The 112,864-nt window shown below is 58.4% G+C and carries 107 protein-coding genes, 1 tRNA gene, 1 other RNA gene, 3 pseudogenes, 1 CRISPR repeat array and 1 other annotated feature (1 of these 114 only partly in view); of the genes and pseudogenes, 57 read left to right on the plus strand and 55 right to left on the minus strand.

Annotation, left to right across the window (positions count from 1 at the left end):
* The 3 genes and pseudogenes from AACV31_RS13595 to AACV31_RS13605 form a co-directional block, all read right to left on the minus strand.
* Positions 1-1,409, minus strand: a pseudogene (locus AACV31_RS13595) (hypothetical protein); the annotation flags it as partial.
* Between the two features lie 11 nt (positions 1,410-1,420).
* Entirely contained in the window at positions 1,421-1,858 is a 438-nt protein-coding gene (locus AACV31_RS13600; RefSeq protein WP_075198218.1) for a hypothetical protein, read from the minus strand.
* A 399-nt stretch (positions 1,859-2,257) separates the two neighbouring features.
* Complete coding sequence (locus AACV31_RS13605; protein ID WP_075198217.1) at positions 2,258-3,304, minus strand: PLP-dependent cysteine synthase family protein; 1,047 nt, start codon at positions 3,302-3,304, stop codon at positions 2,258-2,260.
* Between the two features lie 115 nt (positions 3,305-3,419).
* On the opposite strand from AACV31_RS13605, the gene AACV31_RS13610 reads away from it, so the two are divergent.
* The 5 genes from AACV31_RS13610 (at position 3,420) to amtB (ending at position 9,373) form a co-directional block, all read left to right on the plus strand.
* Positions 3,420-3,881: an Lrp/AsnC family transcriptional regulator gene (locus AACV31_RS13610; RefSeq protein ID WP_004387554.1), complete on the plus strand. Its 462-nt coding sequence runs from the start codon at positions 3,420-3,422 to the stop codon at positions 3,879-3,881.
* 57 nt (positions 3,882-3,938) lie between these two features.
* Positions 3,939-5,714 (plus strand): SmdA family multidrug ABC transporter permease/ATP-binding protein, encoded by a 1,776-nt coding sequence (locus AACV31_RS13615; protein ID WP_075198216.1) that lies wholly within the window; start codon positions 3,939-3,941, stop codon positions 5,712-5,714.
* Complete coding sequence (locus AACV31_RS13620; RefSeq protein WP_165153177.1) at positions 5,707-7,485, plus strand: SmdB family multidrug efflux ABC transporter permease/ATP-binding protein; 1,779 nt, start codon at positions 5,707-5,709, stop codon at positions 7,483-7,485. Before AACV31_RS13615 ends, AACV31_RS13620 begins: the two co-directional genes overlap by 8 nt.
* 231 nt (positions 7,486-7,716) lie before the next feature.
* Complete coding sequence (gene glnK, locus AACV31_RS13625; RefSeq protein ID WP_004387552.1) at positions 7,717-8,055, plus strand: P-II family nitrogen regulator; 339 nt, start codon at positions 7,717-7,719, stop codon at positions 8,053-8,055.
* A 31-nt stretch (positions 8,056-8,086) separates the two neighbouring features.
* Complete coding sequence (gene amtB / locus AACV31_RS13630) at positions 8,087-9,373, plus strand: ammonium transporter AmtB (protein WP_007766718.1); 1,287 nt, start codon at positions 8,087-8,089, stop codon at positions 9,371-9,373.
* Positions 9,374-9,548: 175 nt separating this feature from the next.
* Here amtB and tesB read toward each other — a convergent pair whose 3' ends face one another.
* A complete protein-coding gene (tesB, locus tag AACV31_RS13635) occupies positions 9,549-10,409 on the minus strand; it encodes an acyl-CoA thioesterase II (protein WP_007766811.1) in 861 nt (286 codons plus the stop codon).
* Between the two features lie 223 nt (positions 10,410-10,632).
* On the opposite strand from tesB, the gene AACV31_RS13640 reads away from it, so the two are divergent.
* A complete protein-coding gene (locus tag AACV31_RS13640) occupies positions 10,633-11,205 on the plus strand; it encodes a YbaY family lipoprotein (protein WP_007766812.1) in 573 nt (190 codons plus the stop codon).
* A 31-nt stretch (positions 11,206-11,236) separates the two neighbouring features.
* Here the strand turns inward: AACV31_RS13640 and AACV31_RS13645 are convergent, their stop codons facing one another.
* Positions 11,237-11,548, minus strand: a complete 312-nt coding sequence (locus tag AACV31_RS13645; protein ID WP_165153179.1) for an MGMT family protein — start codon at positions 11,546-11,548, stop codon at positions 11,237-11,239.
* Positions 11,549-11,753: 205 nt separating this feature from the next.
* Between AACV31_RS13645 and cas3 the strand changes: the two genes are divergently transcribed.
* From cas3 to AACV31_RS13700, 11 genes are all read left to right on the plus strand, one after another.
* Positions 11,754-14,387 (plus strand): CRISPR-associated helicase Cas3', encoded by a 2,634-nt coding sequence (gene cas3 / locus AACV31_RS13650; protein WP_165153181.1) that lies wholly within the window; start codon positions 11,754-11,756, stop codon positions 14,385-14,387.
* Between the two features lie 355 nt (positions 14,388-14,742).
* The gene (gene casA / locus AACV31_RS13655; RefSeq protein WP_165153183.1) at positions 14,743-16,305 is read left to right on the plus strand and encodes a type I-E CRISPR-associated protein Cse1/CasA; all 1,563 of its coding nucleotides are present in this window, start codon (positions 14,743-14,745) and stop codon (positions 16,303-16,305) included.
* Positions 16,306-16,911: a type I-E CRISPR-associated protein Cse2/CasB gene (gene casB / locus AACV31_RS13660; protein WP_165153185.1), complete on the plus strand. Its 606-nt coding sequence runs from the start codon at positions 16,306-16,308 to the stop codon at positions 16,909-16,911.
* A gap of 11 nt (positions 16,912-16,922) precedes the next feature.
* A complete protein-coding gene (cas7e, locus tag AACV31_RS13665; RefSeq protein WP_165153187.1) occupies positions 16,923-17,996 on the plus strand; it encodes a type I-E CRISPR-associated protein Cas7/Cse4/CasC in 1,074 nt (357 codons plus the stop codon).
* Between the two features lie 9 nt (positions 17,997-18,005).
* Positions 18,006-18,755 carry a type I-E CRISPR-associated protein Cas5/CasD gene (gene cas5e, locus AACV31_RS13670; protein ID WP_165153189.1) on the plus strand — a complete coding sequence of 250 codons (750 nt, stop codon included), beginning with the start codon at positions 18,006-18,008 and terminating at the stop codon, positions 18,753-18,755.
* Positions 18,737-19,387, plus strand: a complete 651-nt coding sequence (cas6e, locus tag AACV31_RS13675) for a type I-E CRISPR-associated protein Cas6/Cse3/CasE (protein WP_165153191.1) — start codon at positions 18,737-18,739, stop codon at positions 19,385-19,387. The genes cas5e and cas6e overlap by 19 nt, the downstream gene beginning before the upstream one ends.
* Positions 19,384-20,301, plus strand: a complete 918-nt coding sequence (gene cas1e, locus AACV31_RS13680; RefSeq protein WP_165153193.1) for a type I-E CRISPR-associated endonuclease Cas1e — start codon at positions 19,384-19,386, stop codon at positions 20,299-20,301. Before cas6e ends, cas1e begins: the two co-directional genes overlap by 4 nt.
* Positions 20,301-20,594 (plus strand): type I-E CRISPR-associated endoribonuclease Cas2e, encoded by a 294-nt coding sequence (cas2e, locus tag AACV31_RS13685; RefSeq protein ID WP_165153195.1) that lies wholly within the window; start codon positions 20,301-20,303, stop codon positions 20,592-20,594. The genes cas1e and cas2e overlap by 1 nt, the downstream gene beginning before the upstream one ends.
* Positions 20,595-20,690: 96 nt before the next feature.
* Positions 20,691-21,451: a CRISPR direct-repeat array (repeat unit 29 nt; unit sequence GTGTTCCCCGCGCGAGCGGGGATAAACCG).
* Between the two features lie 670 nt (positions 21,452-22,121).
* Positions 22,122-22,218: signal recognition particle sRNA small type (ffs, locus tag AACV31_RS13690), an RNA gene on the plus strand.
* Positions 22,219-22,519: 301 nt separating this feature from the next.
* On the plus strand, positions 22,520-22,774 hold the full coding sequence (locus AACV31_RS13695; protein ID WP_007766869.1) for a hypothetical protein: 255 nt from the start codon (positions 22,520-22,522) through the stop codon (positions 22,772-22,774).
* Positions 22,771-22,992, plus strand: a complete 222-nt coding sequence (locus AACV31_RS13700) for a hypothetical protein (RefSeq protein ID WP_007766873.1) — start codon at positions 22,771-22,773, stop codon at positions 22,990-22,992. The genes AACV31_RS13695 and AACV31_RS13700 overlap by 4 nt, the downstream gene beginning before the upstream one ends.
* A gap of 207 nt (positions 22,993-23,199) precedes the next feature.
* Here the strand turns inward: AACV31_RS13700 and yczR are convergent, their stop codons facing one another.
* Positions 23,200-24,621: a MocR-like transcription factor YczR gene (yczR, locus tag AACV31_RS13705; protein WP_165153197.1), complete on the minus strand. Its 1,422-nt coding sequence runs from the start codon at positions 24,619-24,621 to the stop codon at positions 23,200-23,202.
* Positions 24,622-24,707: 86 nt separating this feature from the next.
* Here yczR and yczE point away from each other — a divergent pair, with 86 nt between their 5' ends.
* Both yczE and AACV31_RS13715 read left to right on the plus strand, forming a co-directional pair.
* Positions 24,708-25,325, plus strand: a complete 618-nt coding sequence (yczE, locus tag AACV31_RS13710) for a membrane protein YczE (RefSeq protein WP_161589208.1) — start codon at positions 24,708-24,710, stop codon at positions 25,323-25,325.
* 55 nt (positions 25,326-25,380) lie between these two features.
* On the plus strand, positions 25,381-26,208 hold the full coding sequence (locus tag AACV31_RS13715) for a GNAT family N-acetyltransferase (RefSeq protein ID WP_075198209.1): 828 nt from the start codon (positions 25,381-25,383) through the stop codon (positions 26,206-26,208).
* On the opposite strand, the gene AACV31_RS13720 is transcribed toward AACV31_RS13715, so the two are convergent.
* From AACV31_RS13720 to AACV31_RS13740, 5 genes are all read right to left on the minus strand, one after another.
* Positions 26,201-27,757, minus strand: a complete 1,557-nt coding sequence (locus AACV31_RS13720) for an EAL domain-containing protein (protein ID WP_165153199.1) — start codon at positions 27,755-27,757, stop codon at positions 26,201-26,203. The genes AACV31_RS13715 and AACV31_RS13720 overlap by 8 nt on opposite strands.
* Before the next feature lie 157 nt (positions 27,758-27,914).
* Positions 27,915-28,574: a methionine ABC transporter permease gene (locus AACV31_RS13725; protein WP_165153563.1), complete on the minus strand. Its 660-nt coding sequence runs from the start codon at positions 28,572-28,574 to the stop codon at positions 27,915-27,917.
* Positions 28,571-29,362, minus strand: coding sequence for a methionine ABC transporter ATP-binding protein (locus AACV31_RS13730; RefSeq protein WP_165153201.1), 792 nt, complete (start codon positions 29,360-29,362; stop codon positions 28,571-28,573). Before AACV31_RS13730 ends, AACV31_RS13725 begins: the two co-directional genes overlap by 4 nt.
* Positions 29,359-30,162 carry a MetQ/NlpA family ABC transporter substrate-binding protein gene (locus AACV31_RS13735; RefSeq protein WP_165153203.1) on the minus strand — a complete coding sequence of 268 codons (804 nt, stop codon included), beginning with the start codon at positions 30,160-30,162 and terminating at the stop codon, positions 29,359-29,361. The genes AACV31_RS13730 and AACV31_RS13735 overlap by 4 nt, the downstream gene beginning before the upstream one ends.
* 21 nt (positions 30,163-30,183) lie before the next feature.
* Positions 30,184-31,221 (minus strand): isopenicillin N synthase family dioxygenase, encoded by a 1,038-nt coding sequence (locus tag AACV31_RS13740; RefSeq protein WP_165153205.1) that lies wholly within the window; start codon positions 31,219-31,221, stop codon positions 30,184-30,186.
* Positions 31,222-31,579: 358 nt separating this feature from the next.
* Here AACV31_RS13740 and AACV31_RS13745 point away from each other — a divergent pair, with 358 nt between their 5' ends.
* The 3 genes from AACV31_RS13745 (at position 31,580) to ykgO (ending at position 34,024) form a co-directional block, all read left to right on the plus strand.
* A complete protein-coding gene (locus AACV31_RS13745; protein ID WP_165153207.1) occupies positions 31,580-33,481 on the plus strand; it encodes a methyl-accepting chemotaxis protein in 1,902 nt (633 codons plus the stop codon).
* A 138-nt stretch (positions 33,482-33,619) separates the two neighbouring features.
* The gene (locus AACV31_RS13750) at positions 33,620-33,880 is read left to right on the plus strand and encodes a type B 50S ribosomal protein L31 (protein WP_038864295.1); all 261 of its coding nucleotides are present in this window, start codon (positions 33,620-33,622) and stop codon (positions 33,878-33,880) included.
* A 3-nt stretch (positions 33,881-33,883) separates the two neighbouring features.
* Complete coding sequence (gene ykgO / locus AACV31_RS13755; protein ID WP_007767176.1) at positions 33,884-34,024, plus strand: type B 50S ribosomal protein L36; 141 nt, start codon at positions 33,884-33,886, stop codon at positions 34,022-34,024.
* Positions 34,025-34,053: 29 nt separating this feature from the next.
* Here the strand turns inward: ykgO and AACV31_RS13760 are convergent, their stop codons facing one another.
* The 6 genes from AACV31_RS13760 to acrA form a co-directional block, all read right to left on the minus strand.
* A complete protein-coding gene (locus AACV31_RS13760) occupies positions 34,054-34,563 on the minus strand; it encodes a YlaC family protein (RefSeq protein ID WP_105539148.1) in 510 nt (169 codons plus the stop codon).
* Between the two features lie 119 nt (positions 34,564-34,682).
* On the minus strand, positions 34,683-35,234 hold the full coding sequence (maa, locus tag AACV31_RS13765) for a maltose O-acetyltransferase (RefSeq protein WP_012815579.1): 552 nt from the start codon (positions 35,232-35,234) through the stop codon (positions 34,683-34,685).
* A 208-nt stretch (positions 35,235-35,442) separates the two neighbouring features.
* A complete protein-coding gene (locus AACV31_RS13770) occupies positions 35,443-35,661 on the minus strand; it encodes an HHA domain-containing protein (RefSeq protein WP_007713751.1) in 219 nt (72 codons plus the stop codon).
* Between the two features lie 26 nt (positions 35,662-35,687).
* A complete protein-coding gene (gene tomB / locus AACV31_RS13775; protein ID WP_007706157.1) occupies positions 35,688-36,062 on the minus strand; it encodes an Hha toxicity modulator TomB in 375 nt (124 codons plus the stop codon).
* 463 nt (positions 36,063-36,525) lie between these two features.
* Positions 36,526-39,675, minus strand: coding sequence for a multidrug efflux RND transporter permease subunit AcrB (gene acrB, locus AACV31_RS13780; protein WP_165153209.1), 3,150 nt, complete (start codon positions 39,673-39,675; stop codon positions 36,526-36,528).
* Between the two features lie 21 nt (positions 39,676-39,696).
* Positions 39,697-40,902: a multidrug efflux RND transporter periplasmic adaptor subunit AcrA gene (acrA, locus tag AACV31_RS13785; protein ID WP_007767268.1), complete on the minus strand. Its 1,206-nt coding sequence runs from the start codon at positions 40,900-40,902 to the stop codon at positions 39,697-39,699.
* 144 nt (positions 40,903-41,046) lie between these two features.
* On the opposite strand from acrA, the gene acrR reads away from it, so the two are divergent.
* Both acrR and mscK read left to right on the plus strand, forming a co-directional pair.
* Positions 41,047-41,712, plus strand: a complete 666-nt coding sequence (gene acrR, locus AACV31_RS13790) for a multidrug efflux transporter transcriptional repressor AcrR (protein ID WP_165153211.1) — start codon at positions 41,047-41,049, stop codon at positions 41,710-41,712.
* Between the two features lie 116 nt (positions 41,713-41,828).
* Complete coding sequence (mscK, locus tag AACV31_RS13795) at positions 41,829-45,200, plus strand: mechanosensitive channel MscK (RefSeq protein ID WP_185155283.1); 3,372 nt, start codon at positions 41,829-41,831, stop codon at positions 45,198-45,200.
* Between the two features lie 40 nt (positions 45,201-45,240).
* On the opposite strand, the gene rsmS is transcribed toward mscK, so the two are convergent.
* On the minus strand, positions 45,241-45,393 hold the full coding sequence (gene rsmS / locus AACV31_RS13800) for a pleiotropic regulatory protein RsmS (RefSeq protein ID WP_007706164.1): 153 nt from the start codon (positions 45,391-45,393) through the stop codon (positions 45,241-45,243).
* Between the two features lie 23 nt (positions 45,394-45,416).
* A complete protein-coding gene (priC, locus tag AACV31_RS13805) occupies positions 45,417-45,932 on the minus strand; it encodes a primosomal replication protein PriC (protein ID WP_165153213.1) in 516 nt (171 codons plus the stop codon).
* A 66-nt stretch (positions 45,933-45,998) separates the two neighbouring features.
* Here priC and AACV31_RS13810 point away from each other — a divergent pair, with 66 nt between their 5' ends.
* The 17 genes from AACV31_RS13810 to AACV31_RS13890 all read left to right on the plus strand — a co-directional run bounded on the left by AACV31_RS13810 (position 45,999) and on the right by AACV31_RS13890 (position 65,496).
* Positions 45,999-46,376, plus strand: coding sequence for a DUF454 family protein (locus AACV31_RS13810; protein ID WP_165153215.1), 378 nt, complete (start codon positions 45,999-46,001; stop codon positions 46,374-46,376).
* Positions 46,377-46,527: 151 nt separating this feature from the next.
* On the plus strand, positions 46,528-47,079 hold the full coding sequence (gene apt, locus AACV31_RS13815; RefSeq protein WP_007706173.1) for an adenine phosphoribosyltransferase: 552 nt from the start codon (positions 46,528-46,530) through the stop codon (positions 47,077-47,079).
* 90 nt (positions 47,080-47,169) lie between these two features.
* Positions 47,170-49,128: a DNA polymerase III subunit gamma/tau gene (dnaX, locus tag AACV31_RS13820; RefSeq protein ID WP_165153217.1), complete on the plus strand. Its 1,959-nt coding sequence runs from the start codon at positions 47,170-47,172 to the stop codon at positions 49,126-49,128.
* Positions 48,461-48,525 (plus strand) — a sequence feature (DnaX frameshifting element). (Overlaps the previous gene by 65 nt.)
* 82 nt (positions 49,129-49,210) lie before the next feature.
* Positions 49,211-49,543, plus strand: a complete 333-nt coding sequence (locus tag AACV31_RS13825) for a YbaB/EbfC family nucleoid-associated protein (protein WP_004386900.1) — start codon at positions 49,211-49,213, stop codon at positions 49,541-49,543.
* Positions 49,544-49,914: 371 nt separating this feature from the next.
* On the plus strand, positions 49,915-50,448 hold the full coding sequence (locus tag AACV31_RS13830) for a fimbrial protein (RefSeq protein ID WP_075198198.1): 534 nt from the start codon (positions 49,915-49,917) through the stop codon (positions 50,446-50,448).
* 35 nt (positions 50,449-50,483) lie between these two features.
* Positions 50,484-51,161: a fimbrial assembly chaperone gene (locus AACV31_RS13835; protein WP_075198197.1), complete on the plus strand. Its 678-nt coding sequence runs from the start codon at positions 50,484-50,486 to the stop codon at positions 51,159-51,161.
* Positions 51,162-51,191: 30 nt separating this feature from the next.
* Complete coding sequence (locus AACV31_RS13840; RefSeq protein ID WP_165153565.1) at positions 51,192-53,747, plus strand: fimbria/pilus outer membrane usher protein; 2,556 nt, start codon at positions 51,192-51,194, stop codon at positions 53,745-53,747.
* Positions 53,748-53,776: 29 nt separating this feature from the next.
* Positions 53,777-54,355 carry a fimbrial protein gene (locus tag AACV31_RS13845; RefSeq protein WP_255491214.1) on the plus strand — a complete coding sequence of 193 codons (579 nt, stop codon included), beginning with the start codon at positions 53,777-53,779 and terminating at the stop codon, positions 54,353-54,355.
* A 33-nt stretch (positions 54,356-54,388) separates the two neighbouring features.
* Positions 54,389-55,492 carry a type 1 fimbrial protein gene (locus AACV31_RS13850; protein WP_165153219.1) on the plus strand — a complete coding sequence of 368 codons (1,104 nt, stop codon included), beginning with the start codon at positions 54,389-54,391 and terminating at the stop codon, positions 55,490-55,492.
* A 74-nt stretch (positions 55,493-55,566) separates the two neighbouring features.
* Positions 55,567-56,172 (plus strand): recombination mediator RecR, encoded by a 606-nt coding sequence (recR, locus tag AACV31_RS13855; RefSeq protein WP_007767660.1) that lies wholly within the window; start codon positions 55,567-55,569, stop codon positions 56,170-56,172.
* A 158-nt stretch (positions 56,173-56,330) separates the two neighbouring features.
* Positions 56,331-58,205, plus strand: coding sequence for a molecular chaperone HtpG (gene htpG / locus AACV31_RS13860; protein WP_165153221.1), 1,875 nt, complete (start codon positions 56,331-56,333; stop codon positions 58,203-58,205).
* A gap of 375 nt (positions 58,206-58,580) precedes the next feature.
* Positions 58,581-59,225 carry an adenylate kinase gene (gene adk, locus AACV31_RS13865; RefSeq protein ID WP_007767760.1) on the plus strand — a complete coding sequence of 215 codons (645 nt, stop codon included), beginning with the start codon at positions 58,581-58,583 and terminating at the stop codon, positions 59,223-59,225.
* A 135-nt stretch (positions 59,226-59,360) separates the two neighbouring features.
* Positions 59,361-60,494 (plus strand): sugar diacid recognition domain-containing protein, encoded by a 1,134-nt coding sequence (locus AACV31_RS13870; protein WP_165153223.1) that lies wholly within the window; start codon positions 59,361-59,363, stop codon positions 60,492-60,494.
* A 120-nt stretch (positions 60,495-60,614) separates the two neighbouring features.
* A complete protein-coding gene (locus tag AACV31_RS13875; RefSeq protein ID WP_165153225.1) occupies positions 60,615-61,880 on the plus strand; it encodes a GntP family permease in 1,266 nt (421 codons plus the stop codon).
* A 10-nt stretch (positions 61,881-61,890) separates the two neighbouring features.
* Entirely contained in the window at positions 61,891-63,045 is a 1,155-nt protein-coding gene (locus tag AACV31_RS13880) for a glycerate kinase (protein WP_165153227.1), read from the plus strand.
* A 120-nt stretch (positions 63,046-63,165) separates the two neighbouring features.
* Entirely contained in the window at positions 63,166-64,128 is a 963-nt protein-coding gene (hemH, locus tag AACV31_RS13885) for a ferrochelatase (protein WP_007767784.1), read from the plus strand.
* 63 nt (positions 64,129-64,191) lie between these two features.
* Positions 64,192-65,496 carry an inosine/guanosine kinase gene (locus tag AACV31_RS13890; protein ID WP_007767785.1) on the plus strand — a complete coding sequence of 435 codons (1,305 nt, stop codon included), beginning with the start codon at positions 64,192-64,194 and terminating at the stop codon, positions 65,494-65,496.
* A 181-nt stretch (positions 65,497-65,677) separates the two neighbouring features.
* On the opposite strand, the gene ybaL is transcribed toward AACV31_RS13890, so the two are convergent.
* The gene (ybaL, locus tag AACV31_RS13895; protein WP_075198190.1) at positions 65,678-67,360 is read right to left on the minus strand and encodes a YbaL family putative K(+) efflux transporter; all 1,683 of its coding nucleotides are present in this window, start codon (positions 67,358-67,360) and stop codon (positions 65,678-65,680) included.
* A 519-nt stretch (positions 67,361-67,879) separates the two neighbouring features.
* Here ybaL and ushA point away from each other — a divergent pair.
* Positions 67,880-69,532, plus strand: a complete 1,653-nt coding sequence (gene ushA, locus AACV31_RS13900) for a bifunctional UDP-sugar hydrolase/5'-nucleotidase UshA (protein WP_165153229.1) — start codon at positions 67,880-67,882, stop codon at positions 69,530-69,532.
* Between the two features lies 1 nt (position 69,533).
* On the opposite strand, the gene ybaK is transcribed toward ushA, so the two are convergent.
* From ybaK to copA, 4 genes are all read right to left on the minus strand, one after another.
* On the minus strand, positions 69,534-70,013 hold the full coding sequence (gene ybaK / locus AACV31_RS13905) for a Cys-tRNA(Pro)/Cys-tRNA(Cys) deacylase YbaK (protein ID WP_075198187.1): 480 nt from the start codon (positions 70,011-70,013) through the stop codon (positions 69,534-69,536).
* Between the two features lie 200 nt (positions 70,014-70,213).
* Positions 70,214-71,014, minus strand: coding sequence for a TraB/GumN family protein (locus AACV31_RS13910; protein WP_075198186.1), 801 nt, complete (start codon positions 71,012-71,014; stop codon positions 70,214-70,216).
* 113 nt (positions 71,015-71,127) lie between these two features.
* On the minus strand, positions 71,128-71,379 hold the full coding sequence (locus AACV31_RS13915; protein ID WP_032807203.1) for a type II toxin-antitoxin system Phd/YefM family antitoxin: 252 nt from the start codon (positions 71,377-71,379) through the stop codon (positions 71,128-71,130).
* A 132-nt stretch (positions 71,380-71,511) separates the two neighbouring features.
* Positions 71,512-74,019 (minus strand): copper-exporting P-type ATPase CopA, encoded by a 2,508-nt coding sequence (gene copA, locus AACV31_RS13920; protein ID WP_165153231.1) that lies wholly within the window; start codon positions 74,017-74,019, stop codon positions 71,512-71,514.
* Positions 74,020-74,293: 274 nt separating this feature from the next.
* Here copA and AACV31_RS13925 point away from each other — a divergent pair, with 274 nt between their 5' ends.
* Both AACV31_RS13925 and cueR read left to right on the plus strand, forming a co-directional pair.
* Positions 74,294-74,521: a hypothetical protein gene (locus tag AACV31_RS13925; RefSeq protein WP_075198182.1), complete on the plus strand. Its 228-nt coding sequence runs from the start codon at positions 74,294-74,296 to the stop codon at positions 74,519-74,521.
* Between the two features lie 175 nt (positions 74,522-74,696).
* Positions 74,697-75,107: a Cu(I)-responsive transcriptional regulator gene (gene cueR / locus AACV31_RS13930; RefSeq protein ID WP_032974653.1), complete on the plus strand. Its 411-nt coding sequence runs from the start codon at positions 74,697-74,699 to the stop codon at positions 75,105-75,107.
* Positions 75,108-75,109: 2 nt separating this feature from the next.
* Here the strand turns inward: cueR and AACV31_RS13935 are convergent, their stop codons facing one another.
* From AACV31_RS13935 to AACV31_RS13970, 8 genes and pseudogenes are all read right to left on the minus strand, one after another.
* The gene (locus AACV31_RS13935) at positions 75,110-75,829 is read right to left on the minus strand and encodes a DUF3142 domain-containing protein (RefSeq protein ID WP_165153233.1); all 720 of its coding nucleotides are present in this window, start codon (positions 75,827-75,829) and stop codon (positions 75,110-75,112) included.
* The gene (locus AACV31_RS13940; RefSeq protein ID WP_165153235.1) at positions 75,799-77,943 is read right to left on the minus strand and encodes a hypothetical protein; all 2,145 of its coding nucleotides are present in this window, start codon (positions 77,941-77,943) and stop codon (positions 75,799-75,801) included. Before AACV31_RS13940 ends, AACV31_RS13935 begins: the two co-directional genes overlap by 31 nt.
* Positions 77,944-78,036: 93 nt before the next feature.
* A complete protein-coding gene (locus AACV31_RS13945) occupies positions 78,037-78,492 on the minus strand; it encodes an NfeD family protein (RefSeq protein WP_105539000.1) in 456 nt (151 codons plus the stop codon).
* Positions 78,489-79,406, minus strand: coding sequence for an SPFH domain-containing protein (locus tag AACV31_RS13950; protein WP_041923284.1), 918 nt, complete (start codon positions 79,404-79,406; stop codon positions 78,489-78,491). The genes AACV31_RS13945 and AACV31_RS13950 overlap by 4 nt, the downstream gene beginning before the upstream one ends.
* Positions 79,407-79,516: 110 nt before the next feature.
* Positions 79,517-79,657: pseudogene (locus AACV31_RS13955) on the minus strand (tetratricopeptide repeat protein); the annotation flags it as partial.
* A gap of 12 nt (positions 79,658-79,669) precedes the next feature.
* Positions 79,670-80,002: a hypothetical protein gene (locus AACV31_RS13960; RefSeq protein WP_165153237.1), complete on the minus strand. Its 333-nt coding sequence runs from the start codon at positions 80,000-80,002 to the stop codon at positions 79,670-79,672.
* 263 nt (positions 80,003-80,265) lie between these two features.
* Entirely contained in the window at positions 80,266-80,604 is a 339-nt protein-coding gene (locus tag AACV31_RS13965) for a hypothetical protein (RefSeq protein ID WP_165153239.1), read from the minus strand.
* Between the two features lie 402 nt (positions 80,605-81,006).
* Positions 81,007-82,554, minus strand: coding sequence for a YadA-like family protein (locus AACV31_RS13970; protein ID WP_255491215.1), 1,548 nt, complete (start codon positions 82,552-82,554; stop codon positions 81,007-81,009).
* Positions 82,555-82,921: 367 nt separating this feature from the next.
* Between AACV31_RS13970 and AACV31_RS13975 the strand changes: the two genes are divergently transcribed.
* Positions 82,922-83,254, plus strand: coding sequence for a hypothetical protein (locus AACV31_RS13975; RefSeq protein ID WP_075198174.1), 333 nt, complete (start codon positions 82,922-82,924; stop codon positions 83,252-83,254).
* A gap of 107 nt (positions 83,255-83,361) precedes the next feature.
* Here the strand turns inward: AACV31_RS13975 and AACV31_RS13980 are convergent, their stop codons facing one another.
* Genes AACV31_RS13980 through tesA form a run of 3 tightly spaced genes read right to left on the minus strand, consistent with a single transcriptional unit; the run spans position 83,362 to position 85,703 of the window.
* Positions 83,362-84,216: a co-chaperone YbbN gene (locus AACV31_RS13980; RefSeq protein WP_041923285.1), complete on the minus strand. Its 855-nt coding sequence runs from the start codon at positions 84,214-84,216 to the stop codon at positions 83,362-83,364.
* A gap of 58 nt (positions 84,217-84,274) precedes the next feature.
* Complete coding sequence (locus AACV31_RS13985; RefSeq protein ID WP_165153241.1) at positions 84,275-85,045, minus strand: SDR family oxidoreductase; 771 nt, start codon at positions 85,043-85,045, stop codon at positions 84,275-84,277.
* 28 nt (positions 85,046-85,073) lie between these two features.
* Positions 85,074-85,703 (minus strand): multifunctional acyl-CoA thioesterase I/protease I/lysophospholipase L1, encoded by a 630-nt coding sequence (tesA, locus tag AACV31_RS13990; RefSeq protein WP_038857952.1) that lies wholly within the window; start codon positions 85,701-85,703, stop codon positions 85,074-85,076.
* Here tesA and ybbA point away from each other — a divergent pair.
* Both ybbA and ybbP read left to right on the plus strand, forming a co-directional pair.
* Positions 85,671-86,357: a putative ABC transporter ATP-binding protein YbbA gene (gene ybbA / locus AACV31_RS13995; protein ID WP_007767829.1), complete on the plus strand. Its 687-nt coding sequence runs from the start codon at positions 85,671-85,673 to the stop codon at positions 86,355-86,357. The two genes, tesA and ybbA, sit on opposite strands and share 33 nt — an antisense overlap.
* The gene (gene ybbP / locus AACV31_RS14000) at positions 86,354-88,768 is read left to right on the plus strand and encodes a putative ABC transporter permease subunit YbbP (protein WP_165153243.1); all 2,415 of its coding nucleotides are present in this window, start codon (positions 86,354-86,356) and stop codon (positions 88,766-88,768) included. The genes ybbA and ybbP overlap by 4 nt, the downstream gene beginning before the upstream one ends.
* Here the strand turns inward: ybbP and mnmH are convergent.
* Positions 88,758-89,891: a tRNA 2-selenouridine(34) synthase MnmH gene (gene mnmH / locus AACV31_RS14005; RefSeq protein ID WP_165153245.1), complete on the minus strand. Its 1,134-nt coding sequence runs from the start codon at positions 89,889-89,891 to the stop codon at positions 88,758-88,760. The genes ybbP and mnmH overlap by 11 nt on opposite strands.
* Here mnmH and AACV31_RS14010 point away from each other — a divergent pair.
* Genes AACV31_RS14010 through AACV31_RS14020 form a run of 3 tightly spaced genes read left to right on the plus strand, consistent with a single transcriptional unit; the run spans position 89,890 to position 92,754 of the window.
* Complete coding sequence (locus AACV31_RS14010) at positions 89,890-90,168, plus strand: hypothetical protein (RefSeq protein WP_165153006.1); 279 nt, start codon at positions 89,890-89,892, stop codon at positions 90,166-90,168. The two genes, mnmH and AACV31_RS14010, sit on opposite strands and share 2 nt — an antisense overlap.
* A 58-nt stretch (positions 90,169-90,226) precedes the next feature.
* Positions 90,227-91,597 carry a pyridoxal-phosphate dependent enzyme gene (locus AACV31_RS14015; protein ID WP_165153247.1) on the plus strand — a complete coding sequence of 457 codons (1,371 nt, stop codon included), beginning with the start codon at positions 90,227-90,229 and terminating at the stop codon, positions 91,595-91,597.
* Between the two features lie 11 nt (positions 91,598-91,608).
* Positions 91,609-92,754: a trans-sulfuration enzyme family protein gene (locus AACV31_RS14020; protein ID WP_165153249.1), complete on the plus strand. Its 1,146-nt coding sequence runs from the start codon at positions 91,609-91,611 to the stop codon at positions 92,752-92,754.
* A gap of 598 nt (positions 92,755-93,352) precedes the next feature.
* Here AACV31_RS14020 and purK read toward each other — a convergent pair.
* The 4 genes from purK to ppiB form a co-directional block, all read right to left on the minus strand.
* The gene (gene purK, locus AACV31_RS14025) at positions 93,353-94,420 is read right to left on the minus strand and encodes a 5-(carboxyamino)imidazole ribonucleotide synthase (protein ID WP_165153251.1); all 1,068 of its coding nucleotides are present in this window, start codon (positions 94,418-94,420) and stop codon (positions 93,353-93,355) included.
* Positions 94,417-94,926 (minus strand): 5-(carboxyamino)imidazole ribonucleotide mutase, encoded by a 510-nt coding sequence (purE, locus tag AACV31_RS14030; RefSeq protein WP_161589181.1) that lies wholly within the window; start codon positions 94,924-94,926, stop codon positions 94,417-94,419. Before purE ends, purK begins: the two co-directional genes overlap by 4 nt.
* A 131-nt stretch (positions 94,927-95,057) precedes the next feature.
* Positions 95,058-95,780 (minus strand): UDP-2,3-diacylglucosamine diphosphatase, encoded by a 723-nt coding sequence (lpxH, locus tag AACV31_RS14035; RefSeq protein ID WP_165153253.1) that lies wholly within the window; start codon positions 95,778-95,780, stop codon positions 95,058-95,060.
* A gap of 3 nt (positions 95,781-95,783) precedes the next feature.
* Positions 95,784-96,278, minus strand: a complete 495-nt coding sequence (gene ppiB, locus AACV31_RS14040; protein ID WP_007767850.1) for a peptidylprolyl isomerase B — start codon at positions 96,276-96,278, stop codon at positions 95,784-95,786.
* A gap of 176 nt (positions 96,279-96,454) precedes the next feature.
* Between ppiB and cysS the strand changes: the two genes are divergently transcribed.
* Positions 96,455-97,840 carry a cysteine--tRNA ligase gene (cysS, locus tag AACV31_RS14045; protein WP_075198165.1) on the plus strand — a complete coding sequence of 462 codons (1,386 nt, stop codon included), beginning with the start codon at positions 96,455-96,457 and terminating at the stop codon, positions 97,838-97,840.
* 159 nt (positions 97,841-97,999) lie between these two features.
* On the opposite strand, the gene malI is transcribed toward cysS, so the two are convergent.
* The 4 genes from malI to folD form a co-directional block, all read right to left on the minus strand.
* Positions 98,000-99,016: a Mal regulon transcriptional regulator MalI gene (gene malI / locus AACV31_RS14050; RefSeq protein WP_165153255.1), complete on the minus strand. Its 1,017-nt coding sequence runs from the start codon at positions 99,014-99,016 to the stop codon at positions 98,000-98,002.
* A gap of 63 nt (positions 99,017-99,079) precedes the next feature.
* Entirely contained in the window at positions 99,080-100,579 is a 1,500-nt protein-coding gene (locus AACV31_RS14055) for a PTS transporter subunit EIIC (RefSeq protein ID WP_165153257.1), read from the minus strand.
* Positions 100,580-100,856: 277 nt separating this feature from the next.
* Positions 100,857-101,069 carry a ribosome-associated protein YbcJ gene (gene ybcJ / locus AACV31_RS14060; RefSeq protein WP_004387141.1) on the minus strand — a complete coding sequence of 71 codons (213 nt, stop codon included), beginning with the start codon at positions 101,067-101,069 and terminating at the stop codon, positions 100,857-100,859.
* A 1-nt stretch (position 101,070) separates the two neighbouring features.
* Positions 101,071-101,937: a bifunctional methylenetetrahydrofolate dehydrogenase/methenyltetrahydrofolate cyclohydrolase FolD gene (folD, locus tag AACV31_RS14065; RefSeq protein WP_007706347.1), complete on the minus strand. Its 867-nt coding sequence runs from the start codon at positions 101,935-101,937 to the stop codon at positions 101,071-101,073.
* Positions 101,938-102,145: 208 nt separating this feature from the next.
* On the opposite strand from folD, the gene AACV31_RS14070 reads away from it, so the two are divergent.
* A tRNA-Arg gene (locus AACV31_RS14070) sits at positions 102,146-102,222 on the plus strand.
* 164 nt (positions 102,223-102,386) lie between these two features.
* A pseudogene (locus AACV31_RS14075) lies at positions 102,387-102,464 on the plus strand (Arm DNA-binding domain-containing protein); the annotation flags it as partial.
* A 24-nt stretch (positions 102,465-102,488) separates the two neighbouring features.
* Here AACV31_RS14075 and AACV31_RS14080 read toward each other — a convergent pair.
* From AACV31_RS14080 to AACV31_RS14095, 4 genes are all read right to left on the minus strand, one after another.
* Positions 102,489-102,710 carry a hypothetical protein gene (locus AACV31_RS14080; protein WP_131824870.1) on the minus strand — a complete coding sequence of 74 codons (222 nt, stop codon included), beginning with the start codon at positions 102,708-102,710 and terminating at the stop codon, positions 102,489-102,491.
* Positions 102,711-102,769: 59 nt separating this feature from the next.
* Entirely contained in the window at positions 102,770-103,303 is a 534-nt protein-coding gene (locus tag AACV31_RS14085; RefSeq protein WP_075198162.1) for a hypothetical protein, read from the minus strand.
* 434 nt (positions 103,304-103,737) lie between these two features.
* The gene (locus AACV31_RS14090; protein WP_165153259.1) at positions 103,738-104,214 is read right to left on the minus strand and encodes a glutathione peroxidase; all 477 of its coding nucleotides are present in this window, start codon (positions 104,212-104,214) and stop codon (positions 103,738-103,740) included.
* A 167-nt stretch (positions 104,215-104,381) separates the two neighbouring features.
* Complete coding sequence (locus tag AACV31_RS14095; RefSeq protein WP_165153261.1) at positions 104,382-105,110, minus strand: SDR family NAD(P)-dependent oxidoreductase; 729 nt, start codon at positions 105,108-105,110, stop codon at positions 104,382-104,384.
* A 98-nt stretch (positions 105,111-105,208) separates the two neighbouring features.
* Here AACV31_RS14095 and AACV31_RS14100 point away from each other — a divergent pair, with 98 nt between their 5' ends.
* On the plus strand, positions 105,209-105,592 hold the full coding sequence (locus AACV31_RS14100) for a winged helix-turn-helix transcriptional regulator (RefSeq protein ID WP_041923303.1): 384 nt from the start codon (positions 105,209-105,211) through the stop codon (positions 105,590-105,592).
* A gap of 28 nt (positions 105,593-105,620) precedes the next feature.
* Here the strand turns inward: AACV31_RS14100 and AACV31_RS14105 are convergent, their stop codons facing one another.
* Positions 105,621-106,250, minus strand: coding sequence for a glutathione S-transferase N-terminal domain-containing protein (locus AACV31_RS14105; protein ID WP_165153263.1), 630 nt, complete (start codon positions 106,248-106,250; stop codon positions 105,621-105,623).
* Between the two features lie 119 nt (positions 106,251-106,369).
* On the opposite strand from AACV31_RS14105, the gene AACV31_RS14110 reads away from it, so the two are divergent.
* Positions 106,370-106,849, plus strand: a complete 480-nt coding sequence (locus AACV31_RS14110) for an RES family NAD+ phosphorylase (protein ID WP_165153571.1) — start codon at positions 106,370-106,372, stop codon at positions 106,847-106,849.
* Positions 106,850-106,853: 4 nt separating this feature from the next.
* Here the strand turns inward: AACV31_RS14110 and AACV31_RS14115 are convergent, their stop codons facing one another.
* Both AACV31_RS14115 and AACV31_RS14120 read right to left on the minus strand, forming a co-directional pair.
* Entirely contained in the window at positions 106,854-107,207 is a 354-nt protein-coding gene (locus tag AACV31_RS14115; protein WP_075198159.1) for a DUF1304 domain-containing protein, read from the minus strand.
* A gap of 66 nt (positions 107,208-107,273) precedes the next feature.
* Positions 107,274-108,467, minus strand: coding sequence for an MFS transporter (locus tag AACV31_RS14120; protein WP_075198158.1), 1,194 nt, complete (start codon positions 108,465-108,467; stop codon positions 107,274-107,276).
* A gap of 206 nt (positions 108,468-108,673) precedes the next feature.
* Here AACV31_RS14120 and AACV31_RS14125 point away from each other — a divergent pair, with 206 nt between their 5' ends.
* Together AACV31_RS14125 and AACV31_RS14130 are read left to right on the plus strand one after the other, a co-directional pair.
* Positions 108,674-108,979 (plus strand): ArsR/SmtB family transcription factor, encoded by a 306-nt coding sequence (locus AACV31_RS14125; protein WP_041923306.1) that lies wholly within the window; start codon positions 108,674-108,676, stop codon positions 108,977-108,979.
* Position 108,980: 1 nt separating this feature from the next.
* Entirely contained in the window at positions 108,981-109,514 is a 534-nt protein-coding gene (locus AACV31_RS14130) for a rhodanese family protein (protein WP_075198157.1), read from the plus strand.
* 115 nt (positions 109,515-109,629) lie between these two features.
* On the opposite strand, the gene AACV31_RS14135 is transcribed toward AACV31_RS14130, so the two are convergent.
* The 4 genes in view from AACV31_RS14135 to AACV31_RS14150 are tightly spaced (at most 36 nt apart) and all read right to left on the minus strand, a layout consistent with a single transcriptional unit that may run on beyond the window.
* Positions 109,630-110,115, minus strand: coding sequence for a DcrB-related protein (locus AACV31_RS14135; RefSeq protein WP_165153265.1), 486 nt, complete (start codon positions 110,113-110,115; stop codon positions 109,630-109,632).
* Positions 110,108-111,682: an OmpA family protein gene (locus AACV31_RS14140; protein ID WP_255491216.1), complete on the minus strand. Its 1,575-nt coding sequence runs from the start codon at positions 111,680-111,682 to the stop codon at positions 110,108-110,110. Before AACV31_RS14140 ends, AACV31_RS14135 begins: the two co-directional genes overlap by 8 nt.
* A 36-nt stretch (positions 111,683-111,718) precedes the next feature.
* A complete protein-coding gene (locus tag AACV31_RS14145; RefSeq protein ID WP_075198154.1) occupies positions 111,719-112,321 on the minus strand; it encodes a hypothetical protein in 603 nt (200 codons plus the stop codon).
* On the minus strand, positions 112,315-112,864 hold the 3' end of the coding sequence (locus AACV31_RS14150; protein WP_165153269.1) for a GlcNAc-transferase family protein. 791 nt of this gene lie beyond the right edge of the window; only the last 550 of its 1,341 coding nucleotides appear in the window; its start codon lies off the right edge, out of view — the gene reads right to left on this strand; its stop codon occupies positions 112,315-112,317. The genes AACV31_RS14145 and AACV31_RS14150 overlap by 7 nt, the downstream gene beginning before the upstream one ends.

The raw sequence follows: 112,864 nt of genomic DNA on the forward strand, positions 1-112,864 counted from the left end.
GCCTTTTTGAGCGCGGCGAGTTCGGCGGCGCGTTTATCGAGTTCCGCCTGAAGCGCCTGCGCTTTGTTATTCAGCGCACCGACGCTCTTCTCATTCTGCGCGGTAAACGTCGCTTTCTCCTGCTCCAGCTGCGCGAGCTGTTTTTCCAGCGCGCTCTGGCTCTGGGTGTGCTCTGCGCCCGCCTTTTTGAGCGCGGCGAGTTCGGCGGCGCGTTTATCGAGTTCCGCCTGAAGCGCCTGCGCTTTGTTATTCAGCGCGTCGACGTTCTTCTCGTTCTGCGCGGTAAGTTTCACTTTCTCCTGCTCCAGCTGCGCGAGCTGTTTTTCCAGCGCGCTCTGGCTCTGGGTGTGCTCTGCGCCTGCCTTTTTGAGCGCGGCGAGTTCGGCGGTGCGTTTATCGAGTTCCGCCTGAAGCGCCTGCGCTTTGTTATTCAGCGCGTCGACGTTCTTCTCGTTCTGCGCGGTAAGTTTCACTTTCTCCTGCTCCAGCTGCGCGAGCTGTTTTTCCAGCGTGCTCTGGCTCTGGTTGTGCTCTGCGCCTGCCTTTTTAAGCGCGGCGAGCTCGGCGGCGCGTTTATCGAGTTCCGTCTGAAGCGCCTGCGCTTTGCTATTCAGCGCACCGACGATCTTCTCATTCTGCGCAGTAAGCTTCACTTTCTCCTGCTCCAGCTGTGCGAGCTGTTTTTGCAATGCGCTTTCGCTTTGCGCGCGTTTATCGCCTGTGGTTTTTAGCGCCACCAGTTCATCGGCGCGCTTATTCAGCTCATTGCGCAGCGCCTGCATATCACGATTAACACGCGCGCTGTCCTGCGCATTGCGTTCTGCGATGGCAGCCTTTTCCGTTTCAAGACGCGCTATCTGCTTCTGCAGTGTGCTTTCGCTTGTGGAATGGCTCGTGCTCGCTTTTTTCAGCTGCGCAAGCTCTGTAGTTTTACTGGCGAGCGCAGCCTGAAGTTCCGCGGTTTTTTGCTCCAGCACTTCGATGCGTGCGGCCTGCTGTGTGCTGGTCGCGCCTTGTTCGCGCTGTGCGCTCTGCAGGTTGCGGGAGAGGCGGTCGTTCTCTTTCGCAAGCGCGCTGTTGTCTTTCAGCAACTGCGCGTTTTGCGCCTGGAGTTCGCCGGGCGCGCTGAGGCTTTTCTTCTCCTGCTCCGCCGCTTTCAGCTGTTTTTTCAGGCGGGCGATCTCTTGCTGGAGATCGTTAATTTGCGCGCGCGACGCCGACGACGTTTGCGCGCGCCGGGTGGGTGCCGGGAAGTCTATCTGCTTCACTTCAATCTGCTGAATGGACGACAGAAAATCATTACCCTGAGCGGCAGCGCTATTTTGCGCAGCCCAGGACGACTGCCCGCTCAGTGCGAGCGCCAGCAAAGCGGCGAGCGCGGTGAGGCGGCTTTTTATTCTTCCCTTCATCCCATCACCTCTCATTTAGCCAGCCCTGCGCCTTTTTTCAGCTCGGCCAGCAGAGACTGCGAAATCGTATTGCAGGCGTCATTAACACGGAACTGATACAGCGGCGTGATGGTCTCTACCATAATATTGGACAGATCGTTACTGATGGAGGCGTAATATTGCGTCGCTTTAATGCTGCGATATAGCGTGTCTATCTGCTCGCGATATTTTTCACGATTGATATCCGATAGGTGTTTGGTTTCAGCAAGACAGCGTTCAAGACGCACTTTGGTATCGTTATTTACGGGTGCCAGCTGGTTCATGGACTCAACCGGCGTCGGCGAAGGTTGCGCGGAGACGCTCGCCGCCTGCGGCGCGGTGCTTTTCACCGGTACGCTTTTTGGTGCCGCGGTACAGGCGCTTAAAGACATCATCATCGCAGCCATATAAATGCTTTTGTTATTGAACATATTATCTCTTATCTGTCTGATTACAGGATGCCAGCTATCCCTGCGCAATCTGGCCGGGATGACCCGAAATGTGTCCAGTAATAGACTGACTAACCGCGAGAAGCGCGCGGCGTTATGCCAGCATACCGGGAGAAAGAATGCTGATTTTATACAGAGTTGATGAAGATAGATTTTAATAAATTCTTAAAAGTGATTAGTTTATTTCTTAAGAAAATAATAATTGATGATTCATTTGGTTTATTTATGGATGAGAGGGCAGAGCGACGGCTTAATGGTTAATTCTTATGATGGCTTTTTTTACATTTTCGAAACTAATATAAACGAGCAATTTTTCCAGAAACAGATTATCTATAAAAAAAGCGGCGTATCAGCGCCGCTCGTGTGCCGCCAGTCGTTCGCTTAACGCAAAAGTTCATGGATAGCGGCGCGCCAGGGCGAGATATCGCCAATCGTGGCCGCCACCCATTCCGGGTTGTGATAGGTTTCCAGATACCGCTCGCCGCTGTCGCACAGCAGCGTGACGATAGCGCCGCTGCGGCCTTCGTCGCGCATTCGCGCCGCCAGTTGTAGCGCGCCCCACATATTGGTGCCGGTGGAGGCGCCCACTTTGCGGCCCAGCAGTTCGCTCAGCCACTGCATCGCCGCCACGCTCGCCGCGTCCGGCACCTGTAACATCTCGTCTATCACATCGGGAATAAAAGAGGGCTCGACGCGCGGGCGGCCAATCCCCTCAATGCGGCTGCCGACGCGGCTTTTTAGCCCGCCGTCGCGCTGCTGCCAGTAATCGTAAAAGACCGAGTTCTCAGGGTCGACCACCAACAGGCGCGTCTCGTGCCCCTGATAGCGCAGGTAGCGGCCAATGGTGGCGGACGTGCCGCCGGTGCCGGCGCTCATCACGATATAATCGGGCACCGGGTGCGGCTCGTTGCTCATCTGGCGGAAAATACTGTCGGCGATATTGTTATTGCCGCGCCAGTCGGTCGCGCGCTCGGCGAAGGTAAACTGATCCATGTAGCGGCCGCGCAGCTCGCGGGCGAGCACTTCCGACGCCTCGTAAATTTCGCAGGCGCTCTGCACGAAATGGCAGCGGCCGCCGTAAAACTCAATCTGCTCCACCTTGCGCCGCGCGGTGCAGGCGGGCATCACGGCGATAAACGGCAGGCCCAGCATGCGGGCGAACCAGGCTTCCGAAACCGCGGTGGACCCGGATGACGCCTCGATAACCGGCGTGCCTTCGCGGATCCAGCCGTTGCTCAGACCGTATAAAAACAGCGAGCGCGCCAGACGGTGCTTCAGGCTGCCGGTAGGGTGCGTGCTTTCGTCTTTCAGATAGAACCAGATGCCCGGAAACGCGGGCAGGGTAAAGCGGATCAAATGGGTATCCGCGGATCGCCGGGCGTCGGCGTGGATCTCATTAATGGCGTGGTGAACCCAGGTGCTGGACATGATACGTTCCGGTTTATCAATTTGTGCCCAGCGTAAAGCATCTGACAGGAAAATAAGTTGCCTTTTAGCCTGCCAGTTGCTGGTATGAGAGAAAAATTTTCTACAGGAATCGGCAATGTTAGATAAAATTGATTGCAGGCTACTTGCGCTGCTTCAGGAGGACGCGACGCTTTCTTTGCAGGCGCTCGCCGATGCCGTTAATCTGACGACAACGCCCTGCTGGAAGCGGCTCCGGCGGCTCGAAGATGACGGCTATATTATTAAGCGCGTCGCGCTGCTCGACCCGGAAAAACTCGGCCTCGGCCTCACCGCCTTTATGCTGATTAAAACGCAGCATCACAGCAGCGACTGGTACAGTCAGTTTGTCGCGGTGGTGGAAGAGATGCCGGAAGTGCTCGGTTTCTGGCGCATGGCGGGCGAATACGACTACCTTATGCGGGTACAGGTGGCCGATATGAAAAGCTATGACGACTTTTATAAACGTCTGGTTAACCGGGTGCCGGGGCTGTCAGATGTCACTTCGAGCTTCGCCATGGAGCAGATAAAATACACCACGGCCCTGCCGCTTAAGCGCTGAACCGTCTGGCTCGCCACGACATCCGCGCTTTATCATCAGACCAATCAGGAATTTCGCGTGCGATTATTTGCTCAGTTAAGCTGGTATTTTAGCCGGGAGTGGCGTCGCTACCTCGGCGCGGTTGCCCTGCTTATTGTTATCGCCATTTTGCAGCTGGTGCCGCCAAAGGTGGTGGGCTACGTTGTCGATGGCGTCACCCAACACCACTACACCACGCGCCAGGTGCTGCTGTGGGTGGGCCTGCTGGTGGTGATTGCGATTGTTGTCTATCTGCTGCGCTACGTCTGGCGCGTGCTGCTCTTTGGCGCGTCCTATCAACTGGCCGTTGAACTGCGGCGCGATTTCTACCGCCAGCTCAGCCGCCAGCATCCGGAATTTTATCTGCGTCACCGCACGGGTGATTTGATGGCGCGCGCCACCAATGACGTAGACCGCGTAGTCTTCGCCGCGGGCGAGGGCGTACTGACGCTGGTCGATTCGCTGGTCATGGGCTGCGCGGTGCTGGTCATCATGTGCACCCAGATTAGCTGGCAGCTCACGCTGCTGGCGCTGTTGCCGATGCCGGTGATGGCGATTGTCATCAAGCGTTACGGCGATCAGTTGCACAATCGATTTAAAGCCGCGCAGGCGGCGTTTTCGTCGCTCAACGACAGAACCCAGGAGAGCCTGACCAGCATCCGCATGATCAAGGCGTTCGGCCTGGAAGACAGGCAGTCGGCGCTGTTTTCTGAAGATGCGCGCGATACCGGCGTGAAAAACCTGCGCGTGGCGCGCGTGGACGCCCGTTTCGACCCGACGATTTATATCGCGATTGGCATGGCGAACCTGCTGGCCATCGGCGGCGGCAGCTGGATGGTGATGAACGGTACGCTGACGCTCGGCCAGCTCACCAGCTTTATGATGTACCTTGGCCTGATGATTTGGCCGATGCTGGCGCTGGCGTGGATGTTTAACATTGTCGAGCGCGGCAGCGCGGCATACAGCCGCATTCGCGCGCTGCTGGCGGAGGCGCCGGTGGTGGAAGATGGCCAGGCGTCGCTGCCTGCCGGACGCGGCGTGCTGAAAGTCGCTATCCGTGAATTCCGCTACCCGCATGCCGCCCGGGCCACGTTGCATAATGTGCAGTTCACGCTGAAGCCCGGCCAGATGCTGGGACTGTGCGGCCCGACAGGCGCCGGGAAAACCAGCGTGCTGTCGCTCATCCAGCGCCATTTCGATCTCGACCAGGGAGAGATAACGTTTCATGACGTCTCGCTCGCGCGCGTGCATCTGGATGACTGGCGCGCCCGGCTTGCGGTCGTCAACCAGACGCCGTTCTTATTCTCCGATACGGTCGGCAGCAATATCGCGCTGGGCAAACCTGACGCCACGCAGCAAGAGATAGAACAGGCGGCGAAACTCGCCTGCGTGCATGACGATATTCTGCGTCTTCCGCAGGGGTATGACACCCAAGTCGGCGAGCGCGGCGTCATGCTCTCCGGCGGCCAGAAGCAGCGTATCTCCATTGCCCGCGCGCTGCTGCTGGAGGCCGAAATCCTGGTGCTGGACGACGCGCTTTCCGCGGTCGATGGCCGCACCGAACACCAGATATTGCATAACCTGCGCCAGTGGGGCGAAAACCGCACGGTGATCATCAGCGCGCACCGGCTCTCGGCGCTGACCGAAGCCAGCGAAATTCTGGTGCTGCAACACGGCCAGGTGGCGCAGCGCGGGCGGCACGAGGCGCTCGCGCTTCAGCCGGGCTGGTATCGGGATATGTATCGCTATCAGCAGCTCGAAGCGGCGCTGGACGACGCGCCGGAAGAGAACGACGAGGAGGCGCTGAATGCGTAATACCGTAAAGAGCTGGTCGACGCTGAAACGTCTGCTGGCGTATGGCTCGCCGTGGCGTAAACCGCTCGGCGGCGCGGTGCTGATGCTCTGGGTCGCCGCGGCGGCGGAAGTGACCGGGCCTGCGCTCATCAGTTATTTCATCGACAACCTGGTAGCGAAAAACCAGCTGCCGCTGGGGCTGGTGGCCGGGCTGGCGTTCGCCTATGTGCTGCTGCAAATCCTCGCCGCCGGACTGCATTACTGGCAGGCGCTGCTGTTTAACCAGACGGCGGTAGGCGTGGTGCAACAGCTGCGCACCGATGTAATGGACGCCGCGCTGCGCCAGCCGCTCAGCGCGTTCGATACCCAGCCGGTGGGGCAGTTGATTTCGCGCGTCACTAACGATACCGAAGTGATCCGCGATCTCTATGTCACGGTGGTGGTGACGGTGCTGCGCAGCGCCGCGCTGATCGGCGCGATGCTGGTGGCGATGTTCAGCCTCGACTGGCGCATGGCGCTGGTGGCCATCACCATCTTCCCGGCGGTGCTTATCGTGATGACGATTTATCAGCGCTACAGCACGCCGATTGTGCGACGGGTGCGGACTTATCTGGCGGACATTAACGACGGCTTTAATGAAGTCATCAGCGGGATGAATGTTATCCAGCAGTTTCGCCAGCAGATCCGTTTTGGCGAGCGCATGAACGCCGCCAGCCATTCGCACTATCTGGCGCGTATGCAGACGCTGCGCCTGGACGGCTTTCTGCTGCGCCCGTTGCTGAGCCTCTTTTCCGCGCTGGTGCTGTGCGGGCTGCTGATGCTGTTTGGCTTCACCGCCGCCGGGACGATTCAGGTGGGCGTGCTCTACGCGTTTATCAGCTATCTGGGTCGTCTTAACGAGCCGTTGATCGAGCTCACCACCCAGCAGTCGATTTTGCAACAGGCGCTGGTGGCGGGCGAACGCGTGTTCGAGCTGATGGACAGGCCGCGCCAGGACTACGGCCATGATGAGCGCCCGCTGGCGAGCGGGGCGATTGAGGTGGATAACGTCTCTTTCGCCTATCGCGACGATCAGCTGGTGCTGAAAGATATTTCGCTCTCGGTGCCGTCACGTCACTTCGTGGCGCTGGTCGGGCATACCGGCAGCGGCAAAAGCACGCTGGCGAGTCTGCTGATGGGCTACTACCCGCTCACGTCGGGCGAAATCCGCCTCGATGGCCGACCGCTTGCCTCGCTCAGCCATGGCGTGCTGCGCAAAGGCGTGGCGATGGTGCAGCAGGATCCTGTCGTGCTTGCCGATTCTTTCTTCGCGAACGTTACGCTCGGGCGCGACATCGACGAAGCGCGGGTATGGGCGGTGCTGGAAACGGTACAACTCGCCGAACTGGCGCGCGGGATGAGCGACGGCATTCATACCCGTCTCGGCGAGCAGGGCAACAATCTCTCCGTCGGGCAGAAGCAACTGCTGGCGCTGGCGCGCGTGCTGGTGGACGCGCCGCAGATCCTGATCCTCGACGAAGCGACCGCGAATATCGATTCCGGTACCGAACAGGCGATTCAGCACGCGCTGGCGGCTATCCGTCCGCATACGACGCTGGTGGTTATCGCGCACCGTCTTTCGACTATCGTTGAGGCGGACACCATTCTGGTGCTGCATCGCGGGCAGGCGGTGGAGCGGGGCAGTCATCAGGCGTTGCTTGAGGCGCGCGGACGCTACTGGCAGATGTATCAGCTCCAGCTTGCCGGCGAAGAGTTACAGGCTGCGGCGAAAGAGGAACCGCTCAGCGCCTGATGCACCAAAATTACGCGTTCTGCTAACACGCATCCTTAGTGGTGCAAAAATGTAACGCACCGTGCACCGGCATGGTGCGTTTTTGCTTTTATTCCCCGTCACACGCCGTTTAACGACGCCTCCCTCCAGCGGTTTCTGCCGCCGCCGCACGCTTTTCTATTCTTGGCACGCCGCTTGCTTTACCTGTTTATCGTCGCTGCCGAATTACCCATTTCTGACTGGAGGGGATCTATGAAGCTGGTTACCGTGGTAATCAAACCGTTCAAACTGGAAGACGTGCGTGAAGCACTCTCCACCATTGGCATTCAGGGGCTTACCGTCACCGAGGTGAAAGGGTTCGGGCGCCAGAAAGGCCATGCCGAGCTTTACCGCGGCGCCGAATACAGCGTGAACTTCCTGCCTAAAGTAAAAATCGACGTGGCGATCGCAGACGATCAGCTGGATGAGGTTATCGAGGTGGTCAGCAAGGCCGCGTGGACCGGTAAAATTGGCGACGGCAAAATTTTTGTCGCCGAACTGCAACGCGTGATTCGTATTCGTACCGGCGAAGCCGACGAAGCGGCTCTCTGATTTCTGGCCAACCGTTACAGGAATGCACAAGATGAAACACACAGCCTTTAAATCGGGTTTCGGCCTGCTTGCTTTATTGCCGGGCATTGCCCTGGCGGCGCCCGCAGTAGCGGATAAAGCCGATAACGCCTTTATGATGATCTGCACCGCGCTGGTGCTGTTTATGACGATCCCCGGCCTCGCGCTCTTTTACGGCGGTCTTATCCGCGCGAAAAACGTACTCTCGATGCTGACGCAGATTTCCGTCGCGTTCGCGCTGGTTTGCGTGCTGTGGGTGGTGTATGGCTACTCGCTGGCGTTCGGCAGCGGCGGCAGCTTCTTTGGCAACGTCGACTGGCTGCTGCTGAAGGGCATCAAAATTACCGACCTGATGGGCAGCTTCTATCAGTACATTCACGTCGCGTTCCAGGGCTCCTTCGCCTGTATCACCGTGGGGCTTATCGTCGGCGCGCTGGCGGAACGCATCCGCTTCTCGGCGGTAGTGATTTTCGTGGCGGTGTGGCTCACCTTCTCCTATGTGCCGATTGCCCATATGGTCTGGGGCGGCGGTCTGCTGGCGTCTCACGGCGCGCTGGATTTCGCAGGCGGCACCGTGGTGCACATTAACGCCGCTGTGGCGGGCCTGGTGGGCGCGTATCTGGTCGGCAAACGCGTCGGGTTTGGCAAAGAAGCGTTTAAACCGCATAACCTGCCGATGGTCTTTACCGGCACCGCGATCCTTTACTTCGGCTGGTTCGGCTTTAACGCCGGCTCCGCCAGCGCGGCCAACGAAATCGCGGGCCTGGCGTTTGTGAACACCGTTGTCGCGACGGCGGCGGCCATCCTTGCCTGGGTCTTTGGCGAATGGGCGCTGCGCGGTAAACCCTCGCTGCTGGGCGCCTGCTCCGGCGCCATTGCCGGTCTGGTGGGCGTGACGCCTGCGTGCGGCTACATCGGCGTTGGCGGCTCGCTTATCGTGGGTATCGCGGCGGGTCTGGCAGGCTTGTGGGGTGTGACCATGCTGAAACGCTGGCTGCGCGTTGATGACCCGTGCGACGTGTTCGGCGTGCATGGCGTCTGCGGCATCGTGGGCTGCATCCTGACCGGTATCTTCGCTTCCACATCGCTCGGCGGCGTGGGTTATGCCGAAGGCGTGAGCATGGGCCATCAGGTGCTGGTGCAGCTTGAGAGTATCGCGATTACCGTGGTGTGGTCCGGCGTGGTGGCGTTTATCGCTTACAAAGCCGCGGATCTGACAGTCGGCCTGCGCGTTTCCGAAGAGCAGGAGCGCGAAGGGCTGGATGTCAACAGCCACGGCGAGAATGCCTACAACGCCTGATAGTTGGGCTATCTCCAGAGCACAAAAACCTCCCGCATGCGGGAGGTTTTTTTATGGGGAGAGTTGAGGAGGTTATGTAAAAAGGTGGGTGCGCTTACGCTTACCCACCCTACGGTAAAAGTGAACGTCTTGTGTAGGGCGGGTAAGCGAAGCGCACCCGCCGTTCTGGCCCAGCTTACCCGCGTTTTCTCATCACGCCTTCCTGCACGGTCGAGGCGACCAGCACGCCATCCTGCGTATAAAACTCGCCGCGCACAAAACCACGGGCGCTGGAGGCGGACGTACTCTCCACGCTGTAAAGCAGCCACTCGTTCATATCGAACGGACGGTGGAACCACATTGAATGATCGATCGTCGCCACCTGCATTCCCGGCTCCAGGAAGCCAACGCCGTGCGGTTGCAGCGCCACCACCAGGAAATTGAAGTCCGATGCGTAACCGAGCAGCGACTGATGCACGCGCACGTCATCCGGCATCTGTCCGTTGGCGCGCATCCATACCTGACGCTCCGGTTTCGCCGTGTGGCCTTTCAGCGGGTTGTGAAACTCCACGGGGCGGATCTCAAGCGGCTTATCGCACAGGAATTTGTCCTTCACCTGCGGCGGGAGAAGATGCGCCAGCGAGCGGGCGATTTCAGTTTCCGATTTCAGCCCGTCAGGCGCAGGCGCGGGCGGCATGATTTTCTGATGCTCAAAGCCGCCTTCCGGCGCCTGGAACGAGGCGGTCATATAGAAAATCGGCTTTCCGTTCTGAATGGCCGCCACGCGCCGGGCGCTAAAACTATTACCGTCGCGCAGGACTTCCACGTCATAGACGATGGGTTTCTGGCTGTCGCCGGGGCGCAGGAAATAGCTGTGAAACGAGTGGACGAGACGATCTTCCGGTACCGTCGCTTTGGCGGCATACAGCGCCTGTCCGACCACCTGGCCGCCGAACACCTGCCGTAATCCGAGATCTTCGCTTTGGCCGCGAAAAAGCCCTTCTTCGATTTTTTCCAGATTTAATAACGCGAGTAAATTGCTCAGCGCCTGACTCATAAAGGGTCCTCTGCTACCGGGAAATGCACAGCTGTGCGAATAATATATTCCGATTATAACGCAGAAAGAGAACTGGTCAGAGGGGTTCAATAATCTTAATAGCGCCCCGTTTCCAGGCGAAAATTAGTGATATGTGCCACACTTAGCCCGACAAACATGTTGTGACAGCTCACGCTGGTGAGTGCCAGGCGCTTACTGGTGCATTGAAAATAAGGAGAACGCCATGAAACTCGTGCACATGTTAAGTGGTTTAGCCGTTGCCGTTGCTCTGGCTGGTTGCGCGCAGGATAAAAGTGCCGATATCGCTGTTCCAGCCCCGAACCCGAATACCTCCGGCGTCGCGACGAAGCCGGTCATTAAACAGCCGAACGTTTCCGGGACCGTATGGATCCGCCAGAAAGTGGCCCTGCCGCCGGATGCTGCGCTGACCGTAACGCTCTCGGACGCCACCCAGGCAAATGCGCCGTCGAAAGTACTGGCGCAGAAAGTGGTGCGTACCGAAGGCAAACAGGCGCCGTTCAGCTTCGTGCTGCCGTTTAACCCGTCTGACATTCAGCCGAATGCCCGCATTCTGCTGAGTGCAGCCATCACGGTTGACAATAAACTGGTGTTTATCACCGACCGCGTGCAGCCTGCGGTGAACCAGGGCGGTACCAAAATCGACCTGACGCTGGTGCCGGTGCAGCAGACCGCCGTGCCGGTACAGGCTGGCGGCGGCGCGGTAACGACCGTACCGTCAACCTCGCCGACGCAGGTTACGCCGTCCTCCGCCGTTCCGGCCCCGACGACGTACTAAGCCCGCTTAAGCGCCTCTTCGGAGGCGCTTTTCAGTAGCGCCATCCATAGCGCGCCATATCGATTTCTCCTTTCCCCGAGACCTGTACGCCCTCCGCGAGCAATGCCTGACGCTGGCGCTGTAAATCCGGCCCGGTCAGCGAAATCTCCCCGCGACGATTTACCACCCGATGCCACGGCAATTTGCTGCCTTCCGGCAGACGCTTCAGCACGCCGCCCACCTGCCGCGCCGCCCGTGGCGAGCCCGCCAGTCGCGCCACCTCGCCATACGTCGTGACGCAGCCTTCCGGAATGGCGGCGACAATCTGGTAAACGCGCTGCGGGAAGGTGTCTTGATTGTCCATGAGGGCTCCTTGATGTGAGGCGTTAAGCATAAGAAAGCATGAGGGAGGGGCGCAACAGTGTCATGTTTTTTTATCATTCCTTTTAATATTAATTATTTAATTATCAGTTGGTTATATGATTAAGGCGCAGCGAAATACGTTTGCGCTCACAGTACGATTCCGGAGTGCGTCGCAGAATAGGCGAAATGCATCAACGGGCTGATTTATGAGCGGATATTTATACTGGGGCAAAGCCCGAAAGGGCGAAAATCATCAGGGCGATGAATACCATTTACTGCAATGCCATTCGCTGGACGTGGCCGCTTGCGGGTATGTGATGGTTAAGGAAAACCGCTTTAATGCCGCCGCTCTCTTTGCGGCGCTCGGCATAGACGATCGCGAAACCGCAGCGACCTTTTTCGCCTGGCTGCTATGCTGGCATGACATCGGTAAATTTGCGCGTCTGTTTCAGCAAAAGTACCGGTGTGATGCGCTGGACCACGGCCAGCGCGACGTCAGCGACAGCCGCCATCACCATACCGTCACCGGCACATGGCTGTGGCAAAACCATCTTGGTGATGGTGTGGCGCAGGGCATGACAGGCCTGTTGTCGGCGCGTGAGCGTAAACGCGTGCTGGACAGGTGGATGCCTGCGGTGATTGGCCACCACGGCAAGCCCGTCTCCTGTGAAAACTGCCATAACGATTTCCTGCCGGAAGATATCGCTGCCGCCAGAGAGTTTGCCAACGCGGTGAATGCGCTGTTCCCGGCGGTTGCCCTGCCGCCGTTATGGAAAGACGACAACTGGCGGGAGGCATTCCCGAAGAAAAGCTGGCTGGTCTCCGCGCTCACGGTGCTGGCGGACTGGACGGGCTCCGCTAACCTGCACTTCCCCTGGGTGGCGCAGGCGATGCCGTTTGAAGATTACTGGGCACGCGCTGTTGCCCAGGCGCAACGGGCGCTGCGCCTGTTGCCGCCAGCAAGCGATATTGCGCCCTTTAACGGCATCGAAACGCTTTTTCCTTTTATTACCGAGCCCACGCCGCTTCAGCAAAACGCGCTGGAGATAGATATTCATGCGCCAGGCCCGCATCTCATCATTCTTGAAGATGTGACTGGCGCCGGGAAAACCGAGGCGGCGCTCGTGCTGGCGCATCGCCTGATGGCGGCGGGGCATGCCCGTGGGTTATACATCGGGTTACCGACGATGGCGACGGCGAACGCCATGTATGCGCGAATGGAACGCGCCTGGCTGCGGCTGTATCGCGAAGGCAGCCACCCGAGCCTCGTGCTGGCGCACAGCGCGCGCCGGTTATCTGAGAACTTTAACGCCTCCATCTGGGCGCCTGAATTACTGCCGAACGACTCCGGCGACGAGGCTGCGGCGTATGACGGCTGCGCCGCCTGGTTTGCGCAGTCGCCTAAAAAGGCGCTGCTCGCCGAAACCGGCGTCGGGACGCTCGACCAGACGATGATGGCGGTCATGGCGTTCAAACACCAGAATCTGCGCCTGCTGGGCCTGAACGATAAAGTACTCATCGCCGATGAAATTCACTCTTACGATGCGTATATGTCGCATGTGGTGGAAAAACTCGTTGAGGCGCGCGCCCGCTGCGGTAACACCACGATTCTACTCTCGGCTACGCTTTCGCAGACGCAGCGTGAGCGTCTGATCGCCGCCTTTTATAAAGGGCTTAACGCCACCCATGAACCACCGCGTCTGGGGCCTGACGACTACCCGTGGGTCACGCATCTTCACGCACAGGGCATCGACGGGCAGCGCGTCGCCACGCGTGCGCAGGTGCAGAGACGTGTCGGTATTGGCTGGATGGAGGATGAAGCCGCGTGCCTCGATAAAATCGAAGCCGTGGCGCGCGGGGGCGGTTGTATCGGCTGGATACGCAATTCTGTCGATGATGCGGTGAATAGCTACCGGGAATTAATTCGCAGAGGAAATATCCCGGAAGAGAATATTATTTTATTTCATAGCCGGTTTGCCTTTATCGACCGTAACGATAAAGAAGACAGAACGCTGAAATGGTTCGGAAAAGAAAACTCTGTTAATCGAAGTGGTAAGGTCATTATATCCACTCAGGTGATAGAACAATCAGTTGATATAGATCTGGATTATTTAATTAGCGACCTCGCACCGGTCGATTTACTCATTCAGCGCGCCGGACGGCTGCAACGGCATATCCGCAATATATACGGCCAGCTTAAATCAAGCGGCGCGGATGAACGTCCTTCGCCACGGCTGGATATTCTCGCACCGCGTTGGCAGGCGCAGCCGGATGAAAAATGGCTGACCTCCGCCATGCGTAATACCAGCTATGTTTATCCGGCGCATTCCCGGCTCTGGCTGACCCAGCGCGTCTTGCGCGAACAGGGCGAAATACGGATGCCCGAAGCAGCGCGCCTGTTAATCGAAGCCGTATATGGCGAAGACGTTGAGGTGCCGGAAGGCATGAAACGTTCTGAAGATAAGGCGCTGGCCGACTATTACTGCCAGCGCGCCATTGCGAGCAAATATGAAATTTCCCTCGACGTTGGCTACAGCGTTGAGAGCGCGGAGCTATGGGGGCCGGAACCCTCAACCCGTCTGGGGGAAATGGTGGTCCCTCTGTGGCTCGCCCGGGACACGCCGCAGGGCATAATGCCCTACGCGCAGGGGGATAACGCCTGGGAGATGAGCGCGCTGCGCGTGCGCAAAAGCTGGTGGGACAAGCACCGCGGCGAGTTTACACTGCTTTGCGGTGACGCGCTTTCTCAGTGGTGCAGCGCGCAGCGTAAACCAGAGGCGGTGGTGATTCTGCTGCCGGGCGGCTATTCAGCCAAAGAGGGGCTTATCGGCGAGGCGTAACTTAGTAAATCCCAGGGCGAGTGCCCTGGGATTTTTATCCCCGCGCTCGCGGGGAACGCTTAAACACCAGGAGAAAAAATACACTGGTTTATCCCGGTTTATAACGACGGGAACGAAATCAGAGTAATAGATAAGAAATAAAATCAAAAGGTGTAATATTTATCTTGATGTTTTTTTTAGCGCTGTGTCACTTTTTATTTGAAGCGTCAGGCGTATTTTTTAATGAGTTCGATCGAGGTGATTGAATTATTTTCGACATGAATTAATTGTTTTTATTAATTGCTGTTATCCATTAGTTAAACCTTTAAAGGACGTATGCCTGCGGGATATCTGCCAGGCAAGGGAGGGATATGTTTTGAGCTCATTAATCACCACAAAATGGCTCCCGGTTATTTACCGCGACGGCTCCCGCGGGAAAATTTCGCCGCTGGATCTGGCCGATGAAAACATTCTGGATCTGCTTTTGCCGCGTCCGGATTTTCAGGGCGCCGCCTGGCAGTTTCTGCTCGGGCTGTTGCAAACGGCGCTCGCCCCGAAAGACGCCGAAGGCTGGGAGGATATCTGGGAAGACGGCTTAACGGCTGACGCTATCCGCAATGCCCTGGCGCCGCTGGAGAAACTGTTTGAATTTGGGCCGGATACACCCTCGTTTATGCAGGATTTCGAGCCGCTTGAGGGCGAAAGCGTCGCGCTGGCGCTGCTGCTGCCGGAAACGCCGGGCGCCCAGACGTTAAAGCTCAATAAAGATCATTTTATTAAGCGCGGCACTACCGAAAAACTCTGCCCGCACTGCGCGGCGCTGGCGCTCTTTTCGCTGCAGCTAAACGCGCCTGCAGGCGGTAAAGGTTATCGCACCGGGCTACGCGGCGGCGGGCCGATGACCACGCTGTTGGAGTTACACCGTTATCAGGACGAGGCCCCGCCGCTGTGGCGCAGGCTGTGGCTCAACGTATTGCCGCAGCGCGAGGGCCGCCTGCCGCGCCCGCCCAGCTACGACGCCCGCGTCTTTCCATGGCTGGCGCCGACCCGTACCAGCGAAAAAGCCATCGTAACGCCGGAGCAGGCCGATGCGTTGCAGGCGTACTGGGGAATGCCGCGCCGTATTCGCGTGGATTTCTCCGCCACGCAGCCGGGCACCTGCGATCTCTGCGGCGAGCCGGGCGATGCGCTGCTGACGTCCATGACCGTCAAAAATTATGGCATCAACTATGTGGGCTGGATGCACCCCTTAACCCCGCACCGCATTCCCAAAAAAGAGGGGGGTGAGATGTTTTCGGTGAAAGGCCAGCCGGGCGGCCTGCTGTGGCGCGACTGGCTGGGGCTGATGATGGAAAGTGAAAGCGATAACAACCGGGAACAGCCCGCCCGCATCGTTAAAACCCGCCAGCAAAAACCGTTGCCCGGCGCGCAAACCGGCCTGTGGTGCTTTGGCTACGATTTCGACAACATGAAGGCCCGCTGCTGGTATGAGCATCATCTGCCCTTCCTGCAAATTCCCGAATCACAACAGCCGTTTGTCCGCCAGACTCTGGGCGACGCGGCGCGTGTCGCCAACCTGATGCTCAGTAAATTACGCAGCGCGCTGAAAGAGGCTTGGTTTGGCGAAGGCGCTACCGTGCGCGGCGATTTCAGCTTTATCGATATCGATTTCTGGCAGCAGACGCAATCGCGGTTCCTTGAACTGGTCGAGGCGGTAAAAGCCGACACCACTGGCGATAACCGCGCGCTGCTTAGCGCCTGGAATAGCGACATCTGGCGGTATACGCGCCGCTACTTCGATGACCACGCGCTGACCAATCCGCAGGAACGTACGGAATTCGCAGACATCATGAAAGCCCGCAAAAAGTTTTTCACGCAAGCGAAGACGAAGCCTGCCGCGAAAGGCGCGCGGGCGAAAAAAACGCAGGAGGCAAACTAAGTGAACATCTTATCGCAGACGCACCGTGAGTCTTTACTCAAATGGTATGCGCTGATGAATGAACAGCAGGGACGGCGGTTGCGCGCGAGCCTGCGCCGCAGTCATACGCTGGACGACGTGTGGCTCAGCGAAGGGTTTCGGTCGCTCGCGGTGCGCGTGCCGACGCTGTGGAACGTGGCGGGGCGCGAATGGCGCTTCTGCGCGCTCGGCATCGTCGCGGCGCTGGCCGCCCACGTCAAGACAGTGGATACGCGAGCCTCTTTTGCCGAACAGCTCGGTCACAAAGAAGGCAACCATGCGGTGATGTCTGAACTGCGCTTCCGGCGGCTCAGCCAGGCGCGCACGCAGGAGGAGTTGTTCCGCCAGTTGCGCCGTGCGGTGCAACTGCTCGGCGGCGTGGTCAACCTGCCGGATTTGGCTGAGGGCATTTTCCGCTGGTGTGCAGAAGAAGACGAACGCGAGCGCCGCGCGGCGCACAGGCGTGCCCCGACCGATTACATCCGCGTGCGCTGGGCGCTGGATTATTACATGGCGGGCAACCCCTCAGATGCCCCGGACGCAGAAAACACTGATTTACCGGCCGACACGGCTACCACTCAGGAATAAGGAACATTCACATGACGACGTTTATTCAGCTTCATCTGTTAACCGCTTACCCGGCCGCCAACCTCAACCGCGACGACACCGGGGCGCCGAAAACCGTCACCATCGGCGGCGCGTCGCGCCTGCGTGTCTCTTCGCAAAGCCTCAAGCGCGCCTGGCGCACCTCGGAACTCTTTGAGGCGGCGCTCGGCGGACATATCGGCACCCGTACCGCGCGCATCGGCCGCGAGGCGGCGGAGATCATGCTGGCGGGTGGCGTCGCGCAGGCCAAAGCGATTGAGTGGGGCGGCGCTATCGCAGCCTGTTTCGGCAAAGTGAAAAGCGAAAAAGATAAGAAAAGGCTGGAGAAAGATCCTCTCATCAACACCGAAACCGAACAGCTTGCTCATATCAGCCCGACGGAAAGAGAGGCTGTGCATGCGCTGGCTCGCACGCTGGCGGTGGAGAAACGCGCACCGACGGTGGATGAACTCAATTTCCTGCGCAAAGACGCGATGGCGGTAGATATCGCGCTGTTTGGTCGCATGCTCGCGTCAACGCCGGAGCATAATATCGAAGCCGCCTGTCAGGTCGCTCACGCGTTCGGCGTCGGTGAAACCCTGATGGAAGACGATTTCTTCACGGCAGTGGACGATCTGCGCCAGGCCGCGGCGGAAGACGCGGGCGCCGGACATATCGGCGAGCTCGGTTTCGGCTCGGCGCTCTTTTATACCTACCTGTGCATCGACCGCGATCGCCTGCTGGAAAACCTCAACGGCGACGAACCACTTCTGGCGCAAACGCTGCGGGCGCTGGGTGAGTGCGCGCTGAAAATCTCGCCCACCGGCAAACAAAACAGTTTCGCCTCCCGCGCGTACGCCAGCTGGGCGCTCGCCGAGAAAAGCACGGAACAGCCGCGCTCGCTGGCGGCGGCATTCTGGGAGCCGGTGACCGGTCACGATCAGCTCGAAGAGGCGGTGCGCCGCATCACCACGCTTCGCGACAACATGAATAACGTTTATGGCGGCGACGCGATGCCGTGCGCGATGCTGCATGGCGTTAAAGGGGAAGGTTCCGTCGCGCAACTGCTGGATTTTATCAGCGGATAAGGGGCGACAATGAACCGCTATCTTATTTTCCAGCTGCAGGGGGCGATGGCCTCCTGGGGGGAGATTGCCGTCGGCGAGGTGCGCCATACGCGCGCGCTGCCGGGGCGCTCGGCGCTGCTCGGGCTGCTTGCCGCCGCGCTCGGCATCCGGCGTGACGACGCGGCGTTAAATGCGCTGAATGCGCATTATCAGTTTATCGTCTGCGCCGGGAAATCGAGCGCCTGGGCGCGGGACTACCACACGGTGCAGGTGCCGCGCGAAGCCCGCAAGGCGCGCTATGTCACCCGTAAAGATGAACTGCGCGACGCGCAAATGCTCGAAACGACGCTTTCCCGGCGCGATTACTACGCCGACGGCTACTGGCTCGTCGCCGTCGCGGCGACGCCCGGCGCGCCTTATACGCTTGAAGCTTTACAGACGGCGCTGCGCGCGCCGGTCTTTCCGCTTTACCTTGGCCGAAAAAGTCACCCGCTCGGGCTGCCGCTCTGGCCGCATCTGTGTGAAGGCGAGGCCGCCGTGGTGCTGCGTGAGGCGCAGGCGTGCTACGGCGCGGCATTGAGCGAGCTTAGTCCGGCGCTGAAAGCGCTCGCGCAGTTTCATCCGCACCTCTGGTGGGAGGGGGAGCACGAGGGCCTCACGGCGGATGAGATTCAGATCTGGCGCGATCAGCCGCTCAGCCGTCGGCGCTGGGATTTCGACATCCGGACGGTAAAACAAGGACGACTGACGCAGGAGGCGACATGTATCTCTCAAAAATAACGCTCCCCACCGCCAGGCTTACGCCGGAGCGGCTGATGGAGATGATGGCGCGCGGCGAGTATGTCATGCACCAGTGGCTGTGGGAGCTGTTCCCCGGTGTGGCGCAGCGTCAGTACCTCTATCGGCGCGAGACGCTGCAAAACGGCTTTTGCTTTTATTTGTTATCCGCCAGCGCGCCCGAGCGCACGCATCCGCTGTTTGAGATTCAGACGCGCCCGTTTGCGCCAGCGCTTGATGAAGGCGCTGCGCTGCGTTTTACGCTGCGGGCTAATCCGGTCGTCACCCGCAACGGTAAACGGCACGATGTGCTGATGAACGCCAAACGCGAGGGAAGACCTTTCTCGCAACGCAGTGAAGTGTGGGAGAAGCAGGAGCAGGCGGCGCTGGCGTGGCTCGTCGCGCAGGGCGAGAAAGGCGGCTTTCGTCTCTCGCAGGCTTGCGTCGCGGCATATCGTCAGCAGCAGGTCGTGAAGAAACGCGGCGAGTTGATTCAGTTCAGCACGGTCGATTATGAAGGCGCGCTTATCGTGACCGATCCGGCGCAATTTATGGCGCGGCTTCACGAGGGTTTTGGCAAATGCCGGGCCTTCGGCTGCGGGCTGATGCTCATCAAACCGGGCTACGGGGCATGAGTTTTGTTCCGCTCAATCCGATTCCGCTTAACGATCGCACTTCGATGATTTTCCTCCAGTACGGTCATCTCGACGTACTGGATGGCGCGTTCGTGCTGGTGGATAAAACCGGCGTGCGCACGCATGTGCCGGTGGGCGCTATCGCCTGCATCATGCTGGAGCCGGGCACGCGGGTGTCTCACGCCGCCATCAGGCTGGCGTCGCAGGTCGGTACGCTGCTGGTATGGGTGGGCGAAGCGGGTGTGCGCCTCTATGCCTCCGGGCAGCCGGGCGGCGCGCGGGCTGAGAAGCTGCTTTACCAGGCGAAGCTCGCGCTCGACGAGACGTTGCGCCTGAAGGTGGTGCGCAAAATGTATGAGCTGCGTTTTGGCGAGCCGCCGCCAGCGCGCCGGTCAGTCGAACAGCTGCGCGGGATCGAAGGCGCGCGGGTGCGCCAGACATACGCTCTGCTCGCGAAACGCTACGGCGTGAAATGGCATGGGCGTAGTTACGATCCCAAAGACTGGGAAAAGGGCGATGTGGTGAACCAGTGCATCAGCGCAGCGACCTCCTGTCTATACGGTATCAGCGAGGCGGCGATACTGGCGGCGGGTTACGCGCCCGCCATCGGTTTTATTCACAGCGGCAAGCCGCTCTCGTTTGTTTACGACATTGCGGACATCATCAAATTTGATGCCGTAGTGCCGAAAGCATTTGAGATAGCCGCCCGCCACCCGGAACAGCCGGATCGCGAAGTGCGTCTGGCGTGCCGGGATATTTTTCGTAGCGAAAAGCTGACCGGCAAGCTTATCCCGCTGATTGAGACCGTGCTGGGCGCCGGTGAAATCGAACTGCCGCAGCCCGCGGCAGACATGCTGCCGCCCGCGATACCACAAGCCGATTCGCTGGCGGAAGCCGGTTTCAGGAGCCGCTGATGAGTATGCTGGTGGTCGTGACGGAAAGCGTCCCGCCCAGGCTTCGCGGGCGGCTCGCCATCTGGCTGCTGGAGCTGCGCGCCGGGGTTTACGTGGGGGATGTGTCGCGCCGGGTGCGTGAGATGATCTGGCACCAGATTGCTGAACTGGCGGAAGAGGGCAATGTAGTGATGGCCTGGGCCACCAATAATGAATCCGGCTTCGATTTCCAGACGTACGGCGTTAACCAACGGATTCCGGTGGATTTAGACGGCCTGCGGCTTGTTTCTTTTTTACCGTTGGAAAATCAGTAGGTTAATGGTTCTTTAATAATATGAGATTGTAAATCAAACGTTGGTAGGATGTTGACTGCCAAAAAAGTGTAATAAATACAGAGATGTAGCTTTAGAGTGTTCCCCGCGCGAGCGGGGATAAACCGGCGATTCTGGGGGGGACGCTGACGACACAGGCGTGTTCCCCGCGCGAGCGGGGATAAACCGACAGATCTCGACACTGTAACGACGCCAGGTGAGTGTTCCCCGCGCGAGCGGGGATAAACCGGGGTTCTGCATTTCGTTAAGTGTAATTTCACGGTGTTCCCCGCGCGAGCGGGGATAAACCGCCAGTGCGAAATCATTGTGGCTGTGGTGTTCCGTGTTCCCCGCGCGAGCGGGGATAAACCGCGAGACCAGTCCACTATGGAAAACTCTCGCAAGTGTTCCCCGCGCGAGCGGGGATAAACCGATGATTTCAGGGTGAGCGCCGGTCATCCAGAGGTGTTCCCCGCGCGAGCGGGGATAAACCGCAGCGCCAAATCTCCGACGCCCGCGCATTGCTGTGTTCCCCGCGCGAGCGGGGATAAACCGCAGCTGACGCAAATCCCTCGGCAACACAAACAGTGTTCCCCGCGCGAGCGGGGATAAACCGAACGGGAGCAGAGTGTCGTCGCCGTGGATATGGTGTTCCCCGCGCAAGCGGGGATAAACCGGAGATTTGGGAGGAGATAGAAAAAACCGGCGCGTGTTCCCCGCGCGAGCGGGGATAAACCGATTCTTGAGCGGCGGTGTTGACGTTCTGTGTGGTGTTCCCCGCGTGAGCGGGGATAAACCGAACCCGAAATCGTTGGGCTTCATGCCGATTCAGTGTTCCCCGCGCGAGCGGGGATAAACCTCATCCGTTGAGGCTTCTTTCTGCGCCACCAGCGTGTTCCCTGCTGCGGTGGGTGCGCTTCGCTTACCCACCCTACAGGCGTAGATCTTCATGCCCGGCGGGTGCGCTTCGCTTACCCACCCTACAGGCGTAGATCCTCATGCCCGGCGGGTGCGCTTCGCTTACCCACCCTACAGGCGTAGATCCTCATGCCCGGCGGGTGCGCTTCGCTTATCCACCCTACAGGCGTAGCTCCCCATGTCCGGTTAGTGCGCTTCGCATACCCACCCTACAGGCGTAGCTCCCCATGTCCGGTTAGTGCGATTCGCATACCCACCCTATAGGCGTAGATCCTCATGCCCGGTGGGTGCGCTTCGCTTACCCACCCTACAGGCGTAGATCCTCATGCCCGGCGGGTGCGCTTCGCTTACCCACCCTACAGGCGTAGCTCCCCATGCCCGGCGGGTGCGCTTCGCTTACCCACCCTACAGGCGTAGCTCCCCATGTCCGGTTAGTGCGCTTCGCTTATCCACCCTACGGGCGCGCATTTTCATGCAGCCGTCTTACAAAACCTTCACTACGCCTGCTCCGATTGCGCAATAAACCGGCATCCGGCGCGCGTTGGGTTGCAATCGCCAGGGGCAACAGACATAATGCGCCTGCGCGTTTAACGACGCTCTCAATGGGGGCCCTGTTGGTTCTCCCGCAACGCTACTCTGTTTACCAGGTCAGGTCCGGAAGGAAGCAGCCAAGGCAGATGACGTGTGTGCCGGGATGTAGCTGGCAGGGCCCCCACCCATTTCAGGCTTCTGTGCCGCGACAACCTTCTTCGATTCGCCTGGTTTTAAGCATCTGCTTCTGCGTTTTTCGGCTACTCCCACAGCTATTTATTTCCACGCTCCCGCCAGGATTATTTTATTCTGTATTTTAAAATTAATTATACTGTCATTTATTTGTCATCTTATTGTAATAATCAACAGACCGATATCTCATTTTTAAAACGTCTTTTTATAAGTAAGAGCTTAACGCTGGATCTTAATAATCAATTGAGGTATTAAATAGCTCTCATCTGAAAAGAAAGGAATTTTCTATGACTGCTGCGGTGCTTAACGTAAAAATAAATACGGATCTTAAAGAAAAGCTTCGTCAGTATGCTGAGCAACACAGTGAAACGCTCAGCGCCGCCACAGAAAAACTGCTGCTCAAAGCGTTGATGCTCAATGATGAAGACGATGCGGTGAACAGCGAAGAGATCGACAGTCAGCATACCGAAGAAGAAGATGTATCCCCACTTTCTGTGAAAGAAATCAAAGCGCTACGTAAACTGCTGAAGAAAAGAAAATGAAAGACTCCTCTTTATCTGGCACGGCTTCAACCTACCGGGAAGCCTGTGAGCTGTTGCGTTCAGGTTATGTCAAACATGTCCGTCTGTGCTGGGATGTTGGCAGCGATGAGTTTTTTCGCATCGCGTCAGACTGGTGCGACGCGGGCGCAAAAATAAAAAAAGAGGGCGATGCGTTTGTCATTTCCCTGAAAGGTTTTCCGGTTCCGCGTCAGCATTAATTTCCGTCTGCTGAAGGCGTCATGAATATATCATCCGCGTGACACGGCGCTGTTACAAAGCGCCGTCATTATCGTTCGCATAATAAAATGATACGCCTCACCATCTCAAATTATGTGCAGTCATGGATGACCGTTTTTTATGGCGAGCCGGAAGGCTCGTCATCTGTTTTTTTCTCTTCTTTCAGACTCACCTTAATCGCCGCACTGTCACACCAGCCCACGGGCGAGTGGCGCGCGCGTCTCCATTAACTGCTGCCAGAGCGGCTGCAACCGGCCAAACGCCTCTTCCAGCTGTTCCGTTTCAAGCGTAAACGGCATCCGCAGAAAGCGTTCGAAAGCGCCATCCACGCCAAAGCGGTTGCCCGGCCCAAGATGAATGCCGAGCCCTTCGGCGCTGGCCGCGAATCGCGTCGCCAGCGGGCGAGGCAGCTCGACCCAGAACGATAACCCGCCTTGCGGCAAGGTCGCGCGCCACTGCGGAAAATAGCGCTGCATGGCGTCAAGACACGCATCGCGGCGCGCTTTTAACGCGGCGCGACGCGGCGGCAGAAAGTGCGGCGACGCCTCGATAAGCGTGGCGACGGCAAGCTGTTCCAGCATCGGCGAGCCGAGATCGAGCGTATCACGCATCTGAATCAGCGAGGCGATAGTGCGCGCGCTGGCGCGTATCCAGCCGAGCCGCAACCCGCCCCAGAAGCTTTTACCTGCGGACCCGAGCGTGATGACTCCCTCCTGTGCATCGAACGCCGCGAGCGGCGGCGGCGGGGCGTCTTCATACCAGAGATCGACCATGGTTTCGTCGATGACCAGCGTCGTGCGGCTGGCTGTAGCTGCGGCCGCAACGCGCTCACGGGTCGCGGCGTCCATACAGTAGCCGGTGGGGTTGTGGTAATCGGGAATGAGGTACGCGAGGCGAGGCGACGTCTGGGCAAAGGTGGCCGCCAGCCCGTCCGGGTCCCAGCCCTGGCCCGCCAGCGATACCGGCACCGGGCGGCATGACGCTCCGCGGATGGCGGCGAGGGCGAGCGGGTACGTTGGATTATCGACCACCACCCGGTCGCCGGGGCCGGTCAGCAGCCGCAGAACCAGCGCAAAACCGCTCACCGCGCCGTTGACCAGCATCACCTGATCGGGAGTGGTGGGCAGGCCACGCGCGCCGTAGCGGGCGGCGATGATTTCACGCAGGCGCAGCAGTCCCTGCGGATCGTAGCCGGTATGGCCGAGATAGTCCGGTAGCTGCGCCACGGCGCGCTGGCAGGCTGCTAACACTTCCGGCCCCGCGCTCAGCGCGGCGGTGGAGAGATCAAGCGCGCCGCCGCTGCCGGTCAGCGTGGGGACCGAGGCGCTGGCGGGCAGGGCGATCGCGGAGCCTGCGCCGTGGCGGCTTACCAGAAAGCCTTCATCACGCAGTAGCCCCAGCGCGCTCGCCACCGTCGTGCGGCTGACGCCCAGCGCGCCGGCCAGCTCACGTTCGCCCGGCAGACGGCTCGCGAGCGGCAGGCGTCCATCCATAATGATGAGGCGCAATGCCTGCGCCAGCTGACGATAGACCGGCAGGCGGGAGTGCTCCTGCTGCCAGCGGCCAAGCAGGCGCAGCAGCGACGCGGTGCCGGTGCGACGAGGTGTCATAAGCAGTCCACTTTGTTAAAACTGGACCTTAATCTTACGGCCACTGGCCTTAAAGTAGAAGCCAGATTATGGGTGAGGAAAAAAATATGTGGCGTCGTTTAGTTCAGTTATATGTCGGGCTTGCGCTGTATGGCGTATCGACCGCAATGTTTGTCCGGGCCAATCTCGGCACCGATCCGTGGAATGTATTTCACGTCGGTCTGGTGCGGCTGCTGTCGCTTAATCTCGGCATGGTAATAATCGGCGTCGGCGCGCTGGTGCTGCTCTTGTGGGTGCCGCTGCGCCAGAAGCCAGGCCTTGGCACAATCAGTAACGTCATTATGATTGGGCTGGCGGCAGATGCGGCGCTGGCCGTGCTGCCTGCGCCGTCCTCGCTCGCGCTGCGCAGCGGGCTGCTTGCCGCGGCTGTCGTGCTGAATGCGCTGGCGACTGGCATGTATATCGGCGCGGGGTTTGGCGCCGGGCCGCGCGATGGTCTGATGACCGGTATTAACGCCCGTACCGGCTGGTCGGTGCGCAGTGTGCGAACGGCGATTGAAGTTTCCGTCCTGCTGGCGGGCTGGGCGATGGGCGGCACACTGGGAATTGGCACGGTGGTGTATGCGCTGGCTATCGGGCCGCTTATTCAGCTCTGCCTGCCGTGGTTTCAGACGCGGCGCGTAAAGCCTGACGCGCTGGCCGTCGCGGCGGCGGAAAAAGGGTGAGTCGCCTTTTGCCGTGCTGCGTTATGCTGAGCGTTTCCGCTGATGAGGAATTGCCATGTCGAACCCTGCAACGTTACGCGCGCGGCCCGCGATCCACTGGAGCTGCGACGCGCTGGCCGCGATGCTGTGCCGCTGTTTTGATGGCTATCTGGTGCCGTTCCAGCTGGACGGCGCGGCATTCGCTTATCGCTTCGGCGCGGAGAATGTTTGCCTGAACGCCAGCCGCGTCTGGCTTGAGGGCGAGAATGTCGTCGCGCTGGCGCTTATCGCCCGGCGCGGCTGGCGCAGTCGTCTGGCGGCGTTCGCCATTCATCCTGACTGGCGCGGAAAAGGCGTGGGTAAAACGCTGATGATGCAGTTGCTGGACGAAGCCCACGAGCGCGGCGAGAAAAGCATGACGCTTGAGGTGATTATCGGTAATGACGCCGGTCAGGCGCTGTATGAGCGCGTAGGGTTTACGTGCGAGAAAACGCTGGTCGGTTTTCAGGCTCATAGCCCGGCGGCGTTTGTGAATACCCAGGCGCTGATCCCCTGCGATCCCGGCGACGTGGCGCAGCGCATGGTCGCGCAGGCGGAAGCACTCGCGTGGCTGATGGCGCCGGAAACGGCGCAGGCGCTGCCAGGCGTTGGGTTTTCACTGGATAATCAGGCGTTCGCTATTGTGGCGACCGGTTTTGCCCAGCCGCAACTGCGCGCGCTGTGGGTGGCGCCGCAGGCGCGGCGTGAAGGGCGCGCCCGACAGTTACTGTCGCTGCTGCATGAGCGCTTTGCGGGGTTAACAACGCCAGTGGCGGTCGATAATCGCCTGGCGCCGCTCTTTGAGCAGAGCGGGTTTCGCATTCAGCCGGTGCGTCAGTATGAGATGCGGCATTCGCTTACGTAACGCCGTGCGCGTTGCACCAGGCGATAAACACCTCGGCGGGCAGCGCTTTGCTGTAGAGCCAGCCCTGGGCGTATTGCACGCCATGCTCGCGCAGCCACAGCGCCTGGCTCTCGTTCTCCACCCCTTCGGCCACCATCTCAAGCCGCAGCGTTTTCGCCATTTCGATAATGTGCGGCGTAACGGTTTTGTACTCCAGCGCATCGACAAATGATTTATCGATTTTCAGGATATCGACATCCAGATCTTCCAGATAACTCAGGCTGGAGTAGCCAGTGCCGAAGTCATCGATGTAAATCTTATGGCCCGCCGCGCGCAGGCGCGCAATAACCGGGCCGCTGAGCGCCGGGTCCGCGAAGCCGCGCTCGGTGATTTCCAGCGCCAGCTGGTGTGGGGCGACGCCGTGCTGCGCCAGGGCCTGGCTGAACATATCGACAAAGTGCGGATCATGCAGATCGAAGGCTGAAATATTAATGGAGATGTGCTGCTGCGGATGCGCGCGCAGCCAGTCGCCGAGATCGGTCAGCACGTTATGCACAATGCGGCGCGTCAGCGGGCCGATAAGCCCGGTCTGTTCGGCAAGCGGAATAAAGATATCCGGCGTTAACATGCTGCCGTCTGGCTGAGGCCAGCGGATCAGCGCCTCTGCGCCGGTGGGGCGTCCATCCGCCAGCCGGATAATCGGCTGGTAGTGCATCACCAGTTCATTGTTTTTAATGCCGTCCTGCAGGCGATAGCGCGGCGACTGCAAACGCCTTAACAGGCGCAGCAGCCAGAACGCTATCGCGATGCTGAAAAGAATTCCCGCTGGCATCCAGATAAGCTGAAGCTTGCGGATTTCCGCCGTCTGCGGCGCCTGGGACGCCCAGGCCACCACGGCAATCCCGGCGCGCGGCTCGCGGTGTATCAGATAGATATTACCGGCATATTCGATTTTACTGGCGCCGCTTTCACGGGCCATTTCCCAGACGGTTTTATCAAAGGGGCCGCTACTGGTCAGCACCCGGTTACGCGGCAGCCCGATGATGGCCGTGTTAATGGGCCAGGCGCTGAAGGGGATGAGATCGATAAACGAGCTGGGATCGATAAGCACCATGTGCGGCCCATGGGCAATCATCACCATCGGTATCGACAGCCCTATATCGTTTTGCGTGCTGTACCAGATATCGTAATTGTCGCTGTTGATCCATGTCGGCGGCGGTAGCGATCTTGAGGTGCTGCGGCCCACCAGCGATGAACACAGAGGCGTATTGTCCTTCAGATAAACCACTTCCTGGACATGGCGAAACACAAATGAGGTACGCCGCATCGCCTGTAAATGCGCATCGCTGCATGGTTCGCCGGTGAAGCTATTGATTTTGCCGAGCGCGGCTTTCGCCTGCTGCAAGATTTCATTGGTGCGGATCAGCGTGCGTTCGGTATAGGCGTCCAGCTCCATCATAAAATGCTGTTCCGCCTGGTGCCGGGCGAGCCAGAAACTGAACGCGACAGGCAGCAAAACGCTGAGTAACAGCACGCCTGTTACTATTTTGATCAGTTTTGCGATAGTCACGATGGCTGCCTGCCCTGATGTAGAAAAAAGTGCCGGAGTACTTCTAGCGTAGTGGGGGATAATGGCTTTTGCGACGGCACGCCGCATTGATTTTGCTTAGGGTTAAGGCAAAAAAGAACGGGCGCAGCATTAACGACTGCACCGTAACGAGGGAATGTCAGCGCCAGTGCGCGAGACGCCGCACCAGTTGGTCGCCGAGCGTCTGTACGCCCTGCACCAGCGCCACCAGAATCAGCACCGTGGTGGCCATCACTTCATTATTAAAACGCTGATAACCGTAACGGATAGCTAAATCGCCAAGCCCGCCGCCGCCGATGACCCCGGCCATAGAAGAAAAGCCTATCAGCATCACCACCGTGAGCGTCACGCCTGCCAGCAGCGCGGGCAGCGCCTCCGGCAGCAGCGCTTTGCTTATCACATGCCAGGCGTTGCCGCCCATCGAGACGATCGCCTCGGCGCGCCCATGATCGACTTCATCCAGCGCGTTTTCCACTACGCGGGCGAAAAAGGGAAACGCCCCGATCGTAATCGGCACCACGGCGGCCGTACTGCCAAGCGTGGTGCCGATGATAAGGCGCGTCAGCGGGATTAGCGCAATCAGCAGCACGATAAAGGGCAGCGAACGTCCGATGTTAATCACGCCGCCCAGCACGCTGTTGAGCCGCGGCTGCGGGAGTACGCCGTCGCGCCGGGTGATAAACAGCACCACGCCGACCGGCAGGCCGATAAGCACCGTAAAAAACGCCGCCAGGCCGACCATATAGAGCGTCTCCAGCGTGCCCTGCGCCAGCAGCGGCCAGAGATCCTCAAAGCTCATGCCACGTCGCACCATATTCTCTCCTCCACGCCGTGACGGCGTAAAAACGCCTGCCAGGCGGCGTTATCGCGCACGAGCGTCTGACGCAGCACCGACCAGGGCGCGGTTAACAGATCCGCGAGCCTGCCGCTCTCCACCAGACGTCCGTCCTCCAGCAGCGCCGCGTGATCGCAGATGGCTTTGACCACCTCAAGCTCATGCGTAATCAGCACGATAGTCAGCCCCAGCTGGCGGTTGATATCGGCAAGCAGCGCGAGGATAGAGGCGGTCGTCTCCGGGTCGAGCGCGCTGGTGGCTTCATCGCACAGCAGCACGTCGGGGCGCGCGGCCAGCGCGCGGGCGATACCCACGCGCTGTTTCTGCCCGCCGGAAAGACGCGAGGGAAAGGCGTCGGCTTTATCCGTAAGCCCCACCAGATCCAGCAGCTCCGCCACCCGCAGGCGGCGCTCCGCGCGGGAGACGCCCGCGATTTCCAGCGGTACCGCCACGTTGTCCGCCACTGTGCGCGCGTGGAGCAGGTTAAAGTGCTGAAACACCATCGCGGTGCGCTGCCGGTGCTGGCGCAGCGCGCGGTCATCAAGGCGGGTAATATCCGTGCCGTTCATCAGGATACGGCCTGTTGTTGGCCGCTCCAGCAGATTAAGACAGCGCAGCAGCGTGCTTTTGCCCGCGCCGCTGCGTCCCAGGATCCCGTACACCGCGCCCTGAGGAATGGCGAGCGAGACGTCGTCCAGCGCCGGGCGGCCCTCTCCGGCGTAAGTTTTGCTCAGCCCGTCAAGCGTTATCATGACTGCGGTGCCGCGACCGGGATCACCGAGCCGTTGTAATGCTGGCGAATAAATTCCGCGACCTGCGGCGACTGTAAATCTTTCGCCAGCGCTTTGATGCGCGGATCGCTTGCCAGCGCTGGGGTAGTTACCAGCAGGTTGGCGTAAGGGTTATGGTCGGCGCGCTCCAGCCCCAGCGCATCTTTCGCAGGCGTCAGGCCCGCTTCCAGCGCGTAGTTGCCATTGATCACCGCCAGATCGACATCATCGAGCGAGCGCGGGATTTGCGGCGATTCGATTTCGAGGATCTTCAGCTTTTTCGGGTTATCGCGAATATCTTTCGGCGTGGCGAGGCTGCTCGCCGGATCGCTAAAGCCCGCCTTCAGCGTAATCAGCCCCTGGTTTTGCAGCAGGAACAGCGCGCGGCTCAGGTTAGTGACGTTATTGGGCACCGCCACCGTGGCGCCTTCCGGCACCGCTTTCAGATCTTTATATTTCCGCGAATAGATGCCAAGCGGCTCGACATGCACCGTGGCGGCGACCGCAAAGGTCTTGCCGAGCGCTTTTTCCTGATCCTTCAGGTAGGGCAGGTGCTGGAAATAGTTGGCGTCAACGTCGCCGTTCGCCAGCAGTTCGTTAGCGTTAACGCCGCTGGTCAGTTCCACGACGTTAAGATCGAGCTTCGGATCGAGCTTTTTAATGTAGTTAAGGATTTCGGCGTGCGGCACCGGATCGGCGGCGATACGCAACGGCTCGGCGGCCTGTAAACCCGCGGAAATCAGCAGCGCCAGCCCGGCCAGCGTCATAGTGGTTTTCTTCATTTTGCTTTCCTTAGTAAGGGATCAGGCGATCAGCTCGTGGCTTTCGCGCAGCACGTCGCGGTAGTAACGTTCGGCGACATCAGGGTGCGAGCGCAGGCGGCCTTTTAAGTAGTTCCAGCCGACATCGCGCAACAGCGGATTGCGCGGATCGCTTTGCGGGCCATGCGCCTCGCGCGCCAGCGCCGGCGGCAGCGGGTAGACCGGCACCACGCCGTCCAGCCGCGCGCCGAGGAAAAAGGCGATGGAGAGACGTTCTTTATCCGCGGGCGGCGACACGACGCGATGCACCGTGGCGCGCAGGTAACCGTTGGTGGCAAGCTCCAGCAGTTCGCCGATGTTTACCACAAAGCTGCCCGGCAGAGGGGCGGCGTCAATCCACTCATCCGGTGTGACTTCCACCTGCAAGCCTTTTTGCTGATCCTGCAACAGGAAGCTTAAGAAACCAGAATCCTTATGCGCGCCTACGCCCTGATTACTGCCGGTGCTCTGCTGGCCGGGATAGCGGATGAGCTTGATGTGTTCGTTGGGCTGCTCGCCGTAGAGCGTGTCGAAGGCGTCTGGCGAGAGTTGCAGAGCTTCGGCGAAGGCGCGCAGCAGACGCAGCGCCATCTGCGCCATATCGCGCTGAAAACGCAGCAGCGTTGGCCTGAGCGACGGCTGCGCGGCGGGCCAGAGGTTCGGCCCCTGTAACCGCCGCCACGAGGGCGCGTTTGCGGAAAGCGCCAGCGCCGGGCGCTCGGCGCCGATATCAAACTGCTCGCGCCAGTCCGGCTTGCCGCGCGTCAGTTCCGCCGCCGCGCGGTTATAGCCGCGAAAATGCGGCGAGTGGATCATCGCCACCTGCGCTTTCTCGTCGTCCGGCAGCGCAAAGAACTGTCGCGCTTCGCGCTGGACATCCTCCAGCAGTCGGGTGTCGACGCCGTGATTCACGATATAGAAAAAGCCAATATCACGTGCGGCGTAGCGCAGATGATCGAGAAACGCGGCGCGGTCAGCCGGGCCTGCGTTGAGTCTCGCGAGATCGAGAATCGGCAGGGTAGAGGGTAATGTTGTGCTCATGGAACGCTCCGTTAGCAAAGAAAAATCACAGTCGGTTATCTGCAAACAGACCGGCACAACAACAGCGCTGGCGCATGGGGGCTCTCCTTTCTTTGATGCCATAACATCACCCTGCCTGAAAGACGCCCGCGCGCCCAATATCGTTCTTTTCTGATTTATAACCTCCTGGGGTAAAAAGGATTTCTGCTTGGCGCATAAGTAATTATTTCAAAATGTTTCATAGAAAAACGGATTTGTTTTATCCGTCAATGAGTTAAATTTTTGTTAATTTTCTAACATGCATTTCGCCTTCAAGTTTACCGCTGCGCTGCCGTTGTCCTGAAAGAAGAACCCTCTGATCCTTTCCAGGTGAATAACAATGCTAAAAACAACGCAAGCCAGGTTTATCTTTTCACTCTGTCTGTTTCTTGCTGCCCTGAGCGGCATTACCGCGCTGGTGATCCACTTTTTCGTGACGCCGGAAATTAAACGCACCGAAACGCGAATTATCCGTTATGAAGTGGATAACGTGGCGTTCAGCATCGTTGAGCAGATGAACCGCGTGCAGGCGCAGATGCGCAGCGTGACGCAGAGCGTCGCGGCGATGCAAAGCGATGACATCGACCGCCTGCTACCGGCGCTGGTGGATCAGTACCAGGACGTCAACGTCTTTGGCGGGGGCATCTGGCCGTTGCCGGAAAAACGCGAGGCGGGGCGCAATAAATTCAGTACTTTCTTTGCGCGCAACGCCAGCAATCAGCTTGAAGTGAACACATACTGGAACTCCGACGCGGCGCCGAATTATTACGAGCAGGTCTGGTATAAAGCGGGCCTGAACGCGCCCGCCAGCCACTGCGCCTGGGCGAACGCCTACCAGGATGACGCGAGCCCGCAGCCGCGCACCAACTGCGCGATGGTGATCACTAAAGATGGCCAGCCGTGGGGTGTGGCGACGATCGACGTGACGCTGGGCTTCTTTAATCAGCTGGCGAAACAGATGAACGACGCCATTTCAGGGCGCGTGCTGATTGTGGAAGCGGACGGCAAAATCGTCGGCGATGCCGATCAGGTGGGCAAAACCGCCAGCCTGAAGAAACTTGCCGATCTGGGCGACGATCCGATGGCGCAGACGGTGCAGAAAGCGCTCAGCACTTTCCGCCCAGGCGAGAAAACCGAGCAGGAGTATGAGCTGGATGGCGATTCGCATACCGTGATGCTGCAATCCATTAAAGGCAGCCCGTGGATTATCGCCGTTGACCTGCCGACCGCGCTGTTAACCGCGCAAACCGATACCATTCTGGCGCGTCTGAGCATGGTGCAGATCCCGATGCTGCTGTTGCTTCTGGGCGTGCTGGTGCTGTTTATCCGCTCGATGATGGGCAAACTCGCCGATCTTAACCGCAATATCAGCCGACTTTCTGCAGGCGGCGCGGATCTGACGCAGCGCCTTGAGCCAACCAGCAGCCCGGAATTCAACGCGATTATCGACAGCTTTAACGGCGTTATCGACTATCTGCAAACCATGCTGCGCCAGGTGAGTGATAGCGCCCGCGCGTTGTCGTCGGCCTCGCAGCAGATCTCGTCCGGCAACCAGGATCTTTCCGCGCGTACCGAAGATCAGGCAAGCTCCATCGAGGAGACGGCCGCATCCATGGAACAGCTCACCAGCACCGTACGTCAGAACGCGGATAACGCCGCACATGCTAACGAACTGGCGCATCAGGCGTCCCAGGTGGCGGAGCGGGGCGGCAATGTGGTGCGCGAAGTGGTCAGCACCATGAGCGCTATCCAGAGTTCGTCCGGCAAAGTGGTGGATATTATCGCGGTGATCGACAGCATCGCCTTCCAGACCAATATTCTGGCGCTGAACGCGGCGGTGGAAGCGGCGCGCGCGGGCGAACAGGGCCGCGGCTTCGCGGTGGTCGCCTCTGAAGTGCGCAGTCTGGCGCAGCGCTCCGCGCAGTCGGCACGCGAAATCAAACAGCTGATCGAAAATTCCGCCAGCAATATTGATGTCGGAACGAAGCTGGTGAATGACGCGGGCGCGACGATGGATGAGCTGCTGAGCGGCGTGCGCAACGTGACCACGCTAATGGGCGAAATCATGTCCTCCAGCCGCGAGCAGAGCGCGGGCATTTCGCAGGTGAACCTGGCGATTAACCAGCTCGACAGCGCGACGCAGCAGAACGCGGCGCTGGTGCAGGAAGTGTCGGCAGCGTCGCACTCCATGACCGAGCAGACGCAGCAGCTCGACCGCGTGGTGGCAGGCTTCCGCCTGTAAGTTATTATTTACTCCTTCAAAGCCGGCGTCTGATGCGCCGGCTTTTTCTTTTTACACGCCCGGTTATGTCAGCCCCTTGCAATTTCTCCAGCGTCGCTTTACGATATTGTTATGTTATAACATATGCAGAGGCGAATGATGAAACCTGATATCCATCCGCATTACCGTACCGTGGTGTTTCATGACACCAGCGCCAATGAATATTTCAAAGTCGGCTCGACTATCAAAACCGAGCGTGAAATCGAACTCGACGGCGAAACGTACCCGTATGTCACCATTGATGTGTCGTCCGCGTCGCACCCGTATTACACCGGGCGCCAGAAGACCATTACCACCGAAGGCAGCGCCGCGCGCTTCCAGCAGCGCTTCGGGCGTTTCTTTAACGATAAAAAGGCGTAAATCATGCAGGTGCTGAATTCGTTACGCAGCGCGAAGGCGCGCCATCCTGACTGTCAGATAGTCAGGCGCAAAGGACGGTTGTATGTGATTTGCAAAACGAATCCGCGGTTTAAAGCGGTGCAGGGAAGGAAAAAAAGACGGTAAGCATCGCCCTCGTAAGAGGGCGATTTTCATTAGTGCGCCTGAGAGGCAGTCGCGGTATTCACCGGCGCGCTGGCAGCGCCCGTGTTTTTATCCAGTGAGTAGATATCGTAAAACGATAATGCTTTCTTACGGGTCAGCATTTTCTCAAGCTGCGCTTTTTGTTCGGCGCTCACACGCGAGGACGCCTGAATTTCTTCTATCAGACTCTCCGGCACGTCGCGGGTGTTATACCACTCGCCGTTATAACAAACGCGTAGATCCAGCACGTCGATATCTTCATAGTGATAGCGCGGATTCACGTCGAAAAAGAAAAAACCGTTTAACAACACAAACAGCACGACCAGCAGCCAGACCGAGCCTGCCAGCGTTTCTGACTGGAGCATGACCGCAAGCGTCGCCAGCCAGCCCAGATACATGGCGATAAACAGGCCCGGGTGCTTACGGATAAAGCTGATGCTAAAGCGCGGACGGTTGTCGCGCTTCTCTTCTTTGTTGAGTCGGTCAATCGTGGCCGTCAGCAGTCGCTGGATTTCAGTCATGCAAAACCTTCAGAATCTGTGTCGCGCAGGCGCGGGAAAGGGCATTTTAAGAGGCCGCCCTGTGCGAAAAAAGTAACAGACGGCCAACAAAAAACCATAACAGTTAACCGAAGCGGCGCTTAAAGACGACGAATGATCCGCGCCGGGTTGCCCGCCACCACGCAGTTCGCCTCTACGGAATGCGTGACCACGGCGCCGGAGCCGACGACCACGTTATCGCCAAGCGTAACGCCCGGGTTAATGATAGCCCGCCCGCCGATCCAGACGTTATCGCCGATGGTCACCGGTTTGGCAAACTCCAGCCCGCTGTTGCGCTCTGTCGGATCCAGCGGATGTGTGGCGGTATAAATATGCACGCCGGGCGCCAGCATGCAGTTAGCGCCGATACGCACCGGGCAGACATCCAGGATAACGCAGTCGAAATTGGCGTAGAAATTCTCGCCCAGGTAGATGTTGTAGCCGTAGTCGCAGCGGAAGGTGGGCTCAATGTAAGCGTTTCCCGCTTCGCCCAGCAGCGACTTCAGGATCGCCTGACGTTGTGCCTTTTCATCCGGCGCGCTGTGGTTATATTCATGCAGCAGATGTCTCGCACGCACGCGATCCTCGCGCAGCTCCGGATCGTTCGGACGGTAAAGCTCACCCGCAATCATCTTGCGTTTCTCTTCGCTCATGGCTGGTTTCGCTCAATTAATGGAAAGTCTGATAGTAGCCATTAAATGCGCCGCTGACTATTCACTGCATTTAAGGGGGAAGATCGCAGGGGGAGGAGCCATGCTAACGGAGGACATATCCGGTGTGGCACGCACAACGCGAATCGCTCGACACTAACATGGCGCCGACATTATCAAAAATGATAATCACATACAGAATAGCGGGAGATTAACGAACGAATTTCCACACAGACGTCGGGATTTTATCGTAAAGCTTATTCATGGTCAGTTCAGCCAGACGATGATCCGCTGCTGAATAAAATACCGCCAGTTCGTTATCGGGCAATTCATATTTATTTTTTTCAATGACACGTTCCAGCGTGTCAATTGTCTGACAGCGTCTCAGTCGCATTAAATAATCGGTTTTGGTTAATGGTTTGGTCGTCATAATACACCTAAGTGATTGTTCTATTTTTAAAAAGACAAGCTCACAGGATTTTCTTTACTGGCGTTAATGAAACACCGAAAAAGCCTGTTTCCGGACTTGCGCCATTTTTGCAAATCTTGCGCATTGATACCGTAATTGCTGAAAAGCATAAAGGTATCGTCCAGATATTCATCCAATTGTTCAATGAGAGCGGTATCATCTTCATGCTTAATTTTATAATTAAGGCCGAAGCTGGCAATATGCTCAATCAGATCGTTCAGTTGCAGGTTAACGGCGGATGTGGGGTCGTTAACCCAGCCATGCTGGTTTTCGCCTAGCGTGGCGAGGCAATCATGATACAGGCTTTCACAAAGAAATTTAAGCTGCGCTATATCATGACGTTTTGGTGAGTATTCGTCCATAACGTATCCCCTTTTTAGCGAAAAATTTTAGTCAACAGCACCGCAGGGGCAGATACACAACCAGTGTCCGGAGGCGTGGCGCTCCATTTTTAATCTACTTTTACTATAAAGCACCCTGAGGATTTTTTCCTGGCACGATTACGAAAAATTACATTTCCGGTGTTAATCGCGCATCAGCGCAGACTCTTTTACGCGAATCAATAAAGACAAGGTACGCAGACGCATTCAGAAAGAAAACTTAAGCTTTAAGTCTTAGTTTTACCTTAGTGTAAAACTTTCATTTATTCGCGCCTGAAGAATATTCTGTAATAAAGTCTTTTTCTGCATCAGATTAATCCCAATAAAATATTTCTAATGAAAAAAAGACGAGCTAAAGGCGGAGATGATGATTTTTTGGGCGGGACGTTAAAAGGCGACGGGCAGAAAAAGGGTAAAAAAAAGGCCGCGTGAGCGGCCTTGTTTATTAGTGATGCTCAACCGGATGGCTGTGCTCAACATCTTCATTCTTACGGCTGAAGCGGCGGCGGACCACCACAAAGAACACCGGAACGAAGAAGATAGCCAGGATGGTGGCGGTCACCATCCCGCCCATGACGCCAGTACCGACGGCGTTCTGCGCGCCGGAACCTGCGCCCGAGCTAATCACCAGCGGCATAACGCCGAGGATAAACGCCAGCGAGGTCATCAGGATAGGACGCAGACGCATACGTACGGCTTCAAGCGTCGCCTCTATCAGGCCTTTACCTTCTTTCTCCATCAGGTCCTTGGCGAATTCCACAATCAATATGGCGTTCTTCGCCGACAGGCCGATGGTAGTCAGCAGACCCACCTGGAAGTAAACGTCGTTGTTAAGCCCGCGCAGCGAGGCTGCCAGCAGCGCGCCGATAACCCCGAGCGGGACCACGAGCATGACCGAGAACGGAATCGACCAGCTCTCATACAGCGCCGCCAGACACAGGAACACCACGATAAGCGAAATCGCGTACAGCGCTGGCGCCTGGTTGCCGGACAGACGTTCCTGATAGGACATGCCCGTCCAGTCGTAGCCGATGCCGGTTGGCAGCTTGCTGGCAAGCTGTTCCATCATCTCCATCGCTTCACCGGTACTCTTACCTTGCACCGCCTGGCCCTGAATCTGCATGGACGGCAGACCGTTATAACGCTCCAGACGCGGTGAACCGTATTCCCAGTGAGAGGTCGAGAAGGCGGAGAACGGCACCATCTGTCCGTCTGAGCCGCGCACGTACCAGTTATTGATATCACCCGGCAGCATACGGTATTGCGCCAGCGACATGACATACACCTTCTTCACGCGACCGCGGTCGATGAAGTCGTTGACGTAGCTGCCGCCCCACGCGGAAGCGAGCGTGGTGTTGATATCGCTGATAGAAACGCCCAGCGCTTGCGCTTTTTCCTGGTCGATATCGATTTTGAACTGCGGCGTATCTTCCAGGCCGTTCGGACGCACCTGCGAGAGGAGATCCGGGTGTTGAGCCGCTTCGCCCAATAGCTGGTTACGGGCCTGCGTCAGCTTGTCATGGCCGAGGTTACCCTGGTCGATAAGCTCGAAGTCAAAGCCGGTCGCCGTACCGAGTTCCACAATCGCGGGCAGGTTAAAGGCGAACACCATCGCGTCTTTAATCTGCGAGAAGCGGGCCATCGCACGGCCGGTAATCGCCGGGACTTTGTTTTCCGCACCTGAACGCTCATCCCAGTTTTTCAGAGAGACGAACGCCAGACCGGTGTTCTGGCCGCGGCCGGAGAAGCCAAAGCCGTTAACGGTAAAGACGGAGTTAACGTTGGCTTTCTCCTGGGTGAGGTAGTAGTTGGTTACCTCATCCAGTACGTTCTGGGTACGCTCCTGCGTCGCGCCAGCCGGCAGCTGCGCCATCGTCAGGAAGACGCCCTGGTCCTCTTCCGGCAGGAACGAGCTCGGCAGACGAATAAACAGGAACGCCATCGCCACGACGATCAGCAGATAGAGCAGCAGATAACGACCGGTGCTGCGCAGAATGTTGCCTACGCTGTCGGTGTAATGGTGCGTGCTCTTGTCGAACATGCGGTTAAACCAGCCGAAGAAGCCTTTCTTGCCTTCGCCGTGATCGCCTTTCGCGACAGGTTTGAGCATGGTGGCGCACAGGGCTGGCGTCAGGATCAACGCCACGATAACGGACAGCACCATCGCGGAAACGATAGTAATGGAGAACTGACGGTAAATCGCACCGGTCGAGCCGCCAAAGAACGCCATCGGGATAAATACGGCCGAGAGCACCAGCGCGATACCGACCAGCGCGCCCTGAATCTGACCCATCGATTTACGGGTCGCTTCTTTGGGCGGCAGGCCTTCTTCGACCATGACGCGCTCAACGTTCTCCACGACCACGATGGCGTCATCCACCAGCAGGCCGATGGCAAGCACCATCCCGAACATCGTGAGGGTGTTTATCGAGTAGCCGAAGGCCGCCAGTATCGCAAAGGTACCGAGCAAGACGACCGGCACCGCGATGGTCGGGATAAGCGTCGCGCGGAAGTTCTGGAGGAAGAGATACATCACCAGGAACACCAGCACGATCGCTTCAACCAGCGTTTTCACCACTTCGAAAATAGAGATTTTTACGAACGGCGTGGTGTCATACGGGTAAACCACTTTCAGACCGCTCGGGAAGAACGGCTCAAGACCGGCAATGGTCTTACGCACGGCTTCTGCGGTATCCAGCGCGTTTGCGCCGGTCGCGAGTTTAATACCCAGACCTGCCGCCGGCTGGCCGTTATAGCGCGCGATAATGTCGTAGTTCTCGCCGCCAAGCTCCACCTTCGCCACGTCTCGCAGCAGCACGCGCGAACCATCCTGATTCACTTTCAGCAGAATTTTGCTGAACTCCTCGGCGGACGTCAGACGAGTCTGCGCGATAATCGAGGCGTTCAGCTGCTGGCCTTTCACCGGCGGCGTACCGCCAAGCTGACCGGCTGCCACCTGGGCGTTCTGCGCTTTAATGGCGCTGATCACATCCACAGGCGTTAACTGGAAGTTGTTCAGTTTGTTCGGGTCGAGCCAGATACGCATCGCGTACTGGGAACCGAAGAGCTGCACGTCGCCAACACCCGTGGTACGGCTGATCGGATCTTTAATGTTCGCGCCCGCGTAGTCCGCGATATCTTCCTGCTTCATCGAGCCATCGGTGTTGATAAGGCCCAACACCATCAGGAACGAGCTGGAGGATTTCTCGACGCTCACGCCTTGCTGCTGCACTTCCTGCGGCAGGAGCGGCATGGCGAGCTGCAGTTTGTTCTGCACCTGCACCTGCGCGATGTCCGCGTCAGTGCCGGATTCGAACGTCAGCGTGATCTGCACGGTCCCCGAGGAGTCGCTGGTGGAGGACATGTACATCAGGCCATCGATACCGTTCATGTTCTGTTCGATAACCTGCGTCACGGTATCCTGCACCGTTTTCGCATCCGCGCCCGGGTAGGTCGCGTTAATCGTCACCGCTGGCGGCGCAATCGACGGATATTGCGCCACGGGCAGTTTCATAATGGACAAGCCACCTGCCAGCATGATGATGATGGCGATCACCCACGCGAAGATGGGGCGATCGATAAAAAACTTAGCCATGTTTTAACGGCTCCTGTTAACTCAAGACTGCGGTTGCTGTGACTGCGTCTGACCAGCGGCGCCGGATTGCTTCTGTTGCTGCTGGTTATCAGTCACTTCCTGCGCTTTGACCTGCGCGCCCGGGCGAACCTTCTGCAACCCGGAGATAATCACGCGATCGCCGGCTTTAACGCCGTCCGTCACGACCCACTTATCGCCCATCGCCTGGCCGACCGTCACCGGACGCACTTCCACTTTGTCGCCTTCGCCGACCACCATCACGGTCGCATCGCCGCGCGGGGTACGGGTTACGCCCTGTTGCGGCACCAGAATCGCGGTCGGGTTAACCCCTTCTTCGAGACGGGCGCGGACAAACATGCCCGGCAGCAGCGTGTGGTCAGGGTTCGGGAAAATCGCGCGCAGCGTAATGGAGCCGGTGGTCTGATCCACGGTCACATCGGAGAACTCCAGCGTGCCGTCCTGCGGATATTTCAGGCCGTCAGCCGTCGAGAGCGTCACTTTCGCTTTCCCGTTTTCCTGCTTCAGTTGGCCGTTCGCCAGCTCCTGCTTGAGGCGCAGGAAATCGTTGCTGGACTGGGTCACGTCAACATAGATAGGGTCAAGCTGCTGCACGACCGCGAGCGCTGTGGTCTGGCCGTTCTGCACCAGCGCGCCTTCGGTCACGTTCGATTTGCCGATACGACCGCTGATAGGGGAGGTCACTTTGGTATACGCGAGGTTGATACGCGCGGTTTCTACCGCCGCTTTCGCTGCCACAACGGCGGCGTTAGCCTGCTGGGCTTCCGCCTGCGCATTGTCATAATCCTGCTTGCTGATGTACTGCGTGCCGAGCAGTTTCTGATAACGGCTGAGCGTCACCTGCGCGATATTCGCGCTGGCCTGGGCTTTCGCCAGATCACCTTTCGCACTTTCGTAAGAGGCCTGGTAAGGCGCCGGGTCGATTTGATAAAGCGACACGCCCGCTTTGATTTCGCTGCCTTCTTCAAAATTACGCTTGAGAATAATGCCGCTGACCTGGGGCCGAACTTCCGCCACACGATAAGCGAGGGTGCGCCCCGGAAGTTCAGTTGTGATTTGCAGAGGTTCGCTTTTCAGCGTCACCACACCCACTTCGGGCGCCTGGGGCGCTTGTTGCTGAGCCTGTTCACCGTCACATCCTGTAAGCGCAAAGCTGCCTGAGAGCATCAGAACGACCGCCAGAGGCGTGAACCCTCTGTTTTTGTTCATATCTAAACCTCGAGTGTTCGATTCCAAAAAATGACCAATGGATCAAATGTCCGCAAACCCATTGCTGCGTTTATAGTGTCGTCATGCTATGGTACATACATACAAAAATGTATGTAAGTCTGACTCCTGTAAATTCACCGACCTATGGCACGAAAAACCAAACAGCAGGCCCTGGAGACGCGTCAACACATTCTGAATGTGGCGATTCGCTTGTTCTCGCAACAGGGTGTGTCAGCCACGTCGCTGGCGGACATCGCCCAGGCGGCGGGCGTAACGCGAGGCGCCATTTACTGGCATTTCAGGAACAAGTCGGATTTATTTAGCGAAATCTGGGAATCATCAGAGGCCAGCATTGGCGATCTTGAAAATGAGTATCGGGCAAAATTCCCAGACGATCCACTCTCTGTATTACGGGAGATTCTCGTTTATATACTTGAAGCTACAGTGACAGAAGAGCGTCGTCGCCTGATGATGGAAATAATTTATCACAAATGTGAGTTTGTTGGTGAAATGGCAGTTGTGCAACAGGCGCATCGCAGTTTGTGCTTCCAGAGTTACGACCGCATTGAACAGGCGCTGACGCAGTGTATCCAGACCGGCATGCTGCCGGAAAATCTGCAAACCCGCCGTGCCGCTATCCTGATGCGCAGCTATATTTCCGGGCTGGTGGAGAACTGGCTTTTCGCGCCGCAGACGTTTGATCTTAAAAAAGAGGCGCGCGAACTGGTGGCGATTTTGCTGGAGATGTATCAGTTCTGCCCCACTTTGCGTCGCGCGCCTGACGCCGCGCCAGCCGTTGACCCACTCTGAAATTATCTTAAAGCCCGGCGGGCCGCTATTCCAGGCGCAAGAGCCGTGGTATTCTCAGCGCCGTTCCAGTATCCCCGCAGGCATTCCGCGTGCGGTCAGGCCATGACGTCATTCAAATGATTATGCAGCACACTACCCTTTCGCGGCGCCTGGCGTCCGCTGTTTTCTTTATCTTTCTGCTGATCTTCAGCGCGCTTTCGCCTGTCACGGCGCAGGCGGCGCCTGCGAGCGGCGATCTCCCGACACGCGCTGAGGTGCAGTCGCAGCTTGACGCGCTCGGCAAGCAAAAAAACCACTCCGCACAGGATAAACTGGCGATCGAAGATTTAACGGCGACGCTTGAGACGCTGGATAAAATCGACCGTATCAAACAAGAAACGGTGCAGTTGCGCCAGCAGGTGTTGCAGGCGCCGGAGAAAATGCGCCAGGCCAGCGAAAGCCTTAGCGCGCTACAAAATCAGGACAGCGACGAGGTCGTGCGCCAGACGCTGAAAAACCTGTCCCTGCGTCAGCTGGAGTCGCGGGTCACGTCCGTGCTTGACGACCTGCAAACCGCGCAGAACGATCTGGCGACGTTCAACAGCCAGCTGGTGTCGCTACAAACCCAGCCGGAACGCGTCCAGAACGCGATGTACAACGCCTCGCAACAGCTTCAGCAGATCCGCAACCGCCTGAACGGCACCGCGCCTGGCGAAGAGGCGCTACGCCCGTCGCAACAAACGCTGCTGCTCGCGCAACAGGCGTTGCTGAACGCCCAGATTGAACAGCAGCGCAAAAGTCTCGAAGGCAACACGGTATTGCAGGATGCGCTCCAGAAACAGCGCGACTACACCACGGCGCACATTAACCGTCTGGAGCATCAGTTGCAGCTGTTGCAGGAAGCGGTCAACAGCAAGCGCCTGACGCTGACCGAGAAAACGGCGCAGGAGGCGATTGCGCCGGAAGACGCTTCCAGCATTCAGAACAACCCGCTGGTGCGCCAGGAGCTGGAGATTAACCATCAGCTCAGCCAGCGCCTGATCGACGCCACTCAGAATGGCAACACGCTGGTGCAGCAGAATATCCGGGTGAAGAACTGGCTCGATCGGGCCTTACAGTCGGAGCGCAACCTTAAAGAGCAGATCTCCGTGTTGAAAGGCAGCCTGCTGCTGTCGCGCATTTTATATCAGCAACAGCAGACGCTGCCTTCCGCCGATGAACTGGAAGATATGACCAACCGCATCGCGGATCTGCGTCTCGAACAGTTTGAGGTGAACCAGCAGCGCGACGCGCTGTTCCAGAACGACGCGTTTGTCGCGAAGCTGGAAGAAGGGCATAAGAGCGACATCAACGACGACGTGCACGACGCGCTGTTGCAGGTCGTCGATATGCGCCGCGAGCTGCTGGATCAGCTCAACAAACAGCTCGGCAACCAGCTGATGATGGCGATTAACCTGCAAATCAACCAGCAGCAGTTAATGAGCGTCAGCACCAGTCTTGAGGAGATGCTGACCCAACAGATTTTCTGGGTTAACAGCAACAAGCCGATGGACTGGGAGTGGGTGAAAGCCTTCCCGCAGGCGCTGCACGATCAGTTAAAGTCGATGAAAATCACCTTAAACTGGGAGAAAGCCTGGCCCGCGATGCTGAAAGCGTTTCTGGCGGGGCTGCCGCTGCTGTTGATCGCCGGGCTTATCCGCTGGCGCTTCGGCTGGATGCGGCAGTACCTTAATACGCTGGCAGGCGAAGTCGGCCAGTTGCGTAATGACAGCCAGTTGCATACGCCAAAAGCGATTCTGATAAACCTCATCCGCGCGCTGCCGGTCTGCCTGATTATTCTGGCGGTGGGGCTCATTCTGTATGTCATGCAGCTGAACATCAGCGACCTGCTCTGGGCGTTCAGTAAAGAGCTGGCGGTGTTCTGGCTGGTGTTCGGCCTCTGCTGGCGCGTGCTGGAAAAAGACGGCATGGCGGTAAGCCACTTCAATATGCCCGCGACCCTGACCAGCCACTGGCGTCGTCAGATTGTTCGGGTCAGCCTGGCGCTGCTTCCGCTGCTGTTCTGGTCGGTACTGGCGGAGCTGTCGCCGCTGCACCTCATGGACGACGTGTTCGGCCAGAGCGTGATTTTCCTCAATCTGCTGTTAATCAGCGCGCTGGTATGGCCGATGTGCCGCGACAGCTGGCGCGATAAAGAGTCGCACACCATGCGGCTGGTCACGGTCACGGTGCTGTCTATCGTGCCGGTGGCGCTGCTGGTGCTGACCGCGACGGGCTATTTCTATACCACGCTGCGCCTCGCCGGGCGCTGGATAGATACCGTTTATCTGGTGATTATCTGGAACCTGCTCTATCAGACCGTGCTGCGCGGCCTGAGCGTCGCGGCGCGCCGGATTGCGTATCGTCGCGCGGTCGCGCGTCGCCAGAATATGGTGAAAGAGGGCGCCGAAGGGGCCGAGCCGGTGGAGGAAACCTCGCTGGCGCTCGATCAGGTGAACCAGCAGACCTTGCGTATCACCATGCTGGTGATGTTCGCGCTGTTCGGCGTGGTGTTCTGGGCTATCTGGTCCGATTTAATCACCGTTTTCGCCTATCTCGACAGCATTGTGCTGTGGCACTACAACGGCACTGAAGCCGGGGCGGCGGTCACGAAGAACGTGACGCTCGGCAGTATTCTGTTTGCCGTCGTGGCGTTTATGGTCGCCTGGGCGCTGATTCGCAACCTGCCGGGCCTGCTGGAAGTGCTGGTGCTCTCACGCCTGAAAATGCGTCAGGGCGCGTCGTACGCTATTACGACCATCCTGAACTACGTGATTATCGCGGCGGGCGCTATGACGGTGTTCGGCTCGCTCGGGGTATCGTGGGATAAACTGCAATGGCTGGCGGCGGCGCTGTCGGTCGGTCTCGGTTTCGGTTTACAGGAGATTTTCGGTAACTTCGTCTCCGGCCTGATTATCCTGTTTGAACGTCCGGTACGTATCGGCGATACCGTCACCATCGGCACATTCTCAGGCACGGTCAGCAAAATCCGCATTCGCGCCACGACTATCACGGACTTTGACCGCAAAGAAGTGATTATCCCGAACAAAGCGTTTGTGACGGAGCGTCTGATCAACTGGTCGCTGACCGATACTATCACCCGCGTCGTGATCCGCATTGGCGTGGCGTATGGATCGGATCTCGACAAAGTGCGCGAGATCCTGCTGAAAGCGGCGATGGATCACCCGAAAGTGATGCACGATCCAGAGCCGGCGGTGTTCTTCACCACCTTTGGCCCAAGCTCGCTGGATCATGAACTGCGTCTTTATGTGCGTGAATTGCGCGACCGCAGCTATACCGTGGACGAACTAAACCGCACTATCGACAGACTGTGCCGTGAAAATAATATCGATATCGCCTTTAACCAGCTGGAAGTGCATCTGCATAACAATAACGGCGAGACGCATACCGAAGTGAAGCGCGATTTGCGCAATGACGATGACGGCGAGGCGAACGCCGCCAAAGCCTGACGCCGGTAATCGCCCTTCCTCCCGCGCGGGGGAGGGGCGATTATTTTTCGGTTTCGCTAAGTTTGCGAAGATAGTCGTTACGCACAATCTCCAGCGCCGCGAGCACCGTTTGCGGCGGGATCTCGTGATTCTCCAGCAGCATAATCAAATCGACCGCGAGCTTGACCTCATCAGGGGCTTGTTCCAGCGACATCGTTTCTCTCCTTTATAATTTATTCAGCGCGTGATGCGCTCCAGCGCGCGCTCGGTGCGGGCGATCGCGGCGCGACAGCGCGCCAGACGCTCGTTGAGCGCGTCGATTTCACGCGCCAGTTGCGGGTCATGATTTTCGGCACATCGCCGCTCGCGCCCGGTTTTCATCGCCAGCAGGCGCCGTTCATATTCCTGATACTCCGCAAGCCTTGCATGCAGCCGTCCTCCCGGCAAATGCGCGTTCTCATGACGGCGCAGCGTGGCCGTCGCCGCTTCACGCTGTAAGGCCTCGATTTGCGCCGCGAGCCGCTCCGCAAGCCACGCCACGCGCGCCGCATCGCCCTGAGTCACGGCCGCCTCAAGGTGCGTGAGGCTCTCTTCGGCTTCCGCCAGATAATCGCCGAGCCGCGCCCCGCTGCACGAAAACAGCTGGCGGTCGAAGCGCGGCGAAAAATGGCGCTGCGACGCCAGCGGTTCGATAAGCTCGCGCAGCGTGGCGACGCGGGTCTTCAGCGATTGTAATAATAGGGGGGTTCTCATTTTACTCCGGGCGTCTGGCCATGCGCGCTGTGCTACAGTAACTCACCTGCTTTCGCGAGTACGATTATGCAAAGGACTATATTACTCATCCTGGGGTGGCTGGCGGTAGTGCTGGCGACGCTGGGCGTGGTGTTGCCGCTTCTGCCGACGACGCCGTTTCTGCTATTGGCCGCCTGGTGTTTTGCGCGCTCGTCACCGCGTTTTCACCACTGGCTGCTCTACCGCTCCTGGTTTGGCGATTATCTTCGCCACTGGCATCAGCACCGCGCGATGCCGCCGGGCGCAAAGCCGCGCGCGATTTTATTTATTCTCGCCACTTTCGCTATCTCACTGTGGCTGGTCAAGATTTTCTGGGTGCGTATTCTGCTGTTATTTATTCTTTCCGGGCTGCTGATTTTCATGTGGCGCATCCCGGTGGTTGATGAAAAACAACAAAACAGGTAAAGCCTGCCCGCAGTGGTTGCATTTACCGCGCGCAGCCAGTAAATTCGAGCGTTTTCGAGTACAGGGGCCGTTGATTAAAGGGTGAACAAAATCGCCTTTCAGTCGTGTCCGGCAACCTGTGAGTAATACCGTTTTTATCAGGCATACATCCATGACCGCAACTGCGCAGCAGCTTGAATATCTTAAAAATAGCATCAAAAGCATTCAGGATTACCCGAAGCCGGGCATTCTCTTTCGTGACGTCACCAGCCTGCTGGAAGACCCTAAAGCCTATGCGCTGAGCATCGAACTGTTAGTGGAGCGCTATAAAAACGCGGGCATCACGAAGGTGGTCGGCACCGAAGCGCGTGGTTTCCTGTTCGGCGCGCCGGTCGCGCTGGCGCTGGGCGTGGGTTTTGTCCCGGTGCGCAAACCGCGTAAGCTGCCGCGTGAAACGATCGCTGAAAGCTACGAGCTGGAGTACGGCACCGATCAGCTGGAGATCCACGTTGACGCGATCAAGCCTGGCGATAAAGTGCTGGTGGTTGACGATCTGCTGGCGACCGGCGGCACCATTGAAGCCACCGTGAAGCTTATCCGTCGTCTGGGCGGCGACGTGACCGACGCGGCGTTCATCATTAATCTGTTCGACATCGGCGGCGAAGAACGCCTCAACAAGCAGGGCATCACCTGCTACAGCCTCGTGCCGTTCCCGGGCCATTGATCTTCCTTCCCGGCAGCCTCGCCCATCGGGTGGGGCTGTGTTAGCATTACCCCTTCAGAATCCACCACTCAAGCGTTTCAGAGCCTGCCCATGAGTTATCAGGTCTTAGCCCGAAAATGGCGCCCACAAACCTTTGCTGACGTCGTCGGCCAGGAGCATGTGCTCACCGCCCTGGCGAACGGTTTATCGCTGGGCCGAATTCACCACGCCTACCTCTTTTCCGGTACGCGCGGCGTCGGCAAGACTTCCATCGCCCGTCTTCTGGCGAAGGGGCTGAACTGTGAAACCGGCATCACCGCCACCCCGTGCGGCGTGTGCGACAACTGCCGTGAAATCGAGCAGGGGCGTTTCGTCGATCTGATTGAGATTGACGCCGCCTCGCGCACCAAAGTGGAAGATACCCGCGATCTGCTGGATAACGTCCAGTACGCGCCAGCCCGCGGCCGCTTTAAAGTCTACCTTATTGATGAAGTTCACATGCTCTCGCGCCACAGCTTCAACGCGCTGTTGAAAACGCTGGAAGAGCCGCCCGCGCATGTGAAATTCCTGCTGGCGACCACCGATCCGCAAAAGCTGCCGGTGACTATCCTCTCCCGCTGTCTGCAGTTCCATCTGCGGGCGCTGGATCCGGATCAAATCCGCCAGCAGCTTGAGCATGTCCTGACGCAGGAAGGCATCGCGCATGAGCCGCGCGCGCTGCAACTGCTGGCCCGCGCCGCCGATGGCAGCCTGCGCGATGCGCTGAGCCTGACCGATCAGGCTATCGCCAGCGGCGACGGGCAGGTGACCACCCAGGCGGTGGGCACCATGCTCGGCACGCTCGATGACGACCAGGCGTTGAGCCTCATTGAAGCGCTGGTCGCCGCCGACGGCGAGCGCGTGATGCAACAGATTAACGACGCTGCCGCGCGCGGCGTCGAATGGGAGGCGCTGCTGGTTGAGATGCTCGGCTTGCTGCACCGCGTCGCGATGGTTCAGCTGTCGCCTTCCGCGCTCGGCGCGGACATGGCTCCGCTGGAGCCGCGCCTGCGCGAACTGGCCCGCGCCGTGCCGCCGGGCGATATCCAGCTCTATTACCAGACGCTGCTTATCGGGCGTAAAGAGCTGCCGTGGGCGCCGGAGCGCAGGATGGGCGTGGAAATGACCATGCTGCGCGCGCTGGCATTCCACCCGCGCGCGCCGCTGCCGGAGCCGGAGCGCGAGGTACAGCCTGCCGCGGTGCTGCCGGTTGTGCACGCGCCAGAGGCCCCGTCAACGGCGTCGTATCAGGCGCCGTCGGCACCCGCTTCGTCACCCGTTTCTCAACCGCAGCCGGGCGCGCAGACGCCGCTGCCCGACGCCACCAGCCAGCTTCTACAGGCGCGCAGTCAGTTGCAGCGCGCTCAGGGAGCGGCCAAAACAAAAAAGAATGAACCGGCAGCGCCAGCCACAGCGCGGCCGGTGAATAACAGCGCGCTGGAGCGGCTGGCGTCCGTTACCGAGCGCGTGCAGTCCCGGCCCGCGGCGGTGAAAGACGAAGCCCCGGCCAAAAAAGAGGCGTATCGCTGGAAAGCGAAAAACATTGTGCCGCAGGCGCAGCAGGCACCCGTCGCCACGCCGCGGGCGCTGAAAAAAGCGCTGGAGCACGAGAAGACGCCAGAGCTTGCCGCGAAACTCGCCGAAGAGGCGATTACGCGTGACGAATGGGCCGCCGAGGTCAGCCGTTTGCAGGTGCCGAAGCTGGTCGAGCAGGTCGCGCTAAACGCATGGAAAGAGCAGGACGGGCAGCATATCCGCCTGCATCTGCGCCCGTCGCAGCGCCACCTTAATTCGGCGTCGGCGCAGAAAACGCTCGCCGACGCGCTGGGCGTTTTGTACGGCGCGCCGGTTGAACTGACTATCATTGAAGATGATAATCTGGCGCACCGGACGCCGCTGGAATGGCGGCAGGCGATCTACGAAGAGAAGCTCGCCCAGGCGAGAGAAGCGATTATCGCGGATACCAATATCCAGACGCTGCGTCGTTTCTTCGATGCGGATCTGGATGAAGAGAGTATTCGCCCCCTTTGACAGGCAGTATCGCTGCCTGTTGTAACCCATGGCCTCGCTGTCGGCACTGCCGTCAGCGACCTGAAGCAAAAGAGAGAAGCTTATGTTTGGTGGTAAAGGCGGTCTGGGCAACCTGATGAAACAGGCCCAGCAGATGCAGGAAAAAATGCAGAAGATGCAGGAAGAAATCGCCCAGCTGGAAGTGACGGGCGAATCTGGCGCTGGCCTCGTTAAAGTGACCATCAACGGCGCGCATAACTGCCGTCGCGTGGAAATCGATCCGAGCCTGCTCGAAGACGATAAAGAGATGCTGGAAGATCTGGTCGCCGCCGCGTTCAACGACGCCGCGCGCCGCATCGAAGAGACGCAGAAAGAAAAAATGGCGTCTGTGTCTTCCGGTATGCAACTGCCGCCAGGCTTTAAAATGCCGTTCTGATGTACCCGGACGGCAGGCCCCGCCTGTCGTCCTGCTTTTCCCCCTCGTTATCTCCCTGCATATTTTTGATTCTGGCCGGAACGCCTGTTCCGCAAATGTCAGTAAAATCCCTTTTAAGTATTCATTAATTGTATGATTAAAGACTAACTATTACCATTTGTGCATATTATAACTCCTGTGAATATTATCGATATTCAGGCGAGCTGTAATAACTATGGCGTATCTGGCGTGGTATTGCTCCACGTTAAAATCGCCACTTTGATAATGGGAATAAAAAGGAGTTAGTTCTCGCTTTCATTAACGGGTATGGAATTAATTATCAGGTCGGAAATCCTTTTATTAATTCATTAAAAGGAATGCAGAGAATTACGATGAAATATACTCAACTTAACAGCAGCATTATTGCTGTGCTGGCCACCCTTTGCTGTTCTGAAGCGGCAATGGCGACCAGTCAAACGTTAACCTTCAACGGAAAAGTGCTTGATGCCGCGTGTACAGTAACGGTCGGCGACGGAAGTTCAACCATTGATTTAGGTGAAACAGCGAAAGCGGATCTGGTGAATAAAGGCGACACGGGCGCACCGAAAAATTTCACGATAACGCTTTCGGCCTGCCCGGCAGGTAGCGTCGCTAAAGCCAACATTAAATTTAGCGGCCAGACTGACGGTGACGACAGTTATTTCAAAAATATCGCAACGACCGATGCCGCAACTAATGTCGCTATTCTGTTAAAACAGAACGGTACCGATGTTGTGAAGGTCAATGATGGTAATACCGATATTGCTATTCCGACTGAAGGTGGCGATGTCAGTGTGGATTATACCGCACAGCTCGTGGCGACCGCGACCGGCGTGACCAAAGGTAATGTTACCAGCACCTTAACCTATAGCGTGAGTTATCAATAAATAAAGGGGGGCCCCCCTTTTTATCCGGAGTATTTATGAAACCATTAGTAATCGCCCTGTTATGCGCGTTCTCTGTCAGCGCCGCGCAGGCAAGCATTGTCGTCGGCGGCACCCGCGTAGTGTTCGATGGTCAACAAAAAGCCGCTACGTTATCCGTTCAGAATAAAGATAAAACGGCTAACCTGGTGCAGTCATGGGTATCGCCTGTCGGGGCAACGTCCGCAGCCAAAGACACCATGATTATTACGCCACCGCTGTTTCGCCTGAATGCCGGAGAAAAGGCCTCTGTTCGTATTGTACGTTCCGGTAAATCATTGCCTGATGATCGCGAATCCATGTTCTGGCTTAATGTGAAAGGCATTCCGGCAATGGATGAAACGCCCGTTAAAAATGAACTGCAAATTGCCATTAACTCACGGATTAAATTAATTTATCGTCCAGTAAGTCTGCATGGCAGCGTGCCCGAATCGGTGGCCAATAAACTTTCCTGGAGCGCTTTGGGCAATACAGTGAAAGTGAATAACCCGACCCCGTTTTACATGAATTTCTCATCCGTCACTGTAAATAACGTTCCGGTTAAAAACGCGACGTTTGTTGCGCCCTTTTCCACAGCCGCTTTTTCAATGACTAAAGTGCAGAGTCACGGTGATGTGAAATGGCAGATTATTAACGACTTTGGAATGAGCGGCAGCGAGCACGCTGCGCATTATTAATTCTTTGCGGGTATAACCGGGTAACGCGTGATGATCATTTTAAAGAAAATACGGCCCATAATTACCCTGTGGGTAATCTGCGCAGCGTTTTCTGTGACGCGCGTAGCCCGGGCAAATGAATATTTTAATCCTCATCTGCTGGAAACCAGCGAAACGGCAGCGCCTGCGCTTGATCTGAACTTATTCAGCCAGGAACAGACTCCGGCCGGGGATTATAATGTCGATATTTATATTAACGGAGAATTAACCGATGCCGGGACATTTACTTTCCGCTATGTCGAGGCGGCTGATAATCAACGCGTGCTGATGCCGTGTGTCACGCGTGAACACCTTCAGCGCTGGAATATAAAGATTGAACGTTATCCGGATGTCATAAAAGAAGGCGAGGGCTGTGCAAACCTGACGGCGATTCAGGGATTGTCTGCCCGATTAGTGCTAAACCAGCAGCGTTTTGAGCTTTCCATTCCACAGCTTGCCATGGAGCACCGTGCGCGTGGCTATGTGCCGGAAGAAAAATGGGATGACGGCATAACCGCTGGCCTGTTGAATTACAGCGTTTCCGGGCAAACCACGACATTGCGCGTTAATGATGCAGTGAGTCACAGCCAGTTTGTGAGCCTCTTGCCAGGGCTTAACGTAGGCGCCTGGCGGCTGCGTAATTATTCGACGCTGAATATCAATGATGGAAAACACCAGTGGAACTCTGTTTACAGCCATGTTTCTCGGGATATTCGCACGCTGAAAAGCCGTCTGGTGATTGGCGAAGGAAATACTGACGCGAAAATCTTCGATAGCGTGGCCTATACCGGCGTGTCGCTGGCTTCAGATAACGACATGCTGCCTGACAGCCAGCAGGGCTTTGCGCCTGTTGTACGCGGCATCGCCCGCAGCGACGCCGAAGTCACGGTTTATCAGAATGGTAACAGCATCTACAGAACGTCAGTTTCCCCCGGCCCCTTTGAAATAGACGACATTTATCCGACCGGTAGCGCGGGCAACCTGGATGTCACAGTGAAGGAGTCCGATGGCAGTGAGCAAAGCTTTGTGGTGCCTTTCGCGTCGCTTGCGGTGTTGCAGCGCGAGGATCAACTCACCTGGTCATTGGCGGCGGGTAAAACCCGCAGTGACAGGGATAATTCCTCCTCGCTGGATTTTATCCAGTCCGCTACCGCCTGGGGGATATCAAATGCATTAACACTCTACGGCGGCCTGACGCAAGCGCAGGATGCGTATACCAGCTATGCGCTGGGGGCCGGGATGAATCTGGGCAATCTCGGCGCGCTGTCGGTGGATGTGACCCAGGCGAAGGCACAACTGGCTGATCGACTCAGCCCCGGCAATATGAAAAATAGCGTCGGTCAGGCCTGGCGTATGCGATATAGCAAAACGTTGCAGGAAACCGGCACGGACATTTCTGTCGCCAGTTATCGCTACGCCACCAGCGGCTTTTACTCTTTTCAGGATCTCATCAACGCCCGCAGCTCTTACGAGGCGTCAGAAGATATGGAGCATGCGGAGCATCGGTTTGACGTTACGCTGTCGCAAAGCACCCGGGTCGGCGCGTTTTCGTTATCGCTGATGAAAGAGCGTTACTGGGACCGTTCGCAAATGACGTCAATGAATCTCGGCTACGGCAATAGCTGGGGGCAGGTTTCTTACTTTATTAGCTATGCCCGCAATCTGAACGTCGCCCGTAATAATGACGACGATACGATAACAAATGACCGGCTGCTCGCGTTCACGGTCAACGTGCCGTTCAGTGCGTTCGATCGTAAAGGCCATCTTGCCTCGGCCTCAATGAACTACTCAATGAACAGCAGCCAGCATGGGGCAACCCTGCATAGTCTGGGAATGAGCGGCTCAATGCTTGCGGACAACAGCCTCAACTGGCAGGTGCAGGAAGGGTATAACGCCACAAATCAGAAAACGAACGGTAACGTCAGCGTCAATTACCAAAGTCCGCGGGGCGATATGTCAGGTGGCTATGGCTATGACAATTTCACTTCTCGCTACAACTACGCGCTGCGCGGTGGAATGGTGGCGCATGCTGATGGACTCACGTTCTCCCGAACTCTGAATGAGAGCGTCGCGCTGGTGTCGGCGCCGGGCGCAAAGGATATTCCTGTAAACGGCCAGAACAATGTTCACACCGATGCTCAGGGCAACGCTGTCGTGCCCTATGTCAGGCCTTATCACGAAAATGCGATTTCGCTTGATGACAGCGGGCTTGCGCAGGTGAGCGATACCGATATTGAAAATATCACGAAGAAAGTGGTGCCGACGCGTGGAGCGGTCGTGAAAGCGCACTATCAGACCTTTTCCGGGCTGAAGGCGATGCTGACGCTCACGTTTCAGGGCAAACCTGTCCCGTTTGGCGCGCTGGTGACGACGGATAATACAGAGCCAGCGGCGCATAGCGATATCGTCGGAGAAGACGGGCAAGTGTATCTGGCCGGGCTGCAACCGCAAGGGCAACTGCGCGTGAAGTGGGGGAGTGGTAGCGAGCAGCAGTGCGCCGTCAACTATTCGTTGAAACCCGCAGCGTCCGACGGCGCGATTATTTTTCAGCAGGCGGCGTGTCAGTAAACACGGCTGCCGTTAACGGAGTTCATGTAATGATATCTGGTTTAATGTTACGCGCCCCGGTGTCAGGCCCCCAACGCTTATTGGTAATAGCGCTGCTTATCTGTGACGCCTTATTTCCCCTTACAGGCAGGGCGGGGGTAGGACAAAGTACAATTAATTTTTCGGTTAGTGGCAATATTATTCGTCCTTCCTGCAATGTCGAGGCGCCGAACGTCGTTAAGCTCGGCACGTTCAACCGTCAGGAACTGTCGATCCCTGGGGCGAATAGCGCCAGCATTCCTGTGCAGATAAAGCTCACGGGCTGTACGGGGGGCCTGAGCGAAGCGACGGCCACCTTCAGCGGACAGCCTTATGATAATGGCGCGATGGGCACCGCCATCTATGCCAACCAATATGAAAATGGCGCGACCGGGATTGGACTTCAGTTGATTAATGCTGACGGCAAACCGCTGGTCAATCTTGCTAATGGCGTCAGCTATAGCGTGCCTGTCGATGCCGACACCCACAGCGGCAATTTACGCATGATAGCCCGCATGTATTCTCCTGAGGGCAAGCCTGGCGCCGGAGATTTCAGCAGTTCCGTGACCATCAATTTTGTCTATCAATAACCCGCCTGAATAACACGATAAGAGATCCCTGCTATGCGCTGGCCTGCCTTCATATTGCTGTTCTTTTTTTCACTCCTGTCGACGACCACCCATGCCGCGTGCGAGCGCCGTCGCGGCGACGAAATCTCAATATCTTCAGTGCATTTGCCTGAACATATTCTCGTGGAAAGCGGCGGCTATGCGCAAAACACCGTGTTGTATGACTCAGGCTATGTTTCAGGGAGTAATGATGAGGTGGAGATACATAATTGTAATCAGGGTTATTACGTCGGCTTTCTGTTTCTGAATGCGCCGCAAACCAGCGCCTCGTTTGGCGATCACATTTATCCTACCAATCTTGATGGGATCGGCGTGCGGGTATTTACGCTTAACCAGGCAGGGCCTTATGACGATGAAACCACCATCGATAACGACTGGCGTCGCGGCGACGGGAGTCTGTTTGGCAACAATCATACGTTAAGGGGATCTGCGTACCGTTTACAGCTGGTCGCAACAGGCGGAAAAATAGGCAGCGGTAGTTTGATGTTGCCGTCGCCGCTGGCGCGTGTGGATTTTCGCGAGCGCGAAAGCGAGAGTTCCAATGGCGATATCGCCTCGCAACTGAATGTTTCTTCCACTTCAGTCGATGTGAAAGCCATGGGATGCACGGCGGACACCGCTTCGCTAAATTTTGTGATGGGGAATATTGACGCCGCCGCGTTTGACAACAGCGTGCAGGTGGGCGAGGCGCAGAAAACCGTTACGCTCTCCTGTGAGCCGGGCACTAATGTGACGCTGGAGATGCAGGCGCCCGCGGCGAGTGGCGATACGGCGAATAACACGGTTATCGCGCTGTCCGACTCCGGCGCGCCGGACGTCGCGACCGGCATTGGCGTACAACTTAATCTTAAACTCGCTTCAGGCGGTTACGACAGCGGTAAAACCGGCTTGCCCATGAATACGCCGATCCCGCTGCTAACCTCCCGGCGCAGTGTCGATGCCGCGCTGGGCTACAGCTATTTTACCGATCCTGCTCACCCCGGCGGCGCGGGCGCGTCGGAAACGCTGCTGTTTACGGCGAACTATTACAAAACCGGCGCCGGGGTCATGCCAGGCAAAGCCAACGCGGCCGGAACGCTTACGCTATCCTATAACTAAGCAGGTTTAGGGTGCGTGCATAAAGGCGCAAGTGGTAATCTACACGCTTTGTTCGTTGTTAAGGAATTTCATTCATGCAGACCAGTCCTCTGCTGACTCAACTAATGGAAGCGCTGCGCTGCCTGCCGGGTGTCGGCCCGAAATCGGCGCAGCGCATGGCGTTTACGCTGCTGCAACGCGATCGCAGCGGCGGGATGCGCCTTGCTCAGGCGCTGACCCGCGCCATGTCGGAAATCGGCCACTGCGCCGACTGCCGCACTTTCACCGAGCAGGAAAAATGTAATATCTGCACCAATCCGCGCCGTCAGGAAAACGGACAGATTTGCGTGGTGGAAAGCCCGGCGGATATCCACGCCATTGAGCAGACCGGCCAGTTCTCCGGCCGCTACTTCGTGCTGATGGGCCATCTTTCGCCGCTCGACGGTATTGGCCCGGACGATATCGGCCTTGACCGTCTGGAGCAGCGTCTGGAAGCGGAACCCTTAAAAGAGATTATTCTCGCCACCAACCCGACGGTGGAAGGCGAGGCGACCGCGAACTACATCGCCGAGCTCTGCGGCCAGTATGGCGTTGACGCAAGCCGCATCGCGCACGGCGTGCCGGTGGGCGGCGAGCTGGAGATGGTCGATGGCACGACGCTGTCGCACTCGCTGGCCGGACGCCATAAGATGACGTTTTAAGCCTTACAGCCTGCCATTCCCGAAAGCCGCATTGCGCGGCTTTTAACCAGTCAGCGTTCGTCGTTTTTTCCTGCCGCTTGAAAAATTTCCCCTCTATCCCCATCTCTCCCTCAACCGTTTTTGTTCACTGTGGCCTGTTTTGTTGAGGTATCACCATTATGAAAGGACAAGAGACCCGTGGTTTTCAGTCAGAGGTAAAACAGCTTCTGCACCTGATGATCCATTCTCTCTATTCAAATAAAGAGATTTTCCTGCGTGAGCTTATCTCCAACGCCTCGGATGCGGCGGACAAACTGCGCTTCCGTGCGCTCTCCAGCCCCGATCTTTATGAAGGCGACGGCGATCTGCGCGTGCGCGTGTCGTTTGATAAAGACAACCGCACCCTGACCATCGCCGATAACGGCATCGGCATGACGCGCGATGAAGTCATCGACCATCTCGGCACCATCGCGAAATCGGGCACCAAAGCGTTTCTTGAGTCGATGGGCTCTGACCAGGCGAAAGACAGCCAGCTTATCGGGCAGTTCGGCGTGGGCTTCTACTCCGCGTTTATCGTGGCGGATAAAGTGACCGTGCGCACCCGCGCCGCAGGCGTGAGCGCCGATGAAGCCGTGTTCTGGGAATCGGAAGGTGAAGGCGAATACACCGTTGCGGACATCACCAAAGCGGATCGCGGCACCGAAATCACGCTGCACCTGCGCGAAGGCGAAGATGAGTTCTTAAACGACTGGCGCGTGCGCTCGATCATCAGCAAATACTCCGACCATATCGCGCTGCCGGTAGAGATTGAAACCCGCGAGGAGAAAGACGGCGAAACCATCGTTTCCTGGGAGAAAATCAACAAGGCGCAGGCGCTGTGGACCCGCAGCAAAGGCGAGATCAGCGATGACGAGTACAAAGAGTTCTACAAACACATCGCCCATGATTTCACCGATCCGCTGACCTGGAGCCACAACCGTGTGGAAGGGAAGCAGGAGTACACCAGCCTGCTGTACATCCCGTCTCAGGCGCCGTGGGATATGTGGAACCGCGATCATAAACACGGGCTGAAACTCTATGTGCAGCGCGTGTTTATCATGGATGACGCGGAACAGTTTATGCCGAACTACCTGCGCTTCGTGCGCGGCCTGATTGACTCCAACGATCTGCCGCTCAACGTGTCGCGCGAGATCCTTCAGGACAGCACCATCACCCGCAACCTGCGCAGCGCGTTGACCAAACGCGTGTTGCAGATGCTGGATAAACTGGCTAAAGACGACGCTGAGAAATACCAGACCTTCTGGAAGCAGTTCGGTCTGGTGCTGAAAGAAGGCCCGGCGGAGGACAGCGCCAACCAGGAAGCGATCGCAAAGCTGCTGCGTTTCGCCTCCACGCATACCGATTCCGCCGCGCAGACCGTTGCGTTGACAGAGTATGTCTCCCGCATGAAAGAAGGGCAGGAGAAGATCTACTACATTACCGCCGACAGCTACGCGGCCGCGAAGAGCAGCCCGCATCTGGAGCTGCTGCGTAAGAAAGGCATCGAAGTGCTGCTGCTTTCCGATCGCATCGACGAATGGATGATGAGCTATCTCACCGAGTTCGACGGCAAAGCGTTCCAGTCTGTGGCGAAAGCCGACGAATCGCTGGAAAAACTGGCGGATGAAGTCGATGAAAGCGTCAAAGAAGCGGAAAAAGCGCTGGAGCCGTTCGTCGAACGTGTGAAAACCCTGCTGGGCGATCGCGTGAAAGATGTGCGTCTGACGCACCGTCTGACCGACACCCCGGCGATTGTCACCACCGACAACGACGAAATGAGCACGCAGATGGCGAAACTTTTCGCCGCGGCGGGCCAGGCGGTGCCGGACGTGAAATACATCTTTGAAATCAACCCGGATCATCAGCTGGTGAAACGCACCGCCGATACCCAGGATGAGGCGCAGTTTAAAGAGTGGGTTGAGCTGCTGCTCGATCAGGCGCTGTTCGCCGAGCGCGGTACGCTGGAGGATCCCAACCAGTTTATCCGCCGTATGAACCAGCTGCTGGTCTCCTGATCGCGCGTTAGAGGCGTTTTGTTAAGGTGGGTGCGCTTCGCTTACCCACCCTACACTCAGGGCGTTGCATTAACGTAGGGCGGGTAAGCGAAGCGCACCCGCCGTCGCAACGCGGCGCAGAATAGTTTTGTAGGGCGGGTAAGCGTCAGCGCACCCGCCACAGCTAAAACGCTTACAACCCGACCCACCACTCACAAAAAGGCGGACACAGCTCACGTGCCCGCCTTTTTTATGCCCCAAACCCGATTTTCTGCACGCGACGCCGCGGTGAAACCATTCACCATCCGCCGCGTTTGTTGTCGGGATAGCGCCTTTAATGGTATGGTTTTCGCTTCAATCACGTCGTGAAAATGCAAACGTATGGAGAATTACGCAATGCGTATTATTCTGCTCGGCGCTCCGGGCGCAGGAAAGGGGACTCAGGCACAATTCATCATGGAGAAATACGGCATTCCGCAAATCTCCACGGGTGACATGCTTCGCGCCGCAGTGAAATCTGGCTCTGAGCTGGGTAAACAGGCTAAAGACATCATGGACGCCGGCAAGCTGGTTACCGACGAGCTGGTGATTGCGCTGGTTAAAGAGCGTATCGCTCAGGAAGATTGCCGCAACGGTTTCCTGCTGGACGGTTTCCCGCGCACCATTCCTCAGGCGGACGCCATGAAGGAAGCGGGCATCAACGTTGACTACGTGCTGGAATTCGACGTACCGGATGAGCTGATTGTCGATCGTATCGTTGGCCGTCGCGTTCACGCGGCTTCCGGTCGCGTTTACCACATCAAATTCAATCCGCCGAAAGTGGAAGGCAAAGACGACGTGACCGGTGAAGAACTGACCACCCGTAAAGACGATCAGGAAGAAACCGTGCGCAAGCGTCTGGTGGAATACCATGAGATGACCGAGCCGCTGATCGGCTACTACCGCAAAGAAGCGGAAGCGGGCAACACCCGTTACGCCAAAGTCGACGGCACCAAAGCCGTCAGCGACGTGCGCGCCGAACTGGAAAAAATCCTCGGCTAAGCCGTGGTTGTATGACCGACGCCGGGCTCAGCCCGGCGTTTTGCTTTCTGCGCCTCACATCCTTGCCGCCTGCGCCTTAAATTTTCCTGCCTGACGGCGTATAACGTCTGCGGATCAACACACAGGGAAAACCGCATGTTCAGACAGACTCCGCTCCTGGATGAGTCCACCGCCCGGCTGATTGTCCGGCGCGCCATGAGCATCATCGACTACCCGGTTAACGTCATGGACAGCCACGGCGTCATTATCGCCTCCGGCGATCCGCAGCGCCTGATGGAGCGTCACGAAGGGGCGCTGCTGGCGCTCGCCGAAAGCCGCGTCGTGGAAATAGACGCCGCCACCGCGCGCCATCTGAAGGGCGTGCGTCCGGGCATTAATCTGCCGTTCTGTTTTCGCCAGCGCCAGATTGGCGTTATCGGCATTTCCGGCGAGCCGTCGCAGGTGCGCGCCTGCGGCGAGCTGGTGAAAATGGCCGCCGAGCTGATGGTCGAGCAGGCGGCGCTCCTTGAACAGAATCAGTGGGAGAAGCGCTACCGTGAGGAGCTTACGCTACAGCTGCTCGCGGGCGGCGGCGATCCCGAGGCGCGCGAATCCATGGCCGCGTGGCTTGGCGTGGCGCTCTCCGTGCCGCGCATCGCCTGGATAATCGAACTGCGCGACGGCAATCCGCAACAGATGCGCGAACTGCTGGCGGAGCTTGAGCGCGAGGCGCGTGACGCGCTGTTCGCCATGACCGGCTTTAGCGAAATGGTCATGCTGCGCCCGGCGAGCATGGAGAACGGCCAGTGGAGCCCGCACCAGGAACGGCAGCAGGCGCAGCGGCTGCACGCGATCTGGCAGGGGCGGTTTAACGTGCGGTTGATCCTCGGCGGCTTTTATCCCGGCGACGCGGGGCCGTCCCGTTCGCTGCGCGCGGCGCGGGCCACGCAGTCGATGGCGCGCCGCCTTAAGCTTCGCCACAAGACGCTGGTTTATGACGAAAATCCGCTGGCGGCATTGCTGTGCGATCTCGGCGACGACTGGCGCGCCGACGAGCTGGGCGCCCCCTGGCGCAGGCTTGCGGAGCGCGATGAAAAAGGCGTGCTGCGCCAGACGCTGCGCCACTATTTTTCCCGAAACTGTGAGCAGGCGCAGACGGCCAGCGCCCTGCATATTCACGTCAATACCCTGCGCTACCGGTTACAGCGTATCGAGGCCATCACCGGCCTGAAAATCAACCAGTTATCTGACTGTCTCCAGCTCTACGTCGGGATGCTGACGCGGCCATAATTTGTAGAAACCCACAAAGACGGGCGGGCGGCGGCGCGCTTTCTTTGTGGGTTTCGCTCAGGCTTTCCCCTCTGCGCGACGCTATGTTGTCCTGACCCTTACCTCAAAGAGAAAACAATAATGACAACGGTATCCACTCTCGGCGCGCTGACGGCGTTGGTCGTCGCGATTGTTTTGATTCTGCGTAAAGTGCCCCCGGCTTACGGCATGCTGGCGGGGGCGCTGGCGGGCGGTCTCGTTGGCGGCGCGGATCTCGTCCACACGGTCAGCCTGATGATTGAAGGCGCGCAGGGCATTACCAATGCGGTGATGCGCATTCTGGCGGCGGGCGTGCTGGCGGGCGTGCTGATTGAATCCGGCGCGGCGCACACCATCGCGGAGACCATCGTGCGCAAAGTGGGCGAGAAGCGCAGCCTGCTGGCGCTCGCCATCGCGACACTTATCCTGACGGCGGTCGGCGTATTTATCGACGTGGCGGTGATCACCGTCGCCCCTATTGCGCTCTCCATTGCCCAGCGCGCGGGCATCTCGCGTATCGCTATCCTGCTTGCCATGATTGGCGGCGGCAAAGCGGGCAACGTGATGTCGCCAAACCCGAATACGATCGCCGCGGCGGATAACTTCCATGTGCCGCTGACCTCCGTGATGCTGGCAGGCGTTATTCCGGGGCTGTTTGGCCTGGCGATGGCCTGTTTTCTGGCGAACCGCTTAAGCAATAAGGGCAGCCGGGTCACCGCGCAGGAGTTGCCGGTGCAGGATACCGGCCCGCGACCTGGCTTCGCCGCCGCCATCAGCGCGCCGCTGGTGGCGATTCTGCTGCTGTCGCTGCGCCCCATCGCGGGCATCGCCGTCGACCCGCTAATCGCGCTCCCGGCGGGCGGTCTTGCGGGCGCGCTGCTGATGGGACGTCTGCGCCAGTGCAACACGTTTATGGTTTCCGGTTTAACCCGTATGGCGCCAGTCGCCATCATGCTGCTCGGCACCGGGGCGCTGGCGGGCATCATCGCCAATTCGGGGCTTAAAGATGTGCTTATCGACACGCTGACCCATACCGGGCTGCCCGCATGGCTGCTGGCGCCGCTCTCCGGCACGCTCATGTCGATGGCGACGGCCTCCACCACCGCCGGCACCGCCGTGGCGTCCGCGGTCTTCAGCCATACGCTGCTGGAGCTGGGCGTTAGCGGCATTGCGGGGGCGGCGATGATCCACGCGGGCGCGACCGTGCTCGATCACCTGCCGCACGGCAGCTTTTTCCACGCGACCGGCGGCAGCGTCGGGATGACCGTGCATGAACGTCTTAAACTCTTACCGTATGAAACGCTGGTGGGCTTCACCATTGCCACCATTTCGGCGCTGATGTTCGGCGTACTGGGTGTTGCTGCTTAAGGACTACATCATGACAACCCTGAAAAAAATCGTTATCGCACCGGATTCATTTAAGGAAAGCCTGAGCGCAATGGATGTCGCAAAGGCTATCGAAGCGGGCTTCCGTGAAATTTACCCGCAGGCGAGCTACGTCTGCGTGCCGATGGCAGACGGCGGCGAAGGCACCGTTGAGGCGATGGTCGCCGCGACCGGCGGGCGGATTATCACTACGCCTGTCACCGCGCCGCTTGGCAATCACGTGGACGGTTTCTTTGGCCTGCTGGGCGACGGCGAAACGGCGGTGGTCGAAATGGCGGCGGCGTCCGGCCTGCATCTGGTGCCGAACGCGCAGCGCGATCCGCGCATCACCACCAGCTTCGGCACCGGCGAGCTTATTCTCGCGGCGCTGGAGCGGGGCGTGAAGGCGATTATCATCGGCATCGGCGGCAGCGCCACCAATGACGGCGGCGCGGGCATGATGCAGGCGCTGGGCGCGCGGTTTCTCGACGGCGAAGGGCGTGAGCTGAAACCCGGCGGCGCGGCGCTTGCCGGGCTGGAACGTCTCGATCTCTCGGCGCTCGACCCGCGTCTGGCGCAGGTCAGCGTGACCGTCGCCTGCGACGTCGATAACCCGCTGTGCGGCGAAAAGGGCGCGTCGGCGGTGTTCGGCCCGCAGAAAGGCGCGACGCCTGAGATGGTGCCGGCGCTGGACGCCGCGCTCAGGCGCTTCGGCGAACGCCTCGAAGCCGCCACGGGCAAAACCATCATCAGCGCGCCGGGCGCGGGGGCGGCGGGCGGTATGGGCGCCGCGCTGCTCGGTATGCTCAACGCGCAGCTGCGCCCCGGCATTGAGATTGTTATCGAATCATTAGGGCTTGCGCAGGCGGTGCGCGACGCCGATCTGGTGATTACCGGCGAAGGGCGGCTCGACAGCCAGAGCATCCACGGCAAAACACCCATTGGCGTGGCGCGCGTGGCGAAGCAGTTTCAGCGCCCGGTGGTCGCGATTGCAGGCAGCCTGACGCCCGATTATCACATCGTGCATGAACATGGCATCGACGCGGCGTTTTCAGTGATTGATCGCATCGTGACGCTTCAGGAGGCGCTGGATGACGCCGAACGCAATCTGCGAGTGACTGCCCGCAATGTCGCGGCGCTCTGGCGTCTGGCGGAAAACCGTCGCTAGCACCTTTTGCTGTTATCGGTTCCGGTGAATAACTTTTACGTTACAATGATTTTCATTCGCAGCGGTGCGCCTGAGGGTTTCAGTCGCGCCGTCCGCGCCGGACATCAATGAGGAACCGTGATGCAGTCAGTAAAAAGCGGCGTTTTATTAGTCAATCTCGGCACCCCGCAGGCGCCAACGTCAGCTGCCGTAAAACGTTATTTAAAACAGTTTTTGAGCGACCGGCGCGTCGTGGACGTACCGCGCGTTATCTGGTGGCCGCTGCTTCGCGGCGTCATTCTGCCGCTGCGTTCGCCGCGCGTGGCGAAACTCTATAAGTCCGTCTGGATGGAAGAGGGCTCGCCGCTGATGGTCTACAGCCGTCGTCAGGAAAAAGCGCTGAGCGCGGCGCTGGGCGATGTGCCGGTGGCGCTCGGCATGAGCTACGGCCAGCCGTCGCTCGACAGCGCCGTGCAAAAGCTGCTCGACCAGCATGTCGATCACATCATCGTGCTCGCGCTCTATCCGCAATACTCCTGCTCCACCGTAGCGGCGGTATGGGACGAGCTGGCGCGTATTACCACCCGGTATCGCAAGCTGCCGTCCATGACGCTTATCCGCGATTACGCCTGCGAGCCGGCTTACATCAGCGCGCTGGCGCAGTCTGTGCAGCGCTCGTTTGAGAAACATGGCGAGCCGGATCTGCTGCTGCTCTCTTACCACGGCATTCCGCAGCGCTACGCCAATGAAGGCGACGACTACCCGCAGCGCTGCCGCGACACCACCCGCGAGCTGGTGTCGGCGCTCGGTATCGCGCCGGAAAAAGTGATGATGACCTTCCAGTCGCGCTTTGGCCGCGAGCCGTGGCTGACGCCGTATACCGACGAAACCATGAAGATGCTTGGCGAGAAAGGCGTGAAGCATATTCAGGTGATGTGTCCGGGCTTCTCCTCGGATTGTCTGGAAACGCTGGAAGAGATTGCAGAGCAGAACCGCGAGATTTTCATTGAGGCGGGCGGTGAGAAGTTTGAATACATTCCGGCACTTAATGACGATCCGGCGCATATCGCGATGATGAAGGAACTGGTCGACCGTTACCGCTGATCGCGCGCGGGGCGGGGAGTGTGCTACCATTCCCCGCCTGATTAGCCACCTGCACGCAATACCATGAAATTTCCCGGCAAACGTAAGTCCAAACACTATTTTCCCGTCAGCGCCCGCGATCCGCTCCTGCAACAAATTCAACCTGAATCCGACGTCAGCGCCTCCTGGGTGGTGGGTATCGACCAGACGCTGGTGGATATCGAAGCCCGCGTGGATGACGCGTTTATTGAACGCTACGGCCTGAGCCTCGGCCATTCGCTGGTGATTGAAGACGACGTCGCCGAAGCGCTCTATCAGGAGCTGGTGCGTGAAAATCTGATCACCCATCAGTTTGCCGGCGGCACCATTGGCAACACCATGCACAACTACTCCGTGCTGGCGGATGACCGCTCGGTGCTGCTGGGCGTGATGTGTAATAACGTGCAGATTGGCAGCTACGCCTATCGTTATCTCTGCAACACCTCAAGCCGTACCGATTTGAACTATCTCCAGGGCGTTGACGGCGCGATTGGCCGCTGCTTCACGCTGATAAGCGAGCAGGGCGAGCGCACCTTCGCCATCAGCCCGGGCCAGATGAACCAGTTGCGCCCGGAGAGCATCCCGGAAGCGGTGATTGCAGGCGCGTCAGCGCTGGTGTTGACCTCGTATCTGGTGCGCTGCAAACCCGGCGAGCCGATGCCGGACGCCACCATGACCGCCATTCGTTACGCCAAAAAGCACAACGTGCCGGTGGTGCTGACGCTCGGCACCAAATATGTGATTGCCGATAACCCGCAGTGGTGGCGCGATTTCCTGAAAGAGCACGTGTCGATTCTGGCGATGAACGAAGAAGAGGGCGAAGCGCTGACGGGCGAAAGCGATCCGCTGCTGGCGTCGGATAAAGCGCTCGACTGGGTGGATTTGGTGCTTTGCACCGCCGGGCCGGTCGGGCTCTATATGGCGGGCTTTACCGAAGAGGAAAGTAAGCGCAAAACCCAGCATCCGCTGTTGCCGGGCGCGATCGCGGAGTTCAACCAGTATGAATTCAGCCGCGCCATGCGCTTTAAAGATTGCGAAAAGCCGCTGCGTATTTTCTCCCATATCGCGCCGTACATGGGCGGGCCGGAGAAGATAATGAACACCAACGGCGCCGGTGACGGTGCGCTGGCGGCGCTGCTGCATGATATTACCGCCAATAATTATCACCGCACCAACGTGCCGAACTCCAGCAAGCATAAATACACCTGGCTGACCTATTCGTCGCTGGCGCAGGTGTGTAAATACGCGAACCGCGTGAGTTATCAGGTGCTGAACCAGCATTCGCCGCGTCTGACGCGTGGCCTGCCGGAGCGCGAAGATAGCCTGGAAGAGGCGTACTGGGAGCGATAACCGTTACGTTATGGCGGGTGCGCTACGCTTACCCGCCCTACGGTGAGCGACCATTGTTTTTTGTAGGGTGGGTAAGGCGCAGCCGCACCCACCTTTTTATGCGCCACGTTGCGCCAGAAGTTCGTAGGGCGGGTAAGCGTGAGCGCACCCGCCTTCCGTCACGCACCCACCTTACACACCATCAACCGTGGCTCAAAACCTCCTGCGCCTGCTCGGGCTTATCGAGCATACGCAGCATCGTGCTCGCGATTTCCCGCTCGCCCATCACCACCTCATTCGCGCCGCGCTCGGTGATGTAATCCACCTCGTCGTCGTAATGGGCGCGGGCGATGATGTCGATATCCGGGCGCTTCTCACGCGCGGTGGCGACGATTTCGCCCGCCTCATAGCCATTAGGGATGGTCAGCAGCAGCCAGCGCGCGCAGTCGAGATGCGCCAGCGCCAGCGTCTGCTCATTGGCCGCGTTGCCCAGCACCGCGCGAACGCCGCGCTCGCGCAGCGCCTCGACGCGGGTGCGGGAAGTTTCCACCACCACCAGCGGAATACCCTCAGCGATAAGCTTCTCGCCAAGCAGGCTGCCGACGCGGCCATAGCCCACCAGCAACGCGTGGTTGCAGATATCCACCGGGTTCTGCTGCTCCTCTTCCAGCGCCTCTTCCAGCGTCTGTTCTTCCAGTTCGTCGTGACGAGAAAGAAAGCGCTCCAGCAGCACAAACAACACCGGGTTAAGCATGATGGAAAGGATAGCCCCCGCCAGCACCAGGTTCTGCCCGTCCTGCGGTAGCAGATCCAGCGCCATGCCAAGCCCCGCAAGGATAAACGCGAATTCGCCAATCTGCGCCAGGCTCACCGCAATCGTCAGCGCGGTGCGGCGCGAGTGGCCGAACAGCTTCACCAGCGCAAACGCCGCGAGCGATTTGCCGAACAGGATAATCAGCAGCGTGCCCAGCACCGCCAGCGGCTGCTGAACCAGAATCATCGGGTCAAACAGCATCCCGACCGAGACGAAAAACAGCACCGCGAACGCGTCGCGCAGCGGCAGAGTATCGTGCGCGGCGCGGTGGCTCAGTTCCGATTCGTTCAGCACCATCCCCGCGAAGAACGCGCCCAGCGCGAATGAGACGTCAAACAGCTCGACGGCGCCGAACGCAATGCCGAGCGCCAGCGCCAGCACCGCGAGCGTAAACAGCTCTCGCGAGCCGGTGGCGGCGCTGCGCGCCAGGATCCACGGCACGAGTCGGCGGCCCACCAGCATCATCAGCGCAATAAATGCAATGACTTTACCGAGCGTAATAGCCATATCGAGGCTCAGCGTCGCAAGGCCGAGATCGCCTTTTTCCAGCATCCCGGCGACGGCGGGCAGCAGGACCAGCGTCAGCACCATCACCAGGTCTTCGACGATAAGCCAGCCGATGGCTATCTGCCCGCGCTGGCTCTCAATCAACTGCCGCTCTTCAAGCGCGCGCAGTAGCACCACGGTACTGGCGGTGGAAAGACACAGGCCGAACACAATGCCGGTCATCAGCGACCAGTCGAGGAGCGTCGAGAGCCCGACGCCCAGCAGCGTCGCCACGGCTATCTGCAAAATCGCGCCGGGGATGGCGATAGACTTTACCGCCATCAGATCCTTCAAAGAGAAATGCAAACCCACGCCGAACATCAGCAGGATCACGCCAAGCTCCGCCAGCTCCGGGGCAAGCTTGGTATCCGCGACAAAACCGGGCGTAAACGGCCCGGCCACCACGCCCGCGAGCAGGTATCCCACCAGCGGTGAAATACGCAGCCGGTTGGCGAGCATACCGAGAATAAAGGCCAGAACAAGGCCACCGACAAGTGTGGTGATAAGCGGTGTGGCGTGATGCATTCCGTCTCCTTTCGTTGAATATGATACACCGGATGTTTTGCGTGCAACTCGTAACAGTTTATGACAATTTTCGGCAGCGCGGGGCAGTTTGTTAGCGAAAACTTTCCGAAATCCCTCATTAAGCGCAAAAAATTCGAACCTGGCGCAGAATTCTATGTTATCGGTAGCCAGGCTAGGCGTTATGCGGGAAACAGGCCGGGCCAATTCGTGTTTAGGATGGCAAAAGTGCATCTTTTGCTAAGCAAAAAAGTAAACGGAAGCTCAACAGCGTTGATGGGTTGAAAAATGGCGCTTTTTTGACAAGAAGATAACCGTAAGGTGATAGCAATATTGTGAATTTACCGCACGGCTGCCTTTTTTTGCTTATGAACGCTAAATATCCGACTTTGTAACAAGGCATAAAGTTTGCTTGCCGTTACGCCGTGGTTTTGAGGAAAGTCGCAAATCTGAAAACAAAGTTGAGTATGTTCGGCAGGCGCTGTAATTTCAGCATTCACGTTAAGGATAGGGAGAGTTGTCATGGGGTTAGCCAGAAAAGGGTTGGCTGTCGCGCTGCTGGCGGGGCTTAGCCTGCTGAGCGGCGGCGCATCCGCCTGGGAGCAGGATAAAACGTATAACATCACCATTTTGCACACCAACGATCATCATGGTCATTTCTGGCGCAACGAATATGGCGAATATGGTCTGGCGGCGCAGAAGACGCTGGTGGACAGCGTGCGGCGTGAGGTCTCGGCCCAGGGCGGCAGCGTGCTGTTGCTCTCCGGCGGCGATATCAACACCGGCGTGCCGGAATCCGATTTACAGGATGCCGAACCCGATTTTCGCGGCATGAACATGATTGGCTACGATGCGATGGCCGTCGGCAACCATGAGTTTGACAACCCGCTGAGCGTGCTGCGCCAGCAGGAAAAGTGGGCCAAATTCCCGCTGCTCTCCGCCAACATCTACCAGAAAAGCACCAACGAGCGCCTGTTCAAACCCTGGGCCATTTTCAAACCGCAGGGCATCAAAATCGCCGTCATTGGGCTTACGACTGACGACACCGCCAAAATCGGCAACCCGGAATATTTCACCGATATCGAATTCCGCAAGCCAGCCGACGAAGCGAAACTGGTGATTCAGGAGCTTCAGCAGAACGAAAAACCGGACGTGATTATCGCTGCGACCCACATGGGCCATTACGATAACGGCGACCACGGCTCTAACGCGCCGGGGGATGTCGAACTGGCGCGAGCGCTGCCAGCAGGCGCGCTGACGATGATTGTGGGCGGTCACTCACAAGATCCGGTCTGTATGGCCTCGGAGAATAAAAAACAGGTGGATTACGTGCCGGGCACGCCGTGCGCGCCGGATCAGCAGAACGGCACCTGGATTGTGCAGGCCCATGAGTGGGGCAAATATGTCGGTCGCGCCGATTTCCAGTTCCGCAATGGCGAAATGAAGCTGGTGCGCTATCAGCTCATCCCCATCAACCTGAAGAAAAAAGTAACCTGGGATAACGGCCAGACCGAGCGCGTGCTCTACACGCCGCAGATCCCGGAAAACCCGCAGATGCTCTCGCTGCTGACGCCATTCCAGAAAAAAGGCCAGGCGCAGCTGATGGTCAAAATCGGCAGCGTCAACGGGCGGCTGGAAGGCGATCGCAGCAAAGTGCGTTTTGTGCAGACCAGCATGGGCCACCTGATCCTTAACGCCCAGATAGCGCGCACCGGCGCGGATTTCGCGGTGATGAGCGGCGGCGGCATTCGTGACTCCATCGAAGGCGGCGACATCACCTATAAAGATGTGCTTAAGGTGCAGCCCTTCGGCAATACGCTGGTGTATGTCGATATGACCGGCAAAGAGGTGCTGGAGTACCTGACCGCCGTCGCGCAGAAAAAACCGGATTCCGGCGCCTATCCGCAGTTTGCTAACGTTAGCTTTACGGCGTCTGGCGGCACGCTGAATGACGTCAAAATCAAAGGCGAGCTGGTCGATCCGGCGAAAACCTACCGCATGGCGACGCTCAGCTTTAACGCCACCGGCGGCGACGGCTACCCGCCCATTGATAAAAAGCCGGGTTACGTCAATACCGGTTTTGTGGATGCTGAAGTGCTGAAACAGTACATCCAGCAGAGCTCGCCGCTGGATGTGGGCGCACTGGAGCCGAAAGGCGAGGTGAGCTGGCAGTAACTCAGTCGCGGCGGGCGATGTCAGCGAACTGCGCGTTCAGCAGTTTCGCTAAATCCTCCGCCGCCAGTTCGATATCCAGCCCGCGCTTGCCGCCGGAGATATAAATGGCCGGGAAGTCGCGGGCGGGCGCGTCAATCAGCGTCGGCAGGCGTTTTTTCTGGCCGAGCGGGCTGATGCCGCCTACCAGATACCCGGTCGTGCGCTGCGCTATCATCGGGTCCGCCATTTCGACTTTCTTGGCGCCCAGCGCCTTCGCGACCTTTTTCAAATCAAGCTGTGTCGCGACCGGCGTGACGGCGACCGCCAGATGTTTCATATCCCCGTTCACCGCCACCAGCAGCGTTTTATAGACCTGCTGCGCGTTAAGCCCGAGCTTGCGCACCACTTCATCGCCAAAATTGGTTTCATTCGGGTCGTGCTCATAGGCATGCAGCGTGAAAGCTATCTTATTTTTTTCGAGTAGATTAACCGCGGGCGTCATGTTTCCTTTCCCATTTCTGTGGCCTGTCGGCGCAGCATAGCGCCAGACAGGGGCGAAAAAATTGTATCAGCTTGCTGGATTATATTGGCAGCGTGGATGGTTTGCGCGACAATCGCCGCAACCGTTCGCCAACGCGCACGGCATAACGATAATAACGAAAGTTCCTCTTTGACGGGCCAGTAGCGATACTGGCCTTCTTTTTAAGACGCGCGAAACATCGCCGGCAGGTTATCTTCGCCGTAGAGGTGCAGCGCGCCGACCGCCACCACGTAGCGCCCCGGCGGCAGCGAGAGCAGGTAGTGGTGCCACTGCCGGTTACGCTGTTGCATCAGCATATCCCCAAGCTCGGCGCTGAAAGTGTTCGGCAGCGCGACGCTACCCGCCGCCTCAGGCGGACGCGCCATCCACCAGCCCATCATAATCTGCAACAGGCGCGCGTTGGTGTGCCAGTGGGTTAGCGTATCTTCAAGCAACGCCAGACCGTCCTGCGGCAGGCGGCGCAGCAACTCCACCTGACTCTGCGCGCCTTCCAGTTCGTTCACTTTCACCTGGTGCGTCTGCGCCGCGTTTAAGAGCTGATAATCAATGCCGAAATCGGGCCTCAGGCCGAGGCGCTGCGCCTGGTGCGCCTGTAAAATCAGCGCCACCTGCCAGAGCGGCAGCGTATCCAACCGGGAGAGCGGCAGGGCCAGATCGTCGATAAGTTTTTCAAGCTGGCTGAACAGCGCCTCGTCGAGACGCTCGCCGAGCGGCGGGCAGGGCGGCGGATCGCCAAAGGGCGAGTCATCGCCACGGATATCGGCTTCGACGATCAGCGCATCGGCGCGCCGCAGTTTTTCGACCAGACGTGCGGGGAGCGGCGCCATATCCGCCGTGCCCATATGAATGCTGCCGACCAGGTGCAGATAGCGCCCGCCGGGCAGCGTAATATCGACCGCAGGCCACGGATAACCGGGGCGCAGAGTGTCAAACCAGGTGCGCAGACGACGTAACAGGCCCATAACCACTTCCCCTGACGTAAAAAGCCATGCTAACGCGCAGGCGGGGCGGGTGCAAACAAGAGGCGGGGTCAAACCGTGCGGGCGGAAAGTTCACCGGCAGGCAGCGTGGTCCTTTATTCGTCCATGAGTTGTCGAAAATAATCATCGCCGTCGGTCAGTCTGCCGTGGTCGATATCTTGTTTCGCACGTTCCAGTTTCGCCTGCAACAACTGGCGTTTAAGCGCGTCAATTTCTGCGTATTCCTGCGCAGAAATCACCACCGCGACGGGTTTGCCGTTACGGTTAATCTGGACGGGTTCGCGCTGCGCCATCAGCAACAAATTGCCAAACTGGGTTTTCGCTTCGTTCGCGGTAAGCGTTTGCATCATCGTCCCTTTCGTATGAATCGTTCGATTCGTTCATTTTAAACGCGGTGCGACGTACCTACCACTGCCATTTTCCGAATCTGCACCGCCGTATTACGGCTATAAAAAAGCCCGCCGAGGCGGGCTTTGCGCTTATTTTTTCGGGTTAAATCGCAGCAGCCGGTTGGCGTTACTGACGACGGTAATGGACGAGAGCGCCATCGCCGCGCCTGCGACCACCGGGTTCAGCAGGGTGCCGGTCAGCGGCCACAGGACGCCCGCCGCGATAGGAATGCCGAGCGCGTTATAAATAAAAGCGCCCAGCAGGTTCTGCTTCATATTGCCAAGCGTCGCTTTGGAAATCGCCATCGCGTCGGCCACACCCGTCAGGCTGTGACGCATCAGGGTGATCGCGGCGGTTTCAATGGCCACGTCGCTGCCGCCGCCCATCGCGATCCCCACTTCCGCCTGGGCCAGCGCCGGGGCGTCGTTAATGCCGTCGCCAATCATCGCCACTTTACGGCCTGCCTGCTGGAGCTTCTGAATCGCCTGCGCTTTGCCATCCGGCAGCACGCCTGCGATCACCTCGTCAATACCCGCCTCGCGGGCGATGGCGTTCGCGGTGACGGCGTTGTCGCCGGTCAGCATCACCAGCCGGTAGCCTTCGCGGTGCAGACGCGCCAGGGCGTCGGCGCTGTCTGCACGCAGCGGATCGCGAATGGCGAAGAGGGCCGCCAGCGTACCGTTCACCGCCAGCAGCACCGGCGTGGCGCCAAGGCTCGCCTGACGCTGCGCCTCATCGCGCAGCGCGTCGGTCGCGATGCCGTTTTCTTCCAGCAACGCCTGATTGCCGAGCAGCAGCGTTTTCCCCTGCGCCTCGCCGCTCACGCCAAGACCGCGCAGCGTTCGAAAGCCACTAACGGCGGGCAGCGAAGCCCCTTCGGCGCGCTCGATGATGGCGCGGGCCAGCGGGTGACTGGAGCCTTGCTCCAGCGCGGCGGCCAGGCGCAACGCGTCCGCTTCGGTGATGTCGCCCGTGGTGGCGATGGCCGCCACCTGCGGTTTGCCTTCGGTCAGGGTGCCGGTTTTGTCGAATACCAGCGTGTCTATGTCGCTCGCCCGTTGCAGCGCGTCGGCGTCCCGCACCAGCACGCCGAATTCCGCCGCGCGCCCGACGCCGGAGATAATCGACATCGGCGTGGCGAGCCCCAGCGCGCAGGGGCAGGCGATGATCAGCACCGTAGTGACAATCACCAGCGTATAGACGATCTGCGGGGCCGGGCCTGCGAAATACCAGACCGCGCCGCTGAACAGCGCAATCAGCACCACGACCGGGACGAACACGGCGGAGATGCGGTCGGCCAGCTTGCCGATTTCCGGCTTGCTGCTCTGCGCCTGGCGCACCATGCGGATAATGCGCGACAGCGTGGTGTGGTTGCCCACCGCGGCGGCGCGGAACAGCACGCTGCCGTCCTGCACGACGGTGCCCGCGTGAATGGTGTCACCTGCCGCTTTTTGCTGCGGTACCGGTTCGCCGGTCAGCATCGCTTCGTCAAACCAGCCTTCGCCATCGGTAATGTCGCCATCCACCGGCACGCGATCGCCGGTTGTGAGGCGCAGCGTCATGCCCGGCGTCACCTCCGCCAGCGGTAATTTTTTCTCGCCTTCCGGCGTGACGACGCGCGCAACTGGCGGCGTCAGATCCAGCAGGCGTTCCAGCGCCTTCGACGAACGCTGGCGGGCGCGCGCCTCCAGCATATGGCCGAGGTTAATCAGGCCGATAATCATGGCGCTGGCTTCGTAATAGAGGTGGCGCGCTTCCATCGGGAAGTGTTGCGGCCAGAGGTTGACGCTCATGGAGTAGAGCCAGGCCGCGCCGGTGCCGAGCGCCACCAGCGTGTCCATCGTCGCGCTGCGGTTGCGCAGGCTTTTCCAGGCGCTCTGGTAGAAGTGGCCGCCCGCGAAAATCATCACGCCGAGCGTGATAAGGCCAATGACCAGCCAGAGCGAACGGTTGGCGTCGGTGACCATCATGTTGTCGCCGAACATGCCCCAGATCATTACCGGAATACCCACGGCGAGCGCGAGCGCCGCCTGCCAGCGAAAGCGTTTCATGGCCGCCTGCGCGGTCTGTTGCTGGCGTTCGCGGCGTTCGGCGTCGTCATCGATGGCTTCGGCGCCGTAGCCCGCTTTTTCAACCGCTGCAATTAAGTCAGCGGCGGAGGCATGGCCCATCACCAGCGCCGTGCGCTCCGCGAGATTGACCCGTGCCTGCGTGACGCCCTCGACCCCCTGCAGGGCATTCTGAACGCGGCTCACGCAACTGGCGCAGCTCATGCCGTTGATAAGCAGCTGTCGGCTGTCGTCATCGTCGGCGATATCCGCTGCCGGAAGCTCAGGTTGCGCCGCTGTCAGTGCTTCCGACGGGGTTGATGACTCTGTCAGCGGGTTAGCCTTTGGGTGTGCGAGCGTCGCGTCGTAACCGGCCTGTTTCACCGTCTCAATCAGGGCGTCCGCAGGCGCGGTGGTGATGACGCTGGCATGTTCAATCGTGACATCCGCGCGTTCAACGTCCGGGCGCTGCTCCAGGCTCTCTTTCACCCGCTTAACGCAGTGTCCGCAGGAAAGCCCGTCCAGGGCCAGTTCTATGGTGTTTGACATACGTTGTCTCCTCAGTAAGCGGTCAGCCTCGGGTTGACCGGAAAACGAAATGTTTTCAACTGTCCTTAAGCGTAAACCTTCCATCAAGGGGAAGGTCAAGGTTTTAAATCACGGAGGGAAAGACGCGTGTATAAAAGTGTCCAGATAGCGACAGAAATCTGGGCAATGTGTCCGGTACGCACTGGAGAAGAGGGGGAAAGCGCAGGGCATTTCTGTTAGCGTGGTTCGCTGATAACTTCTTGTACATGCGCGAAACCAGTTTCTGGAAAATGTTATGAAATTTCTGAAATTATCGCTTTTTGCTGCGATCGGGGCGGTATGCGGCGCAGCGCTGATGCTGCTGATCTTGCCGGTGGTGTGTCGCGTAGTGGTGGGGCCGATACAGGGTGAAGATCAAATGTCGCAAAACTTTCTGATCTTTCTGGTAGGGACCCCGTTACTGGCCGTGGCGGGGGCGTTAGCGGGCTGGTTTCTCGGGAGAAAAGCGCTCGGGGCGCGTTAAGATAGCCGGCGACACTTTCTGCCAGCCCTTACGGGACGCCGTGCGTTATAATCCCATAGCAAAATGCCGGGATTACCGAGGTGAATAGCGCCTGTGGCGATTACGTGCGTAACCTGGTGGATTAACACCGTGCTTTACGGCACGGCGTCATTCAAACCTGCCTGAAGGGGGAAACGTGAATATCAGCGATGTGGCGAAAAAAACCGGGCTGACCAGCAAAGCGATTCGTTTTTACGAAGAGAAAGGGCTGGTGACGCCGCCGCTGCGCGGCGATAACGGCTACCGGACGTACTCGCAGCGGCATATCGACGAGCTGACGCTGCTGCGTCAGGCCCGGCTGGTGGGGTTTAATCTGGAAGAGTGCCGCGAGCTGGTGCATCTGTTTAACGATCCGGGCCGCCACAGCGCGGACGTCAAAGCGCGCACGCTGCAAAAGGTCGCGGAAATCGAAAGCCATATTGAAAGCCTGCGGGCGATGCGCCAGCAACTGCTGGATCTCGCCGCCGCGTGCCCGGGGGATGACAGCGCCGACTGCCCGATTATCGATAATCTCTCCGGCTGCTGCCATCGGCGCGCTGACGCGTAACGTCAGCGCCCGGCGTTCATTACGAAAATCACCGCGCCGCGATACCACGGCGACGCCGCAAGGGTTTTCTCCTGCGCGTTATCCCACTCGCCATTCTGGGCGATGCCAATTTTAAACGGAATGCGCAGGCCAAGCAGCGCGGGCAAATAGCGCGCGTAGCCCGGCACCGTGTGGCGACCCTGATAAGTCTGCACCACCAGTTCATCCACCGGCAGGGCGTTAAGCTGCGCGACGCTGCCGGTCTGCGCCCAGTCGAGCAGACCGGTCACGCCGAGCGCGAAACGACCGTCCAGCCGCGCCCGCAGCCGCGTTAAAAACTGCCCATAGTCGTCGATGCGCCGTGTCGCTGCGTCAAAATCAATCTGTAACCCGGTCACCCGATTTCCCGCCTGCGCCCAGCGCACGGGCAGACGGGCCAGCGTGTCGAGCGTGTCATCGGTGAGATCGAGCCGCTCAAGCCGCACGGTGAGCCAGAGGGCAGGCGCGCGCAGGCGGGCCACCGGCTGGCCGAGGCGCACAAACACGGGCTTGCCCTGGCGCGTCACTACATCGCCCTGATGAAGATAGATTACCTCAGCCTGACGCAGCGCCGCAGGCGGCCTGACGCCGGACCAGAGCCAGAAGGCCCGGTAGTCGGCGTCATTCGCCCGCGTTGCCTGCGCCCACGCGCTCGTTGTCGCCAGCAGCAGGCTTACCAGTAATATTTGAGCTGCTGCGCCCATGGGCTTCCCGGCCAGTTTTTCTTAAGCTGCCCGAACCAGGCTTTGCGTGTTGCTTTGTCGACATCCTCGCCGCCGCAGTCGTTATACCCTGACGGCGCATAACACATCACGGCGCGGTACAGCGCGTAGCTTTTATCTTCCGGTTCAGCTTTCGGGTTGGCGATCACCTGCTGGTAATAGTGCTGACGGTTCGGCAGCCCGACCGGATGTTCGGTACGGGTCACAGTATCAAGCGTGCTGTTGCCGCCGGTATCGCCCCACGGGTTAACCTGCGCGCCCGTCACCCGGAAAAATTCGCCCAGACAGTTCAGCGCGTGGCTGTCGTCAGGATGCGCCGCCAGCGTTTTCGCGGTCTTGTCGAGCGGCGTACAGGCGTAGCCTTCCGCCACGTCATCGCCTTTCCAGGCGAAGACTTTCAGACTGACGTCGCCGAACGCCTGTTCATCAAGCGGTTTGAGATCCCTGACAAGCGCTTTGTCCTGGAGATAATCCTGGTAGCGTCCTTCGGTCAGATGGCGTGTGAGCAGGGTGTGCAGCGCGATGGTGCGCTCTTCGTTATTCATGCCGTGCAGCGCCTGGTCTTTAAGGAGATCCAGCGGCGCTTTGGTTTTCAGCACCAGCGAGCGGTAGCGCAGGCCCGTCACCAGGCTCTGTGGCGCGAAAATCGCCGCGGTTTCGTTGTTCTCAACCAGCGCGGCCGCCAGTTTCATCTGCAACAGTTGCTGTTCTGCGCCCGGCTTTGCGGATTTCAGCAGGCGCTGCCAGTGGTCACGCGCGGCGGCCCACTGCTTCTGCGCGCCCAGCGCGTCGCCGTACAGCACCTGTTCGCTGAAGGCGAGAATATCGTTCTGCGGCACGCTGTCGGCAGGCTTAATGGCCGCCACGACGGCCGCATAATCCTGCTGCTGCCAGAACAGCCAGGCGTTTTGCAGATAGTTCCACTGCGCCATCAGTCCCGCTTTTTCATAGAACGGCTTGTAGTCGTCGAGCATCTGGCGCGTTACGTGCGGGTTTTTGTCGCCTTTACGCTCATACTCGCGCAGCCAGCGCAGCGTCTGGGTAAAGGTGAGCAGCGGCGCGTCCGGGCTGCTGACAAACCAGGTGTCGCCGCTGGCGTCTTTGCTTTGCAGTTTGCTGTCGTTCTCTAAAAGCAGCGCGCGCAGGGCGTCCGCGTCGGGGGCCGCTTTCAGCGCCTGCTCGTAGCGTGGGGCCAGCGCGTCCCAGTCCTGGAGATACCAGTAGATGCGACGCTGCATACCGCGTGCGGAGTCAGCGTAGTCGCCCTCCGGCCAGGCCTTCAGGTACGCATCGGAAAAGGTCAGCGCCTCGCGGGCGGCGTTTATGTCGATTTTGGTGGTATCAAACAGGCCGTAATCGTCGTCCACGGCGGTGGCGCTGCTCTGGTTAAGCGCCACGCGCATCAGCATATAGGCGGCGGTCTGCGCCACCCACGGCTGGTTGCTCGCCTTGAGCGCCGTAAAGCTCTCTCGGGCGGCGGGGTAGTCGCCCTGGTAAAAGGCGGACGCGGCGCCAAGATAAGCATCGAACGCGGCGGCGGCCGAGCCCTGCGGCGCGTTGAGGCTGTCGGGCGCGCTGTCCGGCGCCTGATAAATGCTCAGGCGGGCCTGCGCCAGATGCTGGCGCTGCGCGTCGGTAAGCGATTTCTCATTATTCAGCGCGGTCAGAAACGCGATAACGCTCTGCGAATTATTGGAGACGAAACGGTTCTCACGGTCCGCGTCGCTGAGCGTTGCGGCGGCCGGGTCGAGATGCATATGGGTCAGCAGCGTTGCCAGCGGGTCCGGCGCGTCGCCAGCCGCGGCGCCGGTGGCGGCAGCCTCAGCGGCCTCTTCTTCGTGGTAGCCAAAATGGTAATCGCGGGTAGCGCGCGTGTCGGCGGGCAGCGGCCAGACCGGTAGGGCGAAATGTTTCTGTTCGCTGATGAGGCGAATCAGGTTATCGCGGGTGTCGTTATTTACATTAAGCCAGGGCTCGCTTTGCAGTACGCAACCGGGCGCGCCCCAGGTGCAGTCTTCGATATCGGAAGAGGCCTGCGCGCAGAGCGTGGGCAGCGTCAGCAGCGCAAGGGCAATCCCTGTCAGTCGTAGCGTCATAACGTCGTTTCCTTGTGAATATTTTGTAAAAAAGCCTGCCCGGATCATGCCCGAACAGGCTTTTATTGAACAGTATTGTCTTGCGAGAATCGGTTATTGCGTGCGGCTGGCCTGTACGCGCAGGCGAATGCCGTCAAGCGCGACCACTTCCACGACTGTACCCGCCGGTAAATCGCTGTTCGCGATCACCGGCCAGACGCTGTCGCCGACGGTGATCTGCCCGCGGCCATTCTCCAGCGCCTGCGTCAGCGTAAAGCGCTGGCCGATAAGCTGCTGGCCGCGCTGGTTCAGCGCGTTGTCAGGCCGCGGCTGCGCCCGCCGTGACAGCCAGCGCCACCAGAGCCAGACAGCGATAAGCATGAACAGCGCGAAACTGACGCCCTGCCACTCCCAGCCCAGCGGCAGAAGCCAGGTGAGCAGCCCGGTCGCCACCGCCGCCACGCCGCTCCAGAGCAGAAAGCCGTTACCGCCGAGCATTTCCGCCGCCAGCAGCAGGCCGCCCAGGCAGAGCCAGAAAACGTGAGGGTGAGAGAGGATAAGCGTCATCATGGGCGTTTACGCTCGGTGCCGCTCTCTTTCATCAGCTCGGCGATGCCCGCGATCGAGCCCATCAGGCTTGAGGCGTCAAGCGGCATCATCACGACTTTGCTGTTGCTGGAGGAGCCAATCTGCTGGAGCGCGTCGGTATATTTCTGCGCCACAAAGTAATTCACCGCCTGAATGTCGCCCGCGGCGATCGCTTCGGAAACCATCTTCGTGGCGCGCGCTTCCGCCTCGGCCGAACGTTCACGGGCTTCCGCCTGTAAGAACGCCGACTGGCGTTCGCCTTCCGCTTTGAGGATCTGCGACTGTTTTTCGCCCTCGGCTTTGAGGATCTCCGCCTGGCGCACGCCTTCGGCCTCCAGAATGTAGGCGCGTTTGGTACGTTCGGCTTTCATCTGGGCGTTCATCGAGGCGATAAGCTCGGCAGGCGGGCGCACGTCGCGGATTTCGATACGCGTGACTTTAATGCCCCACGGGTTGGTGGCTTCATCGACAATATGCAGCAGGCGGGTGTTGATGCTGTCGCGCTGCGACAGCATTTCGTCCAGCTCCATCGAGCCGAGCACGGTACGGATGTTGGTCATGGTCAGGTTGATGATGGCAAGCTCAAGGTTGCTCACCTCATACGCCGCGCGCGGCGCGTCGATAACCTGAATAAAGCAGACGGCGTCGATAGTGACGTTGGCGTTATCTTTAGAGATAACTTCCTGCGACGGGATATCGAGCACCTGCTCCATCATATTGATTTTGCGGCCCACGCGATCCATAAACGGCACCACAAGATTCAGGCCGGGCTGAAGGGTTTTAGTGTAGCGGCCAAAGCGTTCCACGGTCCACTGGAAACCCTGCGGCACAATTTTGACACCCGCTAAAACGATAACCAGCGCGACGAAAATAAGAACGGGAATAATAAACAGCATCGAAACAACCTCCTGTTGTGTGCAATAGCGACTATTGTACCGCCTGCCAGCCCCGGGCGCAGCGCCCGAATCTGGCAGGGGAACGTCACGGCATCCTTGCCGGTGGGGGATCAGTAAAGCAGGGAGTAGAGCTGACGGCGATATTTCGATGCCAGCGCGTCACCGGTGCCCAGCGCGGCCAGGATTTCCTGGAACATCTTACGCGCCTGACCGTCGGCGGCGTTAAGATCTTTCTTCAGGTGTACGAAAAGCGATGACGGCGCTTAATGCATTTCAGACGGCGAGTAAGGCCCAGACAAGGATGTTTGAACAAGCGTGGATAAGGAGATCCTTTTCTGCCTTTCTCCTGCAATAGCGTCCAGCTCGTGTTCATATTGCCCGCTTGTCATTGCGTATAGCTGATAATCGGCATCTTCAGGTGTGGGGATTTTCTGAATAACAGTAGTAGCTGCAATACCCTCATTTGTAAACGGCCCCCCTTCCGATGTGCCATATTCCAGCGCCTGGATCATACAAGCCATATGATCTCCGAGCGCAATTTTTATAATCGTCACATTGCCTTTTACCGTAAACCAATAATCGAACATTTCAGACATGGCGTGCTTCTCTTAATTATCAAAAGAACCATCGTGTTGGCAGGAAATGACACGACGGCGTAGTATTTTAATAGCGTTACCTGATTACCTGGAGTGCGTCATGCCCTGCGTAGAAAGGCAATATTGCGCACCTTCAATAAGGATTTTATTAGACTGAAATACCGCATTCTGCGCCTGCGTATTCTGATCGATAGTTCGGATCAGAAAAAGCATGCATAGAATCAGCGCGCCAGTAACAATATAAATATCATACTGACGTCCGTTCATGGTTTCAGTTGCCCCACAAAAACCCCATTTTGCAGTAGCATCGCAACGCCATGCCTTTTGTAGTAGACCACCTGAAAGAACCCCTGGCTGAATGTCACTGCGTTAACAGTATCTTCGTCTACGACGCATGGTTTACCGTCCAGCCAGGCCTGAGTAAGGTTGTCGATTTTAAAGGTCACGCTATAGCCTTTATAAATGTTCGCTCTTTTATAGGCTGTCATTTTTACCGAATGGGGAGATCCAGTAAAAGTGCGCGCCGCTTGCACCGTCGTTGCACAGACAACAATGCTCGCGAGCATTGCTATTGCGTTAATATGTTTTTTGCGTAACGTCATAAAATACCTTTGTGAGGGTATTGCCCGAATAATGACGACTTCTTATGGCAGTCGTGCTGTTATTTATGTCAATTTCCCGTTCTGTTGTGATATCGGTTTGCTATCATTATTCTATTTACCCCTTTGTAAATCAGCCGAAATTGCGTAGCTGCTTTAAAAAGGCGGGGCGACTCCATTACCCCAAAGGACAAGGAAACACATCTTTTTTATAAGTTCATCAAAAAGCGCACCGCCATAATTCAGCATTATTGCCAGTGGTCATGGCTGTGCCCTGTTTATTTTCTTTGGATGATGAGTGTTTAGTACAGCGTAATGCTGCCTGTTCTTTTTACAGAATTACCATCAAGGTTTTTTAATAATTTAATAAAAGGCTGTCAGCGAGACAGGTTAATCTGGCTTGATTTACCAGCCAACAGACATGCCCGCGCCATACCCTACATTTTGCTGAGTATCATCGCTTAAGGTGGCTTTCACCGTCACGTTTTGTGCGGCGCGGAAAGAAACACCGACCGCTACCGCATTTTCGCTGTCATAACCTCCAACTCCCGCGCCGATCGCCACTGTTTGACTGTTCATCACCTGCGGGATATTGGCCATTGCCATTGCAGAAGAAGAGCCTGCAGCGGCTTCTCGGCGGTTATCGTCTACGGTTTGCCTGAGGCTGTTGAAGTTCTGATTGAGCTTAGCGATCTGTTGCGTGTTGTTGTCTACCTGCGCGGAGGTGGAACGAATCGCGACGTTATTGCTGCTAATAGCTGTGGATTCGTTAGTCGCGAGCGTCTGCATTTGCTCAGACCAGGCCTCGTTCTGAACGGCGGCTCTCATTTTTGCTTGTGCCTGCGTTTTCGCCTCTGCCATCGCGGTCACGTCAATTTTCTGTTGGAGAGCGCTCTGTTCCGCGGCGTGCCTGGCATTCACCATGTTCTGATAGCGCACGTTGGCGGTCTGAGAAAGCAGTCTGGCGTTGCCCTCAGCCGACTGGCTCACACGCGCTATAGTCTGGGTGTTACTGGTGATTTGCGACGTGTTAGCGGTGATATGCGCGGAGTTTTTTTCAATCGCCGCGGCATTATCTTTTATACCCTGCGCGTTAACAAGGGTATCGGTGGTGGTGCGGGTAAGACCGGACTCAAGATTCGTGATGCGGTGCATATTATCGATAACAACCCCATTCAGGCTGCTGATGTCTGAAGTGTTTTTATTCACAAGCGACATATCGGCGTCTTTACCGTTTTGCACGGTAACATGCTGGCTGGCAGTACGGTCGTGGTTAGCCTGCTCGCGCTGGATGCCATTGAGATCGCTTTGAACATTATGAATCGCACTAACCGTATTTGTCAGCGTACGCTGCTGGAGCTGATCGGTATGTTTGATGGTGGCAATATCAGCGGTGTTTTTCTCGATCGCGTTCTGGTGAACATCCAGAACATGATCCTGAGAGTCGTTAACTGAAGCGATATTTGCCATTTCAGCCGCATCTTTTTGAATGTTTACAGCGTTTTGATTGTTTTTCGCGGCGACATCATCAAGACGCTGATTAGTGACTTCAATCTGGGCTTCGTTACGGTCGATATTGCGCGTATTGATCTGAACAGGATCGGGTCTCGCGGCGGTTAATGGCGCTAATGCCGGCGCGCCATCCAGAGAATAATTCAACCCGTGACTTAACGTATCGACGTTGTGATATAAGCGGTAGTTCGCAATAAGATCTTCTACATCGCCAGCATGTACGCCGAGACGTTCAAGTCCCGCCACGGCTTCCTGATGGGCGTCATCAAGCTGGTTTTGCGGCGCGGTTAACGGCAATGAGTTATACACTTCTGCACCATGCATAAATTGCTGCATGGCTGCATCGCGCTCACCTTCAGAGATTGCTGCATGAGCGTAAGCCGCGCAAAGACTGGATATCGATACCGCCAAAACAGCAGCTTTCACCTTCAGGAATTTCATTTTTACGCTCCACAAAGTAAGTTGGTTTTCGTTTCTGTTAGGTTTTCAATATGCCCGAAAACAGAAACTAATCGAGTTTCTTAAAATGGAAATTACGCTCAGAAATATGTGAAGTAAAGCAGGCTGTGTGACGTGTAACATGCGAGCTGTATCTATAATAGATGCTAAATCGTTTCCATTGGAAACATAAAATCACCCGTGTCGCTTTGGGGGTAAATGTCAGAAAATGTAAAGAGTTGTTTTTCGGGTAAAATTATTCAGAACACATGTCCTGTTCAAAATCCGTTTCTATAAGTGTGTTAAAATGCGCTCTGTTTGCGCTAAATCAAGTTTCTAATGCGCACGTTTCAGGACAGGACATATCAATATGAACGATTTTGAGAAGATCTTTAGCGAGATGAACATCGACCGGGCGCTACTGCCTGTATTGTTTAAAGCCAACAGATCGACGATTCACAAATATCTTACCGGCGAGGTCGCGGTTCCGGCGTCGGCGATGTCAATGATACAGTTGCTTCAACTGGTGCAGAAAAGAAGCCCAGAAATCTTTGAAGAGTGGGCGGTAATCAGTGATTTTAATGTGCCGGGTGAAGTATATCTGAATGATGAGAACTACTGGAAAGGCTGGACGTGGGCGCAACATAAATTGCATCCTAAAGTGCTGCAATATCTGAAGGAAAGACATCCGGAAGTGAAGTAAAAGAACAGGGCGTAATGCCCTGTTTTTTTTGCCTTATTCCAGCCCCGGGCGCAGCGCCCGAATCTGGCAGGGGAACGTCACGGCATCCGTGCCGGTGGGGGATCAGTTCAGTAAAGCAGGGAGTAAAGCTGACGGCGATATTTCGATGCCAGCGCGTCACCGGTGCCCAGCGCGGCCAGGATTTCTTGGAACATCTTACGCGCCTGACCGTCGGCGGCGTTAAGATCTTTCTTCAGGTGTACGAAAAGCAACTCCAGCGCCTCTTCGTTACGCCCGACCTGATGCAGTTGCAGCGCAAGCTGGCTGGCGAGCTGCGCGTCATCCGGGTTTTGCTGCACCTGCTGTTGCAGCTGCTGGATTTCCGGCGTGTCCGCTGCCTGTTTCAGCAGGTCTATCTGCGCCACCAGGCTCTGATAACGGGTGTCCTGATCCTGCAACGGAATAGTTTTCAGCACCGCTTCGGCATCTTCAGAGCGGTTAAGGGCAATTTGAACCTGCGCCAGCAGAAGGCCGATTTCACTCGCCTGGTTCGACATCTGCCACGCGTCTTTCAGCAGCGGCAGCGCGTCGGCGTTTTTGCCTTCCTGCATCAGCGCCATCGCTTCCTGCGCTTTCAGCTCTTCTTCACGCGGCAGCACTTTATCGAGCAACGCGCGGATCGCTTCTTCCGGTTGCGGGCCCTGGAAGCCATCTACCGGCTGGCCCTGGCTGAACAGGTACACGGTCGGAATAGCGCGCAGACCAAACTGCCCGGCGATAGCCTGCTCGTTATCGCAGTCCACTTTCGCGAGGATAAACTGGCCCTGATACTGGTTCGCCAGTTTCTCCAGCACCGGCGTCAGTTGCTGACAGTGCTGGCTGCGATCGGACCAGAAATAGAAGAGCACCGGCACATTCATGGATTGCTCCAGGATCTGGTGCAGGTTCGCTTCGCTGAGATTGATAATATTCTGTTCGGACATGAGTGACTCTCTGTTGTCGATTTTCTTTTTACATGGGGGCGGGGCGCGCGCCTTCAACTTACCCGTGTAAAATTTTGTCCATCATTCGCGTCGGCAGTAGCCGTTTTAGTATGCCTACCGCGTGGGTCACCAGCGTGACCGGGTAGCGAATGCGCGGATTCGGGCTCTCAAAAGCATGGCGCACTTTGGCGACGACCGCCTCGGGGCCGAGCGTAAAACGCGCGGCGATGCCGGGGTTTTCGACCGGTTTGTCCGTCTGCGTCTGGTTGACGTTTTCCGTAAAGCGCGTGCGGATAGGGCCAGGCTCAATCAGGCTCACCTTCACGCCGCTGTAGCGCAGCTCCATGCGCAGCGCGTCAGACCATGCCTCCAGCGCATATTTGCTGGCGGCGTAGGCGCCGCGTCCGGGCGTGGAAATTAACCCCATGACCGAACTGGTATTGACGATGCGCCCTTCGCCGTGCGGCAGCATCGCGGGCAGCAGCAGCATGGTGAGCTGATGCGCGCCGAAAAAGTTGGTGGAGAACTGCTGTTCCATCTGCGCGCGGCTGATGGTGGAGAGCGGCCCGTAAACGCCGTAGCCGCCGTTATTGAAAATCCCGTACAGCCGGTTATTCGTCAGGCGGATCACCTCCTGCGCGGCGGCCTCCACGCTCTGCGGCGAATCGAGATCGAGTTCGATGCCGGTAAAGCCCAGCGTGTTCATCCGCGCCACATCGTCCGGTTTACGGCAGGCCGCGAGGATCTGAAACCCCTGGCGGCGCAGCTCGTGCGCGCAGGCAAGACCGATACCGCTGGAACATCCTGTAATTAAGAGTGATTTTTGCATAACTTTACCCGCTCAGCGCCCCGCAGGGTTATGAGTCGTGTTTAACTAAAGGGGCCAGTCGCTGCGCCATCCAGTCGGCGATAAACGGCTGGGCGTCGCGATTGGGATGAATGCCATCGTCCTGCATCCACTGCGGTTTGAGGTAGACCTCTTCCATAAAAAAGGGCAGCAGGGGGATGGAAAAGGATTGCGCCAGTTCCGGGTAAATCGCTTCAAACGCCTGATTGTAGCGGCGTCCGTAGTTCGCTGGCAGTTTTATCTGCATCAGCAGCGGCTCCGCGCCCGCGGTTTTAACCTGTTCTATGATTTTCCTGAGCGTGGCGGAAAGCGTATCCGGCGGAAACCCGCGCAGGCCGTCGTTGCCGCCAAGCTCGATCAACACCCAGCGCGGCTGATGCTGTTTAAGCAGCGCAGGCAGGCGCGAAAGGCCCTGCTGAGCGGTGTCGCCGCTGATGCTCGCGTTCACCACGCGCACGTCGCGCTGCTGCCATTTATCGTTCAGCAGCGCAGGCCAGGCGGCATCCGCCGCCATACGATAACCGGCGCTCAGGCTGTCGCCCAGCACCAGTAACGTGTCCGCCGCGGCGGCGCGAAAGCTTAATAACGCCAGTAACAGGAAAGGGAAATGCCAGCGGAAAACATTCTTGAAGTTCATCATCTTAATAAATCCGTCGGTCAGGGGGAACACGCACTTTCCATCCTTACCGGAGTTGAACTGGTTGTCAAACCGGGCCAGAGCATCGCGCTGGTGGGCGAGTCGGGCTCCGGCAAGTCAACGCTGCTGGCGATTCTGGCGGGGCTGGACGACGGCACCAGCGGCGAGGTGCGCCTGCTGGGCGAGCCGCTGCACCAGATGGATGAAGAGGCGAGAGCGCGGCTGCGCGCGCGGGATGTCGGCTTTGTGTTTCAGTCGTTCATGCTGATCCCCACACTTAACGCGCTGGAGAATGTCGAACTGCCCGCGATGCTGCGCGGCGAAACCGGCAAGGCCAGCCGCCAGCAGGCGCAGGCGTTGCTGGAACAGCTGGGGCTTGGCAAACGCCTCGATCACCTGCCCGCGCAACTCTCCGGCGGCGAACAGCAGCGCGTGGCGCTGGCGCGCGCGTTTAACGGCCGCCCGGCGGTGCTGTTTGCCGATGAACCCACCGGCAACCTGGATCGCCAGACGGGCGATCGCATCGCCGATCTGCTTTTCTCTTTAAACCGCGACAGCGGCACGACGCTGATTCTCGTGACGCACGATCCTGAACTGGCGGCCCGCTGCGATCGCACGCTGCGGCTGCGCGACGGCAAGCTGTGGGAGGAAGCATGACGGCCCGCTGGTTCTGGCGCGAATGGCGCTCGCCGTCGCTGCTCATCGTCTGGCTGGCGCTGAGCCTGGCGGTGGCCTGCGTGCTGGCGCTCGGCAACATCAGCGACCGCATGGAAAAAGGCTTAAGCCAGCAGACCCGTGAATTCATGGCGGGCGACAGGACGCTTAAGAGCTCCCGCGCGGTGCCGCAGGCGTGGCTCGATAAAGCCGGAGAAGAGGGTCTTGCCGTCTCACGGCAGCTCAGTTTTTCCACCATGACCTTCGCCGCTGACCGCCCGCAGCTGGCGAGCGTTAAGGCGGTGGATACGCGCTACCCGCTCTACGGCACGCTGCAAACGCGCCCGCAGGGGCTACTGCCCGCGCCGGGCACGGTGCTGCTGGCGCCGCGCCTGATGGCGCTGCTTGGCGTGAAACCTGGCGATCCGGTGGACGTGGGCGACGCGACGCTGAAGGTGGCGGGCGAGGTCATCCAGGAGCCGGACAGCGGCTTTAACCCGTTCCAGATGGCCCCGCGGCTGCTGATGAATCTGGCGGATGTCGAACAGACCGGCGCGGTGCAGCCCGGCAGCCGTCTCACCTGGCGCTATAAATTCGCAGGCGAGCCTGAGGCGCTCGCGCAGTATGAACGCTGGCTGCTGCCGCAGCTTCAGCCGGAACACCGCTGGACCGGCCTTGAGCAGGACGACAGCGCGCTCGGTAAATCGCTCCAGCGCTCGCAGCAGTTCCTGTTGCTTTCGGCGCTCCTGACCCTGCTGCTGGCGGTGGCCGCGGTGGCGGTAGCGATGAGCCACTACTGCCGCAGCCGCTACGATCTGGTGGCTATTCTGAAAACGCTGGGCGCCGGACGCGCGGCGCTGCGCAAGCTGATTGTCGGCCAGTGGCTGATGGTGCTGCTGCTGGCGACCCTCACCGGCGGGGCGGCAGGGCTGATTTTCGAAGCGATCCTGATGCGGTTGCTTAAACCGGTGCTACCTGCCGCGCTGCCGGAAGCGAGTTTCTGGCCGTGGCTGTGGGCCGTGGGCGCGATGGTCGTGATTTCGCTGCTGGTGGGCGCGCGGCCTTATCGCTTGCTGCTCGCGACGCAGCCGCTGCGGGTGCTGCGCCGCGACGCGGTGGCGAATCTCTGGCCGCTGAAAATCTATTTGCCGGTGATGGCGCTGATTGTGGTGGCGCTGCTTGCCGCGCTGATGGGCGGACGAATGCTGCTCTGGGCGGTGCTGGCGGGCGCGGTGGTGCTGGCGGCGCTGTGCGGGCTCGCGGGCTGGGCGCTGCTGTGGGGAATGCGTCGTCTGCGGCTGCGCTCGCTGGCGCTGCGTCTCGCGGTCAACCGCCTGTTGCGTCAGCCCTGGCAAACCCTGAGCCAGCTTGCGACGTTTTCGCTCTCTTTCATGTTGCTGGCGCTGCTGCTGGTGTTAAGAGGCGATCTGCTCGACCGCTGGCAGCAGCAACTGCCGCCGGAAAGCCCGAACTATTTTCTGATTAATATCGCACCGGAGCAGCGCGACGCAGTGAAAGCGTTTCTGGCGGAGCATCAGATTATCCCGCAGGCGTTTTACCCCATCGTTCGCGCGCGGCTGACGCAGATTAACGGCAAGGCCACGGCGGGCAACGAGGATGAAGCGCTCAATCGCGAGCTGAACCTTACCTGGCAGGCGGAACGCCCGGAACATAATCCGATTACCGCAGGACGCTGGCCGCCGGGGCCGGGCGAGGTTTCGATGGAAGAGGGGCTGGCGAAGCGCCTGAATATCGCGCCTGGCGACAGCGTCACGTTTACCGGCGACACTCAGGCGTTTACGGCGGAAGTGACCAGCCTGCGTAAAGTGGACTGGGAGAGCCTGCGGCCTAACTTTTTCTTTATCTTCCCGCCTGGCGCGCTGGACGGGCAGCCGCAGAGTTACCTGACCAGTTTCCGCGCTGACAAGGCCGATACTATGCTGACACAGCTTAACCGGGAGTTTCCGACGGTGAGCGTGCTGGATATTGGGGCGATCCTCAAACAGATAGGCCAGGTGCTGGAGCAGGTGAGCCGCGCGCTGGAGGTGATGGTCGTGCTGGTGACCGCCTGCGGCGTGTTGCTGCTGCTGGCGCAGGTGCAGGTGGGTATGCATCAGCGCCGCCAGGAGCTGGTGGTCTACCGCACGCTGGGCGCGGAGAAAAAACTGCTGCGCGCCACGCTCTGGAGCGAGTTCGCGCTGCTTGGCCTGGTGGCGGGGCTGGTGGCCGCCATCGGGGCCGAAGTGGCGCTTGGCGTCCTGCAAACCCGCGTATTTGACTTCCCGTGGGAGCCGGACTGGCGGCTGTGGGCGATGCTGCCGCTCTGCGGCGCGCTGTTATTGTCGCTGTGCGGCGGCTGGCTTGGCGTGCGGCTCCTGAAAGGCAAAGCGCTGTTTCGCCAGTTTAACGGCTAGCGCAGTAGCGGCGGCGCAGCCAGGCGTCCACCTGCTGGTAGTCGCCGCGAAACGCGATGTGCTGCGCTTTTTTCTCTAACTGATAGCGATACATCGGGTCGTAATAGCCCTCCAGCAGCGGCGTAAGCCAGGCGAAGTGGCCGTCGGTATCGCCGGTACGCTGCTGGCGGGCCAGCGCGGCGGCCTGTAGCGAGGCAAGCTCGGCGTAACGCGCGAGCCCGAGACGGCGACGAATGGCGTAAAGCCCGTGGTGCAGGTAGTCGCCGTAAGCGCGCCAGCCTGCGGCTTCATCGCCGAGCGCTACCTGAAACGCGGCCTGCATCTGCACAAAATACTCCTCACGCAGCCGCTCCAGACGGCGCTCCAGCGGCTCTTCGACCACAACCACCGGCGCCTCTAGCATCTGTTCGCGCAGCACGGCGGGCAGATGGTTGGCGCCTATCATTTTGCCTTCGTCTTCCAGCACCCAGAACGGGTTACTGAGCGTCGTCCAGCGGGCATGATGGTTAAGCATCGCGGCGGCGAGATGGTTTTCAAAGCTGGCCTGCGCCCGTTGCGGCGTCAGCGTCCGGCCAAACGACGAGCCGCGGTGATGCGCCAGCCCTTCCAGATCGATGCCCGTCGGCAGCGCTTTTACCAGCTGCGTTTTGCCGCTGCCGGTACAGCCGCCAATGAGCACCATCGGCAGACGGCTTAAGCGATCCGTGGCGTCCATGGCCGCCTGGCGCAGCCGTTTATAACCGCCTTCCACCAGCGGATAGTCGATGCCGCGCTCGCGCAGCCACTGCTGAACGATATGGCTGCGCATCCCGCCGCGGGCGCAGCAGAGATAGCCCTCAGGATGATGCTCACAGGCGAGACGCCATGCGTTAAGCCGGGCTTCACGCGTCTCGCCGCATACCAGACGGTGGCCGAGCGCCAGCGCAGCCTGCTGGCCGTGCTGTTTGTAACAGGTGCCCACCGCCGCGCGCTCATCGTTATTCATCAGCGGCAGATTGAGCGCCCCCGGCATAGCGCCCTGCGCAAACTCCACCGGCGCGCGAACGTCAATCAGCGTGACGCCGCGCGTGAGTAGCGCCAGCGCGTCGTCGCTGTCTGGCCGCCGTCCTGCATCCTTTTCCATGTTCTTCTCGCTTTTTAAAAACGCCGCTATTGTACGCCGCTCACTCTTGCCGGGGTATACGGAAAACGCGCCGGGCGGCTTCGATAAATTCCGGCAATCTAAATGCGCAAACCGGCAAAGCGGGGCATGTGCGACTGAAAAAAACGGTGAAAATCGCAGCGAAAATGCGTCGTTCAGCCATCGATATTTCCGGACGACTTTACCGCTCGCCTTCTTTACCGCCAGAACAGCACAGAATATTCCATCTGGTTCTAACGGGCCGCGAATGATTCTTTAACCACGCAAAAACGCAGTCCTATCATTTGGCCATTCTCTGATGACCGGATAAACCGACCATGTCGATAGTCGATTCTGTAACCTCTCTTATCGGCCAGACGCCGCTGCTGCGCCTCGCAAAGCTCGATACCGGCCCGTGTGAACTGCTGCTGAAACTGGAAAACCAGAACCCCGGCGGCTCCATTAAAGACCGCGTGGCGCTCTCGATGATTAACGAGGCCGAACGCCTGGGGCGGCTTGCGCCTGGCGGCACCATCATTGAGGCCACGGCGGGCAATACCGGCCTTGGCCTTGCGCTTATCGCCGCCCAGAAGGGCTACCGGCTGATTCTGGTGGTGCCTGACAAAATGAGCCGCGAGAAGATTTATCACCTGCGCGCGCTGGGCGTGGACGTGCGGCTCACCCGATCGGACGTGAACAAAGGCCACCCGGCGTATTACCAGGATTACGCGCAGCGCCTCGCCGATGAAACGCCCGGCGCGTTTTATATCGACCAGTTCAATAACCCGGCCAACCCGCTGGCGCATCAGACCACGACCGCGCCTGAGCTTTTTGCGCAGGCTGACGGACACATTGACGCCATCGTGGTGGGCGTCGGCTCCGGCGGCACGCTCGGCGGGCTACAGGCCTGGTTTCTCGAGCACTCTCCCCATACCGAATTTGTGCTCGCCGATCCGGCAGGATCGATCCTGGCCGATCAGGTTGAAACGGGGCGCTATCACGAGGCGGGATCGTGGCTGGTGGAGGGCATCGGCGAGGATTTCATTCCGCCGCTCGCGCATCTGGAGGGCGTCCGGCAGGCTTTTCGCGTGACCGACGCCGCCGCGTTCGCCGCCGCGCGCGATCTGCTGAAAATCGAAGGGGTGCTGGCGGGCTCTTCCACCGGCACGCTGCTGGCCGCCGCGCTGCGCTACTGCCGCACGCAGACCACCCCGAAGCGCGTGGTGACCTTCGCCTGCGACAGCGGCAATAAATATCTCTCGAAAATGTTTAACGACGACTGGCTGCGCCAGCAGGGGCTACAAACGCGGCCCGCCGTGGGCGATCTGCGGGATTACATCGCGTTTCGCCATGATGAAGGCGCGGCCGTGACCGCGGCACCCGATGACTCGCTCGCGACGGTGCTCGCCCGGATGCGGCTTTACGATATCTCGCAGCTTCCGGTGCTGGCGCAGGGGCGCGTGGTGGGCATTGTCGATGAGTGGGATCTGCTGACCTTTATCCGCGGCGACAGCCAGCGCTTTCTCACGCCCGTCTCGGCGGCCATGAACCGCGAGGTGGTGACGCTCGATAAAAGCGCCAGCGAGCGGGAACTGTTTGAGGTTTTCGAACGCGGGCTGGTGGCGGTCATTACTGACGATACGCGCTTTCTCGGGCTTATCACCCGCACCGATGTGCTGAACCGCTGGCGAAACCAGCTTGAATCATAAGGAGTTTTATCATGGATAAATTCGCAACGCTCAGCGTGCACAGCGGCACGCATCACGATCAGCATGGCGCGGTGATGCCGCCGATCTACGCCACCTCCACCTACGCGCAGCCCGCGCCCGGCGAGCATACCGGCTATGAATATTCGCGCAGCGGCAACCCGACACGCCACGCGCTGGAGCGCGCCATCGCGGAGCTGGAAGCGGGCAGCCAGGGGTTCGCGTTCGCCTCCGGGCTGGCGGCGATTTCTACGGTGCTGGAGCTGCTCGACAAAGAGAGCCATATCGTGGCGGTGGACGATGTTTACGGCGGCACGTACCGGCTACTGGAAAACGTGCGTAAGCGCACCGCGGGGCTGACCGTTTCCTGGGTGAAGCCGGACGATCTCGCGGCGCTGGAGGCGGCGATCCGCCCGGAAACCCGGATGATTTGGGTCGAGACGCCGACCAACCCGCTGCTGAAACTGGCGGATCTGGAGGCTATCGCCGGGCTGGCGCGCCGCCGTGGGGTGATAAGCGTGGCGGACAATACGTTTGCGTCGCCCGCGATCCACCGCCCGCTGACGCTTGGGTTTGATATTGTGGTGCATTCAGCCACCAAATACCTGAACGGCCACTCGGACGTGGTGGCGGGGCTGGCGGTAGTGGGCGATAACCCTGAACTGGCGGAGCAACTGGCTTATTTGCAGAACGCCGTCGGCGGCGTGCTCGATCCGTTCAGTAGTTTTCTGACGCTGCGCGGCATCCGCACCCTGGCGCTGCGTATGGAGCGCCACAGCGCCAGCGCGCTGAAGATTGCGCAGCGGCTGGCGCAGCATCCGCAGGTGGAAAAGGTGTTTTTCCCGTGGCTGGAGAGCCACCCGCATTATGCGCTGGCGCGCCGTCAGATGGCGCTTGCGGGCGGTATGATTTCCATCGTGGTGCGTGGCGATGACCAGCGTGCGGCGCAGGTGATTAAAAAGTTGCGGCTCTTTACGCTTGCCGAGAGCCTTGGCGGCGTAGAGAGCCTGGTGAGCCAGCCGTTCAGTATGACGCACGCCTCGATTCCGCTTGAGCAGCGGCTGGCGAACGGGATTACGCCGCAGTTGATTCGGTTGTCGGTTGGGATTGAAGACGCGGAGGATTTGCTGGCGGATCTTGAGCAGGCGCTGGAGGCATAATGTTGGCCCGGCGGGTGCGCTGCGCTTACCCGCCCTACGGGTATTGGCAGCGGTGAAATGGTAGGGTGGGTAAGCGCAGCGCACCCACCATTCAAACCCCCACCATACCCAATAGAAAAGTGAATGGTAGGGTGGGTAAGCGCAGCGCACCCACCATTCAAACCCCACCACACCCAATAGAAAAGTGAATGGTAGGATGGGTAAGTGCAGCGCATCCACCGTTCAAACCCCCACCACACCCAATAGAAAAGTGAATGGTAGGGTGGGTAAGCGCAGCGCACCCACCATTCAAACCCCCACCACACCCAATAGAAAAGTGAATGGTAGGGCGGGTAAGCGCAGCGCACCCGCCGTTCAAACCCCACCATACCCAATAGAAAAGTGAATGGTAGGGTGGGTAAGCGCAGCGCACCCGCCGTTCAAACCCCACCATGCCCAATAGAAAAGTGAATGGTAGGGTGGGTAAGCACAGCGCACCCACCGTTCAAACCCCACCACATCCAATAGAAAAGTGAATGGTAGGGTGGGTAAGCGCAGCGCACCCACCGTTCAGGCACTCGCGACACCCAATAAAAAAGCACCCCGCAGGGTGCTTTTCTTATCGTAACAGCGCCTGCGCCCAGGCGATGCCGCTTGCGTATTCCGGCGGCAGCAACGGAGCGAGCGCTTCCAGCGTGGCGTCAATCAGCGTCGCCTCGGCATCGCTCAGATTCAGATGCCCGACTTTACGCCCTTCACGCACCTCTTTGTCATACCAGTGCAGATGCACCAGCGGCAGCTTCAGCCAGTCATAGTTCAAATCGGTACCAATCAGATTCACCATGACCGACGGGCCGCTCACTACCGGCTGCGGCAGCGGCAGGCCGGTCACGGCGCGCAGATGCAGCTCAAACTGGCTGATGGACGCGCCGTTTTGCGTCCAGTGGCCGCTGTTATGCACGCGCGGCGCCAGTTCGTTAATCAGCAGGCCCTGCGGCGTGACGAAACACTCCATCGCCATCACGCCCACATAATTCAGCTCGTCCATAATCGCGCGCAGCATCGCTTCCGCCTGCGCTTGCTGCGCGGCGTTCGCCTGCGGGAACGCGACGCTGGTGCGCAAAATGCCATCCTGATGCAGGTTATGGGTCAGCGGATAAAAGACCGCGCTGCCGTCATGGGCGCGCGCGCCGACCAGCGACACCTCGCCGGAAAAGTTAATGCCCTGCTCGACGATGCACTCGCCGTAGCATTCGGCGGGCAGCGTATCGGTCTCGTGTTCGCGCAGACGCCACTGACCGCGGCCGTCGTAGCCGCCGGTGCGGCGCTTGACGATAGCGAGCTCACCGAGACGCGCAAACACCTGCGGCCATTCGCTGCTGCTTGCCAGCAACTGCCACGGCGCGGTGGGGAGATTCAGCTTATCGAGCAGCTGTTTCTGGGTAAAACGGTCGGCGATAAGCGGGAAAACGTCGCGGTTCACGAACGCGTTATGGCGCGCCAGCTCGCGGGTCAGGGCGGTTTCCGGCCAGCGTTCAATTTCCGCTGTGATAACGCTCTGCGCGAACGGCACAGCCTGCGGATCGGCATCCAGCCCTACCGGCCAGACGCGAATGCCAAGCGGCTCGCCCGCCTGGCGCAACATTCTGCCCAGTTGGCCGTTACCCAGCACGCATACCTGCTTCATGCCTCACCCCGCGGGTCCGGATTCTCCAGCACCTCGTCGGTTTGCTTCTGACGCCAGTTTTCAAGGCGCGCCAGCAGCGCGCTGTCGTGCTGCGCCAGAATCTGGGCGGCCAGCAGGGCCGCGTTCGCCGCGCCCGCTTTACCGATAGCCAGCGTGCCGACTGGAATGCCGCGCGGCATCTGGACGATAGAGTAGAGGCTGTCCAGACCGCTCAACGCCGCGCTCTGCACCGGCACGCCCAGCACCGGCACCAGCGTTTTCGCGGCAATCATGCCCGGCAGATGCGCCGCGCCGCCTGCGCCCGCGATGATGACCTGAAACCCGTTCTCCTGCGCGCGCTCGGCGAAGCTGAACAGTTTATCCGGCGTGCGGTGCGCGGAGACCACTTCAACATGGTGAGGAACATCCAGGGCATCGAGAATTTCTGCGGCAAACTGCATGGTGGCCCAGTCGCTTCTGGAACCCATGACGATGGCGATACGCGCCGGGGTGTGGCTGGAGGACATACGTCTCAAAACTCCTGTGGTCAGGCGGCAAAATCAACGGGGTCGCCGTTACGAGGGCCTTGAGAATATCATGGAAAACAAACAAGGAAAACGGTTGCGTAGGCGTGAGAGCGGCAAAAAACGCGGGGGAATCAGAACGGAAAGACTACCAGTTCGACATCGTCGGGGGTGACTTTGATCATTGACCCTTCGCTGTGCCAGGCGCCTAACACCACGCGGTGCGCGGGCTTGCCGTTCGCCTCAAGCGTGTGCACGGCGGGGCGGTGGGTGTGACCGTGAATGAGCCACTGCACCTGCTGGCGTTCCATGGTATCGACCACCGCCTGCGGGTTGACATCCATGATGGCGAGATCTTTCTGGCTGTTAGAGGCTTTGCTGCCGGCGCGCATGCGGGCGGCGATACGGTGGCGCAGTCGCAGGGGCAGCGCGAGGAAAAGGGTTTGTAGCCACGGTTTATGCACTTTGGCGCGAAACGCCTGATAACCGGCATCGTCAGTGCACAGCGTGTCGCCATGCATGATCAGCACGCGTTTGCCGTAGAGATCCAGCACTTGTTCTTCCGGCAGCAACTGCATGCCGCTTTCGCGGGCGAAGCGACGGCCGAGCAGGAAATCGCGGTTGCCGTGGATGAAATAGCAGGGAACGCCGAATTGCACGAGCGCGCGCAGGGCGGCGGCTATCTCGCGGTGCAGCGGTTGCGGATCGTCATCGCCGATCCAGGCTTCAAAGAGATCGCCCAGGATATAAAGCGCGTCCGCTTCACGCGCGGTACCGGCTAAAAAACGCAGAAAACCGGCGGTAATCGCCGGTTCTTCTGGGCACAGATGAAGATCTGCAATAAAGAGCGTCGCCACGAATTACTCGCTGACGGTTACGCGCTCGATAATCACGTCTTCTTTCGGCACATCCTGATGCATGCCGCTGCGGCCGGTGGATACGCCTTTGATTTTATCAACCACGTCCATGCCTTCGACCACTTCTGCGAATACGCAGTAGCCCCAACCCTGCAGGCTTTCGCCGCTGAAGTTCAGGAAGTCGTTATCTGCAACGTTGATGAAGAACTGGGCAGTCGCGGAGTGCGGCGCCTGCGTGCGCGCCATTGCCAGCGTGCCGCGGGTGTTCTTCAGGCCGTTGTTGGCTTCGTTTTTGATAGGATCTTTGGTGCTTTTCTGCTTCATGCCCGGCTCAAAGCCGCCGCCCTGAATCATAAAGCCATTGATTACACGATGGAAAATGGTGTTGTCGTAGAAACCTTCGCGGCAATATTCCAGAAAGTTTTTTACCGTTTCCGGCGCTTTGTCATCAAAGGTCTTGATTACGATGTCGCCGTGATTGGTGTGAAAAGTAACCATGTCTGCATCCTGTTTTGTTTCAGTGGTGCTTCGGCTTCCGAAAGAAGCCACAGTAGGAGGCTGTTATAGCATAACTTACCGCTTGCTTCACCTTGCAAAGTGGGGTGCTTGCGCTTTCAATTATGGGTAATATAGGGGTTTTATCCGCTTACCACACACTGACACGGAAACTTCTGATGTTAAAAATCTTCAATACCATGAGTCGCCAGAAAGAAGAATTTAAGCCTATTCATGCCGGGGAAGTCGGCATGTATGTGTGTGGTATTACCGTTTACGACCTCTGTCACATCGGCCATGGTCGTACGTTTATCGCGTTTGACGTCGTCGCGCGCTACCTGCGTTTTCTCGGCTATAAGCTGAAATATGTGCGCAACATTACCGATATCGACGACAAAATCATTAAACGCGCCAACGAGAACGGCGAAGATTTTGTGGCGCTGGTGGACCGTATGGTCGCCGAGATGCACAACGATTTCGATGCGCTGAATATTCTGCGCCCGGAAAGCGAGCCGCGCGCGACGCAGCACATCCCGGAAATTATTGAAATCGTTGAGCAGCTGATCGCACGCGGCCATGCGTATGTCGCGGGCAACGGCGATGTGATGTTCGCGGTCGAGAGCGACGCGGATTACGGCAAGCTCTCGCGCCAGGATCTGGAGCAGCTTCAGGCGGGCGCGCGCGTGGAAGTGGCCGACAGCAAACGTAACCCGATGGATTTCGTACTGTGGAAGATGTCCAAGCCGGGTGAACCGAGCTGGCCGTCACCGTGGGGCGACGGGCGTCCGGGCTGGCATATTGAGTGTTCCGCGATGAACTGCAAGCAGCTCGGCAGCCATTTCGATATTCATGGCGGCGGCTCTGACCTGATGTTCCCGCACCATGAAAACGAAATCGCTCAGTCGACCTGCGCGCACGACGGCGAATATGTGAATTACTGGATGCACTCCGGGATGGTGATGGTCGATCGCGAGAAGATGTCCAAATCGCTCGGCAACTTCTTTACCGTGCGCGACGTGCTGCAACACTACGACGCCGAGACCGTGCGCTACTTCCTGATGTCCGGCCATTACCGCAGCCAGCTGAACTACAGCGAAGAGAACTTAAAGCAGGCGCGCGCCTCGCTTGAACGCCTCTATACCGCGCTGCGCGGCACCGACAGCAGTGTGGCGGCCGCAGGCGGCGAGGCGTTTGAAGCGCGTTTTATCGAGGCGATGGATGACGATTTCAACACTCCGGAAGCGTATTCCGTGCTGTTCGATATGGCGCGTGAAGTGAACCGCCTGAAAGCGGAAGACAGCAGCGCGGCGAATCAGTTAGCCGCGCATCTGCGTAAGCTTGCCGCTGTGCTGGGCCTGCTGGAGCAGGAGCCGGAGCAGTTCCTGCAATCGGGCGCGCAGACCAACGACGATGAAGTGGCGGAGATCGAAGCGCTGATCGTTAAGCGTCTGGAAGCGCGCAAAGCGAAAGACTGGGCGGCAGCAGATGCCGCGCGCGATCGTTTAAACGAGATGGGCATCGTTCTGGAAGATGGGCCACAGGGTACAACCTGGCGACGTAAATAAGAAAAAGCGGCGAAAGCCGCTTTTTTTATGCCGGTGGTTTACGTGGTTTCGGCAGGTGCGCTTCGCTTACCTGCCCTACGAATCGATGCGACATTCGTTGTAGGGTGGGTAAGCGAAGCGCACCCACCATAAAAGATAACGCGCGCCTATCGTCATCCATCACGCCGATCCGCGCGTAATCAACTGGCCCGAAAGCGTAATCCGCTGCGCGGGCAGACCCGGCTCGCGGATAAGCCGCACAACCAACCCCGCCGCCTGGCGCCCGGTCTCTTCGCTGGCGGAAGAGACATAGGTAAACGAGGGCGACGTCAGGTTCACGTGCATCATGTCCTCAAAGCCGATCAGCGACACCTGCTGCGTCAGGAATACATCTTTCCCCACGGTACGGCCGACCTGATGAATCGCCTCCAGGCAGCCGATAATCGCGTGCGGCGAATGGCACAGCAGGGCGGTGATTTTATTGTTCGCCTCAAGGAGCTGTCGCACCGTCTGGCTCACCGCGAGTGTCTCTTCAGCGCAGGCGGGCGCGAACTCATCACGCCACGGCAAACCATATTGCGACAGCGCCGCGCGGTAGCCGAAAAGCCGCTCCTCACGGATAAGACACCCCGCCGTACCGCCGATATAGGCGATATTACGGTGGCCGCGCTCAATCAGATAACGCGTGGCGAGCCCGCCTGCCTGGCGGTTATCGCGCACCACGCTGTTGAGTTTCTCTTCCACCGGCGACTGCGACACCACCACCAGCGGGAGCGTACTTTGCACGACTGGCGCAGGCAGCGCGCGCTGGGTGGAATCGGCGGTCAGATAAACGACGCCCGCCACGCCCTGGCGGGTAAACGAGACGAAACAGCTCTCCAGACGGCCCGTTTCGCGCCCTGGCTGGGTGAGGAACACCATAAAGCCCTGCGACTCCAGCGCCTGCACCAGGCTTGCCGTCACGCGGGTCGAAAAGGGATCGTTCAGATCCTCAACAACCAGGCCAATCAGGTTCGACGTTTTACCGCGCAGGTTAGCGGCCGCGACGTTATGCACGTAGCCGAGCGCTTCAATGGCGGCATGCACTTTGTCGATGGTCGCGGCAGAGATTTTTCCCTTCTCGCGCAGCACCAGCGAGACCGTCGAAACCGAGACGCCCGCCTGGCGCGCCACATCGATAATGCTGACCTTTTTCATCTGCCCTGAATTATCCTTTTATCGCTGATGTCGCGGGCCTGGCGCAGGCCCGCGCAGGCGGCGTTATTTCCCCGTCATGCCTGACAGGCTCTGCGCAATAAACTGCGCGCGCGCCCCGAAAATCACCTGAATGCCGTTATCGCCCACAAACACCACGCCGCGCGCGCCAAGCCCGTTCAGCCCGTCTTTATCAACGAGCTCCGGACGCGCCACTTCCAGACGCAGGCGCGTAATGCAGGCGCCGACGCTGGTGATGTTCTCTTTACCGCCCAGCAGGCCCACAATATTGCCCGCCAGCTCTGCATCGGTTTTATCATCCACGCTGGCGGTGACATCCACGCGGCCCGGCGTTTTCACGTCAAAACGGCGGATCACAAAGCGGAAGGTGAAGTAATAAATCATCGCCATCGGAATGCCGACGATAACCGCGTTCAGGTAGTGCGTCTGATAGCCGTTAAAAGAGGGCAGAATGCCGAACGAAATATAGTCGATAAGCCCGGCGGAGAACGATTTGGCGATATGCGCGTCCAGCAAATACATGCACATATACGCAAGCCCCGCCATGATGGCGTTAAATACATACAACACCGGCGCGACAAAAATAAAGGTAAATTCAACCGGCTCCGTGATCCCTGTCAGAAAACAGGTCAGCGCGGCGGAGAAAAGAATACCGGAAGCGATTTTCTTATTCTTCGTGCTGGCTTCATGATACATAGCCAGACACGCTGCCGGCAGCGCGAACAGCATTAGCGGGAATTCGCCCTGCATAAATTTACCGGCGTTCTGGTAGGTATTGCTGCTGAAGCTTTTCACGCCTTCTTCCAGCATTTTGAACCAGATGGTCTGGTCGCCGTGGATAACCTGCCCGGTCTGGGTCGTGTAATCGCCAAACGAATACCAGAACGACGGATACCAGATATGGTGCAGCCCCAGCGGGATCAGCGCGCGCTCCACGAGCCCGAAGATAAAGGTTGAGGCCGCCTGGTTATCGCCGTTGACGATAACCGACAGCGCGTCGATCCCCGCCTGAATGTGCTGCCACACATACGGCAGCGCCAGCCCCAGCAGGAACGAGAGAAACGCCGCGGCAATCGCCACAAACCGTTTGCCGGAGAAGAACCCCAGGAATTCCGGCAGTTGCAGCGTGTGGAAACGGTTATAACACCACGCGGCGAGAATGCCTGAAATCAGCCCGCCGAACACGCCCATCTGCAGCGTCGGAATGCCGACCACCATGGCGTATTTGCCGCCGCTCGCCGCCATTTCCGGCGTGATGCCAAGCTGCGTACTGATGGTGATGTTAATGATAAAGACCGAGACCGCCGCCGAGAGCGCCGCGATGCCGGATTCCGACGCCAGACCGACGGCGGAGCCGATGGCGAACAGCAGCGGCAGGTTATCGAAAATAACCCCGCCCGCGTTCATCATCAGCGGCAGATGGAATTTATCGCCGAAGGCCAGCAGCAGACCGGCGGCGGGCAGCAGCGAAATAGGCAGCATCAGCGCGCGGCCTATCATCGACAATTTTGAAAGCGATTTAACGAAACCTGTTATCAGACTCATACCGATCCCCCGATTGGAACAGCCGGGCTTTTTCGCCCTGTTTTATAGTAGGTAGAACGTTCTAGTAGAACGTTCTACCTATGCTGTGGGATCGCAGCCTTTTCGCGCAACATCTATTTAACGTTTCGCCAGAAGATTTGCTGATTCTTTGAAGTCGGTTGGAAAACGGGCCGGGCAGGCAGCACGCGCAAACAGGATAAGAGAGAGCGGAGAAGGGCAATAAGAAAAGGTTCTGAAGCGGAAAATAAACGCCCTCTGCGCAGAGAGGGCGTGGGCGTTACGCCGTGACCGTGACGCTCTGGCCGTCGAAGCTGACGGTCTGCCCGGCGACGATTTTGCAGCGCTTGCGGGTTTCCACCGCGCCGTCGACAGTCACCAGACCTTCAGAAATCACGATTTTCGCCTGCGCGCCGCTTTCGCTCCAGCCTTCCAGCTTCAGCAGATCGCACAGTTCGACGTGAGGGTGTTTACCTAAAGAAAATGTTGCCATGTTATGCCTCCTCGCCGTCATGGTATTCAACGCACGCCTGCAGCGTGTTCTGGATAAGCGTGGCGACCGTCATCGGACCAACGCCGCCCGGCACCGGGGTGATATAACCGGCGCGCGCTGCGGCATCTTCAAACACCACATCGCCGACCACTTTGCCATTTTCCAGACGGTTGATGCCGACATCAATCACGATGGCGCCTTCTTTGATCCACTCGCCCGGAATAAAGCCCGGCTTGCCGACCGCGACAATCAGCAGATCGGCATTTTCAACATGCTGACGCAGGTTTTTAGTGAAGCGGTGGGTCACGGTGGTGGTGCAACCCGCCAGCAGCAGCTCCATGCTCATCGGACGGCCGACGATATTGGACGCGCCGATCACCACGGCATTCAGGCCATAAGTGTCGATGTTGTAGCGCTCAAGCAGCGTGACGATGCCGCGCGGCGTACACGGGCGCAGACGCGGCGCGCGCTGGCACAGACGGCCAACGTTGTACGGATGGAAGCCGTCCACGTCTTTATCCGGCGCGATGCGCTCCAGCACTTTCACGTTATCGATACCGGCCGGCAGCGGCAGCTGAACCAGAATGCCGTCAATGGCGGCGTCCGCGTTCAGTTCATCAATCAGCCCCAGCAGTTCGGCTTCGCTGGTGGTTTCCGGCAGATCGTAAGAGCGGGACACAAAGCCAACTTCCTCACACGCCTTACGTTTGCTGCCGACATAAATCTGCGACGCCGGGTTCGCGCCGACGAGCACGACCGCAAGCCCTGGGGCGCGTTTTCCGGCCGCCACGCGCGCTTTCACTTTTTCGGCAACTTCAAGCCGCACCTGCTGCGCAATCGTTTTACCGTCAATAATCTTTGCTGCCATCAGAGAGAATATTCCGTCTGTAATCAAATGAAGTGGGGATGAGGATATTCTGTCAGAAGCGCGCCGTGCTGTCAGTTTTCGTTTGTGTCTTTCGCTCAATTGTCCAGCAGGCGGTTCGAAAGCCATTGACTCACCTGGTACTGACCGTATAATTCCAGGCGTTTCACACTGCTACCGGCAGATAAAACGTGAAACGCCTCTTCACGAGGCGCCCTTAGCTCAGCTGGATAGAGCAACGGCCTTCTAAGCCGTGGGTCGCAGGTTCGAGTCCTGCAGGGCGCGCCATTTCAATATCTTCCGCAGTCTGCCAAAGTCTTTAAAAGCCCAGTAATCGCGCCTTCTGCCTGATTTTTTACTCTTCTGCGGTGTACTACCGTCTATTGAAATCTAGCCATTTTTGGGGGCATTATTGGGGGCATATTCAGGTTCAATAAAAGCGATGCCCCCAAATGAAGCTTAATGCCCGTCAAATTGATACTGCAAAGCCTAAGGACAAGGCCTACAAGCTGGCCGATGGTGGGGCCATTTCAGTATCTTCCGCAGTCTGCCACTCACGATAAATAAGAAACATAAAAAGCATCAAACAGCTGACATCCCAAATGTGTTGAATTTACTTCAAGGCTGAGTGCTACGTCTTGGTTAGAACCGCGCCGTTTCAGTTCAAGCGCAGAAGAACATTCATGAAGAGGCAAGAAATTTTGCTGCTGATAAAGTTCCCAGACAGCAACTGAACTCATGTGTGCTTTAGGTGCAAAAATAGCGGTACGTACCACATGAAAAAGCCCACTCCAGGATGGGCTTAACCGTACAGATGGTGACCTGCGTCATGCCATTAATCAAGTATACCTGAGGGGCAGTAATTGCCTTCCCATCCTACTATTTTAGCGCCTGAATCCAGATCTCTCACCGATACGCTATCCCCGCCAAATTCTGAGCCAGTAACGACGATGTCGTAATCATGATTTGGCTGAGGAATGAATCTGGCGGAAGCAGCTCGTTCTGTATTTTGGTAGTAGCCCGCTTGAGTCCAGTAATGAATTACATTTATCAGTTGCCCCGGCTTGATAGTAAATTCATTTATGAAAATTCCCTTGTTGTTACTTGATTCTGGCATTCCGATTTTTTTATTTCCTGTCACAGGAAGACCGAGAATAGCCAGACCAGCCGTAACCCGGCGCTCTAAAACTTTTTTATAACAGCCACTCGGCTGTTTTTCGTAAAATTGCAGGGCCGTATTGCCATCAGATGCGGCACGAATCCTGGCTGCATCTGAACCTTTATAGTCTTCCAGCGAAGGTCTAAACCCCGCCGTACATCCACTTAACAACGTTACTATTATTCCCGTAATGACCAGTTTTCCATACATGCGCATCTCCTTACGTTTCTGTCGCTCCTTTTTTTATCGGCCTATAGGGATTAAATCTTTAACGTGTATTAAGCCAGCCATCCGGGGATAATCTGTCTTTGGTCTACCTGCCTGACTCCTGAACAATGTCCGCTTCTGGCACAGGGCGGACGATATTGAGACTCTACCGCTCCCCGCGCTGTCTGGAAGGAGGACTATCCTTCAAATGTTACGTATTTTGCTCTCAAGCCCGGTGTGGTGAGCTCTTATCACTGGGCGACGCGGTGGGAAAGTTGTGTCGTATTTTTGACGTAACGGCACGGCACACGATGCTTCGAAACGACGCCGGGAGCGACGTGCATCTAAGCCCTTCTTTACCCGTTAGCTGCTTATTTTCACTGTGGTATATCAGGATTGAAAATCGCGCTCTGTTCAGTGGCCGGGCGCATTGACATTTATAGCGCTGTAAGAATGACGGTTTCTATTTTCTCAGGGGTCGTAAACGGGGCAAAACGCCTGAGTGGTTTGCCGTCGCGTCCTATCAAAAACTTAGTGAAGTTCCATTTGATTCGCCCACCTAACACGCCGGGTAATTCGTCTTTCAGGTAACGAAACACCGGGTGCGTAGCGGCGCCGTTGACCTCCACTTTCTCGAACATGGGGAAGCTTACACCGTAGTTGATGTGACAGGTCTGCGCGATTTCATCGGCACCGCCGGGTTCCTGATGACCGAACTGGTTGCAGGGGAAACCAAGCACAACCAGACCCCGGGCGGCGTACTGCTTATACAGCGCTTCAAGGCCCGCGTATTGTGGCGTAAAGCCGCAATGGCTGGCGGTATTAACCACCAGAATCAGCTTGCCAGCGTAGTCGGCCATAGAGATGAGCTCGCCGCGCAGGCTGGTGGCAGTCAGTTGATGAAAGGGGGTCATGACGGGCTCCTCAATGTAGAATCAGAGTGATGTCGACAATGCCACGTAACGCATTGCAGCAGGGGCATACAGCGTGTGTCTGGCGAGATAATAGCGCATCCTTCGTTAGCCGGGATACGCGCGCCGGTTTTTCTGCCACCGGCGCGCGGTACCTCAGCGAATGCCGTTTACGCCGTCATACCGCCATCAATAACCAGTTCTGTGCCGCTGACGTAAGCGCTTTCGTCCGACGCAAGAAACAGCGCTGCCGCCGCCACTTCGTCGGGGTGGCCTAAGCGCCCGGCCGGGATGCGCGCGTTCATCATTTGCCTGAATTCGTCGCTCACTTTATCAAACATTGGCGTATCCGTGGGGCCGGGGCTCAGGGTGTTGACCCTGATGCCGCGCGGCGCCAGCTCCGCATTCCACGAGCGGGCATACGAGCGAACCGCGGCTTTGGTGGCAGAATAGGTGCCGTAACCGGCATTGGCCATGGAGCCTGCGATCGAGCCAAGCAGCACGATCGCGCCCCCATCGCTCATATGCCGGACCGCGCGCTGCGCCGTTAACACCATGGCGCGCACGTTGAGGCCGAAGGCGCGGTCGAGATGCTCCTCCGTGGTCTCTTCCAGGCTCGCCGGCTCGGACAAGCCAGACGAGTAAACCAGAATGTCGAGGCGCCCGGCTTTTGCCTGAAGCGTGCCAAAGAGGCGGGCGATGTCGTCGGTTTGAGTGAGATCGCACGGTATCGCGTCGATCCGACCGCCAATAGCGGCAACGGCGTCGGCGAGCTGCGCGTCGCGTCGGGCGGTGATGAACACATGGGCGCCTTCCTGCACAAAACGGCGCGCGATCGCAAGCCCAATACCGCTATTGCCGCCTGTTACCAGGACGGTCTTTCCTTCAAGTTTCAACATGGCTACTCCGGACAGGGGGTGGAAGCCAGATGATACATTTTGTATATTTAGGGTCAATTACGCACCTGATGTACATCAGATATAGAGAAGGTAACCACATGTCGACGGATATCGCTGCCCAACTGGCCGAAATCAACAGCACCCGCCCTGTTCTGGAGCAGGTAGCCAACAAATGGTCGGTGCTGATCCTGACCGTACTGTGCACCCAGCCCGCGCGCTTTAACGCCATTAAGCGCAGGCTGGATCCGATCACGCATAAAGCCCTGACGGAGGCGCTGCGACGGCTTGAACGCAACGGCCTGGTCAACCGCCGCGTGATCGCCTCGTCACCCGTGGCCGTTGAGTATTCGATTACGCCGCTCGGGCGGACGTTGCAGGAGCCTTTTGTGGCGCTGGTGAGCTGGGCCAGGCAACATGGCGCGGCTATTGAGCAGGCGCAGGTGGCTTACGACGACAGGCTCGCCGCCGATGAGGTCGTCTGAAGGAATAAACACCGGAAAATCATCACACTCAGGCTTGCCAGTGCTGGTCGATGACGTCCCGGATAACGGGGTGTTTTTCAACCTCCACCAGCGACGAACAGAAACTGGCCCGCGAGTGGCTCAGTCGCTCACGCGCCCGGCTCCACCGGGTGACGACACAGGCCAGCATTTCAAGCCCGCCGGGGCTTTGCGCCCGCCAGGCCTGTGAGCCATAAAACACGTCGCTGAATATCTCCCATTGCTGATAGAGCTTTTGCAGGGCGCCTTTTGCCAGCAACTTATTTTGATCCTCTGAGCCGTCAGGTAGCCATCGTTCGGGGTAATCAATCATTCCCACAGCGGCATAACAGTTAGCGCTGATATAAACCAGCCCGCGTAATTGCTGAGCACGCACCAGAGCCTCCGAAGACAACAGGCCCGAATCAGGATATTCCATGCCGAGATGAATAATGATGGCTGCGCTTTCCGTCATTACTGAACCATCAGGAAGCACTAAGGTGGGGATTTGCACTAACGGATTGAGCGCGCGTAAGGCGTCAATATCACTCTCTTTTTGCCACGAACTTGCCTCAAATACGCTGTATTTCGCGCCGCAGGCCTTAAGCGCCATCTCAATGGCGGCAGAGCCTGAACGCGCGGTACCGTAAAGTTTATACATGGTTATTTTTCCCGTGACTGATATAACCTGATAGTAGCAGAGCGTTCTGGCGCGCATTGAAAAGGGCCTCGGTCACGGATATGCAAAACCTTCCCCGCAATTTTGATGGCTGAAAAATGATGGATATCACCCCTTTTTATACCCGCATTGAAGGCGTTTTTTATCGGGCAATCGATCCGGCGTACCGGCACTTTGCGTTATCGGGCTCCAGGGCGGCGGGGCGATATTCACGAGGCGATCAACCCACGCTGTATTTGAGTTCTTCACCGCAAGGTGTTGAGGCGGCCATGCAAGCGCATCGCGATAACAGAGCCAGCCTGGAAATCATCAACGTCAGCGTCGTGGCTGAAAAAATTTTTGATCTGCGCAATACCGATGCCGTTCTGGCGGCGGGCATTGACATAAAGGACGCGATTGCGCCGTGGCAGGAGATCGTGAAAGCGGGCGGCATTCCGCCGTCATGGGAGGTGCGCGCGCGTCTGGAATCGCTGGGCATGAACGGGGTGATTGATCCCTCACGCAAAGCGCCGGGGCTCTGGCATCTGGTGCTTTTCTCGTGGAATGAGAACAGCCACACTCAGGTGCGCATTATTGACTGAGGCCTTACAGCCCCATCCACAGCGCAATCAACGCCAGCAGCGCAGGCAGCGCCTGAACATACAGTATTTTCCTGCTGGCGGTAATGGCGCCAAAGATCCCGGCGATCAGCACGCAAATCAGAAAGAAAAATTTGAACGGCAAACCACTTTCGCCCAGCCACAGCCCCCAGAATAACCCCGCCGCTAAAAACCCGTTATACAGCCCCTGATTGGCGGCCAGCACCCGGCTGTCGCGCGCGAAATCAACGCTCAGATTAAACGCCTTGCGGCCTGTTTTCGTATTCCATAAAAACATTTCGAGTACGACGATATAGACGTGAATAACGGCGACAAGCGCAATAAGAACGGTGGCTACCATAAGCAACTCTCATCAGGAAGAATGCAATAAAAACAGTATACGCGCGGCCGGCCCGTACGGATGCGATCAGGCCGTCGCCGATACCCGCTCGCCCGCACGCCACCAGACGATGAGCGCGCCCAACGCCACGACGCCGAGCGCGGCAAACGCCATGCGCCATGACGAGTGTGCGACGATAGTGCCCGCCAGCGCCGGGCTGAACGCCGCGCCCGCACCCTGCATCAGCATGATGACGCTCTGTCCGGCATTGACATGCCCGGAGCCGCGCAGCGCGTTGACGATATAGCCTGGCACCGCGACGCCTAAAATCCCGGCGGCGACGCCGTCGAGGATTTGCACCGGGATCACGGACAGCGGCCCCGCAAAGCTTGCCGCCAGCGCGGCGCGGACTGGCAGCACGATCAGCGCAATCATAATCAGCTGGCGGTAGCCATAACGCTGCGCCTGCGTGGAGGTATAGAGCGCGACCGGGATCATGACGCACTGGGAAATCACCACCGTCGCCGCGGCGTAAAGACTCGGGCTCCACAGGCTGCTGCCGGTGGACGCCACGCGCATGCTCAGCATCGGCAGCAGCGCGGCGTTGCCGAGGTGAAACAGCAACAGCGTTAGCCCGGTGGTGATAAGCACCGGGTTACGCATCAGCACGGAAAGTTGCGGTACGGTACGCGCCGGGTCGCCTTTTTCAATGCCCCTCGCCACATCGTGATCGATATCCTGCTCGCGGATCGCCAGTACGCAAAGCGCGGTGAAAAACGCCATGCCGGTCATCAGGATAAACACCGCGCCGATGCCCCACAGCCACATCGCGCAGCCCGCCAGCACTGCCGCCACCATGTTGCCGCCGTGGTTAAACGCTTCGTTGCGGCCCATCTGGCGGGTGAAGCTGCGCTGGCCGGTCAGCCCCAGCGTGATGCCTGCGACGAGCGGCCCAATCAGCGCGGCGGCAAGCCCGGAGACGATTTGTGACATCATAGCGACGCCGTAATGCGTGCTGTGCCAGAGCATCAGCGTCGCGAGCGTCACCAGCGCGCAGCAGACGAGCAGCAGCAGGCGCTTTTTACGGGTGGCGTCGATGATAATCCCGGCAGGCACCGTCGCCAGCAGCGCGGCGATCCCGCCCGCCGTCATCACGAAGCCGATATCATCCGGCCGCCAGTGCCGCTCCGTCAGAAAGATGCCCAGAAAAGGCCCCAGTCCATCGCGCACATCCGCCAGAAAAAAGCTCATCAGGCAGAGTGCCTGTAGCGATCGCAACATGATGTTAATTCTCCCTGCCTGCCGTCGAGACTCGTCATTGCGTTATCGTGTTGTTATCACAGAAGTATGAAGCTAATACAAAAAGCCACACAACGTTAACGTAACGAAATGAAACGGTTAAGGCGGCGCGGCACTATCAGGGCGATTGACACCGCCGCTGATAGTTTAGTATTTTCTTAATTAAGGAAAATCTAAACTGTTAAGCCATGACCGATCTGAACGCGTTACACACGCAGGCCAACAAGGCCGCTGCGCTTCTTAAGACGCTGAGCCACCCGCAGCGGTTGCTGATTTTGTGCGTGTTAATTGAAAACCCCGGCACAGAAGCCGGAGAGCTGTGCAGAATGAGCGGCCTTAGCGCCCCGGCGACGTCCCAGCATCTGGCGCGGATGAAAGCGGAAGGGCTGATAGAAGGCATTCGCGAGGCGCGGTTCATCCGCTACCACATCAGGAACGAGGCGGTCGTGGCCGTCGTGCATACCCTCAAAACGCTTTATTGTCCGGGAGAATAAGATGTCATCGATATTTATCACGCCTGCGGAAGTGCACGCGCTTTCCGGGCGCAGGATCATGCTGATTGATATCCGGGGGCAGGAGGAATGGCGGCGGGAACATCTCTCCGGCGCACGTTCTTTGCCGCTGGAGACGGTTCAGCCCGGCAGCCTGGATAAAGACGCCCTGGCGCAAACCGACATGGTCATCTTTCACTGTCAGAGCGGGATGCGCACGGAGAACGCCCGGCAGCAACTGATAGCGGCAGCGCATCCGGCAGACGTGCGGATTATGCAGGGAGGCCTGAATGCGTGGAAAGCCGCAGGGTTACCGGTCATTACCGACATCCGCCAGCCCTTACCGCTGATGCGCCAGGTACAGATCGTCGCTGGCGCGCTGGCGCTCTGCGGCACGCTCGCGGGCGCGACGGTGACGCCTGCGTTTTATATTATTCCGGCGTTCGTCGGTGCCGGGCTGATGTTCGCTGGCATCACAGGCTGGTGCGGGATGGCGAAACTGCTGGCCGTTATGCCCTGGAATAAACCGGTGATGTAGAGCAGTAATAGCTGAGACGGAGCAATCGATGACCCTCTGTAGCTGGCCGGAAACGTGGGCGCAGAAGAAAAATGAGGCTGATACGCCTCATTTTTATTTTCCCGAAGACGTGATGTTATTCCGCCAGCGGTGAAACGTTCGGATTAAAGCTATTAATGATCTGTACGTAGTGCCTGCGCTGATAATCCGTAAAATCTGCCTCCGCGTGGAGCGTAAAAATAATAATCTCCCGGCTCAGGGGATTGGTGGCGGCGTGAAAAGGTAACTGAACCAGCGTTTGCACCTGACGGATGGTTTTACCTTCCTGCAAATAGCGGTTAGCGATTTGCACCACCGGCAACCGCGACGGGCCGGTTTCATGGCGCAGCAGTTTTCCTTCGAGCTGAAAGCCGGGGAGCGTAGTGCGCAGAATCTCCATCTGCGACTCGCAAAAGGCCTCCGGCGTCTGTTCTTCATCAAGCGTGGCGCGATTAATTATCAGGTTATATTCCTGATTATCCGGATCGCGAAACATCAGAATATTGACGCTTCTGTCGAGCACCGGCGCGGTGGTCAAAAAGTGTCCCTCATAAAGTGAATAGCGCAGCACTTTATTACTCATTGTCGAATTTCCTTATTTTCATGGCGTCGACGGGCAGAGCGATCGCTTCAACCCGCCGGTTAAGCTCTCTGCCCATTTCACTGTCATTACTGGCGACAGGATCGCTGGCGCCGGAACCGTAAACCTCAAACTGTGTGGCGGAACGTCTCGTCGTTTTCACCAGCCATTCCCGCACGGCGATAGCCCGGCTGACGGAAAGCTGGCGGTTGACCTCAGGGGTGCCGGTGTTATCCGAGTGCCCGATTATCAGGAAACGCCTGCCGGGATGTTGATTTACCAGCATTAACAGGGGCTGAAGCGCTGCTGGGGCGTGCGGGCGCAGGCGGGCGCTGCCCGATGAAAAGAGCGAGACCGGGGCTTTTGAACTAAAGAAAGGGACATTCCTGTCGCGGTCAATCACGGCCTGCGCTTCCTGTTGCAGGCGCGAGCACGGCGATAAGCCCCAGTCCGCCAGCCGCGGTGAAGCGGCGCACTGCAAAAGCCGCTGGTGCTGTGCGACAAGGGCGTCGAGTGCCTTGTGTCGCGTGTGGAGCTGCCAGGGCGCGATAGCGCCGATGCGCTCAATGAGTGACGACGTATGCCGGATCTGTTCGCGCGCCTGGTGAAACGCATTCAGCAGCGAGGCGGCGATCAAAATAAAAACGGCGATAGCGCTCAGTAAAATGCCTGCGGCGCGCCGGTTTTTCGCCGTGAGGTGCCGGAATGAAGCCGCTTGCAATGCTGGCGGGAGCGGCGGCGCCAGCAGCGCTGAGGAGAGGGGAGGAAAGACGCCATACTGGTTTTCAAGAAAGTGCGCCCATGCGCCGTGGCGAGTAAAACCCTGACCATCATCCGCGACCACGATGCCGCTCAGGCGCAGCACGGGATTATCCGTAAACGACAGCAGCGTCGCTTTCAGCGGGGTGGTCTGTATCCAGTTCAGCAAATGTTTACCCATGATGCTTCGCTGGCGCATCGCGGTATCGTTCGTCGCCTTCATGGCGTTGAACGCCTCTTCAAGCGTCTCAAAGGGCAGTGGCGTTTGCGTTTCCTGCCAGGGAGACAGGCTCTGCAAGCCGGTCCAGTGGACGGTATCGGTGTTACTCAGCCGGACATAAAAAGCCACACAACAGGGTAAAGGATACGGCCAGCGTTGGATGGCGATTGATCGTTGCCACTCATCCAGTTGCGCTGCGAGTAACGCTGCATCCTCATAGCCATCCGGCAGCAACGGCAGCCATAACCGACTATCGGCGTTCGGATGCTGAAGGCGCACCGCTTTAAGACGGTCATGTAGCGCTTGCGGCGTGGCGGCAAGTAACCAGAGCGTTGACTGCTCTGTGCGTATATCCGTCGCGCAACCTGTGCGGGTAAACCAGCGTGCGGCGAACGGGCCGACAATAAAGATAATCAGGGGGCGGCTGGCGGTTGCGGGAGGCGTGCTGTCTGGCGAACGGGCAAATGCACTCTGCAGGCTGAGAAAGCCAAAGCCCGCCAGCAGTGCGACAATAGCGCAGAGATTATTAAGCGTCGCAGGGGAGGCAGGCAGCAGTGTGGCGCTAAACGCCACCAGTACCGTGACGCCCATAAGCTGGCGAACCCGCCTGAGATTCCGTGACTGCATTTAATATGGCTCGCTTAGCGCCTGGGCGCACCACCACCACAGGCCCGAGAGCGCGGCCACTAACACGATGCCAAACGCAAAAAGCGCTCCGCTACGGTCGATTTTTCTGGCGTGGAGGCATGAAGCCGGAGGGGCGCCGATGCTTTCAGCGACGGGATTTGATATCGCAACACTGTGCTGAAGGCGCAACGCCTGAAGCGCGCGATCCACCGGGAAAAGCGGCGCCAGTAAAAACAGAAGCTGTAGGGCGTATGCGCTAAAATGAAAATCTGTCAGCCGGAGCAAGATGTCCAGCGCCTCTGCGATGGCGAAAGGCTCATCTTCATAACCGTAATAGTGGTGAGCCAGCGCATAGCCCTCCCAGCTCAATGCGTGTCGGGCAAGTGCCGTGCGGGCGCGCGCATCAACAGCGATGCACATCATTTTACAAAGCCTGTCGACTTCCTCTTCCGGCGCGCCGGCGGCAATCAGCGACCGACAGAGCTCATCCAGCGCCGTGGTCAGCCTGAGTTTTAATCCTGAAAACGAAGGAATAATGCCATCCATCGCCATGAGAATTTCAGTCGTGACGATTTTTTCAAACAGCGCGTCGCACGTTACCATGGTTTTTCTGACACCTCGCCCCAGCCCGTATTATCGGTATAAGGAGATAAGCGCACGGATGCCGGCGCTACCGCGTTCTGGCTCGTAAACTCAACCACTATTTCCAGTTGTTCTTCAACGACGACGAGTTTTTTCGTGAGCGCCTCGGGCGTCAGATCCTGTCGGTACAGCAGGACATTCTTTTCATCGTAAATACCGAGATGCCACCAGCTCACGTCAGGACGTTGATAAGCCAGTTCCGCACGGGAAAATTTCACGACTTTGCGATAGGGATAAATAAAGGCGATATCTTCCTGCGGCGGCTCTGATATTTCCGTTGAGAAAAAGCTGACTTTATTTTCACCGAGCACCGCCGGATGAACCGAACGCTGGCGGAAATTGACGCCGAGCGCCTGCTCGAAGCTTTGAAAATCGCGCGCGTTGCCGAGCCCATATTTTCCCATTTCACAAGATGGGTGTTCCAGACCAAGCAACGTTCGTACACGTTGTTTAGCGATACGATCGCGCTCCCACCACGCAAGCGCGACACTACCCGTCGCTTTC

The organism is Cronobacter sp. EKM101R (genome assembly GCF_963888145.1).
Lineage (GTDB): Bacteria > Pseudomonadota > Gammaproteobacteria > Enterobacterales > Enterobacteriaceae > Cronobacter > Cronobacter turicensis.

Bases quoted from the DNA above. Each gene is read 5' to 3' on its own strand.
- AACV31_RS13600 (WP_075198218.1), bottom strand. From the start codon at position 1,858: ATGTTCAATAACAAAAGCATTTATATGGCTGCGATGATGATGTCTTTA.
- AACV31_RS13605 (WP_075198217.1), bottom strand. From the start codon at position 3,304: ATGTCCAGCACCTGGGTTCACCACGCCATTAATGAGATCCACGCCGAC.
- AACV31_RS13610 (WP_004387554.1), top strand. From the start codon at position 3,420: ATGTTAGATAAAATTGATTGCAGGCTACTTGCGCTGCTTCAGGAGGAC.
- AACV31_RS13620 (WP_165153177.1), top strand. From the start codon at position 5,707: ATGCGTAATACCGTAAAGAGCTGGTCGACGCTGAAACGTCTGCTGGCG.
- glnK (WP_004387552.1), top strand. From the start codon at position 7,717: ATGAAGCTGGTTACCGTGGTAATCAAACCGTTCAAACTGGAAGACGTG.
- amtB (WP_007766718.1), top strand. From the start codon at position 8,087: ATGAAACACACAGCCTTTAAATCGGGTTTCGGCCTGCTTGCTTTATTG.
- tesB (WP_007766811.1), bottom strand. From the start codon at position 10,409: ATGAGTCAGGCGCTGAGCAATTTACTCGCGTTATTAAATCTGGAAAAA.
- AACV31_RS13640 (WP_007766812.1), top strand. From the start codon at position 10,633: ATGAAACTCGTGCACATGTTAAGTGGTTTAGCCGTTGCCGTTGCTCTG.
- AACV31_RS13645 (WP_165153179.1), bottom strand. From the start codon at position 11,548: ATGGACAATCAAGACACCTTCCCGCAGCGCGTTTACCAGATTGTCGCC.
- cas3 (WP_165153181.1), top strand. From the start codon at position 11,754: ATGAGCGGATATTTATACTGGGGCAAAGCCCGAAAGGGCGAAAATCAT.
- cas7e (WP_165153187.1), top strand. From the start codon at position 16,923: ATGACGACGTTTATTCAGCTTCATCTGTTAACCGCTTACCCGGCCGCC.
- cas5e (WP_165153189.1), top strand. From the start codon at position 18,006: ATGAACCGCTATCTTATTTTCCAGCTGCAGGGGGCGATGGCCTCCTGG.
- cas6e (WP_165153191.1), top strand. From the start codon at position 18,737: ATGTATCTCTCAAAAATAACGCTCCCCACCGCCAGGCTTACGCCGGAG.
- cas1e (WP_165153193.1), top strand. From the start codon at position 19,384: ATGAGTTTTGTTCCGCTCAATCCGATTCCGCTTAACGATCGCACTTCG.
- cas2e (WP_165153195.1), top strand. From the start codon at position 20,301: ATGAGTATGCTGGTGGTCGTGACGGAAAGCGTCCCGCCCAGGCTTCGC.
- AACV31_RS13695 (WP_007766869.1), top strand. From the start codon at position 22,520: ATGACTGCTGCGGTGCTTAACGTAAAAATAAATACGGATCTTAAAGAA.
- AACV31_RS13700 (WP_007766873.1), top strand. From the start codon at position 22,771: ATGAAAGACTCCTCTTTATCTGGCACGGCTTCAACCTACCGGGAAGCC.
- yczR (WP_165153197.1), bottom strand. From the start codon at position 24,621: ATGACACCTCGTCGCACCGGCACCGCGTCGCTGCTGCGCCTGCTTGGC.
- yczE (WP_161589208.1), top strand. From the start codon at position 24,708: ATGTGGCGTCGTTTAGTTCAGTTATATGTCGGGCTTGCGCTGTATGGC.
- AACV31_RS13715 (WP_075198209.1), top strand. From the start codon at position 25,381: ATGTCGAACCCTGCAACGTTACGCGCGCGGCCCGCGATCCACTGGAGC.
- AACV31_RS13725 (WP_165153563.1), bottom strand. From the start codon at position 28,574: ATGAGCTTTGAGGATCTCTGGCCGCTGCTGGCGCAGGGCACGCTGGAG.
- AACV31_RS13730 (WP_165153201.1), bottom strand. From the start codon at position 29,362: ATGATAACGCTTGACGGGCTGAGCAAAACTTACGCCGGAGAGGGCCGC.
- AACV31_RS13735 (WP_165153203.1), bottom strand. From the start codon at position 30,162: ATGAAGAAAACCACTATGACGCTGGCCGGGCTGGCGCTGCTGATTTCC.
- AACV31_RS13740 (WP_165153205.1), bottom strand. From the start codon at position 31,221: ATGAGCACAACATTACCCTCTACCCTGCCGATTCTCGATCTCGCGAGA.
- AACV31_RS13745 (WP_165153207.1), top strand. From the start codon at position 31,580: ATGCTAAAAACAACGCAAGCCAGGTTTATCTTTTCACTCTGTCTGTTT.
- AACV31_RS13750 (WP_038864295.1), top strand. From the start codon at position 33,620: ATGAAACCTGATATCCATCCGCATTACCGTACCGTGGTGTTTCATGAC.
- ykgO (WP_007767176.1), top strand. From the start codon at position 33,884: ATGCAGGTGCTGAATTCGTTACGCAGCGCGAAGGCGCGCCATCCTGAC.
- AACV31_RS13760 (WP_105539148.1), bottom strand. From the start codon at position 34,563: ATGACTGAAATCCAGCGACTGCTGACGGCCACGATTGACCGACTCAAC.
- maa (WP_012815579.1), bottom strand. From the start codon at position 35,234: ATGAGCGAAGAGAAACGCAAGATGATTGCGGGTGAGCTTTACCGTCCG.
- AACV31_RS13770 (WP_007713751.1), bottom strand. From the start codon at position 35,661: ATGACGACCAAACCATTAACCAAAACCGATTATTTAATGCGACTGAGA.
- tomB (WP_007706157.1), bottom strand. From the start codon at position 36,062: ATGGACGAATACTCACCAAAACGTCATGATATAGCGCAGCTTAAATTT.
- acrB (WP_165153209.1), bottom strand. From the start codon at position 39,675: ATGGCTAAGTTTTTTATCGATCGCCCCATCTTCGCGTGGGTGATCGCC.
- acrA (WP_007767268.1), bottom strand. From the start codon at position 40,902: ATGAACAAAAACAGAGGGTTCACGCCTCTGGCGGTCGTTCTGATGCTC.
- acrR (WP_165153211.1), top strand. From the start codon at position 41,047: ATGGCACGAAAAACCAAACAGCAGGCCCTGGAGACGCGTCAACACATT.
- mscK (WP_185155283.1), top strand. From the start codon at position 41,829: ATGATTATGCAGCACACTACCCTTTCGCGGCGCCTGGCGTCCGCTGTT.
- rsmS (WP_007706164.1), bottom strand. From the start codon at position 45,393: ATGTCGCTGGAACAAGCCCCTGATGAGGTCAAGCTCGCGGTCGATTTG.
- priC (WP_165153213.1), bottom strand. From the start codon at position 45,932: ATGAGAACCCCCCTATTATTACAATCGCTGAAGACCCGCGTCGCCACG.
- AACV31_RS13810 (WP_165153215.1), top strand. From the start codon at position 45,999: ATGCAAAGGACTATATTACTCATCCTGGGGTGGCTGGCGGTAGTGCTG.
- apt (WP_007706173.1), top strand. From the start codon at position 46,528: ATGACCGCAACTGCGCAGCAGCTTGAATATCTTAAAAATAGCATCAAA.
- dnaX (WP_165153217.1), top strand. From the start codon at position 47,170: ATGAGTTATCAGGTCTTAGCCCGAAAATGGCGCCCACAAACCTTTGCT.
- AACV31_RS13825 (WP_004386900.1), top strand. From the start codon at position 49,211: ATGTTTGGTGGTAAAGGCGGTCTGGGCAACCTGATGAAACAGGCCCAG.
- AACV31_RS13830 (WP_075198198.1), top strand. From the start codon at position 49,915: ATGAAATATACTCAACTTAACAGCAGCATTATTGCTGTGCTGGCCACC.
- AACV31_RS13835 (WP_075198197.1), top strand. From the start codon at position 50,484: ATGAAACCATTAGTAATCGCCCTGTTATGCGCGTTCTCTGTCAGCGCC.
- AACV31_RS13840 (WP_165153565.1), top strand. From the start codon at position 51,192: ATGATCATTTTAAAGAAAATACGGCCCATAATTACCCTGTGGGTAATC.
- AACV31_RS13845 (WP_255491214.1), top strand. From the start codon at position 53,777: ATGATATCTGGTTTAATGTTACGCGCCCCGGTGTCAGGCCCCCAACGC.
- AACV31_RS13850 (WP_165153219.1), top strand. From the start codon at position 54,389: ATGCGCTGGCCTGCCTTCATATTGCTGTTCTTTTTTTCACTCCTGTCG.
- recR (WP_007767660.1), top strand. From the start codon at position 55,567: ATGCAGACCAGTCCTCTGCTGACTCAACTAATGGAAGCGCTGCGCTGC.
- htpG (WP_165153221.1), top strand. From the start codon at position 56,331: ATGAAAGGACAAGAGACCCGTGGTTTTCAGTCAGAGGTAAAACAGCTT.
- adk (WP_007767760.1), top strand. From the start codon at position 58,581: ATGCGTATTATTCTGCTCGGCGCTCCGGGCGCAGGAAAGGGGACTCAG.
- AACV31_RS13870 (WP_165153223.1), top strand. From the start codon at position 59,361: ATGTTCAGACAGACTCCGCTCCTGGATGAGTCCACCGCCCGGCTGATT.
- AACV31_RS13875 (WP_165153225.1), top strand. From the start codon at position 60,615: ATGACAACGGTATCCACTCTCGGCGCGCTGACGGCGTTGGTCGTCGCG.
- AACV31_RS13880 (WP_165153227.1), top strand. From the start codon at position 61,891: ATGACAACCCTGAAAAAAATCGTTATCGCACCGGATTCATTTAAGGAA.
- hemH (WP_007767784.1), top strand. From the start codon at position 63,166: ATGCAGTCAGTAAAAAGCGGCGTTTTATTAGTCAATCTCGGCACCCCG.
- AACV31_RS13890 (WP_007767785.1), top strand. From the start codon at position 64,192: ATGAAATTTCCCGGCAAACGTAAGTCCAAACACTATTTTCCCGTCAGC.
- ybaL (WP_075198190.1), bottom strand. From the start codon at position 67,360: ATGCATCACGCCACACCGCTTATCACCACACTTGTCGGTGGCCTTGTT.
- ushA (WP_165153229.1), top strand. From the start codon at position 67,880: ATGGGGTTAGCCAGAAAAGGGTTGGCTGTCGCGCTGCTGGCGGGGCTT.
- ybaK (WP_075198187.1), bottom strand. From the start codon at position 70,013: ATGACGCCCGCGGTTAATCTACTCGAAAAAAATAAGATAGCTTTCACG.
- AACV31_RS13910 (WP_075198186.1), bottom strand. From the start codon at position 71,014: ATGGGCCTGTTACGTCGTCTGCGCACCTGGTTTGACACTCTGCGCCCC.
- AACV31_RS13915 (WP_032807203.1), bottom strand. From the start codon at position 71,379: ATGCAAACGCTTACCGCGAACGAAGCGAAAACCCAGTTTGGCAATTTG.
- copA (WP_165153231.1), bottom strand. From the start codon at position 74,019: ATGTCAAACACCATAGAACTGGCCCTGGACGGGCTTTCCTGCGGACAC.
- AACV31_RS13925 (WP_075198182.1), top strand. From the start codon at position 74,294: ATGAAATTTCTGAAATTATCGCTTTTTGCTGCGATCGGGGCGGTATGC.
- AACV31_RS13935 (WP_165153233.1), bottom strand. From the start codon at position 75,829: ATGGGCGCAGCAGCTCAAATATTACTGGTAAGCCTGCTGCTGGCGACA.
- AACV31_RS13940 (WP_165153235.1), bottom strand. From the start codon at position 77,943: ATGACGCTACGACTGACAGGGATTGCCCTTGCGCTGCTGACGCTGCCC.
- AACV31_RS13945 (WP_105539000.1), bottom strand. From the start codon at position 78,492: ATGATGACGCTTATCCTCTCTCACCCTCACGTTTTCTGGCTCTGCCTG.
- AACV31_RS13950 (WP_041923284.1), bottom strand. From the start codon at position 79,406: ATGCTGTTTATTATTCCCGTTCTTATTTTCGTCGCGCTGGTTATCGTT.
- AACV31_RS13960 (WP_165153237.1), bottom strand. From the start codon at position 80,002: ATGTCTGAAATGTTCGATTATTGGTTTACGGTAAAAGGCAATGTGACG.
- AACV31_RS13965 (WP_165153239.1), bottom strand. From the start codon at position 80,604: ATGACGTTACGCAAAAAACATATTAACGCAATAGCAATGCTCGCGAGC.
- AACV31_RS13970 (WP_255491215.1), bottom strand. From the start codon at position 82,554: ATGAAATTCCTGAAGGTGAAAGCTGCTGTTTTGGCGGTATCGATATCC.
- AACV31_RS13975 (WP_075198174.1), top strand. From the start codon at position 82,922: ATGAACGATTTTGAGAAGATCTTTAGCGAGATGAACATCGACCGGGCG.
- AACV31_RS13980 (WP_041923285.1), bottom strand. From the start codon at position 84,216: ATGTCCGAACAGAATATTATCAATCTCAGCGAAGCGAACCTGCACCAG.
- AACV31_RS13985 (WP_165153241.1), bottom strand. From the start codon at position 85,045: ATGCAAAAATCACTCTTAATTACAGGATGTTCCAGCGGTATCGGTCTT.
- ybbA (WP_007767829.1), top strand. From the start codon at position 85,671: ATGCCAGCGGAAAACATTCTTGAAGTTCATCATCTTAATAAATCCGTC.
- tesA (WP_038857952.1), bottom strand. From the start codon at position 85,703: ATGATGAACTTCAAGAATGTTTTCCGCTGGCATTTCCCTTTCCTGTTA.
- ybbP (WP_165153243.1), top strand. From the start codon at position 86,354: ATGACGGCCCGCTGGTTCTGGCGCGAATGGCGCTCGCCGTCGCTGCTC.
- AACV31_RS14010 (WP_165153006.1), top strand. From the start codon at position 89,890: ATGTTCTTCTCGCTTTTTAAAAACGCCGCTATTGTACGCCGCTCACTC.
- mnmH (WP_165153245.1), bottom strand. From the start codon at position 89,891: ATGGAAAAGGATGCAGGACGGCGGCCAGACAGCGACGACGCGCTGGCG.
- AACV31_RS14015 (WP_165153247.1), top strand. From the start codon at position 90,227: ATGTCGATAGTCGATTCTGTAACCTCTCTTATCGGCCAGACGCCGCTG.
- AACV31_RS14020 (WP_165153249.1), top strand. From the start codon at position 91,609: ATGGATAAATTCGCAACGCTCAGCGTGCACAGCGGCACGCATCACGAT.
- purK (WP_165153251.1), bottom strand. From the start codon at position 94,420: ATGAAGCAGGTATGCGTGCTGGGTAACGGCCAACTGGGCAGAATGTTG.
- purE (WP_161589181.1), bottom strand. From the start codon at position 94,926: ATGTCCTCCAGCCACACCCCGGCGCGTATCGCCATCGTCATGGGTTCC.
- ppiB (WP_007767850.1), bottom strand. From the start codon at position 96,278: ATGGTTACTTTTCACACCAATCACGGCGACATCGTAATCAAGACCTTT.
- cysS (WP_075198165.1), top strand. From the start codon at position 96,455: ATGTTAAAAATCTTCAATACCATGAGTCGCCAGAAAGAAGAATTTAAG.
- malI (WP_165153255.1), bottom strand. From the start codon at position 99,016: ATGAAAAAGGTCAGCATTATCGATGTGGCGCGCCAGGCGGGCGTCTCG.
- AACV31_RS14055 (WP_165153257.1), bottom strand. From the start codon at position 100,579: ATGAGTCTGATAACAGGTTTCGTTAAATCGCTTTCAAAATTGTCGATG.
- ybcJ (WP_004387141.1), bottom strand. From the start codon at position 101,069: ATGGCAACATTTTCTTTAGGTAAACACCCTCACGTCGAACTGTGCGAT.
- folD (WP_007706347.1), bottom strand. From the start codon at position 101,937: ATGGCAGCAAAGATTATTGACGGTAAAACGATTGCGCAGCAGGTGCGG.
- AACV31_RS14085 (WP_075198162.1), bottom strand. From the start codon at position 103,303: ATGTATGGAAAACTGGTCATTACGGGAATAATAGTAACGTTGTTAAGT.
- AACV31_RS14090 (WP_165153259.1), bottom strand. From the start codon at position 104,214: ATGACCCCCTTTCATCAACTGACTGCCACCAGCCTGCGCGGCGAGCTC.
- AACV31_RS14095 (WP_165153261.1), bottom strand. From the start codon at position 105,110: ATGTTGAAACTTGAAGGAAAGACCGTCCTGGTAACAGGCGGCAATAGC.
- AACV31_RS14100 (WP_041923303.1), top strand. From the start codon at position 105,209: ATGTCGACGGATATCGCTGCCCAACTGGCCGAAATCAACAGCACCCGC.
- AACV31_RS14105 (WP_165153263.1), bottom strand. From the start codon at position 106,250: ATGTATAAACTTTACGGTACCGCGCGTTCAGGCTCTGCCGCCATTGAG.
- AACV31_RS14110 (WP_165153571.1), top strand. From the start codon at position 106,370: ATGGATATCACCCCTTTTTATACCCGCATTGAAGGCGTTTTTTATCGG.
- AACV31_RS14115 (WP_075198159.1), bottom strand. From the start codon at position 107,207: ATGGTAGCCACCGTTCTTATTGCGCTTGTCGCCGTTATTCACGTCTAT.
- AACV31_RS14120 (WP_075198158.1), bottom strand. From the start codon at position 108,467: ATGTTGCGATCGCTACAGGCACTCTGCCTGATGAGCTTTTTTCTGGCG.
- AACV31_RS14125 (WP_041923306.1), top strand. From the start codon at position 108,674: ATGACCGATCTGAACGCGTTACACACGCAGGCCAACAAGGCCGCTGCG.
- AACV31_RS14130 (WP_075198157.1), top strand. From the start codon at position 108,981: ATGTCATCGATATTTATCACGCCTGCGGAAGTGCACGCGCTTTCCGGG.
- AACV31_RS14135 (WP_165153265.1), bottom strand. From the start codon at position 110,115: ATGAGTAATAAAGTGCTGCGCTATTCACTTTATGAGGGACACTTTTTG.
- AACV31_RS14140 (WP_255491216.1), bottom strand. From the start codon at position 111,682: ATGGGCGTCACGGTACTGGTGGCGTTTAGCGCCACACTGCTGCCTGCC.
- AACV31_RS14145 (WP_075198154.1), bottom strand. From the start codon at position 112,321: ATGGTAACGTGCGACGCGCTGTTTGAAAAAATCGTCACGACTGAAATT.